Origin of the sequence: Sorangium sp. So ce117, from assembly GCF_051524395.1 — a bacterium.
Lineage (GTDB): Bacteria > Myxococcota_A > Polyangia > Polyangiales > Polyangiaceae > Sorangium > Sorangium cellulosum_B.
On record NZ_CP150309.1, the window covers coordinates 11,584,650 to 11,699,992 of the forward strand.

Genomic DNA, 115,343 nt, shown 5'->3' on the forward strand with positions numbered 1-115,343 from the left:
GTGTCGAAGGAGTTCCGCCTGCTCGTCGACGAGGCGCGCGGCGAGGAGGGCGGCGCCACCCTCCCGCGCGGCGTCGTCGTCCCGACGCTCCTCACGGAGCACACGCCCGACTCCGGCGCCCCGGTCGTCGATGTCCCCTACCCCACGCTGACCGCCCTGTTCGGCCGCACCCACGCGCCGCCCGACTCCGGCTTCCCGCCGGAGCCCGGCTTCGCCGTCGCGGGCGCCCTCCACGAGGCGGCCGGCGGCTTCCTCATCCTGCCCGCGGGCGCGCTCCTCAAGAACGAGGCGCTCTACGAGCAGCTCAAGGCCTGCCTCCTCGCGGGCAAGTTCATCGTGCCCGAGCACAACCCGTCGTACTTCCGCGGCACCGCGGAGGAGCTCCTCTTCCCGCCGATCCCCATCGACGTGAAGGTCGTCCTCGTCACGAACCCGCAGCTCTACCAGGACCTGCACGACGCCGATCCGGAGTTCTCGCAGCTCTTCAAGGTGCAGGCGCGCTTCGAGACGACGATCTCGCTCGATCAGGCGCTCCTCACGTACCCCGCGTTCCTCGCCGGCTTCGCGCACGATCGCGGCCTCCCGCCGATCACGGCCGACGGCGTGACCGCGCTCCTCTTCCACGGCGGCCGCCTCGCGGAGAGCCAGACCAAGGTGAGCGCCCAGGTCGGGCTCATCGCCGAGGTCGCGACCGAGGCCGGCTACCGGGCCCAGCGCCGCGGCCGCAAGGTGGTCGACGGCCCCGAGGTCAACGAGGCGCTCGAGGCGGCGCGGCGCCGCGGGAGCCATTTCCGCGACCACGTGCACGAGCTGCTCTCGGACGGGACGATCCGCATCGACGTGACGGGCCGGCGCGTCGGGCAGGTCAACGCCATCTCGGTCCTGTCCGACGGCCCGCAGACGTTCGGCCGCCCCTGCCGGGTGACGGCGGTCGTCTACCCGGGCCGCGAGGGCCCGGTGAACATCGCGCGCGAGGTCGAGATGTCCGGCCCGCTCCACAGCAAGGGCGTGATGGTCCTCACGGGCTTCCTCGCGGCCCGGTTCGCCCAGCACCGCCCGCTCTCGTTCGGCGCCTCGCTCGTCTTCGAGCAGACCTACGAGCCCATCGAGGGCGACAGCGCCTCGTCGAGCGAGCTGTACGCGCTCCTGTCCGCGCTCTCCGGCGTCCCGATTCGGCAGGAGTTCGCCGTGACGGGCAGCATCGATCAGCAGGGGAGCATCCAGCCCGTGGGCGGCATCAACGAGAAAATCGAGGCCTTCTTCGATCTGTGCGCCGCCAAGGGCCTGACGGGCGAGCAGGGCGTGCTGATCCCGAGCGCGAACCGCGACGCGCTCATGCTGCGGGGCGACGTCGTGACGTCGATCGAGGCTGGCCGCTTCCACGTGTTCGAGGTGAGCTCCGTCGAGGAGGGCATCGAGATCATCACCGGCGTCCCCGCGGGCGTCGCCGACGCGGACGGAAGGTACCCGGAGGGGACCGTGTTCCACGCGGCGGACCAGCGGCTCGAGCGCTTCCACCAGGCGATCGCCGACACGCCGAAGGGCGCGACGAGCGCGGATCCTCGAAGAATGCTCAGGGAGCGCTGAAGAGGACCGATGGCGGCGAAGCGCACGGCCGAACCCGCGCCGATCGGCGCCGGAGCCCGCCGATGACGCGGCGGCTTGTCCTGCTCGCGGCGGCCGGCGCCGCGGCGCCGCTGCTGGCGTGGGGCGCGCTCACGCGGTGGGGTGATGCGTCGCTCTCGCTCGGCGCCGCCTGCGCGGCCGCCGCAGCGATCGCGCTTCTGGTCCTCCTCGGCGGCGTCGTCCGGCGGCGCTTCGCCGCGAGGCCCGGTCTTTCCTTGCGCCAGACGCCCGCGGCGCCTCGGCTCCCGCGGACGGGGCGGCCGGCCGCGCGCCCGGCGGAGCGCGCCTTGACGCCGCCGACCGAGCTCGACGATCCGCGGATCATCTACGCCTTTGCAGCCCAGGCCGTCGGTCAGTCGCTCGCCTGGGAGGGGAGCTACAAGGCGGCGGCCGCCTCGCTGCGCGACGTGCCTCGCGACTGGATACCTCCGCAGGTTCGGGTGCTCGTCATGAGCAACCTCGCCCAATGGCAGCTCTGCGCCGGCGACATCGAGTCCGCCCGGCGGCTCCTCCCGGACCTGGACGAGGAGCGCGCGTCGGCGTCGGTGCGGCCGCTCGTGCGGGGAGCGCGCGCCGCGGTGCTCGTGCGCACCGGCGACGTCGAGGCCGCGCTCTCCCTGATCGGCCTCCGCGATGGCGAGCGGGGAGAGCCGACCGAGGTGCGCCAGCGCTACCGCATCACCCGCGCGCACGCGCTCACCGCGCTCGGCGAGCCCGCCGCGGCGCGCGCGGAGCTCCGCCGGGTGGTCGATGACGTCGGCGTCGACGAGCTCTGCCGCTGGATCCCCGCGGGCGGGCCCGCCCGGGCCACGATGATCGAGCTCATCGACGAGGGCTGACGGATCCGCGCGTCTCCGATCTTCCGCGCCGCCCAGGCCTGGCTCCGCCGAGGAGCCAGAGCGGTGATGAGCTCCGGTCCTCGCCGCGCGCTCACGCCCTCCTCGACACAGGCGCGCCGCCGCGAGGCCGCGATTCGCCAGGCGCGGATCGCGCGTCGCTCGAGTCACGCGCAACTCGGATCGTCACGCCGCTTGTCAAGCGTCATTTCCCTGGTTTGTCGCGCGGGAAGCTCCCCTCTGCCGGCTCCGGGCGCTCGAAGCCCACAGCGCGCATCGTGTGCGCTTCCCCGGGGATTCCGGTTCGCGGTGGGGGAAGCCACGTTGCGAGCGCCTGACGGCTGGTAGAAAAAGGATGCTGTACGCAAAGTGCATCGGGCCAGGTAGCCTTTTCGCGTCGACCGGGGGAGAACGCATGCCAACCTGTATGGGTGGCCAATGAGGGTGGAGGCGCCACGGGGGGTGATCGGCGGGTGTTGCACCGGTTCAACCAGCCCCACGCGCCCCGTCCTGGCGACTCCCCTCGCTCACAGGAGCCCGCCCCGGAGGCTCCCGTGAACCGCCCAGCGGATACGCCGTCCCATCGCATCCTCATCGTGGACGACAGCCCCACGTACCTGAACCAGGTCGCGGCGGCGATGCGCGATGAAGGCTACTTGCCGGTGCTCGCCCACTCGGGGGAGGAGGCGCTCGCGCGGCTCACGGTGGCGCGCGTCGACGGCATTCTGCTCGACATGGTGATGCCGGGTCTGTCGGGCCCGGCCACGTGCCTCCGCATCAAGGCGAACGCCTCGTGGCGGCCGATCCCGCTGCTGATGCTCACCGGCCGCGACGACCACAAGGCGATCCTCGACGCCCTCTCGGCCGGCGCCGACGATTTCGTGACGAAGACGGGCGAGCTCACGGTGCTGAAGGCGCGCCTGCGCGCCCAGCTGCGCAGGAAGCATTACGAGGACGAGAACCGCAGGATGCGCGAGCTCCTCCTGCGCCGGGAGATGGAGGCGGCGGAGGCGCGCGCCGACCGGCGCCTCAAGCAGAGCGAGGAGCGGTTCCGCCTCATCGTGGAGGGCGTCCAGGACTACGCCATCTTCATGCTCGACCCCGCCGGCCGCATCGCCAGCTGGAACCCGGGCGCCGAGCGCATCAACGGCTACCGCGCCGACGAGATCATCGGCTGCCACTGCTCGGTCCTCTTCCCGCCGGAGGACGTCGAGCTCGGCAGGCCCGCCGCGGAGCTCGAGTCCACCGTGGAGACCGGCCGCTCGATCCAGGAGGGCTACCGCGTCCGCAAGGACGGCACCCGCTACTGGGCGAACGAGGTGATCAGCGTGCTCTTCGACGAGGCCGGGCAGCTGCGCGGCTTCGCGAAGGTCACCCGCGACGTGACGGAGCGCCGCCGCGTCCACGAGGCGCAGCGCATCCTCGTCTCCGCCGGGCAGATCCTCGGCGAGTCGCTCGATTTCGAGGAGACGCTGCGGCGCGTGGTCCGCGTCGCGCTCCCCGACTTCGCGTCGATCTGCGTGCTCCTGCTGCAGGACGAGTCCGGCGCGATCGATCGGCAGGTGACCGCCCACGCGGATCCCTCGATGGCGATGGCGACCGAGCTGCTCGGCAGGATCACGGCCGACTCTGCCGGGCGAGGGATCGGCAGGGTCCTGCGCACGGCGCAGCCGGAGCTCATCCCCAAGGTGACCGACTCCTTCGTCCGCGCGATCTCGTTCGATCAGGCGCACTACGAGGCGCTGCGCTCGCTCTCGCTCGCCTCGCACCTCACGGTCCCGCTGACGGCGCGCGGCCGCACGCTGGGCACGCTCTCGTTCGCCTCGACGCACCGGCGCTACGACGCGGTCGATCTCGACCTCGCGCAGGATCTCGCGCGGCGCGCGGCGCTGGCCGTCGACAACGCCCGGCTCTACCGGGAGGCGCAGCTCGCGGTGCGCGCGCGCGACGATTTCCTCACGATCGCCTCGCACGAGCTCCGCACGCCGCTCACGCCCATGCAGCTGCAGGTCGACGGCCTCCTGCGCGCCGGCAAGCGCGGCGGCCTCACCGCCGAGCGCGCCACGCCGCGGCTCGAGATGATCAAGCGGCAGGTCGAGCGGCTCGCCCGGCTCATCACGAACCTGCTCGACATCTCGCGCATCTCCGCGGGCCGCCTGCAGATCGAGCTCGAGGACGTCGATCTCGCGGCCACGGTGAACGAGGCGCTGGAGCGGTTCCGCGAGGAGCTCTGCGCGGCCGGCTGCCCCGTCAACCTGTCGGCCCCCGCCTCGATCGTCGGCCGGTGGGATCGCCTCCGGCTCGATCAGATCGTCACGAACCTCCTTTCGAACGCCGTCAAATACGGCGCCGGAAAGCCCATCGACGTCACGCTGGAGGACCTCGCGGACCGCGCCCGCCTGACGGTGCGGGATCGCGGCATCGGCATCGCCCCGGAGCAGCAGGCCCGCATCTTCGAGCGCTTCGAGCGCGCCGTCTCCAGCGAGAACTACAGCGGCTTCGGCATGGGGCTGTGGATCGTGCGGCAGATCGCCGACGCGCTCGGGGCGACGATCCAGGTCGACAGCCGGCCGGGCGAGGGGGCGACCTTCACCGTCGACCTGCCGAAGGAGCCTGCCTGACGCCCTCCACGCCGCGCGGCTAGAGCGCCCGCCGCACCCGGCGTCGCTGCTCGATCATGTGCTGGGTGATCTGCTGCCTGCCCTCGGCGCGCTCCACCAGCGTCCACACGTTGTCGCCGCGCTCCCTGCCCGCGCAGTCGAGGAGCGCGTCGGCCGCTTGCTCGGCGGGGATGAGCCCGTCGTGCCGTCCCGGGAGCTCCACCACGGCCGCGCGCGTGCAGAGCCCGCCCATCGTGGCCAGCATCCGGCGCACGATCTCGCGGAAGACCGCCTCGTCGAACGCGTCGCGCTCGCCGGCGCCGAACAGGACGAGCTTGTCGAACGCCATGCGCGGCTTGCACGGGATCATGACGACCTCGCCGAGCTCGCCGGTGATCAGGCCCTGCCGCCTCAGCTCGGAGATCCGGCCGCCGAGCCGCCAGTCGCAGAGGCCGGCCACGCCGTGGGCCGGCCGCGCGTCGCTGAACGGGGCGCACGCGAGCACCTCCGAGTCGAGCTCGTCGAGGCTCTGCAGGTCGGGGGAGATGAACCGTAATTCCACGTGGATCAGACGCTGATGGCGCCCTTGCGGAAGTCGCTCTTCGCGATCTTCACGTTGACGCAAGCGGGCCTGCCGCACCGGAACGCCTCGTCCAGCGCGGGCCCGAGCTCCTCGACGCGCTCCACGCAGGCCCCGAAGCCGCCGAGCGCCTCGACCACGCGGTCGTACCGGGTGAAGTCGAGCGACGTCGCCGGCGCGCGGCCCTCGCCGTAGAGCTCCACCTGCCCCCGGCGGATCTGCGTCCAGGCCGCGTCGTTCCCGATCACGCTCACGACGGGGATGCCCTGGCGCACCATCGCCTCGAACTCGAGCGCGTGGAAGCCGAACGATCCATCGCCGTACACGAGGACCACGTTGGCCTCTGGCCGCGCCAGCTTGGCCGCCATCGCGTAACCCGGTCCCACCCCGAGGGTCCCGAGCGGGCCGGGGTCCATCCAGAGCTGCGGCCACTCGAGCTTCAGCACGTTCGCGGCCGTGGCCACGAAGTCCCCTCCGTCGCCGATGACGATGTCGTCCTTGCCGAGGCGCTTGCCGATCTCCGCGCAGACGCGCAGCGGGTTCGGCGGGTCGCCGTCGCTCGCGATCTCCGCCAGCATCTTCGCGCGCGATCGCTCCTCGGCCTCGCGCACGGCCGAGAGCCACGCCGCGGCCGTCTTGTCGGGCACCTCCGCGAGCAGCTGCTCCAGGACGACGCCGCTGTCCCCGTCGATCCCGACGTCGACGCGGCGGTTCTTGCCGAGCTCGCTCCCGTCGAGATCGATCTGGACGACCTTGGCCGCCGGGCTGACGGCGCGGCCGTACTCGAGGCGGAAGTCGAAGGGGGTCCCGAGCACCACGCAGAGGTCGGTCTGCGAGAGCGCGAAGCGGCGCGAGCGGCTCATGAGCCCCGGGTGCGCGTGGGGCAGGGCGCCGCGGGCCATGCCGTTCAGGTAGAAGGGCGCCTTCACCGCGTCGGCGAAGCGGCGCAGCGCGTCGCGCCGCGGCGACCACCGGAGCTGGCTCCCGACGATGAACATGGGCCGCTCGGCGTCCCTCAGCAGGGCCGCGGCCCGCGCGACGGCGGCCGGGTCGCCCCCGGGACGAGGCGGGGCCGCGGGCGCGGTGGCGGGCGCCTCGTCGCCGGCGTAGTTCATCAGCAGGTCGAGCGGCATCTCGAGGAAGACCGGGCCTGGCACGTTCGCCTGGGCGATGCGGAAGGCCGAGTCCACGTACTCCTGGATGCGATCGGTCGAGGGGACGGAGACGCTCCACTTCGAGATGGGGCGCATCAGCTCGACGTGGTTCATGTCCTGCAGCGAGCCCATGTCGGCGAGGGCGCGCGGGCCGGCGCCCCCGAGGACGACCATCGGGACGCCCGCGCGCTGGGCGTTGGCGACGGCCGTCACCACGTCCGTCACGCCCGGCCCCGCGGTGACGGCGCACACCCCCGGCCTCCCGGTCACCCGCGCGTACCCGTCGGCGGCGTGTCCGGCGGTCTGCTCGTGTCGCACGTCGACCACCCGGATGCCGTCATCCAGGCACCCGTCGTAGATCGCCTGGATGTGCCCGCCGCACAGGGTGAAGAGGTGCGTCACCCCGTGTCTCGCGAGGGCCTTCGAGACAAGCCTGCCGCCGTGCACCTGCGCCATGGGGCCGGCATATACCATGTGCGACCCAGCGTCCTGCCGGCGAGCGGTCGGCTCGCGCCGCCGCCCGTGCGCGGGCGCGCGCCGCCCCGGCCACGTCGCCGGCCCGGGCCGCTCGGCGCCCCGAGCCGGCGCTCAGGGGACGAGCCCCGTGCCACGCGTCGACGGCCGCACGACCCTCGCGCTGCGGCGGCGCGTCGAGGAGTCCACTCGTCAAAACATCACCGGAGCTCGGGGGTCGTGTCCGCCTGAAACCCCCATTGTCCGGGTGGTAGGCAAGTGTTCTTCCTAACCTCCCGACCTCGTCGGAGCTCTCTCGGGATCAGAGCACCACCCGCTTGCTGGCGCGCGCGCCGCCTCCCTGACGGGTGATCCACGCTATCGCCCGATCAGGTCGGCTATCCGACCGCCGAGAAGGATAACCCCCCTTCCCGGGGTGTTACTGTAAAAATACAGCTCCGCCACAGCGACGACTCCGACCTTGGATGCGAGGTCGTCGCCCCACCGCGACGGCCGACGCCTTTGGGATCACAACCCCGACGCTGTTCTCTTCTATCCGGGCCACGAGATGATATAGTTGGAACCTTATTGCAGGTGCCAGCTCGACACCGCCACCTCTCTCGACCTCTCCCCGGTGCTCCTTCCCTGCAGCCACCGGCCTCGGAGAGGGTCCGGTTCTCTGCCGGCGGGGCCATCTCGCCGCCGGCGGTCGCCTCCGGCGTCGGCGCTCCCCGTAACCTGGCGGAAACATTTCGGAGGGGGCTGGGTGGGTGGCGCCCCCGAGCTTCTGTGAGGAGCGTAACCGGTTCAGGGCCATCGCGGCGATCGGCGGGCGCTGGGTGGTTGGCAACACAGGGCGTGTCGAGCTCACCGAGCCCTCGCGGGGCGCGCGCGGCGCGGCCTGCCGCGATGCATGGCGCGCGGCGAGGGAGCGCCGCGGCGACCGGGCAGCGGGTCCGGCCGATGGCGGCGCTGGCGCGGCTCGCCTGCCGCGTGGCGATGACACACGATCTCCATTACGTGTGCTCGCCAACTCCTTTGCCGCGCGCCGACCTCGACAGGCTGGAGGCGTGGAGCCGCTGCGGCGATCTGGGCAGCGTCAGGGGTGAACACGAGCCATCTTGTGCGACGCTCTCGTGGACGCTGCCTTCACAACCTACGTCCCGAGCGGCGTCTACCACGTGTGCGCCGACTTCACCCGTCCGGGCGTTCCCGACACCGGATCGCCATGTTGCTTTCACTGGTATGCGCCGGGACCTTCTCCGTCCATGGTGCATCATTTCATCAACGCGCGATCGCTCAGGGCATCACGCGCTCCTGTTGAAGCGCAAGGAGGGCCGAATTCTCGGCGATTTTGCGCGCGGTCCCGCGGGGACTCTCGTGCGCTGGCGCCTCCCCCTCTCGCAGCGTTCATTTCAAATATCCTGCGCTCACAGAACGTTACCCAATACACCAAAATCACGCGTGACTGCTTACATGAGCTGGCGAGCTTGTTGTTTTCTATTTCGGGAAGGCTCTGTATCGGTTATGCGGGATAAGAGGACGCGCAATCGCGCTTCGCTGGAGTAGCATCTTCCTATGTCGGAGCCCCCTAGTAGCAGTCAGTTGATCCGGATACCCATGGTGCTGGCGCTCGACTGCAGCCCCCATTTTCTGGCTCGTTGCCGGAGGGTTGCAGCGCGGGCTCGTTTCCTCGTCCGCTCCTGCGATGCAGGCTCGGCGTGGGGGGTGGCCGTCCGCCTCCGCCCGCTGGCCATCGTCTTGCCGAGCCACTTGCACGATCGTGCGCCGAAGACCTTCGAGCTGCTCGCGGAGGACGCGGGAGCACGCCTCGTCGTCGTGGAGTCCGAGCAGCTGCCCGCGGGCGAGCTGGAGGGGCACATCACCTACGCGATCGGCGAAGCAAGCCGCGCGCGCGGCGCCTAGGCTGGAGCGGGGGTGCAGGTTCGTGCGCTGCGAGCTCGGCCGCCGGGCAGGCGCGGTCCGTCGCCAGGCAGGCGGCCCGCCGCCGGGCGCTTCGGCCGCGGGCCTCAGTCGGTGCGGACGCCCGCGGTGAAGTGGAAGCCCCACGTGTGGTCGAGCGGCGGGCCGAGCTCCTCGTCGAAGGGCAGCATCAGGCCCGTTCGGAGGAACGCGAGGTTGCGCTCGATCGCGAGGAAAGGCTCGATGGCCAGGACGTAGAGATTGCGGGCGACGGCGTGCCGGATGCTCACGTTGTCGAACGTGGGCAGCGCCATCCCTTGCACGCGCACGCCGCCGCCGATCCCGTGGCCGATCTGGAGCTCGGCGGCGTGCTGGATCGCGACCTCGTACTCCTTGTTGCGGCCGAGCGGGATGTAGAGCACCGGCTCGAGCTGGAAGCGCCCGATCAACCGTGAGCCGACGTGGACCTCGGCGCCGAGGCGCGCGTGGATCGGGAGGATGCTCGGGAAGTACTCGTGGAGATCCCAGTACGCCCGGCTGGCGCTGACGGGCTCGTAGCTGGCGTGGTGGTGGGTCTTGCCCGAGAGCGTCGCCAGCCCGACGTCGCCGCCCACCGTGAGCCAGAACGTCCGGCCGACGCGGGCGACGTGATGGGCGCCGAGCATCACGTTGCCGAGCACGGCGTCGGTGCGCTCGGCCATCGCGAGCCCGAACGGGAGTCGGACATCGAGGAACGTGTGCTGGGCGAACGGCATGCGGGCGAAGAGGGCGACCGCGAGCCCGGAGACCTCGCCGTCGCCGCCGGTGAACGAGGAGGTCTCCAGGCCGATCGCGCCACGCTGGCTCAGCGGGACGGTCCCCTCGTCGATGGTTCTGCCGCCCGACCCGCGCGCGGGCGGCGGCCCCAGCTCGGTGTCCGAGAGGGACAGCGCCCAGGGCGCCGGCGTGCTGCCCTTGCGGCCCGCCTCCGCCCCACCCGGCTTCCGGTCGGGCGACGCCGAGTCCGAGGGCGGCCCGGCGGCTCCCGGCGCCGTTCGCGCCTCTTCCGGCGCGAGCGGCGAGGCGTCTGGCTCAGGTGCGCCCGCTTCGGGCGCGCCGAGCGCCGGGGGCTGCGGCGGCCCGCCGGGCAACGGCGTCGCGGGCGGCTGCGGTGTGCCTGAGGCCGGCGGCTGCGGCGTGCCGGGTGCCGATGTCGCGGGCGACGGCGGTGTGCCCGGCGCCGGCGTCGCGGGCGGCTGCGGTGTGCCTGAAGCCGGCGGCTGCGGTGTGCCCGGCGCCGGCGTTGCGGGCGGCTGCCGTGCACCAGGTGCCGGAGGCGCTCCCGCCGACGCGGAGGGCGCAGGGCCAGCTGCCGGCCGAGGCGCCGCGGGCTGCGCAGCGGAGGGCGCGGCCGCGAGGGTCGCCGCCAGCCAGGAAAGCGAGGACAAGACCAGGATTCGACGTGGCATCGTGTCTCCTTGGAGCGCGCATCCTATCGTCTCGGCGGGCGCGCGCGGTCTGCTCCGGCGAGCGCTGAACGCGCCTCCGGTGGCGCGACCGCCGTCCCGCAGCGCCAGCGCCATCCCGCAGCGACACGGGCACGGGGCGGCCCGGAGGCAGAGGCGAGCGCCGCGCGGCGCCCCGCCGCGGAGCAGCGGCGCGGGGCCGGGCCCTCCCGCGCGCCGCTACAGCAGCGCGGCGAGGGCGGCCGCGAGCCGCTCGTAGTGCGGCCTGTCGTTGTAGATCTGGGCCGAGATCCGGAGGTGCCGCCGGGGCGACGCGGGCCAGGCGAACACCGGCACCTCGATCCCCCACCGCTCGAGCAGCGCGTCCTGGAGCGGATCGAGGCGCAGCCGGGGTGACGGCGCGCCGGGGAGCGGCACCGTCGCGAGCGCGCCGATCATCGCGTCGGGGCTCGGCGGCATGCAGCCGAGCGCCTCGCACAGGAGGTCGCGCGCGGCGAGCGCCGTCGCCCGGTTGTGCGCCTGGAGCGCGGGCCAGCCGCCGGGCACGAGCGCGGCCATGGCGCGGAGCGCGTCCGCGACGCAGAGCGCCGCGCTGGGGTCGGCCGTGCCGGTCCAGTCGAACTCGAGCAAGAAGCGCGACCTGTCGGTGCGCGGCGAGTTGGCGCCGTGGCTGATGGAGAGAGGGCGGACCGCGCCCTGCTTGTCCCGCCGCACGTGGAGGAACGCCGCGCCCTTCGGCGAACAGAGCCATTTGTGGCAGTTGCCGGTGTAATAGGCCGCCCCGAGGGCGCGGAGATCGAGCGGCACCATGCCGGGCGCGTGCGCGCCGTCGACCAGCACGTCGACGCCGCGCTCCGCGAGCGCGGCGATCAGCGAGGCGACAGGGAACACGAGCCCCGTCGGGCTCGTCACGTGGTCGACGAGGACGAGCCGCGTCCGCGGCCCCACGCGCGCGAGCACCGCCTCGACCACCTGCTCGGGCGCCTCGATGGGGAACGGCACCGGCGCGACAACCACGCGCGCACCAGCGCGGGCCGCGACCGCCTCGGCCGCGTTGTTGCAGGCGTTGTACCCGTGATCGGTGATGCAGAGCTCGTCGTCGGGTCGCAGCGAGAGCGACCGCAGCACCGTGTTGACCCCGACGGTCGCGTTGGGGACGAACACGAGGTCGTCGAGGTCAGCGCCGACGAAGGAGGCGAGCGCGCCTCGGGCCGCGTCGAGCAGCGGCTCCAGCTCGCGAAGGAAGAACCGGACGGGCTCGCGCTCGAGCTGCTCGCGGTAGCGCTGCTGCGCCTCGAGCACCGCGCGCGGGCAGGCGCCGTACGAGCCGTGGTTCAGGAAGGTGACGGCCGGGTCGAGCGACCAGAGCTCGCGCACGGCGGCGGCGCGCGACTCCGGGAAGGCGTTCGGGTTCATGGCGAGGAGCGGGCCCCGAGGAGGCGACGTGCCGGAGGGCCCGGAACAATGTCGCGCGGGCCCCGACCCCTGTCGAGGGCCACGCGAGGAGCAGCTCCCAGTCCATGATGGATTGTATCGTCAATGTTGAATCATGGATCAACCATGACCGGATGCCCCCGGTCATGCAGAGCCGGTCAACCCGTCCATGATGGACATCGCGTCCGGTCGTCCCATGACGGACATCGCATCTGCCCTCTCATGATGGACACCGCACCTGCCATCCCACGATGGACACCCCATCTTCGGTCCCATGACGGACACCGGGATCAGCGGCCCGACCAGACCGGGGAGGCGCTGTTCATCTCGAGCGCATCCATGCGCCGCGCCGCGGGTGAGGGCGGAGCCGCCGCGGCCGCGCGCGCGGTCTTCCGCGCGCTCGCCACCGCCGAGGCCGCCTGGACGGCGCGCTCCTTCTCCTTGTCCGACCGGGCGCGCGCCGCCTGCTGCCGGAGCCGGTCCTCCGCCGCGGCGAGCTTCGCCTCGGCCACGCCGAAGTTGCCCGCGCTTACCTCCTGAGCCGCGTCGAGCTGCATCATGCCCGCCTCCATCACCGCGGCGATCGTCTGGGTCTTCTCGTTCTGGTGCGCGGCGACGAGGGCCGGATCGCTCGTCACATCGTAGCGGGCGACCACCTCCTGCACGCGCGGGAGATTGCCGCTCTCGGCGTCGCGGAAGTGGAGCCGCACGCTCGCCAGCGGGTGAGAGCCGGCCGCCGGCGCGGTGACCCGCGCCCGCACGAGCATCTCGCGGTGCTGCCCGCCGAACATCGTGCCGAGCAGCACCCGGAGCGCGTCCCCGGAGCGCTCGGTGCGCTCGTTGGGGACGTCGAGCAGCTCCACGCCGGGCGCCGGGACGATCTCGACGAACGCGCCCGTCGCCGCCGTCGTCTGGAGCAGGGCGAGCTCGCGCTCGAGGACGGAGGACATCTCCCGCGCCTCGGTGAGGTGGTACAGCCGGCCGCTGGAGCCGATGGCGAGCGCGTTGAGCGTGCGCTCGTCGTAGTCGGCCCCCACCCCGATCGACGTGATCTGCACCCCGTGCGCGGCGCCGCGCTGGGCGAGCGCCCCGAGGATGTCGGGAGAGGAAGGCCCGATGTTCGCCTGGCCGTCCGAGATGAGCACCACGCGCCGGACGGCGTGCGTCGACGGCGCCGCGAGCGCGTGCTGCTCCGCGAGCTGGAGGCCACCGAAGAGGTTGGTGCTGCCGTCGGGGCCGAGCGCGGCGATGGCGCGCGCCACCGCGGGCCGCGTCGACCGGCCGAGCACCGTCGGCGAGACGCGCGCCTGCGCGGTGTCGGCGAACGACGCGACCGAGACGAGATCGCCGTCGGGGAGCCTGTCGACGAACGCCTGCGCCGCCGCGCGGGCGTTCTCCATCTTGGGGCCTTGCATCGAGCCGGAGGCGTCCACGAGCAGCACGACCGCCGCCGGCGCGCGCGGCTGTCCGCGGGCCGCGCGCGCCGCCGGGACATCGATCCACACGCCGAGCTGCGTCTCGCGCGTCCCCGGCAGCGCGAAGGCGCTCGCGCCCGCGGCGCCGATCCAGACGCCCTGGTTCCCCGCGGGCGCCGGCTCCGGCCGGGACGACGGCACGTCGGCCGCCGCCGCAGAGGGCTCGGCCGGCTCCGTCGGGGCCGCGGCCACGGCGACCGGCTTCGCCGCCTCCTCCCGCGCCGCCGCGCCCGGCGCGGCCGCCACCGCCGCGGCGGTCGTGCCCGGAGGCGCCGCCGCGCTGGCCGTGCAGCCCAGAGCCGCCCATCCCATCAGCAATCCAGCGAGCATCGTCCGCATCGAGAAGCTCCTTCCGCCGCAAGCCATGGCGCGGCCCAGGGAGGGACCCGCGTCCCTCCGCCGCGATCTCCCGGTCCCCGCAGCGCGCGGCTTGTACGGACCGGGCCGAAAAAAGATCTCCGGAAGAGCCGGCGTCGGCATCACCGCCGCCGGCCCTCGCACCGGCGAAAGGCCGCCGCTCCGCGCCCGCGCCCGGAGCCCCCTCCGAGCACACATCCATGGGTCGTCCCTGCCTGACTCCAGGGCACATCTCGAGATCTCACGAGATCTGCGACTCCCGACGTCCCTCTGTCGGTGGTTCAGGTCTTGCTCATTCACGACCGTCGACGGGCGATCGCCGGAGCGCGGCGCCCGGACACGATGCGCCGCACGGAGCGGCGATGCCGGAGGAGGTCGATCCGATGCAACTCGCGCGAAGCAAATCTCCAGCTCTTCTCGCCGCGTTCGCGGCGGTCTTCCTCGCTGTCGGGAGCCTCCTTGCTTTGCCGGGCTACACGCTCACCGGCACGGGCGTCCGCGTGAGGACCATCGGCGTGCTCAACATCGATGTCTATCGGATCAGCCATTACATGGAGCAGCTCCCTGCCACGAGGTCCAAGGACGCCGTCATCGACATGGACACGGCGAAGAAGTTCGTCTGGACGATGCTTCGCGACGTCGACCGCGCGAGCATCGTCAAGGCGCTGCGGGAGGCGTATGCGTTGAACCGATACACGGACACGCCGAAGATCGAGAGGTTCGTGGCGGCGTTCGAGGGAGACCTCAAGTCGGGAGCGGAGGTCACCATCGCGTACGACCCGCGCGCGAAGACGACCACCGTCACGGTCGCCGGCGGCGGGACGGCGACCGTGGCAGGCCTTGATTTCATGAAGGCCACCTGGCGGATCTGGCTGGGCAAGATCGATCAGCCCACGTTGAGCGAAGAGCTCATCGCCAGGCTCCGCTGAGGCAGGCGAGCCGCTGTCAGTCCGACGGCTTGTCGCGCACCACGAGCACCGACCGGTTCGTGTGGTTCACGACCTTCGCCGCCGTCGTGCCGAGCACCTTGTCGATGCCCGAGTAGCCGTGCGACCCGATGACGATGAGATCCGCGTTCTCCTCGTCGGCCGTCCGGCAGATGACCTCCCAGGCGACGCCGACGTGGATCACGACCTTCGCGAGGAGCTCGGGCGGCACGTCGCGCGCGAGCTGCAAGAGCTCCTCGCGGTCGCTCCGCTCCAGGATCTCGGGGACGCGGGTGGGCGACTCGTTCAACGCTTCCGCGGGCAGGCTGTGGTGCAGCCCGATCCCGCGCACGAGCACGAGCTTACCGCCGAGCTTCTGCGCGAGATCGACGCCCTCCGCGAGGACGAGCGACGCCTTGGGGGAGCTGTCCAGTGCAACGAGGATGGTCCGGGGGTGCTTGAGACTCATGGCGTCCGCCTTTCGTGCGGTGACGTACCGCACCTTCTTTAGCCGACCTGGCGCCGGACGCGCATCGCATCTCTCGGCGGCGGCGCCCCGCTCCTTCGCGCCGGCCCGGCCGCCCGCGCCGAGCCCCGCGGACCGTGCGTCCAGCGTGGATCAGGCGCGGATCATCACGCCATGGCCTCGGTCGTCCGTGAGGATCTCGAACGCCGCGCGCCGCGCCGTGGTCAGGGTCTCGATCCCGACCTCGCGGCCCAGGCTCTTCCGCCGCAGCGTGACGGTGCAAGCCCCGATCTTGGTGTTCAGACAATGCTTCACGCCGCCAGGAGGGTTCCTGTAGGCAAGACCCACGAAATCGCCGGCGGACGCGGAGATCTCCCCCTCGACGCTCAGCCGATCGGTCTCCGTCCGGAAGCGCCAGGTGAAGTAGTCGAACGAGGCATCGGCGCGGACCGACTGGACGAGCGAGCTGAGCGCGATCTCCTCGCCACGGTGCCGGAGGACCAGCGGCGTCATGTTCGGCGTCCAGAACGGTCCGACCTTCAGTCGAGCCGTGGCGACCTCGAGGAAGCTGTCCGGGTGGCTGTCGAACCCGGCGACCTGCCCCCAGGCGTACAGGTCCGTGTGCTTCGTCCCCCAGTTGTGGTTCTGGCTGCCCACCCAGCCCGAGACGTCCACTTCGCGCCCAGCGACGCGGAGGAGGCCGCTGTAGACGGCCATCGGCGCGCCGACCAGCGCCTTCGCCTTCGGCAGCGGGGCGCCGTAGAGGGCCGCCGGGAGCAGCAGGAGGGGCTCTCCACCGCCCTCGTAGGCGAGGTCCCAGGTGATGGCGTCCTCCCCCTCGCCCGCCGCGCCGGTGAGCCTGCCGAGGCTCAGCCGGGCGCCGTCGATGGCGACCGCCAGGCTGTCGCGGGCGAACGAGCAGCGCCCGGCGAACGGGACCTCGCGCTTGGCGACCGCGTGGCGCCCCGACTCGCCGTCGAAGTAGACCGCCCAGAGCTCACCCTCCGCGGCCTCGGGCCGACCGGCCGGGCTGAACAGCGTGTACCGGATCCAGAAGGCGAGCGGCCGCGTCGGGTGGTTCGCGCGCTGGAAGAAGCTCTCGTAGAACCCGCCCCGCTGCCCCGGCCGGTAACGCGCGTGGTTCGCCCGCTCCCGGATCGTCCTCGCCTTCGCGACCGCCATCGAGCCCCCCGCTCCTCCAGCCTAGTGCCCCCGCTTCGACCCGCCGCTGAGAAGATCGCCGATCACCCGCTCCAGATCGTCGAGCGAGATCGGCTTCGCGATCTTCGGGTTGTCCACCCGCTCCACGAACTCCCGCGCGCTCGGCGTGAAGGCGCCGCCCGACATGAAGGCCATCTTCGGCAAGAGCTGCGGGAACCGCTCGGCGATCTCGTCGTACAGGGCCATCCCGCTCATCTGCGGCATCAGGAGATCGCAGACGATCGCGTCGATCCGGCCGCCGCGGTCCCGCAGGAGGTCGAGCGCCTCGTGGCCGCTCTTCGCCACGAGCACCTCGTGCCGCTCCTCGAACGCGCGCGCGAAGGCGTTGAGCAGCATCGGCTCGTCGTCGACGAACAGGATCGTCCCGCGCGACGACGCGCGCGGCGGCTCCGGCGGCGGCCGCGGCGCGGGCAGATCCGTGGGGTTGAGGCCGGTCAGGCGGATCGTGAAGACGGTCCCGACGCCGGGCGTGCTCGACACCGTCATCGTGCCGTGCTGCTCCTCGACGATGTTGCGCGACACCCAGAGCCCGATGCCCGGGCGCGCGCTCTCTTCCTTCGTCGTGAAGAACGGGTCGAAGATCCGCTCGACGACCTCCGGGGTCATCCCGCGCGCGTTGTCCTCCACCTCGACGTGGTGGACGCCGGCGTCGAAGCGCGTCGTCACGCGCACCATGTTCTCGTCGCGGGAGCGGTTCGGCATCGCCTGCGCCGCGTTGATGAACAGGTTCACGAACACCTGCGAGAGCTTGCCCGGATAGCCGACGAACGGCGGCATCTCGCCGTAGCTGCGCTCGATGCGGCAGAGCTGGCTGAGCTGCGGGCCCGTCATGCGCAGCGCGAGCTCGATCACGTCGACGAGATCGACCCGCTCGGGCTTGCGCTCGCTGCTGCTCGAGAAGAGGTTGAGGTCCGTCACGATGTCCCGCATCCGCTCGACGCCGGCGAGCGCCTCGTGGCACGAGCGATCGATGAGGTCGATGGCGCGCAGCAGGTCCTCGTACGAGCCCGAGGCGACCGGGCGCGCCGCCGAGACGAGCTTGTGCGCCCCGCTCCGGATCTGCTCCAGGTTCGCCATCACCCACGCCATGGGGTTGTTGAGCTCGTGCGCGACGCTCGCCGCGACCTGGCCGATCGAGGAGAGCTTCTCGCTGTGGAGGATCTGCGCGCGGCGCGCGACCTCCTCGGTGACGTCGCGCATGAGCGCGAGCGAGGCGTCCTCGCCGTAAAGCCGCGTGATCCGGACCGTCATCACCTTGGTCAGGCCGGCGCGCGTCCCGCAACGGATGGTGGCCTCCCGCGGCGCCTCGGCCCGCGACGCGGACAGCACGAGCGTGCGCAGGGCCGGCACGTCCGCCGCGACCGCGAGCGCGGTGATCGGCCGGCCGATCCACGCCTGCCGCGAGTGCCCGAAGAGCGCCTCGAAGCGCACGTTCAGCCGCGTCAGCATGCCCTCCTGGTCGATCGTCGCGAGGACGTCGGACGAGAGCTCGACGATCTCTCGGTAGCGCTCCTCGGAGGCGAACAGCGAGCGCTGGGCGTACGCCTCGGCGAAGCGGTGCTCGAACTGGAGCAGCAGCGCGTCGACGGCGCGGAGCACGTCGATCGAGGACGAGCCGTCCGCCTCGGCGTTGTCATGCGTCGTGTCGAGGACGCCCGCGACCGCGGTGCGGAACTCGGACGCGGCGATCAGCGGAGCGCTGATGGAGTACCCGGTCGCGTAGCGCTGCTCGACCAGGTGCGTGATAAACTCGTCGAGCAGCGTCTCGCTGCCGTCCTCGAGGATCCTGGTGAACGCGGCGAGCCAGGAGCGCACGTTCTCCGTGACCTCGCCCACGGGCCGATCGGTGTACCGGCCCCGCTCCGGCGGCAGCGCCAGCACGTTCTCGATCCAGTCATCGATGAGCTCGTCCTTGTGCCGCTTGCAGAGGTCGAGGAGCCGCCGGCGCGCGAGCGCCATCGACGTCTCCGCGTTGGTCGGCGGCCCGTGGACCTGCGAGCGCCGCTCGCCGTCCCCCCCGCCGCGCGCGCCCCGCGACTCCGGGACCTGCGAGCGCCGCTCGCCGTCCCCCCCGTTGTGCGCGCTCTTCGCTTCCGGAAGCTCACGCTTGGCTTCCTCGTCCGCTGCCATCGCTGTTACCTGCCGCGGAGGACCTCGCAGCCCATGAACGCCCGGAGCGGCTCCGGCACGACCACCGTGCCGTCCGCCTGCTGGTACTGCTCGAGGATCGCGATGACCGTCCGCCCCACCGCGAGCGCGGACCCGTTCATCGTGTGGACCAGCCGCGGCTTCGCCTTCGGCTCCGGCCGGTAGCGGATCTGGGCGCGGCGCGCCTGGAAGTCGCCGAAGTTCGAGCAGCTAGAGATCTCGCGGTACACCCCCTGGCCGGGCAGCCACACCTCGAGATCGTACGTCTTCCGCGAGCCGAAGCCGAGATCGCCGGTGCAGAGCGCCGACACCCGGTAGTGCAGGCCGAGCCGCTTCAGGACCTCCTCCGCGTGCGCGGTGAGCAGCTCGTGCTGGCGGGCGGAGTCCTCCGGCGCCGAGAACCGCACGAGCTCGACCTTGTCGAACTGGTGCTGCCGGATGAGCCCGCGGACGTCGCGCCCGTGGCTGCCCGCCTCGCTGCGGAAGCACGGCGTGTAGGCCGCGTAGGCGATCGGGAGCGAGGCGCCGTCCAGGATCTCGTCGGCGTGAAGGTTCGTGACCGGGACCTCGGCCGTCGGGATGAGGTACAGGTCGTAGGCCCTCTCCGGGTCGCTCTTCTGCGTCTTGAACAGGTCCTCGGCGAACTTGGGCAGGTTGCCCGTGCCGAAGAGCGCCGTGTCCTTGACGAGGAAGGGCGGCAGCACCTCGAGGTAGCCCTGCTCGCGCGTGTGCAGGTCGAGCATGAACGAGATGAGCGCCCGCTCGAGGCGGGCGGCGGCGCCCATCAGCACGGTGAAGCGCGCCCCCGAGAGCTTCGCCGCGCGCTCGAAGTCGAGGAGGCCGAGGGCCGTGCCGATGTCCCAGTGCGACTTCGGCGCGAACGAGAAGCTCGGCTTCTCGCCCCACGCCCGGACGACCACGTTGCCCTCCTCCCCCGCGCCCACGGGCACCGACGGGTCCGGCAGGTTGGGCACGACGGAGAGCAGCTCGGTCATCCGCTTCTCCAGCTCGGAGACGACCTGCTCGGCCTCCTTGATCCGCGTCGACAGGGCCTTCAGCTCGTCGCGCTTCTGCGCGAACTCGGGCGATTTCTTGTCGAGGCGCGCCATCGCGTCGTTCGCCGCGTTGCGCTCCGCCTGCCACCGCTCGAGCTCCTGGATGTTGGACCGCCTCGCGCTCACCGTGGAGGCGAAGTCGTCTCCGAGGCTGGCGGCGGCGGCGGGCGAGCGAAGAGCGAGCGCCGCGCGCACCTCATCAAGGTGCTCCGCGACGTAGCGAGGATCGAGCATACCCCAGGGTTTAGCTGAAGCCCGCACGCGCGTCAGCAGCCGCGACGCGCCGCTCCGCTCCGAGGATGGGCCCGCTCCCCGCCAGACGCCCGGCGGGGAGCGGCGCGCAGGGGGCGCTAGGCGCTGGCGCCGAGGCTGCGCAGCACGAACTGGAGGATGCCGCCGTGCTGGTAGTAGTCGACCTCGTTCGGCGTATCGATGCGCGCGGTGACGGTGAAGGTCTTCTTCGCCCCGCCTTCTCCGGTCGCGACGACGTTGAGCTTCTTGCCCGGCGTGAGGTTGTCCGAGATGCCGTCGATCTCGAACACCTCGCGCCCGGTGAGGCCGAGGGTGGACGCGTCCTCGCCCGGCGCGAACTCGAGCGGGAGCACGCCCATGCCGACCAGGTTCGACCGGTGGATGCGCTCGAAGCTCTTCGCGATGACCGCGCGGACGCCGAGCAGCTTGGTCCCCTTGGCCGCCCAGTCGCGCGACGACCCGGTGCCGTACTCGGCGCCGGCGATCACGACCAGCGGCACGCCCTCGGCCTTGTACTGCATGGCCGCGTCGTAGATCGTGGTCTTCTCGCCGTCGGGCAGGTGCACCGTGATCCCGCCTTCCTCGCCGGGGCGAAGGGCGTTCTTGAGGCGGATGTTCGCGAACGTGCCGCGCATCATCACCTCGTGGTTGCCGCGGCGGGCGCCGTACGAGTTGAAGTCCGCGGGCGCGACGCCGTGCTCGACCAGGTACTTCGCGGCGGGGCTGTTCTTGGCGATGTTGCCGGCCGGGGAGATGTGGTCGGTCGTCACCGAGTCGCCGAGCAGCGCGAGCACGCGCGCGGCCCGGATGTCGGTGAGCGGCGCCGGCTCCTTCGACAGCCCCTCGAAGAACGGCGGCCTGCGCACGTAGGTCGAGCCCTCGTCCCACACGAACGTCTGGCCGCCCGGGACCGCGAGCTTCTGCCACTCCTCGTCGCCGGCGAAGACGTTCTCGTACTGCACCTGGAACTGCTCGGGCCGCACGGCCGTCCGGATGGCCTCGTTGACCTCGGCCGAGCTCGGCCAGATGTCCTTGAGGTACACCGGCTCGCCGTTGCGATCCGTGCCGACCGGCTCCTTGAAGAGGTCGGCGTCGACGTCGCCGCGCAGCGCGTACGCGACGACGAGCGGCGGAGAGGCGAGGAAGTTCATCCGCACGTGCTGGTTGATGCGGCCCTCGAAGTTGCGGTTGCCCGAGAGGACGCTCGCCACGACGAGATCGTTGTTGCGGATCGTGTCGCCGATCACGTCCGGCAGCGGCCCGGAGTTGCCGATGCAGGTCGTGCAACCGTAGCCGACCATGTGGAAGCCGAGCGCCTCGAGGTACGGCAGGAGCCCCGCCTGGCGCAGGTAGTCGGTGACGACCTTCGACCCGGGGGCGAGCGACGTCTTCACCCACGGCTTCACCGTGAGCCCGCGCTCGACGGCCTTCTTCGCGAGCAGGCCCGCGCCCAGCATGACCGCCGGGTTCGACGTGTTGGTGCAGGACGTGATCGCGGCGATCACGACCGAGCCGTGGCGCAGCGTGTAGCGCGTGTCGCCCTCGGTGATCTCCGCCGGGCGCATGACCTTCTCGAGCGCGGGGACGCGCGCGGCGGCGTTGCCGGCCCCCTCCTCGAGGAACGCCTTGACCGCGGGCGCGTCGGCCGCGGCGAACTCCTTCTCGAGCATGCCCTGGAGCGAGGCGCGGAAGGCGCGCTTCGCGTCGCGCAGCGGGACGCGGTCCTGCGGCCGCTTCGGGCCGGCGATCGACGGCACCACGTCGCCGAGGTCGAGCGAGAGGGTGTCGCTGAAGACCGGGTCCGGGGTGCTGTCCGTGCGGAACAGCCCCTGCTCCTTGTAGTAGGCCTCGACGAGCGCGACGAGCTGCGCGGGCCGGCCGGTGAAGCGCAGGTACGCGATCGTCTCGTCGTCGACGGGGAAGAAGCCGATCGTGGCGCCGTACTCGGGCGCCATGTTGGCGATCGTGGCGCGGTCCGGGAGCGAGAGCGCGCTCAGGCCGGGGCCGTAGAACTCCACGAATTTCCCGACCACCTTCTTCTGCCGCAGCAGCTGCGTCACCGTGAGGACGAGATCGGTCGCGGTCGCGCCCTCGGGCAGGCTGCCGTGGAGCTTGAAGCCCACGACCTCGGGGATGAGCATCGAGAGCGGCTGGCCGAGCATCGCCGCCTCGGCCTCGATGCCGCCGACGCCCCAGCCGACGACCCCGAGCCCGTTGATCATCGTGGTGTGCGAGTCGGTGCCGACGAGCGTATCCGGGTAGACCAGCGTGCCCTGCCGCATGACGGCGCCCGCGAGGTACTCCAGGTTGATCTGGTGGCAGATGCCCTGGTCGGGCGGCACCACGCGGAAGTTCGTGAACGCCTGCGCTCCCCAGCGGAGGAACGCATAGCGCTCCTCGTTGCGCTCGAACTCGAGCGCCGCGTTCACCTTCACGGCCGTCGAGGACGCAAACTTGTCGACCTGGACCGAGTGGTCGATCACGAGGTCGACGGGCTGGAGCGGGTTGATCTTGAGCGAGTCGCCGCCGAGCTTCGCGAGCGCCTCGCGCATGGCGGCGAGATCGACCACGGCGGGAACGCCGGTGAAGTCCTGGAGCAGCACGCGCGCCGGGTGGAAGGCGATCTCCTGCGAGGGGCGGGCCTTCGGGTCCCAGTTGAGGACGGCCTCCACGTGGTCCTTGCGCACGACGCGCCCGTCCTCGTGGCGGAGGAGGTTCTCCAGGAGGATGCGCAGCGAGAAGGGGAGCTTGTCGATCGACGCGCCGCCTCGCGCCAGCGAGGTGAGCTTGTAATAGGTGTATGTTTCGGCTTGAACCGTCAGCGTGCTCTTGGTGCCAAAGCTGTCGACCATGCGGCCTCCTCCAACGTCCGGAGCGCCCTTGTAGGCGCCCCGAAGCCGCTAATCTAGTCCTATGTGCGCGCGCTTCACCCTCGCCGTTCCGGACTTTGCGACCCTCATCGCGCTGCTCGAGTCCTCCTCTGGCGCGGGCCGGGCAGGTAGCGGCTCGGCTCGGTCGATTGCCGCTGATCCGGAGATAGCGGCAAGGTTTCGGCCTCGTTTCAACATCGCACCTGCGACCGTCCACCCGGTGCTGCGCGCGCGGGACGGCCGGCGCGCGCTGGTGGCTGCGACCTGGGGCTTCGTGGGGCGTTTCGCCAGGGGCGGCGCCGGGCCTTCGCTCCTGGCCAACGCGCGTGCCGAGAGCGCGCGGGCGAAGCCGACGTTCCGCGAGGCGTTCGCGGCGCGCCGCTGTGTGGTGCCGGCGGACGGATTCTACGAGTGGACCGGGCCCAAGGGCGCGCGGCGGCCCACCTGGTTCCACCCCGCGGAGGGCGGGCTGCTCCGCCTGGCAGGGCTGTACCAGCCGGCGAAGGACCCCGACACGGGGGAGCCCGACGTCCGCTTCACGATCCTGACCACCGACGCGAACGCCGACGTCGCGCCGATCCACGACCGCATGCCGGTCCTGCTGGGCCCCGGGGACGTGGACCTCTGGCTCGGCCTCGGCGACGGCGCGGACGCGGATCGGGCCGAGGCGCTGCTCCGGCCGGCGCCTCGCGGCGCCCTCGCGGCGCGCGCCGTCTCGCCGCGGGTCAACTCGGTCGCCCACGACGACCCCGCCCTGCTGCAGGAGCTCGCGGCGGAGGCCGCCGCTCCGAAGGCCGCAGCCCCGAAGGCCGGCGGCACGCTTCCGCTGTTCGATCTCGATGGCGGCGCGAGGCCCGCCGTCCCCTCCGGCCGGACCTCGCGCCGCTGACTGTGGCACGTGCGTTGATGTGCGCTGGCTAGCGTGCGACGGTCAGCGCGCGGAGGCGCTGCTCGCGCGACCGCCCTTGCGGCCTGTGCGGCTGGTCTTCGCCGGTCGGCTCGCCTTGCGCGCGGGCGCGGCTCGCCCGGTCTTCGCGGGCGCCGTGGCCGCTGTCTTCTTCCGTCCGGTCGCGGCAGTGCGGCGCCCCTTCTGCGCGCCCCGCGCCGGTTCGGCGCGCTGCGTCGACGCGCGCTTCGACGCGCGCTTCGCGGGTGGACGCTTGGCCGCCGCCTTGCGCGCCGACGGCTTCGCCGCGCGCGCGCGGCGGCCGGCGGTGGCGGCGGGCATGCTCTTCGCGACGTTCCGAGCGAGGAGCGCCTCCACGTCGCTCTCGCGCACCTGGCCGAAGCGCGCCTCCAGGCGGCTGCCGAGCTCCTCGAGGCGCGCGGCGCCCATGGCGCTCTCGATCTGGGGGAAGAGCTCCTTCTCCTCCTCCTCGACGTGGTGCTGCACGAGCTCCTTCAGCACGCCGAGCCTGGCGTGAAAGGTTTCGTCACCCGGCTCGGTGCTGAGCAATTTCTGCAACATGACGTCGACGAGCGCGTGCTCCTCGTACGAGGTCGGGATCAGGGGGGAGGCGCCGAGCGCCTCCCGGCTCTCGGGGTAGAAGAGCTCCTCCTCGATGGCCGAGTGGCTCACGAGGGTCGCCACGAGCTCGTCGCGGAGCGCGCCGATCTCGTCGCTGTCGGCCTGCGACATGCGCTCGAAGAGCTCTTCGACTTCCTGGTGATGCTCCTTCAATAGGTCGGTCGCCTTCATGCGGGGACTCCTCTCACGGAAAGATGAAGCGCCGTCGAGGCGCTTGGCCTGTGCGGCCTGCGGGTTTGCGCGAAGCATGCCAGGCGAAATGGGCGCGCGAAGCGAGCGCACGACGCGCACGCGCGGGCGCGGGCGTACGTCGTTCGGCCAACCCGCGCGGGGGCATCGCGGCGCGCGCGACGCGGGGCGTGCTGCCCCGCAGCGAGGCGTCATGGCACCGCTGGAGCGTGATCGCGCGCGGCCTGCGCGATGTCGCGGACGCCTTTGCCCGCGCAGGGCGCCGGCGCGCCGCCGGGCGCCGTCAGCGGGCTTTCCTCGGCTCGCAGGCGCGGGCGCAGGTCGATCGCGCGGGCCTCAGTTCGCGCCCCATACGTTGAGCACGGCCGCCGTTTCCGCGTCGATCGTGGCCGGCTCCCGTTGCGCCGCGGGCGCGCGCACGGACAGGTCGAACGTCACGGTACGCCGGAAGAGCGACACGGTGGCGAGGGGCATCACCTCGCGACGGTTGAAGGCGCAGGTCGGGTCCACGTCGAGGTCGCAGAGGTAGGGGGGAACGCCGAGTCGACCCGAAAGCACGAGGTTGCCCCAGCGGGTGGAGTAACGATCGCCGAGGGCGGCGATCTGGGGGCCGCGCTCGACGCCCTCGAGGCCGGAGGCGACCGCCGCCAGATCCTTCCCGAGCGGTTTGCGGGCGAACGAGAGGCCGAGGGCGGCGATCGCCGTGCGCGCGACGTCGATGATCTCGGTCGGGGCAGCGACGCGCTGGCCGGCGTACAGATCACCGGGAAAGTGGACATAAAGCGGGAGCGTCAGGACGGGCTCCTGGAGGTCCATGCCCTCGCCGTAGAGCACGGCGTCGGAGCGCCCGCTGGCCAGATCGCCGGTCACGATGAAGAGGGTCTCGTCCCACAGGCCGGCGGCCTTGAGGGTCCCGATGAGGTTGCCGAGGGCGCGGTCCTGGCCGGCGAGGGCGATGGAGAAGAGGTCGCGGATCCGGTCGCGATCCTCGGGGCTGAGCACATCGCGGCGCCGGCCCCTCAGCCTGGCCAGCACCTGGGCGGCGCGGCGCGGCTCGACGGGGCCGGCGTACTCGGCGGGCTTGAGGGCGTTCAGCTCCTTCGGGCTGACCTCCCAGGGCGGATGGCCGCCGCGCGCGTGGACGAACGCGAGGAGGCGGTTGGAAGCGTCCTGGCGGACGGTCTCGCTGATCCAGGTGGCGGCGGCGTCGATCGGGGTGGTGGCCGGCTCGCCGCTCGTCGGGGGGTGCTCGAGGACCCGGGACCAGCCGGGTCCGAAGCCGAACGCCCGGAACGTGGTGGGGACCCCGGTGAAGAACCCGGTGCGGATGCTGCTGTCGCTCGCGATGGCGCCGATGGTGGTGACGCGGGCGGGGAGGCGGGCCCCGGTGTCGGCGACGGTATGAGCCGGCGGCGGAAGACCGGTGAGCAGCGACGCGGCCACGGCGGACACGACCGTGCTCGGCCCGCGGTGGTGATCGAACGTCGTCGCTGACGTCGCGAGCTCCGAGAGCGTGGCGAGGTGCGGCTCCGGACGACCGCTCCACGGGGGCAGATCGGGCCGCTCGACCCCGTTCAGGGCGACGATCACGACGGCGCGCGCCGCGGGCACGGACGGCGGCGGCTCCGGCGATCCGGCGAGGACGGGGTCGCCGAAGAGGATGCGTCCGCCGCGGGCCGCGGCGGCGGCGCGGAGCTCGAGGGAGATGAGGGATCCGGCGAAGGGCGCGAGCGGCAGCTCGACGTCGGTCCAGGTCGCCTTGTCGCCGCCCTCGACGTGGACGCGATGGATCACGAGGGGCTCCTGTCCGTCGCGGAGGACGCGGATCTCGGCGTCGCCGTCTCCCGAGCCCAGCGCGCCGATGGAGGTGTGGAGGCGGGTCACCCTGGAGGGGCGAAAGGCGCAGCGGACCGCGCCCGGCGCGCGCAGCGCGATGGACCGGTGGGGGACGCCCGACAGCGCGGCGGCGGGCGCGACGACGTCGCGCAGGGTCGGGGGGCCGTAGGTGGCCGGGTCCTCGTCCGGGATGCCCACGCGCACCCAGTCGACGTCGGCGAACGACTCCCCCTCGCGGAGCCGGCCGGAGAACTGGAGCGTGAGGGTGTGCAGGCCGGGGTCGGCGGGGAGCGTGGTGGTCGGGGTCGAGGCGATGCGGATCTGGTCGCGCTGGAGGCGGAGCGTTCCGAGCAGCTGGTCGTCCAGGGAGACGGTGGCGTACTTGGAGGTGAGCCCGACGGCCCGGGCGGACACGAAGATGGGGCTCGCGGACGGCAGGACGAACGTGAGCTTGATCTGCCGCTCCGAGATCCGCGCCCAGGTGGATCCATCGTGCTCGACCGCCTGGATGCCGGTGGGCACGGTCCCTTGCCACGCGAAGCGGCCGAGGAGCGAGCCCGCGCCGGTATCGAACAGGAGCCCTCGGTGCTCGAGATCGCAGCTCGGCAGCTCGTCGATGAGGTGCACGACGTCACGCGCCGACGGCGGAGGCGTCGCCCGCGGGCTCGCGGACGCTGCGGCCGGGGCGCCGGAAGGCAGATCGCGGGTCGACGTCTCGCACCCGGTGCAACCGGAGAGGAGCGCGGCCGCGGCGGAGGCGAGCGTGAGCGCGAAAGAGGGACGGCGGGTTCGGATCACGCGGGCGCGCACGGGGCGTCCTCTACCACGAGCGGGGCACCCTGCCTGCGGCTGGGCACCCCGGGGCGAGCGCGGGCTCCTCGATTACCTGGGGGAGCGCTCGTGGCGCGCTCAGCGGCGCCACGGCGGCGCGACGCGGAGCCGGGTGAGGCGGCCGGCCTTGACGACAGCGAAGCGCACGCGCTCCTCGTCCCGGAGCTTCGCCCGGATCTCGTAGGCGCCGTCCTTGGGCGCGAGCGGCAGCTTGACGCTGCCGGTGCCGACCTTCCGCCCGTCCACGAAGAGCTTGTCGCCCGCGCCGGCGATCACCTCCAGCATGCCCTGCCCCTCGGGCACCTTGTGCTCGGCGGCCAGCGGCAGATCCTCGGGGAGCACGGGGTTCGACGTCGTCTCGCCGATCGGCCCGGCGGCAGCCGGGGCCGGCGTGGCGGCGACCGCCGCCGCGACCACGCTCGACGAGCCGGCGGCGGCAGGCACAGCGCCGGGCGGGGCAGCGGTCGCGGGCTCCGCTTCTGGCGGGCTCGGCTGGTCGGAGGGCGACGAGGCGCCCTGCAGCTCGTGATCGCGCGACAACCGCGCGGCGACCGCGAAGACGAACGCCGCCACCGCGAAGAGGACCCACATCGTCATGCGGTTGTCGCGGGCGGGCGGCTGCGGCGTCGGCACGTAGGCCGACGGCCGACGCACGCGGCGCGGCGTGGGCGACTCGTCGATGGCGGGCGCCGGGGCGGGGGCCGCGAGCCGCGCGACGGGCGGCGCCGAGGGGACCTTGAGCGCCGCGGGCGCCGGCGCCTCGACGACGGGCGGCGGCGGGAGCGAGCCCAGCGTCAGCAGCCGCTCGGGCTTCGGGTACTCCAGCGCGGGCAGCGTGGCCTCCGGCCTGCGGGGCGCGGGCGCCACGCCGGGCACGGCCGGCGTCACGCCCGCCAGCAGAGCGGCGTCCATCTGGGGGCTCCGCGCCGCGCGCACGCTGACCACATCGCCTTGAAGCTCGGCGAGATCGCTCGGAACCCGTGCGTTGACCAGCGCGCCGGAGAGCGCCGTCGCCTCCTCCTCGTGCGCGCTCGCGAACGCCGTGTCCTCATCCTCGCCGTCCACGGACAGCACGGGGATAGACATGGCCGAGCCCGGCCCCGACACCGCCGAGCTCGGCGCAGCCGAGCCGCGCGCCGGCATGGCCGATCGCGGCGCCACCGAGCCGGGCACCACCGTGAGCTGATCGTCGGTGAGCTCGACCGAGGCCGACGACGCGGCGGCGGCGTCACCGGCGAGCTCCGACGGCAGCGCCGCGACCGGGGCGGCCCGCTCCGGGAGGCGTCGCACGCCGCGGAGCGTCTCCTCCTCGTAGGCCACGGCGGGGGCGAGCAGGTCCTCTCCCTCGCGGCTGATCACCCGGCGCACGCCGCCGCGGGCCGCGACGTCGTTCAGCACGTCCTCGACGAGGCCCGCGGCGAACTCCCCCGAGGTGATGACCGATCGCGGCGACGTCCCCCGGGCGAGCGCCCTCAGGAGCGAGCGCGCCGGCTCGGGCGTCGCGTCCGCGGTCGCGCCCATCCCCTCCAGGTCGAGGACGACGCGCTCGACCTGCATCAACGGCGGCCCGTGGAACAGCCGCTGGGCGGCCCGGGCCGCCGCGATCGCGGGCAGGAGCTGCTCCGCGAGCGTCCCCTCGAACCCGGGGCGCGGCGGCGCCGCGAGCTCGCTCTCCGGCAGAGGCGCCACCACGAAGCGGCCGGAGCCGACGCCGAGGAGCGCCGCGAGCACGGAGGGGCCGCGGTGGAACGTCCCGTCCTGCGCCGTCCGGGTCGCGCCGGCGGGGCGGCCGTCCTTGAGCAGCACCTCGTACAGGAACGCGGCGTCCCGGACCGACACGAGCGCGTCGGGCCGGCGCGCGCACGAGAGTGACAGCAGCGTCCGCGTCGTCATGCCGTCGAGCCGCCCGCGGACCTCGCCGCCCGTCGCGATGCGCTCCGCGACGCGCCGCCTACCCCGCAGGACCTCGTGCACCCGCTGCACGAAGGCCGCGGCGCTCTCCTCCTTGCGGAGGTAGCCGTCGGCCTGGGCGCCGAGCTCGCGGAGCCGCTGGAGCAGGTCCTCCTTCCAGGAGAGCAGGATGACCGGCACGTCGCGCAGCGCGACGTCGCGCTTGAGCGCGCGGCAGAGGGCGAAGCCGTCGAGCCGCGGCATCAGCACGTCGCTCACCACCAGGTCGGGCGTCGTCTGGTACGCGAGGTCGAGCGCCCGCGCGCCGTCGTGCGCCTCGTGCACGTTCGCGCCCGCGGCCCGGAGCACGCCGGCGAGGAACCACGTCACCGCGGGATCGTCGTCCGCCACCACGATGTCGATCGCGTCGAGCGCCGCGTCGCCCGGCGCCGCGCTCGACGCGCTGATCGTGCGCGCCGGCGACTTCGCGCGGATCTCGCTGTGCAGCCGCGAGCGCTCGCCCTCGGGCGCGCTCGGCGCGATCATCCACGGGGCGAGCGGCAGCGCGCCCTCCGGCCCGTTCGGCGAGAACCGCACGCCGCCCTGCGAACGGATCGTCACGAGATCGCGGATGCGCGCCACCGCGCCCCAGAGCGCCGCGAGGACCTCGGCGCCATCGCCGAGATCGACGTGCTCCCCGCGGCTCCTCGGCTCGGCGGCGTCGCAGAGGCCGCGGCGAAGCTCCTCGGCGAGGCGCGCCCCGAGCTCGTCGAGGTTGACGGCCCCGAGCGGCCCGCGCGCCGCGCGGGCGGTCTCAGCGCGCACGCAGGCCACCGCTGCCTCCGCGGCGGCGCGCCGGAGCGCGTCCGGCGAAACGGGCTTCGGCAGCGCGCGCGCGGCGCCGAGCGCCACGTAGGGGGCCGCGTCCTCGGGCCGCGTGAAGCGGCCGACGGCGACGACGGGGACCAGGTCGGTCAGCGGATCGGCGGCCAGCGCCTCCGCCAGCCCGCGCGCGCCCGGCATGTCCGCGTCGAGCAGGACCAGATCCGGCGCGAAGGCCCGCGCGAGATCGATCGCCGTCTCCACGTCGTCGGTCCGCTCGACCTCGAACGACGGCCCGACGTCGGCGCTCGCCGAGTCGAGCGCCTCGGCGAGCGGCGTGGCGCCCACGACGAGGACCGTGATCGGCGCGTCGATCGACGCGGCCGACGCAGCCTCCGGCGCCTCGGCGGGGGCCGCCTGCTCCACGCCGCGCGTCGAGGAAGCGCGCGCTTCCTCTTCATCGTCGAGCGAGAGCGGCTCGGCGGCGAGCGCGCGGCCGTTGCTCACGCCTGCGATCCACGTCGTGGCCTGGCCCTTGGCCGCCCCCGCGCCTTCTGGCCGCGCGCTGGCGCCGCGTGCGTTCGGCTGATCCGCGGCGGCGCGCGCGCGGGGCGGCGCCGGCGCCTGCTCGAGCGGCGCGGCGCTCGCGCGTGGCGGCGCCTGCTCACCCATGGCCGACTGCCCCCAGGCCAGGGCGGGCAGCTCCTCGAGCAGCTTCCGCAGGGCCGCCGCGGCCTCGCCGCTGAGCCGCGCGCCGTTCGCGGCGGCGAGCTGCGACTCCCCTTCGACGAGCCGCTCGGCGACGCGCACGAAGCGCAGGAGGCGCGCCCCCGCGCCGAGCGAGTGCATGCGCCGCTTCAGCTCCTCGACGAGCCGCGGCGCATCGCCCTCTGCCTCGATCCGCCGGACCATCTCGCGGAGCTCCGCCACGCGGCGACCCAGGTTCGCCACGAACTCGGCGCGCGCTCCGCCCAGCCGCTCTTGCCGAGCCTCGCTCGCTGGATTGCTGCGCGGCCCCGCGTGCTCCACTGCCGTCGATCCTACGCCCATTGGCGGTCCCGTATCACAGGAGGATCGGACACCCGAACTTCTCGGCGATCGCGCCCCCGCGCCCGTGGCTCCCGGCCGCGCGCCGGCGCCCCCGGGTCACCTCACGGCGGCCCCAGCTCGGCGGCGATCTGCTCCCGGACCCATGCGCCGGCGGCGCGCGTGCCGAGCGTCCCGCCCACATCGACCGTGCACATCCCCTGGTCGAGCGCCAGGGAGACCCAGCGCTCGATGCGGCGCTCTTCCTCGGGCCACCCGAGGTGAGCGAGCAGCAGCCCCGCGGTGAGCATCGCCGCGAACGGGTTGGCGATGTCCTTGCCGGCGAGCGGCGGCGCCGACCCGTGCACCGGCTCGAACAGCGCGACCCGCGCCGGATCGGACGCATGCACGTTCGCGCTCGCCGCCATGCCGAGCCCCCCCTGCAGCGCCGCGCCGAGATCGGTCACGATGTCGCCGAACAGGTTGTTCGTCACGATCACCTGGAATTGCGCGGGATCCTGGATGACGTACAGGCAGAGGGCGTCCACGTAGACGTGGTTCGACTGGATCTCCGGGTACTGGGCGCGCACCTCGTGGAAGACACGCAGCCAGAGCTCGTGCGCGTGCCGCATCGCGTTCGACTTGTCCGCCATCGTGACCCGCGTCCGACCGTTGGCGCGTGCGTAGTCGAAGGCCGCGCGGATGATCCGCTCGACGCCCTTCCTCGTATTTACGTCCTCATTGATCGCGACCTCGTCGGGGGTGCCGCGTTTGAACTGCCCGCCCATCCCGACGTAGATCCCCTCGGTGTTCTCGCGGAACACCACGAAGTCGATGTCCTTCGCCGTGCGGCCTTTGAGCGGCACCAGCCGGTCCGACAGCGCGCGGACGGGCCTCACATTGGCGTAGAGGTCGTAGCCGAAGCGCATGCCGAAGAGGATGTCGCGCGCGTGCTCCAGGTTGGGTACGCGGGGATCACCCAGGGCGCCGAGCAGCACCGCCGAGCACTCGCGCTGGATGGCGATCTGGATCTGGTTCGGGAAGGTCGTCCCGTCGCGCAGGTACCGGTCGGCGCCGAGATCGAGCTCCCAGAGGTCGATCGGCAACCCTGCTCGCTCCTGATAGAGCTCGAGCAGGAGCTTCGCCTCGGCGATGACGGACGGGCCGATGCCGTCACCGCCGATGATCGCGATTTTCTTCTTCTTTTTGGCTGCCACGAGGTCGCGCTCCCGGTCAGCCGAGCGCGCGTTCGACCGGCACGTACTCCAGCCGGTGGGCCGCCGCGACGGGGCCGTACGTCACGTGGCCGCCGTGGGTGTTGATGCCGAGGGCGACGGACCTGTCGGCCTTGGCCGCGGCGACGATGCCCTGGTTGGCGATCGCCACCGCGTAGCCGATCGTCGTGTTCGTGAGCGCCCAGGTGCTCGTGTGCGAGACCGCGCCCGGCATGTTGGTGACGCAGTAATGGACGACCCCGTGCACCTCGTAGGTCGGGTTGTCGTGGGTCGTCGGGCGGCACGTCGCGATGCACCCGCCCTGATCCACGGCGACGTCGACGACGACCGTCCCTCTCTCCATGCGGCGGATGTGCTCCTCGGTCACGAGCTGGGGCGCCTTGGCGCCGGGCACGAGCACCGCGCCGACCACGAGATCGGCGCGCTCGCACACCATCTCGATGTTCTCCGCGTTGGAGTAGAGCGTCTCGATCGCGCCCCCGAACACGTCTTCGAGGTAGCTCATCGTCTCGGCGCGGACGTCGAGCACGGTGACCTGCGCCCCCATCCCGACCGCGATGGTCGCTGCGTTCCGGCCGACCACGCCGCCGCCGAGGATCGCCACGCGGCCGCGCCGCGTCCCCGGCACGCCGCCGAGGAGCACGCCCTTGCCGCCCCGCTCTTTCTCCAGGCACGAGGCGCCGACCTGAACGGCCATCCTGCCGGCCACCTCGCTCATGGGCCGCAGCAGCGGCAGCGAGCCGTCCTCGTGCTGGATGGTCTCGTACGCGACGCCGGTCACGCCTCGCCTGGCGAGCTCCCGGGTGAGATCCGGCTCGGCGGCCAGGTGCAGGTAGGTATAGAGGAGGAGACCCTGGCGAAAGTGGCCGTACTCGGCGGGGAGCGGCTCCTTCACCTTCACGACCATGTCGGCGCTCCACGCTTCCGCTGCCGATCTCGCGATGAGGGCGCCCGCGCGTCCGTAGGCTTCGTCGGAGATCCCGCTGCCTTCGCCGGCGCCGGACTCCACGAGGACCTTGTGCCCGTGCCCGACCAGGGCCCGGACTCCCGCGGGCGTCATGCCGACGCGGTACTCACGTGTCTTGATCTCCTTGGGGACTCCGATAAGCACGATCGCGCTCCTCTCCTCGCCGAACTGCTGAAGCGAGGCGTGTGCGACGATAGCAGAAACCTGCCCTCGCAACGCCGTGAGCCACCGAGTCAAACGCCGGTTTCCGAGGCGAGAAACCCGGAAGATCCGTTCTGAAGCTACGTTTTCGTCGGCCGGTCACACGCCCGCGGCGGCCTCGAGCGCGGCGCGGACGAGCAGCGTGATCTGTCCTGGCGAGGCGAGATCGAGCGGCCCCATCATGGCCTCTGCGTCGAGCAGCAGGAGCTCCAGGGCCTCGCAGTGCGCCGCCAGCGCGTCCTCACCGCCGTCACCGAGCCGGACGACCGCGGCCGCGCCGTGCAGGGCAAGCGGCCAGGCTGGCGCGAAGCTCTCCTCGATGGGGAGGCCGACCAGCGCGAGCTCCACGCCGTCGCCGAGCCGGATCACGCCGAGCGGCCTCGGGATCGCCGCCTGCGGCGGAGGCTCGGCGGGGACGATGGCGTCTCCGATGCGGCGCACCGCATGAGACAGCGTCGCCATGCGGCGCGTGCTCGCGGCGATGACGAGGTGGGGCGGCGGGGCGAAGCCGGGCCGGGCCAGGCGGGTCACCAGGGACCGGAGGACGGGAAGGTGCTCCGACGGCGCGAACGGCGTCGTGAGATCGGCGAGCGAGATGCGGCGGATCTTCCCGGAGGCCGTGAGCTCCATCAGGACCTCGAGGATCAGGAGATCCGGCCCGCTGATCTCGTCGAGCAGCTCGTCGAGGTTGTGCGGCATCTGGAGCAGCGCCGCCAGCTTCTCGGCCACGGCCGCGCGCTCCGCCGGCTCCCCGAGGGGCGCCGGCGGTGACGTCGTCGGGGTGCGCAGCGCCTCGAGCCTGAACGCGGCCGGCTCCGCCGCGCGGAGCGTGGGCGGCGGCGGCATCGACCCGCCGCGGCTGCCCTTCACGTCGCTGGCCGGCGTCGGCGCGGCGGTGAGGTCGGGCAGCGAGGCCATGGCGCTCGCCAGGGGCGCGGCGCCGTCGCCGAAGGTCGCGTCGACGCTGAACGTCTCGTGGTCCGGGAGCGGGGACAGGTCGAGATCGTCGCTCGCGGGCTCGGTCACCAGGAAGGCCTCACCGGCCGGCGCCAGCTCGGATCGCCGGCGCTGGACCTCGTCGACCTGGCGGAGCGCTTCCATCAGGAGACGCGAGGTCGGCGCCATGATGCGGCGCACGCTCGCCGGTTCGCCGGGTGAGAACGCGAAGTGTCCGTCCCGCTCGCCGAGCAGCCGGTAAAGCGCCTTCTCCCCTTCGAGGCGGCGGTAGACGGCATCGATCACCTCCCCTGCCAGGAGCCGCAGCTCCCCTGCCCCGGTCGGCGTCGTGATGCCGAGGGTGCCGCTCCGGCGGTTCATCGCGAGCAGCTGGAGCAGGTCGACGAGCGGGACCTGCTGGAGGTCTCCGCGGATCTCCTGCGGCACCGTCGGCTTGGAGCCGCGCGGCGACGCCTCGGTGATCCGCGAGACGATGTGATCGACATCGCCCCGCAGGACCTCGTCGAAGCCCAGATCGCCCTCGGCGCCGTCGACGAGGAAGAGGATCGGGGTATCGGCGAGGTCGGGGACGGCGGCGAACGCGTCCGCGAGCGCGTTGTCCTCGTCGAGCGCCCTGGCGGCGAGCACGACGTCGGGCCGGCGCTTGAACGCCTGCTCCACGGCTTCGAACGCGCCGTTCGCGTTGGTCACGGTGAGACCACGCGCCCTGAGCGCCGACGCGAGCGCGCCGAGCGCGTCCACGTCCGAATCAACCAACAGCACCCTGCGAGACACTGGATCGGCGCCCTCCGAGTCAGCCGAAGACCCGCAGCCCGGCCGCGCGGCCGAGCCGCTCGGCGAGGAAGTCCGCGAGCAGCGGATCGGCGGCGTGGATACCCTTCACGAACCCCCCCTGATTGCGCCCTACCAGGGCATACGCGCCGTGCTCCGCGAGGACACAGAGCGCCTCGATGTCCTCGCACCCTGGCGAGGAGCGGAGGTCGACGGTGTGCACAACCACGTCGTCGCGCGGCGAGGCCAGCTGCGCCTTGACCTGCGCTCCCAGGCTCAGCCCGTCGTGGTGAGCGACCAACAGGAACACGGCGCCTCCGCGGAGCGCGTTCCTGACGACCGACGTCGCGAGCAGGATCGTATCGGACACCGACAGATCGAGCGCGCGGGGCGCCGAGATCGCGGAAGCTTCGCCGGCCGCGGGGGACTCCCGGACGAGGAGGCTGACGATCTCGCCGATGCTCCGCCGGTCCTGAGGGACGCGGTGGACGATCGAGGACTTGGTGGCGTCGGCGCGCCGCCGGGCGATGCGGAGCAGCTGAGCGAGGCTCTGGCCGTCATGGGGGAAGGTGGCGACCCCGACGAGCAGGCCCTTCGGCAGGTACCCGGCCCGCTTCTCGCTCTCGGCGACGTGGGAGAGCATCCGTCGATGGCAGGCGTGGGCCTCCAGCGCGGCCGTCTCGGGCATGAGCAGGTGGAACTCGTTCTCGTCGACGCGGGCCAGGATGTCGGTGTCGCGCACGGCGCGGAGCAGGTGCTCGACGACCTGACCCGGGTTGTGCGTGTTCGCAGGGGGCGCCGGCGTGGTCCTCCAGAAGGCGAGGTCGCCTGGGCGCTCCGGTGCGGCCGCTGCATCCGGCTCGATCACGATGGTCGCGATCGTGAACCGGCGGCCGTGCCGCCTGGCCTTGTCGATCTCCCGGCCGGCGACGTCGACGTAGTAGGCGAACGAGTAGGCGCTCGACGCCGGATCCTTCATCGCGGCGCCGCCCGCCGAGCGTTCGCGTTCGCCGAGGAGGGCGAGCGCCGTCGTCGCCTGCGTGGCGAGCAGCTTGACGAGGCCGTCGAGGAGCGGGGCGCGCCGCGGGGTCGAGGCCGCGCTGTCCGGGCGCCTGACCGAAGGGAACGCGGAGCTGCGGCCGGGCTCCTTTTGCAGAAGGAGATGCCCCGCGGCGAGCTTGCGGAGCGCCAGCGGGACGACGATGAGCTGCTCGCGCCGAGCGAAATCGAGGATGTCGGTCTCGGTCCCGTAGGCGGGCGCGCGGTCGAGCGGCCCCATCGCCGCGGAGCGGACCAGCTCGCTGGAGCGCTCTCCGGCGGCCAGGTAGACGGCGGCTGCCGCCGCGCCCGTCGCCTCGACGAACACCTCGGCGAGCTGCTGAGCCGCCGCGTTGCGGTCGCGCGCATCCGCGAGCTCGGCCACGCGGGCGATCCACCCGGCAGCGCGCGCGCTGCGCGCGGCTTCCTGCTCGAGCTGCATCCGGAGAGCCCGCTCGGCGAAGCGCAGGCGCACCGAGCCGACGGCGTTCAGCACCTCATCCCCGCCGAGCGGCAGCAGGAAGAGCCCGGCGCCGCCGAGCGCGACCGCATGGGCGCCCGCCTCGAGCTCCGCCCTCGTCGCCAGCGCGAAGACGGTGGCCTCGGACGCGAGGGCCTTCAGGTGGTGGACCATGGCGAGGCCGGCCCCCTCCCCGAGCCCGACATCGATGAAGGCGACGTCGGGCGCGGCGGTCTCGGCAAGGACGATCCCCTCGGCGAGATCGCCGGCGAGCATCAGCTCATCGGACGTGAGGACCCGCGAGAACAGCGTGCGGGTCGCCTCGTCGGCGATGACGGCGAGCACCTTGAGCGAGAACTCGTGGGCCGGCGCCCGGCCAGGACCCCAGACCCCCTCGAGCGAGGCGGTCACGCGATCACCACCTCGCCCGAGAACGCCCGGCGCGCCGGGCCTTGCATGAGCAGCTCCAGGGATCCGGGGGCGACGGTGATGCGCAGCGAGCCGCCCGGCAGCGCCACGCGGAGAGGCGCCCCGTACGGCGCGCGGCCCTGCGCGCAGGCCGCGGCCGCCACGGCGCAGGCGCCCGTGCCGCACGCCAGCGTGCGGCCCACCCCGCGCTCCCAGACGGTCACGTCGATGCGCGCGGCCTCGCCCTGGTCGGCCGGCCGAACACGGCAGAACTCGACGTTGATGCCCTCGGCCGGCGTTGTCGCGACGATCGGTCCGAGCTCATCGATCGCGTCCTCCGTGTAGGGATCGAACGTCACCGCGTGCGGGTTGCCGACGTCGACGCAGGCGAACCGGTGCTCCGCGCCGAGCGCTGTGACGACGAGCGTCTCGCCCATGCGGGCCCGGCCCATGCCGACGAGCACGTCGAAGCGATCGCCCGCCCGTGTGACCTCGCACCGCTTGTCGCCGGCGTCGGTCGCGATGGTGAGCGCCTTCTGGGGGGTCCCGCGGGAGACGAGGTAGGCCGCGACGCAGCGGATCCCGTTGCCGCACATCTCGGGGCGGCTCCCGTCGGCGTTCCAGACCTGCATGCGCGGCTGCTCGCGCTCGATCACGAGCACGCCGTCGGCGCCGATGCCGAACCGCCTGTCGCAGAGGCGCCGCGCCGCCTCGGCGGTCATCGGGACCGCCTCGACCAGGATGAAGTCGTTGCCAAGACCTTCCCACTTCTCGAACCGGACGACGTTTTCCTTCATCGCTTCGCCCCGGCGAGCCGCTTTCGCGCCTCGGCTTCCTTGAGCCCGCGGACGGCGACGACCTTGCTCCTGCCGCTCGCGCCGAGGGCGATCTGGACATCGCTCTGGCGCACGTCGAGCGCGCGCGAGAGCAGCTTGACGAGCTCCGCGTTGGCGGCGCCCTCGACGGGCGGCGCGGTCAACGACACGTCGAGCGCGCCCTCGCGCACCCCGACGATGGCCGAGCGCGACGACTTCGGGCGCACCTGGACCGAGATGCGGACGCCTTCGGCGCGCTCGGTGATCGCGAGGCGACTCCACTCGCCGACGGCGCCGCTCTCCTCGGGTTTGCTCATCTGGCCGGCGGCATCGTAGCGTATCTGGAGCTCACGCGTGGTTCCCGCGAGGCGCGGTGATGTCGCTCTTCGGACGGCGACGACCATCGCGAATTTGCCGGTCGGCGGCCTGACCCGCTACTCTTTTCGCCCCGGCCGTGGGTCGGCTCGCGCAGTACGATCCGGCAGGTCGACTTGCATCAGCGGCTCTCGTTGTTCGCTGCTGATGTTCATTTCCGCGGTGGAGGCGTTGGACATGACTGATGAAGGAGAAGGGTCCGTGAACGCAACGCCCAGCCTCGCGAGGAGGTTGTGCGCGCTCGCGCTGCTCGCGACGTCGGGTGGCCTGCTCGGGTCTGCATGCGCCGACAACGAGAGCAGCCTGTTCATCCGCATGCGGATGGCGGAGACGGGGGACTGCACCGTGAGCTGCGGCCCCAGTGAACCGTTCTGGACCGAGGATGCGGTGGACTCGGCCTATGTGGGCAGCCACAGCGCGATGCTCCTGGTGGGCAACCAGATCGTGGAGCGCGGCGACCCCGACGTCCTCCGGACGGAGACATCCCGCGTCCAGCTCTACGAGGCCGAGGTTCGTGTCGCCGACATCGAGGGCAACGACGTGACGCCGGGCTACGTCGTTCCGATCACCGGCACGGTCGACCCGGGCTCGTCCGGCGACCCCGGCTACAACTGCAGCGAGGTCCTCCTGATCGACGGCGCCACGATGGACACCTTGCGCGGGCAGGCCGCGCAGCTCCGGCGTGATATCCAGGTGTGGGCGACGGTGGTGTTGCGCGGCAGGACGCTGGGCGGCCAGGAGGTCGAGACCACGGAGTGGACCTACCCCATCAGGGTCTGCTTCGCCTGCAGCCGGTGCGTCGACACGTCTCCGCCGGACTGCTGCTACAGCTCCGCGAACGAGGAGTGCGAGGACGCCAAGGAGCTCGAGGGCGCCTGCCCTGGCGCCCGGGGCCCTCAGGACTGTCGTGACCTCGGTCAGCCCTGCGCCGATCACATCGCAAGCTTCGGCCTGTAGAGCGCTCCCCGCAGGCCCCGGCCCGAGCCCCCGTCACCGCGCCGGTCTGGCGCGGCGCACTGGGGCTGCTTCGGGCGACGGCCCTTTTGCAGCCTCGAAGAGATAGACGAACGGAAGGGCGAGCAGCGCGAGATCGAGCTGCGCCGCGAGGACGACCGCGGTCTCCTTCGAGCCGCCGAGCCCGAGCCTCCCCTGGGCGAGCAGCCCTGAGCTCATCCCGTAGCGCGAGTGGAAGTTGTAGCTGCGTCCGCCCCAGAAGATGGCGGCGGCGATCCCTGGCTCCACGCCGCGGGCGTCGTCGCTCCACCGGCCGTAGGCGCCCGCGGAGAGGACCAGTGGGAACGAGTCGTGGATGGGCGCGAGCACGGAGACGCCCGCGCCGGTCTGGACCTCATCGAACGCGTGGGTGAGCACCTCGGCGTAGGGACCGACGCCGAAGTCGTCGTTGGCAGCGCGGCCGAACAGGACGTCCCCGCGCAGCCCGAGGTGGAAGACCGTGGAGTCCCACAGCTGCCGGTCGAGGCCGACGCCGGCAAGGCCAACGGTGACGCCGGCGCTCGCCTGGGGCTCGGCACGGGCTGCGCCGTGGAGGAGAACGGCTCCGAGGAGCGTGGCAACCAAGGCAGCTGGGCGGCCCGCGGTGGCCATGATGAAGCGATGCTACAGGGCGCTGGCGGGGAGCGCGCCTGAATTCGGCTGCACGGAGCCCCGCGCTGCGTGAGGCTCTCCGGAGTTCGTCTTCGATGCGTCCCGTCCGTCGCCGGTGGGTCCCTCCGTTCGCACCGCGCAGCCCGCCCTGCGCGCCTGCTAGCGTTCATGGTAGCGTCCGGGGGCAATGGCGCGACGCACAGTGCAGCTACGGGTAGGAGGTCAGACCTACCGCGTGGTGACGTCCGCGAGCGACGAAGAGCTCCAGCGGCTCGCCGCGGTCGTCGATCAGAAGCTCGCTACCGTTGTGCCCGCCGGCCGCGCCGTGACCCCCCAGGCCATGTTGCTCGCCGCCATCGCGCTCGCGCACGATCTCGAGCAGGAGCGGACCCGGGCGTCGGTCATCGCGGGGCGCGCGCGGGACGCATTTGGCCGTATTCTGCAGCGGGTCGACGCGGTCCTCGGCGCCGGTCCCGAGTCGCCCTCGTCCAGCGGAGCGAACGACAGCACGCGCTGAGCTGGAGTGCCCTACCTGGCGGGGTCCCGCTGAGCGGCCCTGCCGCTGACTGGAGATGGCATGCCTGCACCCATGGATGAAGCTTTCCAGGCCGTCGACCCCACGCCTGGAGGCGTGAACGCCCTTCGCCATCTTCAGGACGAGCTCTCCGAGATGGAGCGTGCGGGCTTGCTGCGCACGCCTCCTGATGCCCCGGCTTCCGACCGGCTGCTGGTCCTGTGCTCCAACGACTACCTCGGCTACGCCGGGCTCGCCTTGCCTTCCGAGGTCGGGACCGCGAGCGGTGCGGGGGCGTCCCGGCTGGTGAGCGGGACCCACGAGGCCCACCTGCTGGCCGAGAGGGAGATCGCCGCATGGCTGAGCGTGGAGGCGACGCTGCTGTTCTCCTCGGGGTATGCGGCGAACGTCGGCGCCGTCGCTGCGCTGGCCAGGCCGGGGGATGTCGTCGTGTCGGACGCGCTGAACCACGCGTCGCTCATCGACGGATGTCGTCTCTCGGGGGCGACGGTCGAGGTGGTGGGCCATGTCGACGTGGAGGCGGTGGAGAGCGCCCTCGTGCGGGCCAGGGGCGCGCGCCGCCGGTGGGTGGTGACAGAATCGCTCTTCAGCATGGATGGCGACACGCCCGACCTCCGCCGCCTCCGTGAGCTCTGCGATCGTCACGATGCCGCGTTGATCGTGGACGAGGCGCACGCCCTCGGTGTCTTCGGACCGCGCGGAGCTGGCCTCTGCGCCGAGGCCGGGGTGCGCCCCGACGTTCTCATCGGCACGCTCGGCAAGTCGCTCGGGCTCCACGGCGCCTTCGTCGCGGGCTCCTCGACGTTGCGCACCTACCTGTGGAACCGCGCCAGGAGCTTCGTTTACTCGACCGGCATCAGTCCCGTGGTGGCGCTCGCTACGGTGGAGCGGGTCCACCGCGCGGCGGCGGACGACCCGTCTCGGGCTCGCCTGGCGATGATCACCCGCCGGCTTCGCTCCGGTCTGCAGGCGCTGGGAGCCGAGCTGCTTGCCGGCTCCTTGGGCCCGATCCTCCCCTGGATCCTGAAGTCGCCGGGGGCCGCGGTGGAGATGTCTCGGCGCCTCGCGAGCGAGGGCGTCCTCGTCCAGGCGATCCGGCCGCCGACGGTGCCGGCGGGCACGTCGCGGCTCCGCATCGTGGCGAACGCGTCGCTCTCCGAGTCGGACGTGGAGCGTGCGCTCGCAGGGTTCCGGGAGGCAATGCGATGAGGGGACATCCTGTTTCACGTGAAACAGGACGGATCCGGGTCGCCGTGGTCGGAACCGGGACCGGGGTGGGCAAGACGCACGTGTCGGTCGCGCTGGTCGCAGCGCTGGCAGCTCGCGGCGACAAGGTCTGCGGCTTGAAGCCCATCGAATCGGGCATCGACGGCATCTCGACGACCGACGCCGAGCAGCTGGCGCTCGTCAGCTCGGTCCAGCCCGAGCCAGCACCCTACCGCTTCGCTGAACCGATCTCCCCTCACCTGGCAGCGCGCCGTTGCGGACGCACCATCTCGCTGGATGTAGCCACCGCGTGGGTCGACAGACAGTCCGCTCCCCTCGCGATCGTGGAGAGCGCCGGCGCGCTCCTCTCCCCGCTCGGACCGGAACTGACGAACGCAGACCTCGTGCGCGCACTCTCGCCCGATGCCGTCGTCCTGGTCGGCCTCGATCGGCTGGGCATCCTTCACGAGGTCGCTTGCTGCACGCTCGCCCTCCGTGCGCTCGCCCCTGGTCTTCCGCCAGCCTTGATCGTGCTGAACCCGCCGACAGTGCCCGATGCATCCACCGGCACGAACGCGGGGGAGCTCGCCGCGCTCGGCATTGCGTCCGGCGCTGTCGTGATGCCGCGCGCCGCTCCAACAGCGCCGGCATCGCTCGCCGCGGCGAAGGTCGCCCTGGCGTGTCTCGCGCTGTCGTAGCGAGACATCGTCACGTTAAAGGGGTGAGCAGCCCCGAGGTCGTGAGAAATCAAGCCGAGCCACCGGACCCGAGTAGCCGGTTCTGAGCTCCGGTCCGAGGCCCCACTCGGCGGGTCCGCGGGACTTCCGAAGGACCGGCCCGCCTCGTCAGGAAGCGCCAGTGACGACGCGACCCCGCTCCAGCACGAGACGGGCGGCCGCCCGCTCCCGGAAGACCTCCGGTTCGTGGGACACCACGACCACCGCGGCGCCCCGCGCCACCTCCGCGTCCACGACCGCGAGCAGCCGCGCCACCCCTGCGCGGTCGAGGCCCGTGGTCGGCTCATCCAGCAGCACCAGCGAAGGCTGGTGCACCAGGGCTCTCGCGAGCGCGATTCTTTGTCGCTGGCCACGCGAACACGTGCGAAGCGGCCTCAGCGCGAAGCTCCCGAGCTCGAAGCGCTCCTCCACATGACGCCACGCCTCGTGCGCGTCCAGCCCGTGGAAGCCGGCCGCCAGCTCGACGTTCTGCCGACCGGAGAGGTCCGGGTACGCCAGCGACTCGTGGGACAGCCAGCCGATGGTCCCGCGCGCCGTCCCGACATCGTCGCCGAGCGGCTCGTAGTCCACCGCGCCCGACGTGGGACGGATCACGGTTCCGAGGATCCCGAGCAGCGTCGACTTGCCCGACCCGTTCGCCCCCTCGATGAGCGTCAATCGCGCTGCCTCGATCGTCGCGTTCACCCCACGCAACGCCGCCGTCGCTCCGTAGGTCTTCACGACGCCACGGGCCACCACGCGCTCGATCGTCCTCACAGCGCTCACCTCGCTCCTGCGCTTGCGTTCCCGTCAGCTCTTGTCGCCGCCTCGAGCGCGACCTTCGCCCTGAACGACCGTGGTGATGTCCTCCGGGAACGCTGGCGGATCAACGATGGTCGCCTCGGAATCGTCGGAGAGCTCCGCTTCCGCTTCGAGCGGGCTCAACGACGGAATCGTCGGTCGATCTTCCGACTCATCGTCTCGAGACTGCCCGTCATTCGTCTCCGCGACCGGCTCGCTCGGTCTGCGCAGAGCGCCACCGCCGGACTGTTCGTCGACGACATTCTGAACGGCAACACGCTCCAGCCGGCGCTTCTGTGACACCGGCACCTGGTTCTTGAACCGCCGCAGCCCTTCCAGGAACTCCCGCGCGCTCTGGAATCGTTCATCCCGCGCCTTCGCCAGGGCGCGATCCACAAGGCGCGAGAGGCCGGGCGGAATCGTCGGATCGAGCTCCGTCACCGGCCGGTGCCACAGCGTGACGATCTGGACGAGCAACGCATTGTAGTTGCGGGCCACGAACGGGCGCCGGCCTGTCAGCGCCTCGTACAGGATCACGCCCGCAGCCCACAGATCGAGCCGGCGGTCAAGCTCCACGTCCCCCCGTGCCTGCTCGGGCGCCATGTAATACGGCGTGCCCATCACCATGCCGGTGCGGGTCAGATCCGTCATCACCCCATCCATGCCTGAGGCCTGGGAGATGCCGAAATCGAGCAGCTTGGCCACCGGCAACATGCCGGTGCGCTCCGAGAGGAAGATGTTCTCCGGCTTCAGATCACGGTGGACGATCCCGCGATCATGTGCCGTCACCAACGCCGAGAGCACCTGGAGCATGACGTCGACGAGCTCGTTCGGCGGAACGACACCACAGCGCTCGATCCGCTGCGCCAGCGTCTCTCCGTGGAGACGTTCCATCACGAGGTAGGGGCTGCCGTCAGGGAGCCACCCCATATCGTACACTTCACAGATGTTGGGATGACCGATCCGCCCGGCGACCCGCGCCTCGTGCTCCAGCCTCGAGATGGCCTCGCGCTTCTCCGTCTCCCGCGGATGCATCACCTTGACAGCGACCAGCCGCCCGATCTGGAGGTGCTCCGCCTCGTACACCGCGCCCATGCCGCCCTCCCCGATGATGGCGGTGACCGCGTACTTGTCGCCGATCACGTGGCCGAGCAGCGAGCGACCGGAAGAGGTCGGGCTCACGCCGCGGCTCCCGGGCCACGCCGGCTTCCGCGAGCCCGCCACGGCAGACGACGGACCGCGTGACGCGAAAGCCCGCTGCTCCGCACCTGGCGCCAGCGCGCCACGCAACGATGAGCTCGGCGCCACGCCCGCCGGCCACCTCAGCAACGGCGGCGCCACCCTCGACGAAGGATGCGCTGATGGCCGATGGATCGGCTGCGACGGAGCCGCGCCAGCGCGAGCGCCCGCGCGCGTGGGCGGCGGATCGGTCGGAGCGACGACCAGCCCGGTCGCCGGACACACGACCACCGCGAGATCGTGGTGGCTACCGCAGTGGATGCACCGCACCGAACTCAAGTCTGTACAATTTAAAATACTCCATCCAGGTGCCGCTCGGAACTGCACAGCGATCGGGGCAGAGCACGCAAGCAGCGCTCGGTTCCACATCACCCCGCACGCCCCCTGGGGGATCCTTGGGGATAACCCCGCCGGCAACCCTGGGGGCAAAACGGGGGAGATCGGCCATCCGCCAGCTCTCCCCTGTCCACCTACCCCTGAGGACGGTCCATTTACCCCAGGGCGTTCGCTTCTAACTCGTTGTATTTGTTGCGCATTCTGAGTTATCCCCGCCCTCCACAGCGCCTACGACGAAGACGATGTCTTTATCTATCTATTTCATGGAAAGAAGAGGCGTTGCGCAAGGTCACGCGAGCGCTCATTTCCAGCGCACCCCCGGGCGATAACCCTGCTAAAGGGAGCGGCTCCGGAGTCGGCTATGGACCTTGTGATCCCCAAGAAAGATCTGCTTCGCCTCGTCGCGCGCTGCCAAGGCGTGGCGGACAAAAAGAGCGCGATGCCCGCGCTCGCCAACGTCCTGCTCGCCGCCGAGGGCAACGCGGTCCGCGTCGCCGCGACCGACCTGTACATCGGCGTCACCGGCCAGACCCACGCGGACATCAAGACCGGCGGCACCGTCGCCGTCCCGGCCAGGGACCTGCTGGAGCGCGTGAAGGCCATGCCCGATGGTCCGATCCAGATCACCACCACCGAGGGCGCGCACACGTCGCTCAAGGCCGTGGGATCGCCCCGGCGCTACACGCTCCCCGGGCTCCCCGGCTCGGAGTTCCCGCAGCTGCCCGCCCCGGCGGTGGACGCGCCCTCGCTGGAGCTCCCCGTCGAGCAGCTCGCGCTCCTGATCACCCGGACCCACTTCTCGATCTCCACCGACGAGACCCGCGCCCACGTGAACAGCGCCCTGTTCGAGTGGGCCGGCGATCGCGTCAGGATGGTGACCACCGACGGCCATCGCCTCTCCAAGATGGAGGCGACCGTGTCGGGCAGCTCCGCGACGGCCACCATGCTCATCCCGCTCAAGGCGATCACGGAGCTCCGCCGCCTCGCCGAGGAGGCGCGCGCCGAGAAGGAGACCCCGATGGTCGCCATCACCCAGAGCGGGCCGAACGCCTTCTTCAACATCGCCGGGATGCAGTTCTCGGTGAAGCTCGTCGACGCGCAGTTCCCGCCCTACCAGCAGGTCATCCCGTCGGTCACCGAGCGCTCGGTCCGCGCCCCCCGCGTCGCGTTCGCCGAGGCCCTCCGCGCCATCGCGCTCGCCGCCAACGACCGCACCGGCGGCGTCAAGCTGTCGATCGCGCCGGGGACGCTCCGGATCACCAGCGAGAGCCCCGACACCGGCGCCGGCTTCGACGAGGTGGCCGTCGACTACAGCGGACCCGAGGTCACCATCGGCTTCAACGCGAAGTACTTCCTCGACGTGCTCGCCTCGATCGACGACGAGGAGGTCATCCTCGGCATCTCCGGCGAGCTCGACCCCGCCGTGATCCGGCCCGGCAGCGAGTCGAACCAGCAGAGCTACGTCGCCGTCATCATGCCGATGCGGATTTGAGCGCGCCCTCCGACGAGCCCGAGGGGCCCTCCCCGAGCCTCCTCCTCGAGCGGCTCCACATCCGCGAGTTCCGGAACCTCGGCCGCGTCGACGTCGAGCCCGCGCCGCGCATCAACGTGATCGCCGGCAACAACGGGCAGGGCAAGACGAGCCTGCTCGAGGCGATCTACTTCGCCGCGACCTCGAGGAGCTTCCGCACCCACCGGCTGGCCGAGCTGGTCCGCCACGGCGCCCCCATCGCGAGCGCGCGGGCGCGCTTCGTCGAGCGCCGGGACGCGCTGCAGCCGCTCGCGCGCGAGCAGACGGCCGCCGTGGAGAACAAGCGGTGCGTCGTGCGCATCGACGGCAACCGGCCCCCGAGCCTGGCGAGCTTCGCGACGCGATCGCCGGTCGTCGCCTTCCACGCGGAGGAGCTCGCGCTGTCCACCGGGCCCGCGAGCGCGCGGCGCACGCTGCTCGATCGCCTGGCGCTCTTCATGGACCCGCAGAGCGCCGACCACCGGGCGCGCTATGCGCAGGCGCTCCGCGCGCGCCACGAGCTGCTCCACCGCGGCGGGGGCGCGCAGACCCAGGTGAGCGCCGAGCTCGACGCGTTCGAGGCGCTCTGCGCCCTCCATGGCGCGGCGCTGACCCGCGCCCGCGAGGCCGCCGTCCAGGCGCTGGCGCCGGAGCTCACGCACGCCTTCGCCCGCATCGCCGCGCCCGACCTGACGCTGGCCGCGCGGTACGCGCCGGGCGGCAGCGGCGACGCCGAGCAGGCCCGCGACGCGCTGCGCGAGCACCGCCGCCGTGACGCGCACCGGCCGAGCGCGGGCTACGGCCCCCACCGAGACGACCTGCTGCTCGAGCTCGATGGCCACCCCGCCCGCGTTGTCGCCTCCCAGGGCCAGCATAGGGCCCTCACGCTCGCGCTCAAGGCAGCAGAGACCGCTGCCATCGCTTCCGTCCGGGGCGTAGAACCGATCCTCTTGCTCGACGACGTGTCGAGCGAGCTCGATCCGGACCGGACCGCCGCGCTGTTCATGTTCCTCGGAATGGCGCGCGGACAGGTATTCCTGACGACCACGCGGCGCGAGCTCATCGTCACGCCGGGCGTACCTTCCTCGGAGCGGCGCGATTTCCACGTCGAAGGCGGTGCGGTCGGCTGACGTTCGTCGCGGGCGCGCCGGCTGCCGGACGCCGCGGCGCGCCGCGCGATGGACGAACGTCAGCCGACCGCGCCGCGACCGCCGTCAAACGCGTTGATCCTGGCCCCGGAGCGCGCGAGTTGGGATGCTCCGGACGCGCCCGCGACGGGCACCGAAAATACGGTGTTACGAGCCTTCCGGACCCGGCGAAACGCTTGCCCGAGCCCCTGATTTCGGCTACATTTCCGCAGTCTTTACGGGGCATCGACGGGCGGTCCGCACATGAACGCTCGTGGCCCCGGAATCGATCCGGCGCCGCGGCCGCGGCGCCCGGGTCTCACCAGACGAGCTGCCATCGAGCCGGCCCCTCCACTGCAAGAACTCCGGCAATCCGAGCGGCCTCCGCCGCTCTGCGCCCCCGGTGAGAGGCGGCGGGCGCGCCACCAGGACCGAGATGACGGAACCCACCCTGAGCCAGCCGACCGACCTCACCAAGGCGTCGTATGACGCCCACAGCATCACGGCGCTCGAAGGCCTTGAAGCGGTGCGAAAGCGACCCGGCATGTACATCGGCGATGTGCACGACGGATCGGGGCTCCACCACCTTGTCTGGGAGGCCATCGACAACGCTGTCGACGAGCACCTCGCCGGCGCCTGCACGGAGATCAGGGTCACCGTCCACTTCGACGGCTCGGTGTCGATCGAGGACAACGGCCGCGGGATCCCGGTCGGGATGCACGCCAAGGGCATGAGCGCGGCAGAGGTCGTCATGACCGTCCTCCACGCCGGCGGCAAGTTCGACAACTCCAGCTACAAGGTCTCTGCGGGCTTGCACGGCGTCGGCGTGAGCGCCGTGAACGCCGTCTCCGAGTGGCTGAAGCTCGAGATCAAGCGCGAAGGAAAGCTCTGGTTTCAGGAGTACGCCCGGGGCGTGCCGAAGGCGCCGCTCAAGGGGATCGGCGTGACGGACAAGACGGGGACGAAGCTCACCTTCAAGCCCGATCCGCTCGTCTTCAGCACGGTCGAGTTCAGCTTCGACATCCTCGCGAGCCGCCTGCGCGAGCTCGCGTTCCTGAACGCCGGGCTCATCATCCACCTCCACGACCAGCGCCCCGACGGGAGAGCGGAGATCTACGAGTACAAGGGGGGCATCTCCGAGTTCGTGTCGCTGCTCAACAAGACCAAGGAGCCGATTCACGACGACGTGATCAGCTTCGTGTCGCAGCATGAGGTCGGCGCCACGGGCGACGGCGCGAACGGCCGCGGCAGCTCCGCGGCTCCGCCGGTCGGCGTGGAGGTCGCGCTGCAGTGGAATGGCTCCTATACGGAAGCCATCTTCTGTTACACGAACAACGTCCACAACAGGGATGGCGGCACCCACCTCACCGGGCTCCGCGCCGCGCTCACGAAGACGATCAACAACTACGGGAGCGCGCACAACCTCTTCAAGGAGCTGAAGCAGGGCCTGCAGGGCGAGGACGCGCGTGAGGGCCTGACGTGCGTGCTCAGCATCAAGCACCCGGACCCGTCGTTCGACTCGCAGACGAAATCCAAGCTCGTGTCGAGCGAGGTCAAGGGCATCGTCGAGGCCGCCGTCAGCGACAAGCTCGGGCAGTACTTCGAAGAGAACCCCCAGAGCGCGAAGAAGATCATCGAGAAGGCGGTCGTCGCGGCGAAGGCGCGCGAGGCGGCCCGCAAGGCGCGCGAGGTGATCCGCAAGGGCTCGCTCGACGTGACCTCGCTCTCGGGCAAGCTCGCCGACTGCCAGTCCAAGGACCCGGAGAAGAGCGAGATCTACATCGTCGAGGGCGAGAGCGCCGGCGGCAGCGCCAAGATGGGGCGCGACCGGCACTTCCAGGCGATCCTCCCGCTGAAGGGGAAGATCCTGAACGTCGAGCGCGCGCGGCTCGACCGCATGCTGAGCTCCGCCGAGGTCGGCACGCTGATCACCGCGCTCGGTTGCGGGATCAACGACGCCGGCGGCTTCGAGATCGACAAGCTCCGTTACCAGAAGATCATCCTGATGACGGACGCCGACGTCGACGGCTCCCACATCCGCACGTTGCTGCTGACCTTCTTCTTCCGGCAGATGCCGGAGATCATGGAGAAGGGGTACCTGTTCATCGCGCAGCCGCCGCTCTACCGCGTGCGCAAGGGCAAGCGGGACCTGTACCTGAAGGACCAGGGCGCCCTCGACGAGTTCCTCGTGGGCAACGCCGTGGACGGGCTCGAGATCGTCGCCAGCGGCGCCCAGACGGGCATCGCGGGCCAGCCGCTCTACCGGCTGGCGCAGCGGCTGAAGCGGTTCCGCGCCGTGCTCTCCAACATCGACAAGCGCTGTGACGCGCGGATCGTGGCGGCGCTGCTGCGGTCCAGCGGGCTCGGGCGCGACGACCTGCGCGAGACCAAGAAGGTCGCCGCGGCCGCCGACGAGCTCCGCGCCTACCTGAAGCAGCGCTATCCGGACCTGTTCCCGCTCACGCTGTCGACGCCCCGGGACACGGAGCACGGGACGAGCCGGATCGAGGTCGTGCCGCGCCCGGGCGCGAGCGCGCGAAAGAGCGTCATCGACTGGGATCTGGTGAACTCGCCGGAGTACCAGGAAGCCTGGTCGATCGAGCAGGACCTCCGGTCCATCGGCGCGGCCCCGTACCGGGCGCGCACCTCGAGCGGCGAGGAGACCATCGAGAACGGAGAGTCGCTCGTCGACTTCATCGAGGAGCGCGGCAAGAAGGGCATCTCGATCAGCCGTTACAAGGGCCTCGGCGAGATGAACGCCGACGAGCTCTGGGAAACGACGATGAACCCGGACGCTCGGACTCTCCTCCAGGTCCGCATCGACGATGCGGTGAAGACGGACGAGCTCTTCACGATCCTGATGGGGGATCAGGTCGAGCCGCGGCGCAACTTCATCGAGCAGAACGCGCTCAACGTGAAGAACCTCGATATCTGAGCCCGCGTCGCCGGGGCGCGGCTCCTGCGCGCCCCGCGCGGCGCCTGCGCCCGGGGGCGCGGCGACCCGGCTCCGCGCCCGGGCGTGCGGTGCGTCGAGCCCCCGCTCGAGGCGCACGGTCGGGGGTTGACAGGGCGCTGCCGCTGCATCGCTCACCTGCCCTGTTCGCTCGGCACCCCTTCAGCGCCTCTTCGGCGTCCCGTCAGCGCCCTTCAAACGCCCGTCAGCGCCCTTCAGCGCCCGTCAGCATTTTTGGCAAGCCGCTTGCCTGGCTGTCCCCTTGCTAGGCGGGGCACCCGCCTTAGCTTCGAGGGGCCATGAAAATCGAGCGAATGACGACGAAGGCCCAAGAGGCCATACGAGACGCTGTCGATTTCGGCAGCCGTCGGGGAAACCCCGAGCTCTATCCCGAGCACCTTGTGCGGGCGATCGTCAGCCAGGACGGCGGCGTCGGCGCGCCCCTGGTGCAGAAGGCAGGCGCCGATCCGGCAGGCGTGCTGCGCCTCCTCGACGCGAAGATCGACACCTACCCTCGCGTCAGCGGCGGCGCCGAACCGAACCTGTCGAGGCGCGCGCTCACGGTCCTGCAGAAGGCCGAAGACGAGGCGAAGGCGCTCAAGGACGAGTACATCTCGACAGAGCACGTCCTGCTCGCCGGCATCAAGGCCGACAAGGAGATCCAATCGATCTTCGAGCGAGCGGGGCTCTCGTACGACAAGCTCCTCTCGTCGCTCGCGGCCGTGCGCGGCAATCAGCGCGTGACGGACCGGGACCCCGAGGGGAAGTTCCAGGCGCTCGAGAAGTACACACGCGATCTCACGAAGCTCGCTCGACAGGGCAAGATCGATCCGGTGATCGGCCGAGACGAGGAGATCCGGCGCGTCATCCAGGTGCTCTCGCGGCGCACCAAGAACAACCCGGTGCTCATCGGCGAGCCCGGCGTCGGCAAGACGGCGATCGTCGAGGGCATCGCGCAGCGCATCGTCGCGGGCGATGTGCCGGAGTCGCTCAAGGACAAGACCATCGCGGCGCTCGATCTCGCGGCCATGGTCGCAGGCTCGAAGTTCCGAGGGGAGTTCGAGGACCGGCTGAAGGCCGTGCTCAAGGAGATCGAGGGCTCGAACGGCCGCATCATCCTGTTCATCGACGAGCTCCACACGCTGGTGGGCGCCGGCGCGGCCGAGGGCGCCATGGACGCGGCCAACATGCTGAAGCCGGCGCTCGCGCGCGGCGAGCTCCGGTGCATCGGCGCGACCACCCTCGACGAGTACCGCAAGCGGATCGAGAAGGACGCGGCGCTGGAGCGGCGGTTCCAGCAGGTGCTCGTCACGCAGCCCAGCGTCGAGGACACGATCGCCATCCTGCGAGGCCTCAAGGAGAAGTACGAGGTCCACCACGGGATCCGCATCCAGGACGCGGCGCTCGTCGGGGCCGCCGTCCTGTCGAACCGGTACATCACCGAGCGCTTCTTGCCCGACAAGGCGATCGATCTGGTCGACGAGGCGGCGTCGAAGATCCGTATGGAGATCGACAGCCTGCCCACGCCGATCGATCAGGTCGAGCGCGATCTGCTCAAGCTGCAGATGGAAGAACAGGCGCTCAAGCGCGAGAGCGACAAGGCGAGCAAGGTCCGCCTCGACGAGGTGCGGCGCGAGATCGCCGACCTCCAGGGGCAGCGCGACGCGATGCGGGCGCAGTGGATGCGCGAGAAGGAGCTCATCTCCGAGCTGCGCCGGCTCAAGCCGCAGATCGAGGAGCTCCGGCTCGAGGAGGAGCGGCTGAAGCGCGCCGGCGACCTCGGGCGCGCCGCGGAGATCCATTACGGCAAGATCCCGGAGATCGAGAAGAAGCTCGAGTCGATCCGCGCCACCCTCTCCCAGGTGCAGTCGAAGCAGAGCTACCTGAAGGAGGAGGTCACCGACGAGGACATCGCCGCGGTCGTCTCGAAATGGACCGGGATCCCCGTCTCCAAGATGCTCGAGAGCGAGATGCAGAAGCTGCTGCGCCTCGAGGAGGAGCTGCGCCGGCGCGTCGTCGGGCAGGAGGACGCGCTCCGCGCGGTGTCGAACGCCATCCGGCGCTCGAGGGCCGGGCTCGGCGACGAGCGCCGGCCGATCGGATCGTTCCTGTTCCTCGGGCCGACCGGCGTCGGCAAGACCGAGCTCGCGCGCGCGCTCGCCGAGGTCCTCTTCGACGACGAGCGGGCCATGGTGCGGCTCGATATGAGCGAGTACGGGGAGCGCCACGCGGTGGCCAGGCTGATCGGCGCGCCGCCCGGGTACGTCGGCTACGAGGAGGGAGGCCAGCTCACGGAGCCGGTGCGCCGGCGGCCCTACAGCGTGGTGCTGTTCGACGAGATCGAGAAGGCCCACCCGGACATCTGGAACACGCTCCTCCAGGTGCTCGACGATGGACGCCTGACCGACGGCCAGGGGCACACGGTCGATTTCAAGAACACGATCATCATCCTGACATCGAACCTCGGGACGCCGGCGGCCGCGGCGATCGAGGAGCGAGCGAACCTGCCGGCGGACGAGAAGGCCGAGCTCGTGAGGACGGCCGTCATCGAGGAGGTGCGGAAGCACTTCCGCCCGGAGTTCTTGAATCGCCTCGACGATCTCATCGTGTTCCGGCGGCTGGCGCGCGAGCAGATGGAGCAGATCGTCGATATCCAGCTCGATCTGCTGCGAAAGCGCCTGGATCGACGCGGGCTGCTCTTCACCATCTCGCCGGAGGCGAAGGGCTACCTCATCGAGCAGGGGTGGGATCCGCAGTACGGCGCGAGGCCGCTGAAGCGCGCCATCCAGCGGAGCATCGAGGACGAGCTCGCGAAGCGGATCCTCGGCGGCGAGTTCAAGCAGGGAGACACGGTGCGGATCGAGCGCGGGGCCGGAGGGCTCACCTTCACGCGCGCAGCGCCGAACTGACGCTCGCCAGCCCGCCCGCGGCAGCGCTCGACCTGCGCCAGCGCTCGGCCTGCGGCCTGCGTCAGCGCTCAGGAAGATTGCCGGCGATGCGGCGGAGGAGGTCCAGGACGGCGTAGGCGGCGCCAAGCTGGACCTCCTCGCGATCCCCCGAGAACACGCGGTCGCGCACGACGAGGCCGCCGGGGTGCGACACAGCCCAGTAGCAGAGGCCCACCGGCTTGGTCGCCGTGCCGCCCGTCGGGCCGGCGATGCCCGTCACGGAGATGGCGACGTCGACCTCGCAGAGGCGGCGGACGCCCTGCGCCATCTCGGCGGCGACCTCGGCCGACACCGCGCCGTGGCCGCGCAGCGTGTCCTCCGCGACGCCGAGCAGCCGCGTCTTGGCGCTGTTCGCGTAGGTGACCGCGGCGCCAACCAGGTAGTCGCTCGCCGGATAACTGGTGAGCAGGTGAGAGATCAGGCCGCCGGTGCACGACTCCGACACGGCGAGCCTCCAGCCACGGGCGCGCACGGAACGCCCGACCATCTCCGGGAAGGCGTCGCCCCCCTCCCCGTACACGGCGGTGCCGAGCCGCCCGCGGACATCGGCCGTCGCCTTCAAGGCCAGCTCGTGCGCCATCGACTGCGTTGCGGCGCGGGCGTGGACCTTCACGTCGACCTCCGGGTAGTGCACCCGGTAGCCGAGCGTGATGCCGGGATGGGCCTCCTCCACGCCCTTCAGGAGCTCGCCCAGCGTGGACTCGGGAAGGCCGTAGGTGCGGAGGCGGACCTGAAAGGTGTTGTTCGGCGCGGCCGGCCGCACGCGCGGCAGCACCTGCTCGGCGAACATGCTCTTCATCTCCCGCGGTACACCCGGGAGGAAGAACACGGTGGACTCGCCAAGGTGGATGCCGAAGCCGGGCGCGCTGCCGGAGGAGTTCGGGAGGATCTCCGACCCGGCGGGGACCTCGGCCTGCTTCTCGTGGCCCGCGTTCATCGTCTTGCCCCGGCTCTCGACGCGCCGGCGAATGGCGAGCAGCGTGCTCTCGTCGCGCACGAGGTCGGTGCCCATCGCACGGGCCGCGGCCTTCGCGGTGAGGTCGTCGGTCGTGGGACCGAGGCCGCCGGTGGCGATCACCAGCCGGTGCGCGCTCGCGAGCTGGCGGACCGCGGCGACGATGCGATCGATGTCATCGTCGACGGTGCTGGATTCGCTGACCGTGAAGCCCGCTGCGGTGAGCTCGGCAGCGAGCCAGGCCTCGTTGGTGTTGATGATCTCGCCCCGGGTGAGCTCGGTCCCGATCGAGAGAAGCGCGACAGTCATTGGGACTTGGGACTCTAACTCCATCCGGCGCCGCCGGAGCGCGTTTCCGGATTGTTTTGCGGTCGGAATACGAGGTGGTTTTGTCGTCCTACGCCATTTGTCCCCCCACCCCGTTTGTCCCCCTACCCCGTTTGTCCCCCTACCCCGTTTGTCCCCCCACCCCGTTTGTCCCCCTACCCCGTTTGTCCCCCTACCCCGTCCCCTCCCCCACCCGCCCGCCGCCGAGCGGGGCGCGCCTGCGAGCGCTACGGTGGATAGACACACCGGAAGCCGAGATCCGGCGCTCGGGTGGATACCGGGACAAGGCGACGATTCCAGGTGCGGAGCGCCGCCGCGGCTCCATCCGTCCATGATCCGCCGTGGGTTCCCGAGAACTCGCCCTCGAGCGGATCAGGGGCCGCCCACTCGGCAACATTGCCGGCCAGATCGAACACCCGACCGCCCGCGTGCACGGCGGCGCCGTCGGGGCGCGAGCCGGCGAGCTCGGGGCCCGTCGCGCCCCAGCCGCACGGGCCCGCTCGCAGGCCAAAGGCGGCGCGCCGGCAGACCGCGCCGGTGTCGCCCCACGGGTACCGCCGGCCCGAGTCGCCCGCCGCGGCAAAGGCGAGCTGATCCCGCGAAGGGAGCGCCCCGCCCGCGAAGACGCAATAACGAGCCGACTCGGCCAGGGTGACGCCCGTGACGGGGATCCCGGGCTCGCCGCGCAGCGGGAGCGGGGCGCACGCGCCGGCGTCGACGCAAGCGGCGTAGCGCTGCTCGGTGATCTCGAACGCGTCGAGCGAGAACGCCGGGACGAACACCGCGCGCGGCTCGACGATGCCCTGCGCCTCCCAGTCGCTCGGCCCGAGGCGCAGCGTCCCGGAGGCGATGCGGACGGCCGCGCCCGGCGCGACGCAGCCAGCGGCGGTCACCGTGAGGCCCGCGCCGCATCGCCCCGGCGCGCCTGCGCAGCGGCCGGCGTCATCGAGGCGCTGGCCTTCGCCGCAACACCGCGGGCCGAGCGCGACCATCCCCGGCGCGCAGCGCGCCGGCGGCTCCGCGCGATGGAGCGCGAGCGCGACGATGGCGCCGATCAGGAGGGCCGCGCCCGCGGCGAGGCCGGCCTTCCTCCCCGGCATCCGCCCGACGTCCGGTGCTGCCCCCACCCCTCAGGAGCGCGGCGATCCAGCGGCGTCGGCCTTGAGCGCGCCGGCCGCCTCGCGCGCGCCAGCGGCCTTCCCGCGCGCCGGCCTGGCCTCGATCATGGCCACGATGCGCGCGAGCGCGTCGAGGAGCGCCGCACGGACGCGATCGTACGTCTTCGGGCCGACGTCGCCCCGCTTCCGCGCGCGCTCGAGCTCGACGAACTCGTCGAGGAGCGCGTTCCGCGCCTCGAGCAGCTCCCGCCGCTCCTCGTCGTCGGGCCCGCGGTCCTGGTCGCGCCGCCGGACCAGGTTCAGCGCGGCCCCGCCGATCACGGTCGCGCCGGCCAGCACCAGCGCGATCCACCGGCCCACGCCCGGCGTCGGCAGCCCGCCGAGCGTGATCTCGATGACCTTCATCCCGCCCTCCATGCGGGTGCCCTGCATCTCGGTGATCAGGATCTTCTTCCCGTCCCGGTTCTGGGTGCGCTGGGCCGCGGGGAAGCCGGCGACGTTCAGCGTCATCGACTTCGACGCCTCGGCCATCACCCGCATCTGGGCGATGCGCGGCGGCAGCTCGATGCGGATCGTCTGGCGCTCTTCGTTATGGAGCGGGACCTGCCAGCGGAACTGCCCTTCGTGCCGGCCAGGGCTCACGGTGCCGCGCAGCGCCACGCCGGTGCCCTTGACCTCGTCGAAGCGCATCTCCTCGCCCATGCCTTCGGTCTTGTTGAAGGCCTTGTAGTCGCGCGGGAGCGCGAACGTCTCGTTCGGCAGCCAGGCGACGCGGCCGAGGTTGAAGACCTGGAACAGCTGCTCCACCGAGATCGAGTCTTGCCGGAGCTGGAGGTAGACGATGCCCTGCGTCCCGACCATCAGGCCGCTCACGTTCGGCGTGGCGTCGTAGATGTGGAGCACAGCCCGCTTTCCTGCCTCGGCGCTGAGTCCGAAATGCGGGATCGAGAACGTTCCGCCGTCGCGCGTGATCGAGATGCCGTAGCTCGTGCCGCCGGCGATCGCGAGGTTCTCGAGCCGGACGGTGCCCGCGTCGTCCGTCTCGCGGCTGATGCGCTCGCGCGAGTCGCCCTTCGTCACCGAGCTCTGCAAGATGTCGACGTCGACGGAGATGCGAGGGACGGGGTTCCCATCCGCGTCCTGCACGGTGAGCACGAGGACGCCGGGCGGGAGCCCTGTGTCTTCCTGGACGGTGTCATCGGGCGCATCGAACATGCCCGTCAGCTGCTCCGAGGCGCGCCGGGAAGCCGCATTTGCCGCGGGAGGCTTCCCCACCGGCGGATGGCCCGAAGGCAGCGCCTGCCCCACCTCGGGATGCCCCGGCGGGAGCTCGCTCGCCGCGTCGGGCGCGCCCGCGTCCGCCGCTACGGCCGTCGAGGTCGCAGCAGGACCGCCGGCGCCGGCAGGCGTCGCCGCCGGCTTCTCACCCGGCTTCGCCGCTGCGGATTGCGCCGGCGCGGCCTTGTCCGCCGTGGGCTGCGCCGACGCCGCCGGCTGCGCCTGCACCGCCTGCGCGGCGGTGATGCTCAGCGAGGCGATCGCGGCGAGCGCGGTACACCCGGTCCAGCGCATCACGAGGCCCTCCTGCGGTCGTTCTCATCCTCATCGACGCTGGCCGCGGCGTCGTCCGTCGCAGCCGGGTCGTCCTGAGGCGCGCCGAGCGCGCGCTTCGTCCCGCACTTCTTGCAAAACACCGCGTCTTCGTCGTTCAGCGTGCCGCACTCCCCGCACGCCACGCCCTGCGTCGCCGCGGGCTCCGCCGTCGCCGCGGGCTCCGCCGTCGCCGCGGCCTCGTCCGGCTCCTTGGGCGCGCCGTCGTCCTGGAGCCCGGCGCGCCGGAGGTGCCTCTCCACGAGCGCCGCGACCTGCTCGCGCCGCGGCTGCGCGTCGGCGTCCAGCAGGCGGAGGAGCCGCTTCGCCTCGGCGCGGTACCTCGCGACGAGCTCGGCGTAGTCCTCGTCGCTGATCTTCCCGACGCTCCGCTCGAACTCGAGGTCCTTGAGCGCGCGCAGGACGGCCTGCTTCTGCTCCTCCTCCGCGCGCGGCGCGCCGATCGCGTACGCGTCGGCGCCGCTCAGCGGCGTCTCCCCGATCAGCACGCGGAGGCTCGCCCAGAAGATGGCGATGACGGCGACGAGCGCGCCGCCCGCGAGCACGAGGATCGCCGCGGGCGGCCCGGCGACGAGCCCCGCGACGCCGGCGCCGACGAGCGCCGCGAGCGGCGCCCCGAAGCGGGCGTAGTGCACGATCTGCCGCTCCAGCGGCGAGTCAGTACCCCGGGTCACGGTTTCGTCGGCCGTGGCCGAGGTGGCGCTTTTGGCGGGCTGTTCGGCGCTCATTCGCGGTCTTCGCGGTCCAGGCTCTTGAGCTCCTCGTCGAGCTTGTCGTCGTAATCGTCACGGGCGCCGGGGACAACGCCCTTCGCGGATCGCTGCTGGCCGGCGGCGCCCGCCTCGTCGCTGCGCCGCTTCCATCGGCGGAGCGTCGCGACGACGATGCCCGCGCCGACCACGATGGCGCCGAGCGGGAGGAGGTAGAGCAGCCGCTGGCTCCCCTTGTTGGGCGGCACGGCCAGCGCCTCCGCCCCGTAGCGCTCGGCGTAGGCGGCCTGGATGGCCTCGATCGACAGCCCCGACGCGAGCGCCGCGCGGAGCTGGTCGCGGCGCTCGTGCGCGGTGCCGCACGTGCACGTCCCGAGGGTCTCGCGCGGGCAGCCGCACGTGCAGATCAGGCTCCAGAAGAGCTTGCGCTCGATGTCGTTCGCGATGCCGACGACGCCCGAGCGCTGCATCCCCTCGCCGAGCTGCTGGCTGTGGGCGAACTCCGGCGAGCGCAGCAGGACGACGAGGGCGAGGGCGCCCGCGACGAGGAGGGTGATGCCTTGGATGAGTCTTCGCGTGCGGCTCATTCGAACGCCGGCTGCCTCGGTTCGGCAGCGGTCGGGAGGATGGCACCGATCGCGGGCGACCGCCCGGGATCAAGCGACGCGCCGGAGCCCGGGGCGCGGACGTCGCCGTCCGCCGCGCCGGGCGCGACCAAGACAGGCCGCCCGAGCCCCTCCTGGACGGGGTGCCCGTAGGCCTGCGACGGGCCGCCGGCGAGCAGGAAGGCGAACACGACCGACGCGGTGACGGACCCCGCCGCCCGCACATAACCGAACGCGCCGGCCTCCTCGAGCGCGATGTCAGGCCACATCGCGACGAGGGCCCCCAGGATGAGGATGCCCGCGCCGAACCACATGAACGAGATCAGGTTGTTCACGTGGATCTGGAACGAAGCGACCTTCGTCTGGGGGTTCGCCATCCCGATGATCACGTAGAGGTCGTTCTTGACGGTGATGTGCCGCGCGACCTCGGTCGACGGCGCCTCCGGGGACGCCTTGTAGATGAACTTCGCGGGGCTGATCCGGCCGATCGGCGCGCCGTGGCGCTCGACGTCGAGGTCGGCGAAGACCATCCGCTTCTCGCTGTCGACCTCCATGCGCGGGCCGGCGTAGGTGAGGCGGTACTCCTCGATCTGCACGGACTCGCCCGGGTGGAGGCTGATCTCCTTGTCGACGCCCCACGCGCGGCCGGCGAACCCGAGGAACATCACCGAGATGCCGACGTGCACGATGTAGCCGCCGTAGCGGCGCCGCGACCTGGCGACGAGGTTGTAGAAGGAGGTGAAGAGCGGCTCTTTCCCGCGCTTCTGCCGCGCCGCGATGCCGCGGGCGAACTCCTGCGCGACCACGGCGATGTTGAACGCGGCGATGGCCACCGTGAAGAACGGGTAGGTCGACGCGAGCTTCGCGAGCGCGTCGCCGAACTGGCCGGGGTAGATCGGGTCCACGGCGACGAACGGGGCGAATCCCACCCGCTTCCCGAGCGTCAGGTGGAGCGCCACCGTGACGACCGTGGCCAGCACCGGCCAGCGGAAGCTCTTCCGGAAGAGCTCCGGCGACGTCTTCCGCCACCCGAGCAGCGGCGCGACGCCCATGAGCAGGAAGACCACGAGCGCGATCGGGGGCAGCCACATGTTGTAGAACGTCGGCCCGAGCGTCGACTTCTGGTCGAGCAGCCACTCGCTGATGCGCGGCCACACCGTCGCGACCGCGATGAAGATCATGATGCTGAAGAAGCCCCAGTTGTTGAAGAGGAACGCGGCCTCGCGCGACAGCATCGACTCGAACTGCCCGTCGCTGCGCAGCCGCGGCAGGCGGTAGACGATCAGCGCGGTGCACGTGGCCAGGATCACGGCCATGAAGCCGACGAACCAGATGCCGATGCCGGACTGGGCGAACGAGTGGACGCTCGCGATGAGGCCGGACCGCGTGAGCCAGGTGCCGAAGATGGTGAGGAAGAACGTCCCGCAGATGAGCGAGATGTTCCACACCTTCAGCATGCCGCGGCGCTCCTGGATCATCGTCGAGTGGACGTAGGCGCTCGCGGTGAGCCACGGGAGGAACGCGGCGTTCTCGACCGGATCCCAGGCCCACGGGCCGCCCCAGCCGAGCTCCTCGTAAGCCCACAGCATGCCGAGCACGTTGCCGATGGAGAGGAACAGCCAGGAGAAGAGCATCCACTTGCGCGTCGCCACGATCCACTCGCTGTCGAGCCGGCCCGTGGCGAGCGCGGCGATCGCGAACGCGAACGGGACCGCCGCGCTCGTGAAGCCGATGTAGAGGCTCGGCGGGTGGATGATCATGTAGAAGTTGCGCAGCTGGAAGTTCAGCCCGTTGCCGTCGAGCGGGGCGCCCGCCACGCTCGTCCGGAACGGGTTCACCGCGAAGATCATCAGCGCCGCGAAGAAGATCAGGACGCTCATCAGCGTCGCGATGACGTAAGGCTGGAGCTCCAGATACCGGCGCTGCAGCCAGACGACGCAGGTGCCCGAGAAGAGCGCGGTCAGGAACATCCACCAGAGCAGCGAGCCGTCCTGCCCGCCCCAGAGCGCGGCGATGAGGTACGGCGTGCTCATGGCTCGGTCGCTGTACTGCGCGACGTAGGCGATCCGGAAATCGTGGCTGACGAAGGCGTACGCCAGCACGAGCACCGCGAGGCCGACCAGCGCGATCGTGCCGTACGCGCCGAGCCGCGCGGCCTGGAGCAGCCGCGGCCGCCCGCGCGCCGACGCGAGACCGACGGCGAAGGTATACGCCGCGGTGACCAGAATGGCGTAAAGGACGCCGGTCCCGAACTCAGGTAGGGATTGCCACATCGTCGTGGGCGCAAGCTTAGGCTTGCCGGGCGCGCAGGGCCAGCGCACCGCAGCGCGCGACCGATCACCCGCCTTCACCTGCGCCGTGCGTCATGTCGAGCGCCCCGGAAAAGCTTCGCTTCAGGCCCGGCGTCGAGCGCGGCGCACTATAATAGTGCATGGCGATCGCTGCCTCCGGTAACCGCCCGACCGAGCTGATCTACGACTGGAACGAGGTGGGTCGCGTCGGGCGGGTCATCCCGGAGAACATCGGCTTCTTCGACGAGACCCTGCGCGACGGCCTGCAGAACCCCTCGGTCGCCGATCCGAACATCGAGAGCAAGCTCAAGCTGCTCCACCTGATGGCCAAGATCGGTATCCAGATCGCCGACGTCGGCCTGCCCGGCAGCTCGCAGCGGGCGTTCGAGGACGTGCTCCGGATGTGCAGGGAGGTGGCCGACAACAACCTGCCGCTCCGCATCGCCTGCGCAGGCCGCACGGTCGTCTCGGACATCACACCGATGATCGAGATCTCCCAGCGCGCAGGGATCCCTGTGGAGATCTACGCCTTCATCGGATCGAGCCCGATCCGCCAGCTCGCGGAGGCGTGGGACGTCGACCTCATCGCGCAGCGGAGCGCCGCGGCGATCGACGCGGGCGTGAAGGCCGGGCTCCCGGTCGCCTACGTCACGGAGGACACGACGCGCTCGCGCCCCGAGGTGCTGGCGACGCTCTTCAAGGTCGCCATCGACCACGGCGCGTCCCGGCTATGCCTGTGCGATACCGTCGGGCACGCGACGCCGGACGGGGTTCGCAACGTCATCAACTTCACGCGGGCCATCGTCGCGGGGGCCGGGGCGTCGGTCGGCATCGACTGGCACGGCCACAACGATCGCGGCCTCGCGCTCGAGAACGCGATCTGGGCGCTCCAGTTCGGCGCGGACCGGGTGCACGGCACCGCACTCGGGATCGGCGAGCGGGTCGGCAACGCCGCGATGGAGCTCATCCTGCTCAACATGAAGCTCCTCGGCCTCCTCGAGCACCAGGACCTCACCCACCTCCTCGAGTACTGCACGACGGCCGCGCAGGCGGTCGGCTGGGAGGTGCCCATCAATTATCCCCTGGTCGGACGGGACGCCTTCCGCACGGCGACCGGCGTGCACGCGGCGGCCATCATCAAGGCCGAGTCGAAGGGCGACTCCTGGATGGCCGACCGGATCTACTCCGGCGTGCCCGCCGGCATGTTCGGGCGAAAGCAGGAGATCTGCGTGGGCTACATGTCCGGGGCCTCCAACGTGAACTACTGGCTCCGGCAGCGGAAGATCGAGCCCTCCAAGGAGCTCGTCGACGCCATCCTGGCGAAGGCCAAGGCGACGGATCACATCCTGTCCGAGGAGGAGATCCAGGCCGTGATCGAGCTGCACCGCGGCCGCCAGGCCTGATCTCGGGACGCCGGCGCGGCGCCGCGGGATCCGGGAACGGCGGCGGGACGTTCGGCGTTTTCGCGGATCCGGAGTAGAAATCCAGGCCGTGGCCGAGCAGGACAAGCAACCCGCAGCGGAACAGGACAAGCAACTCGCAGCGGAAGCCGACCGGGCCGATCGCCGGTCGCGGCTCGATACCGTCCTGGCCGCGATCGCCGCGCTGGTCTGCTTCTTCGCCGCGACCACGCTGCGCGATCTGGGGCCGCGGTACCTGCCGCGGGCGCCGATCCCGGCGCCGCCGGTGCCCGCGTGGGTGGAAGGGCGCTCGGCAGAGCTCACCGCCACCGTGCGCGACGAGCAGGGGCGCCCGCTGAAGGACGCCACCGTGCGCGTCTTCGCCATGCGCGAGGACCGCGCCTACTTCGCGGGCGAGCTGAAGACCGATCCCTCGGGCGAGGCTCGCTTCGCCGGGCTGCCGTCCGGGGAGGCCTGGATCATGGCGTACGGCGCGGAGCGGGCCCGCGCCTCGACCCGCGTCGCGCTCGAGCCAGGCCCCCGCGCCGTCGACCTCGTGCTGCGGCCCGCGAAGGTGCTGGACGTGCTGGTCGTCGACGAGGCCGAGCGCCCGATCGACGGCGCCGAGGTGACGGTCGCGACCGCCGATCCCCTCCCCTTCGTGGCGACCACCGCCGAAGGCGGCCGCGCGCGGTTCGATCGGCTCGGGGCGGCCCCCTACGTCGTCCGCGCGTCGGCGCTCGGCTTCGAGGACACCGTGCGGACGGGCATCGTGCCCGGGCCGGCGCCGCTCAGGCTCCGCATGGATCGGCTCGGCGCCCTCACGGTCCGCGTGGTGGACGCGGAGGGGCAGCCGGCCGGCGGCGCGACCGTGCTCGCCGCCGGTACCGGGCTGTGGCCAGCGCGCAGCACGACCGCCGACGCGACGGGCGTCGCGAGGATCGCCGGGCTCCGCGACGGGGTGTACGACCTCAAGGCCCGGCGCGGCGCCGCCGTGAGCGCGACCGCGCTGGCCGTGCCCGTGAGGCGCGGCGAGGGCAAGGAGGTGAAGCTCGTCCTCGGGCCGGGCCGCCACGTACGGCTCCTCGTGACCGACGGCGACGGCGAGGACGCGCCGGCCGTGAAGGGCGCGAACGTCGTGCTCGTCGAGCAGGGGCTGTCGGCGTTCCCGCTGCACGGCCGCACGGGCGACGACGGGTCGGTGACGCTCGGGCCCATCGCGCCGGGGTACGCGAGCGCCTCGGCGCTGGCGGCCGGCTTCGTGCCGAGGAACGCCGTGCAGGTCGACGCGGGCGCCACCGAGGTGCGCATCCCCCTGCTCCGCGGCGGCGCGCTCGTGGGTGAGGTCGTCGACGACCGCGGCTACCCGGTCCCGGGCGCGACGATCGAGGTCGTGGGCGCCGACGCCGAGGGGATGCCCATCGACGAGACCACCGCGATGTCCGAGTTCAGGGACGAGCACTTCGAGCGCGCCCTGCCCGGCCCGGCGCCGCTGATCCCCGCGGGCGAGCTCGGGGTCATGCCGGGCCCCATCCCGGACCTGCCGCGTGGCGACGCCGTCCTGCCGGCCGCCTCGGTGCGGTCGGGCGAGCCGTGGGTCACGCGCGCCGACGGCACGTTCCGGGCCGAGCCCGTCACCCCCGGGCGCGTCCACGCCATCGTCCGGCACCCGGAGTACGTCGAGACGCCCAGCGAGATCGTGACCCTGCAGCCGGGCGGCGAGGCCCGCGTGCGCGTTGTGATGCGCCAGGGCGGCCTGCTCGAGGGCCGCGTCCTCGAGGAGGACCGCAAGCCGGTCGCCGGCGCGCGCGTGGAGCTGGCCGCGACCGCCGGCTCGCTCGAGCGGGTGACGTACTCCGCGGACGACGGCACGTTCGCCTTCGCCGCGGTCCCCGACGAGGTGCTCGTCTCGGTCTCCCGGGCCGAGTCGCCAGGCGACGTCGTGGCGCGGCTCGTCGTCGAGGTGCCGGAGCGCGATCGCAAGGAGATCGAGGTCGTCCTCCCGAAGGTGCGCGAGGCGGTGGCCATCCACGTCGCCGACGATCGCGGCTACCCGCTCGATCGCGTGGAGGTGCGCGTGCTCTCGCTCGACGTGGCCGTCCCGCTCCGCAAGACGCTGTTCACGGACGACGACGGCGACGCGCTGCTGCCCGACGCCGCCGGCCTGCCGCTCCGGGTAAGCCTCGTGCGCTCCGGCAAGTCCCCGCGCGTCGAGCAGGTCGACGCCGCGCCGAAGGAGCTGCGGCTCGAGATGGGCGCCGCCCTCAAGGCGACCGGCACCGTGACCGGGCGCGGCGGGCGGGAGCGGCTCGAGGGCGCGCGGATCACGCTGTTCTCGACGACCGGGCCGCGCCGCGCCACGAGCGACGCGGAGGGGGCCTTCACGCTCGCCGACCTCGCGCAGGGCCAGTTCCGCGTGACGGTGAGCCGCGACGGGTACGCGCCGGCGACGCTGCGGGTGACGATCGCCGGCGATCCCGATCGCCCGACGGACCTCGGGCGCATCGACCTGTCCGAGGCGGGAGAGGTCGCCGGCCAGGTCGTCGATCAGCGCGGGGACGCGGTGGCGGGGGCCCGCGTCGCGCGCGACCGCGTGCCGACGTACCTGCCGCTCGGCCCGCTGCCGCCGGGCGTGGCGACCACCGACCGCGACGGGCGGTTCCAGCTCGGCGGGCTGCCCGAGGGCACGGCGATCCTCGAGGCGTACAGCGCGGATCTCGGGCGCGCCGAGTCGCAGCCGGTGCAGGTCCGGGCCGGCAGGACGACCGAGCGCGTGAGGATCGCGCTGCCAGGAGACGGCGCGCGGCAGGATCCGAAGGGCGCAGGGAGCCTGGCGGTGACGCTCGGCGAGGAGCGAAAGACCGTGACCGTGGTGTCGGTGCCCCCGGCGAGCGAGGCCGAGGAGGCCGGCATCGAGCCCGGCGATCGGCTCCTGTCCGTGAACGGCGTCGAGGTGCGCTCCATCGAGGAAGCGCGGCGGCGCCTCACCGGGCCGCTCTCGGAGGATGTCGTGGTTCTGCTCGCGCGCGACGGCGATCGCGGCGAGGCGCGGTGGCTCACGCGGGTGCGGAGGGAGCGGGTGCGGCGATAGCCGCCGAGCTCAGTTCTTCGCCTTCGTCAGCACGATGGCGCGGCCGTCGCCGATCTCCCAGCGCAGCGTCTGATCCGTGGTGAAGCGGAACGCCGCTTCATCGAGCCCTCCCTCGGGGCGGAGGAACGCGACGGTCACCTGATCGCCGTCCGCCTTCGTCACCTTGAAGGTGCCGCTGCGCGGCGTCTCCGCGGGCACGGTCACCGTCACCTTGCTGCCGTTGAACTCGAGCGCCGTTCCCTTCACCCATCCGGTCGCCTTGGTGAGCTGTTCCACAGGGGCGTTCTCGATGGCATCGCCATACCAGCGCCCCTGCAGACGATCGCGAGGGGTCTTCGAGCAGCCCACCACGGCGGTCAGCGCCATCGCCAGGGCCAGAGCGGTCTTGATGCGGTTCTGCATGGGCCTTCCTTCGGAGCCTCGACGGGTCCCGATTTGGAAAATCCTACGAAGAACGGAATGATTAGGCCAACAATGTAGGATATTTCTGCACACTTACGCAGACCCGCAGGGCCCGGCGAAGGGGTGGGGCGCCGCCGCTTCTGGGGAGGGCGAGTTCGCGCTAGGGTTCCGGCCCGAGGAGCCGCGCGGACGGTGCGCGTTTCCACGGCGCGACGACCTTGAGCACGCTGTTTCACGAGAAGCGCCTCGTCCCTCTCGAGCGGACGCGGCTCCTGAGATCCATCGTCGAGCGCGCGGCCGATCGGTCGGAGGGGCCCCCCGTGATCGTCTTCGATCTGGACGGCACCCTCATGGACAACCGGCCGCGGGTGGCCGCGATCCTCCATGAGCTGGCGGAGGAGTGGCGCCGCAAGCACCCGCACGCCGCCGCCCTCCTCGAGCGCGCGTCGCCCGACGGCATCGTGTACGGGTTCCAGGACAACCTGCGGCGGCTCGGCGTCGACGACGAGGCGCTCCACCTGCACGCGTTCGATTTCTGGAGGGCCCGCTTCTTCAACGATCCGCACATCCGGCACGACGTCGAGGTGCCGGGCGCGAGCCAGTACGCGCGCGACTGCCACGCGGCGGGGGCGACCCTCGTGTACCTCACCGGCCGCGACCTGCCGAAGATGGCGCTCGGCTCGTTCGCGAGCCTGCGCGACCTCGGCTTCCCCATCGGGGTCATCGGCACGGAGCTCGTCGTGAAGCCGAGGTTCGAGATGCCCGACACCGAGTTCAAGCGGAGCGTCGCGCCGCAGCTCTCGCGGCTCGGGCGGGTCATCGCGGTGTTCGACAACGAGGCGGCCAACTGCAACCTGCTCCTGGGCTGCCATCCCCGCTGCACCGCGGTCTTCCTGGACACGCAGTGCGCGCCCGACCCGCCGCCGCTCGACGCGCGCGTGCGCGTCATCCACACGTTCGAGCTGGAGCCGTGATCGCCGCGCGCGTCGCCGCGGCCTTCCTGCTGCTCGCCGCCGCCGGGTGCGAGCCGTCGCGCCACGCGCCCGTCGATCCCCTGGACGCCGGCGCGAGCCCGAACGCGAAAATCCTCCCCGCGCCGCTCGCGAACGAGACGCCGGACCTGCTCGACGCGTCCGCCGCCGAGGCGACCGCGAAGATCATCGCCGACGACTACGGCCGGCTCATCATGTCCGAGGCGAGCCCGCAGTCGCCGCTGCCGCTCTCGCCCGCCACCCCCCTGCCGGACGACGCGCTCTCGCCCCGCGAGCTCCCCGGCGTGATGCTCGAGGCGGCGTTCCGCTTCCGTGACGTGCCGCAGCCCCCCAAGGCGCCCGAGGTGGCGGCCTCCGGGATCCACGCGGCGCAGAAGCTCACCGAGCTGACGTGGAAGGTCGAGCTCGCGGAGACGGGCCGGATGCGGGTCCAGTTCACGTCGCGCGCGCTCCCGCTGCCCGCGGGCTCCGAGCTCCGCGCGCGCCACGACGTGTACGGCGAGGTGCTGCTCTGGCCGTCCCTGACCCAGTACCGGGTCGTGCCGCCGGGGGCGCTCCGCACGCTCCTCGGCGAGCGGCGCGTCGACGTGACGCCGCTGTCGACGGGCTCGGCGCGTCCTGTGGGCGACGGCAAGCGGATCGAGATCGACGTCCGCAAGGTCGAGGTGCACGGGAGCCTCGGCGCGCTGTACGTCGAGCTCGGCAGGGTCCCCGAGGCCGGCGACGGGGGGCCGCTGCTCTGCCGGGCGCTGCTGGAGATCGTCGGCGTGGATCCGAAGTCGCCCGAGTGCGTGGCCGGCGAGGTGCCGCTCTACGCGAGTTATGCCTGGCAAGGCGGCGGCGGCGTCGCGTTCGAGGTCACGTCGATCGCCCGGCGAACGGACCTGATCTCGACCGACATGCTCATGCCGCCCCCGAGCGCCGCGTACGCCGCCGCCGGGCTCCCGTCGGCGCAGGGCGGCGTCTTCCTGACGCGCGACGAGCTCGCGGCCATCCGATCAGAGCCGCTCCAGCTGCCCGCGAGCGTCGACCCGGGCGCGCCCGGCGAGGGGTTCGTCGCGGTCAACCAGACGGACGCGCTGCTCTACCTGCTCGTCGACGGGATCCCCGCGGTCGCCGTGCCTCCGGCGAGCGAGCGCTACGTGATCGGGCCCCTGCGCGGGCGCTACGTCGTCCAGTGGCGCACGTTCCTCGGCGAGCGCATCGAGCCGCCGCAGACGGTCGAGATGCCGGCGCGCATCGTGCACAGCGGGGCCGAGGCCGGGGCGGCGGACGGCGGCTGAAGCGGGGCGGCGGACGGCGGCTGTAGCGGGGCGGCGTCCCCTGCCCTAGCGCTCGGCCGTCGTCTCGGGGCTCGCCAGGAGCTGGACGATGTCGTCCGGGATCCGCGTCAGCGTCAGGTTCGATCCCAGGCACGCAAGGAGGATGTCGCCGTCGCAGATCACGTCCTCGCCCCGGAGGATCCGGTAGCTGAAGCGCGCGGTGACGCGCTGGACCTCGCGGCAGGTCGTCTCGACGACGAGGTCGTCGCCGAACCGCGCGGCCTGGCGGTACTTGATCCGCAGCTCCGCGACGGCGAGGTGAAGGTCGCGCCGCACCATCTCCTCGTAGGAGAGGCCGCGGCGCTTCAGCCAGTCGATGCGGCCAGCCTCCAGGTAGATGACGTAGTTCGCGTGGTGGACGATGCCCATGAGATCCGTCTCGCAGAAGCGGACGGCCAGGGGCGTGCGCGAGGTGAGGTGCGGGGGCGCGTCGGGCGGAGAAGGGAGCGGCATCGCGGGAGGCGCAGAGACTAACCCAGTTTCGACCCGGGCAGCAGCAGAGCGACCACGCGACATCAGCGGCGCGACATGGGATCGCCGCGCGCGGCGACGGAGGGTCCGCCTGGGCGCTGGTGGCGCGGGCGCCGCGATGTTAGCGGGCACCATGGCGAATGTCCGGACGCTCCTGTCCGCCGAACAGATCGGCGCTCGCGTGCGCGACCTCGGCGCGCAGATCACCCGGGACTACGCGGAGCGCCGGCTCGTGCTCGTCTCCGTGCTCAAGGGGAGCTTCGTGTTCACCGCTGACATCGCGCGCCACGTCGACCTGCCGGTGCGCATCGAGTTCCTCGGCGTGCGCAGCTACGGCGAGGGCACGGCCTCGACGGGCGTCGTCCAGATCACGCAGGACCTCACCCGCCCGATCGAGGGCGAGGACATCCTCCTCATCGAGGACATCGTGGATACGGGCCTCACGATCTCGCACCTGCTCCAGCTCTTCCGCACGAGGATGCCGAACAGCGTGAAGGTCTGCGCGCTCCTGCACAAGCCGGCGCGCGCGCGGGTCGAGGTGCCCATCGACTACCTGGGCTTCACGATCGAGGACAAATTCGTGGTCGGCTACGGGCTCGACTGGGCCGAGCGCTATCGGAACCTGCCGTTCATCGGGGTTGTGGAGGCGACGTGAGCAAGCGGCTGCTGATGCTCGAGAAGATGACCCGGGATGGGTCGAAGGATCCGTTTCACTGGTACGCGCTCGCGCTGGAGTACGCGGGCCAGGGCCGCCACGACGACGCGCTCGCCACGTTCGTCGCGCTCCGGGCGATGGATCCGGCGTATGTGCCGATGTACCTCATGTGCGGGACGACGCTGGTGAAGGCGGGCCGCCTCGACGAGGGGCGCGCCTGGCTGGCCGACGGCATCGTGGTCGCGCGCAGCAAGGGAGATCAGCACGCGCTGAGCGAGCTCCAGCAGGCCCTCGCCGGCGCGGGCGGCGACGACGACGACGACGCGTGACGCCGTGACGGATGGGCCGGCCGGCGCCGCGCCTCAGCCGCCCTCACCCTCCCCCTCGCCGCGGATCCGGCGGAGGCGCTCGCCGATGGTCCGCTCGTAGCCGCGATCGGTCGGCTCGTAGAACCGGCTGCCCGCGAGCGGCTCGGGCAGGTAGGCCTCGCCCCGCGCGACGCCGCCCGGCTCGTCGTGCGCGTAGCGGTAGCCCTCGCCGTAGCCCTCGTCGCGCATCAGCGGCGTGACCGCGTTGCGCAGCGTGAGCGGGACCGGGAGCGCGCCGTGCTCGCGCACGGCGGCCTGCGCCGCGTGCCAGGCGGTCTTGCAGGCGTTCGATTTCGGGGCCGTGGCGAGGTAGAGCGCCGCCTGCGTGATCGGGTAGAGCCCCTCGGGCATCCCCATGCGCCGGAACGCGGCGTCCGCGGCGACGGCGATCTCCAGCGCGCGCGGGTCGGCGTTGCCGATGTCCTCGGAGGCGAAGATCATCATCCGGCGCAGCAGGAAGAGCGGGTCGTCGCCGGACTCGATCATGCGCATCAGCCAGTAGATGGCGGCGTCGGGATCGGAGCCGCGCATCGACTTGATGAAGGCGCTGATGACGTTGTAGTGCTCCTCGCCGGCCTTGTCGTAGAGCAGCGTCTTGTGCTCGCTCGCGCCAGCGATGAGCTCGCGCGTGATCGTGGAGGCGCCCGCGCGCCCCGCCTCGTCCGCGGCGATCTCCAGCGTGGTGAGCGCCCTGCGCGCGTCGCCCTGCGCGAGCGCCGCGATCGCCGAGAGCGCGTCGTCGTCGGCGCCGATCGCGCCGGCGAGCCCGGCGGGCGACTCGAGGGCGCGGCGCAGCAGCTCGACGAGCTCCGAGGCGCCGAGGCCCTGGAGCCGGAAGACCTTGCACCGGGAGAGCAGCGGCGCGTTGACCGCGAACGAGGGGTTCTCGGTGGTCGCCCCGATGAGCGTGATCGTCCCGTCCTCGACGTGCGGGAGGAAGGCGTCCTGCTGGGCCTTGTTGAAGCGGTGGATCTCGTCGACGAACAGGATCGTCCGCTTGCCCTCGTAGGAGCGCGCGGTGCGCGCCTGGGCGAGGATCTCGCGGAGCTCCGGCACGCCGCCCAGCACGGCGTTGAAGGGGACGAAGCGGGCGTTCGTCGTGTGCGCGACGACGCGCGCGAGCGTGGTCTTTCCGGCGCCCGGCGGGCCCCACAGGATCATGGAGGGGATCCGGTCGGCGGCGATCGCGCGCGCGAGCAGCTTGCCCTCGCCGAGGAGGTGGCCCTGGCCGATCATGTCCTCGAGCGAGCGCGGGCGCATGCGCTCGGCGAGGGGGACCGTGGCCTTGAGCTCCGGCTCGCGCTGCCGGGCGGCGTCGAAGAGCGTCGGGTCGTCGCCCGCGGGCCGCCGTCGCGCGCCGCCGCCGCCCCGGGGCGCGCTCATTCGAAGACCGACCGCGCGCCCGCGGGGCGCTCCGAGAGGAGGACCTCGACGGCGCGGCGCGCGCTCGCCGGATCGTGCCCGACCCAGCGCACGGTGCCCGCGCCGTCGACAACGAACGTGAGGGGGACCTGCGCGACGCCGTAGGTCCCGGAGAGCCGCTGATCGAGATCCGCGACGATGGGGAACGTCGCGCCGAGCTCGTAGGCGGCGGCCGCCGCGGCGGCCTCCGAGTCGTCGACGTTCACGCCGATCACGGCCACCCCGTCCGCCTTGCGGTCGCGCCAGAGCCGGTCGAGCGCCGGCATGGTCCGGCTGCACGACGCGCACCAGGACGCCCAGAAGTCGATCACGGTGACCCGCGTCCTGCGCGTGCCGGGCACGCCGACGGTGACCGCCGCGGTGGACTCTGCGTGGAACTCCGGCGCGGCGCTGCCGACGAGCGGATGGCGCACCGACGCGGGCATCGCGCCCGGCCCGCACCCGAGCGCGAGCAGCGCGCACGTAGCAAGCGTGGCGGCGCGCGCGCCGCGCGCGACGCCACCGCCAGGGAGGGCCGCGCCGAGGCGCGACGCGGCGGACGTGGCCGTCATCCGCGGGCTCCGAAGATGGCGGTGCCGACGCGGACCCAGGTCGCGCCTTCCGCGATGGCTGCCTCGAAATCGTGCGACATGCCCATCGAGAGCTCGGGCAGCACGGCCCGGCCGCCGTGCGCGTCGCGCAGGGCGCGCAGCTGCGCGAAGAACGGCACGACGTCGCTCGGGTCCTCGAGGAACGGCGCGATGGTCATGAGGCCGATCGGCCGGAGGTGCGCGCACCGGGCGATCGCGGCGAGGAGCGGCGCGAAATCGCCGGGGGCGCAGCCGCCCTTCGAGGCTTCGTCGCCGACGTTCACCTCGATCAGGACGTCGAGGGTGCGGTTGAGCGCGGCCGCGCGCCGATCGAGCTCCACGGCGAGCTCGTCCCGGTCGACCGACTGCACGACGTGCGCGACGCGCGCGACGAGCTTCGCCTTGTTCCTCTGGAGCTGGCCGATGGCGTGCCACACGAGCCCGTCGAGATCGGCGAGCGCCTCGGCCTTTTCGACGAGCTCCTGCGCGTAGTTCTCTCCGAAATCGCGCTGCCCGGCGGCGTAGGCGGCGCGGATGGCCTCCGCGGGCTTCCCCTTGGACACGGCGATGAGCCGGACCTCCTCCGGCCCGCGCCCTGCCCGCGCGGCGGCGCTCGTTATCCGGCGCCGCACCTCGTCGAGCCGCGACGCGACGTTCCCCAGGTCTTCCGAAATCACGCCGCACGATACCGCGAGCTGCCGCCGTGGACACCAGGGGGACCACCCGCAGCGGACGGTCCGCGCAGGTCGTGGCGCGGAGGGAAGTGCCGGATCCAGCCGCCCGAGCGGCGTGCCAGAGTGTGCCTGAGCACCGCGTCAATAGCGGACCGATCGAGGTACTTTCCGGCTATTTTCATGTGGCATGTTGATTGCCATACTCGGCGTACCCGCCATGCGAAGCCTGCTGTTCCTCACCCTGCTCCTCGCGGTTGGATGCTCGTTCAACCCGCAGCCTGAACCGCCGTTCGATGACAGGGATCCCTATCCCTCGTCGTCGTCGACCGGTGCGGCGGTCGGCAGCTCAGGTTCGGGTGGCAACGGCGCCGGCAACACAGCGGCAGGGACCAGCGCTGGCAGCGGGGAGACCACGGGCGCGGGCGGCAGCGGCAATGGGGGCGCGGCGGGCGGCCACGGCGGCGAGGGCGCTCAGGGCGGTGCTGGAGGCGGCGAGGGCGGTCAGGGCGGCGCGGGCGGTCAGGGCGGCGCGGGCGGCCAGGGCGGCGCGGGCGGCCAGGGCGGCGCGGGTGGCCAGGGCGGCGCGGGCGGCGCGGGCGGCGAGCCCTGCGGTGTGGGGGGCGCTGGAGGCGCTGGAGGCGCTGGAGCGGTGGAGTGCGGCTGAAGGAGCACGCGGGCCGGGTCTGACGGCGGCGTCGACCCGGCGGTAAGAGCGAGCGAGAAGCAGCCGACGGATCGCGCTCGACGCAGCATTCCCGGGGACGAGGGCGCCGCACAAGCGGGCAGGGAGATGCGCAGGGTGCTATGAGGAGGGAGCTTATGCGCCAGCTTGTCGTCCTTGTGTTCGGGGTCGTCCTTGCGGGCTGTGTGTTCAATCCACAACCGGAGCCTCCCGCCGAGGGAGGCATCGGGTGCGGTGATTGCGAAGACCTCGGCGCGACCGGCGCAGGAGGGGGCGTCGCCGCCGGCGATCCCGGCGAAGACGACGGCGCGGGCGGCGGTGGCCTCCTGCCGCCAGACGCGGGCGCTAACAGCGCCGGTTCGACTGGGGCCAGTTCGACTGGGGCCGCTAGCACCGGCGGAACCGGCACGGGGGGCGAACCGGCCAACCCAGTCGGCGCCGGTGGTGCGGGCGGCGCGGGTGGCAAAGCGGGCGACGGTGGCGCGGGCGGCGCAGGCGGCGAAGCCGGTGCTGGTGGTGTGGGCGGCGAAGCCGGCGACAGTGGCGACGCCGGCGGCGGTGGTGCAGGCGGCGCGGGCGGCGAAGCCGGCGCCGGTGGAGCGATCGGTCCAGAGGGCGGATGAGGCGACCGGTGGGCCCGGCGCCCTCGGGCAGAGCGCTCGGCGCCGACTGACGCGGCGGCGCCGGCTCAGATCGCGGGTCGCCGCGGCCGCGCGTACTCGTCGAGCATGTTCGCTACCAGCTCGGCGAGCAGGCTGTCCGCCACGCGAAGGCGGCGCGACATCTCGCGCGCGATGTTCAGCACCAGCAGCGTGTACGACTTGAGATCGCGCCGGTAGAGGGCGTCGAGATCGTGCGCGGTGACGCGCAGCAAGCGCGACGGGGCGATCGCCCGGACGGTCGCCGAGCGAGGCATCACGTCGAGGATCGACATCTCGCCGAACCAGTCGTTCGGCCCGAGGATCGCGACCCGCGCCTCGACGTCGCGCTTCGACCGCTTGAGCACTTCCATCTCCCCCGAGAGCAGCACGAACATCTCGCGGCCGTTGTCGCCCTCGCGAAAGGCGACGGCGCCCGGCTCCAGATCGAGCAGCTCCAGCGTGTCGGCGAGGGCCTGGAGGACGTGATCGCCCAGGCCTCCGAACAGCCCGATCTCGCGCAGCTGTGTGATCGGCGAAGGGTTATGGCTCACCTGGATGCACCGAGGGCGCCCGCGGCGACCGTCCTGTCGGCTGGCCCGACAACGCCTACCACCACGTCGCGAACATGCCCGCCTTCTCGCATCGCTTCACCTCGCGGTCCCGAGCAGATGTACCCCGTCGAGAGCGTACGCCGCAACACGCGCGTGCTCCGCGTGATCCGCACCTAGAGGTCCTTGGTGAACACGATCCGCGGACGCCCAGGTCCGGCGTAGTCCTCGACCTCGGCCGCCGACCAGCCGACCGCGGCGTGGAAGCGCACCGAGCCCTCGTTGCCCAGCGTCGTGATCGCCTTGAGCTGCCGGCAGCCCTCGCGGCGGCAGTCCTCCTCGAACGCCGCATAGAGCATCCTGCCGACGCCGCGGCGGCGATAGTCCGGGTGAATGCCGACGAGGTGCACGTACCCGATCGCCGCGTCCGGGCACCTGAACCCGAGCAGGAAGCCGACGAGCAGCCCGCGATCCTCGACGACGCGCGCGAGCCTGCCGAGCTCGTAGAAGAAGATCGGGTGCGCGAGCGCGCTGGTTGGGCCCGCCCACCACCGATCGATCTCGCCCACGATCCGGTCGTAGTCGGGCTTCGTCAGCGGCCGTGTCTCCATGCATCACCTCACTCGAACGGTTCGGATCCCCAGCCTTCAATCTGCAGCGTCCGCGCGCACGACACGAACGCTTCGCGAAGACCTGCGCAGCCTAGCAGCCGCGCCGGCCTCCCCGTAAGCGCGCTCGTGGATGCTCGGCTAGCCGCCGCGCGTCACGCCTGCTAGCGCTACCCTGTGCGTCACGAGAAAATCATCGTCGCTCCGTCGATCCTGTCGGCTGACTTCGGTCGTCTCGCGGAGGAAGTACGGGCCGCTGAGGCCGCTGGCGCCGACTGGATCCACGTCGACGTGATGGATGGCCGGTTTGTGCCAAACATCACGATCGGGCCGCTCGTTGTTCGCGCGGTTCGCGCCGCGACGCGTCTTCCCCTCGATGTCCACCTGATGATCGTCGAGCCCGAGCGCTACGTCGCGGAGTTCGCGGCCGCCGGCGCCGATCGCATCTCGGTCCACGTCGAGGCGTCGCCCCACCTGCACCGGACGCTCCAGCAGATCAGGGACGCAGGCGCGAGCCCCGGCGTCGTGCTGAACCCCCACACGCCGGAGGAGTCGATCCGGCACGTGATGGCGGATATCGATCTGGTGCTTGTGATGAGCGTCAACCCCGGGTTCGGCGGCCAGCAGTTCATCCCGGGGGCGCTCACCAAGCTGCAGAGCCTGCGCCAGACGATCGACCAGGCAGGCCTGGACATCGCGCTCGAGGTCGACGGCGGCGTCGCTCCGTCGACCGCCGGGCAGGTCATCGCCGCCGGAGCGCGGGCGCTCGTCGCGGGCTCGGCGGTGTTCGGCGCGGTGGCGCGGGGCGAGGATCTGCCGTTCGACGTGCGCGTCGCGCGGTATGCCGAGGCGATCCGCGCGCTCCGCACGCCCGCCGGGGAGCCGTCGTGACCCGGCGCGTCGAGGACGCTGCCGCGGCGGGTCAGGCGTGCTGCGCGATCGGGTTGGTCGGGGCGGTTGTGCTCGCGGGGTGCGCGCCGACGGCCGCGCCTGCGGCGCCGCCGCGAGCGCAGGCCTCGGCTGCGGCGCTCCCTGCGGCGTCGGTTGCGGCTGGACCGGCTGGGGGCGCAAGCCCGGTGGATGCGGGCGAGCTCGACGAGGACGCAGCTCGCCTGACCGACGGCGAGATCGCGCGCGTGCTCGCACGCGTGGCGAAGGCGCGGGGCCTGCCGGTCCGCCGCGAGGTGCGGAGCCGCGTGCTCGCCCGCGGGCAGATCCTGGAGCGGGTCCGCGCGCACGTGGAGCGAGAGATCCCCGAGGGCGTGCTCGATCACCAGCGCGAGGTGCTCGCGGCGCTCGAGCTCATCCCGGCCGACTACGACTTCACCGCCGGGATGTACCGCCTGCTCGAGGGCCGCATCGCGGGCTTCTACGAGCCGGAGGACGCGACGATGTACCTCGTCGATGACCTCAGCGAGGCCGAGGCCGAGGAGACGCTGGCGCACGAGCTCGTCCACGCGCTCCAGGACCAGAGCTTCTCGCTGGGGAGGCTGCTCGACTTCAAGCTCGGCGACAGCGATCGCCTGGCGGCCACACACGCGCTCGTCGAGGGCGAGGCGATGAGCGCGATGTTCGATGTGCTGGTCGGCTCGGCGTTCCAGGTCGACGAGTCGATGCTCCGCAGGCTCGTGGCGATGTCGACGGCGCTGTCGTCCGTGGGCGACACGCCGCTCGTGCTGCAGGAGTCGCTGGGCGCCCCGTACACCGACGGCTTCGCGTTCGTGCAGGCGCTGCGCCGGGACGGCGGGTGGGCTTCGGTGGATGCGGTCTGGCGCGCGCTGCCGGAGACCACCGAGCAGCTGCTCCATCCGGAGAAGCTCGCGGCGCGGGAGCCCGCCGTCGCGGTGGCGGTCCCGACGGCCGCGGCGCTCGGCCCGGGGTTTCGTGTGGTCTTCGATGACGTGATGGGTGAGCAGGCGCTGCGCATCGCGTTCGCGGCGTATGCCCACCGCGATGCGGCGATTGGCGCAGCGGCAGGGTGGGGCGGGGATCGGTTCGCGGTGGTGCGGCGAGACGACCCGGAGGACCCGTCGCGGAGAGAGGTCGCGCTCGCGTGGCGGCTGCGGTTCGACAGCGCGGCCGACGCGGCAGAGGCGGGGAAGGTGATCGAGCGGCGCTTCGGGAAGGCGTGCAGGCAGCGGGCGGCGCTCGGGCCGATCGCGTGGACGGCGCGAGGGAGCGACGTGGCGATCGTCGCGGGGCCGTACGCGCGGCGCGGGGGAGGCGGAGGAGGGGAGGTCAGCGCGGCGGGGACGTGCGCGGGGGCGGGGAAATGGCTGGCGGAGGTGATGAAGGGCGGGGCGGGGGGGCAGGGCGCCGGGGCGGTGGCGGCGGGGAGGGAGAAGTGAGGGCAGGGGGCGAAGGACGCTCGATGCAGCGGGAGATGCCGGTGAGGGCGGAAGCGGCGGAGCCGGGGCTGGAGAGCTCAGGGGCTGCCCGGAGCAGGGTAGGGTAGAGGTGCGGGTCTCAGGGCGGCGTTGACAGGGGGCGGTAGAAGAGGCAGAAAAGCGAGTCGTTCTGGATGTTTGGAGGAGTGGCCGAGCGGTCGAAGGCAGCGGTTTTGAAAACCGCCGTTGGGGCAACTCAACCAGGGGTTCGAATCCCTTCTCCTCCGCTGGTTTCTGCAAGGATGTCGGGTAGTTCGCGCGGTCTGGGACGTGGACGGGAGTGGACAGGCGCGGACAGGTCTGGACGCAGGTTCTGGCAAATTTCTGGCACGGCAGGTCCCTCCCTGCTTCCGGCACCGGATCAGGGAGGGTATCTGTGCCCGAGGTGCTCCGCCTGTACCCCTGCGAGCTCGACGGCGGAACGTAGGCGACACTCCTGTCCGTCGGTCCCCTTCTCGCCTGCCGCTCCGGTAACCCGTGCCCGAGCGTCGGGGGATGAGATCGGCGCTCCAGCTTCCCACCATGTTCGGCCGTGTTGTCCGCCCGGGAAAGCAGACGGCGTGGACGTTCTCGCCGAGGTCGCTTCCCTCGCTCGAACCGGCCATCCGAGCCTCAGTACCAGCGAACGCTCTCATTCCACTCGGCACCCTTTGACCCCAGCTTGGAGAGCAGTGCAGCCATAAGCCCGACCGCCATCCCTCCGGCGAGCAGCGCTCCGAGGCTAAGGTCCGACCCTGCGCTTGCGGGAGCCGTGGCCGAGGCGGCCGGCACGTTGGTGGAAGCTGATCGAGCGGCAGCCACCGCGGGCTGGACGGCGTGCGGTGGTGCGGCAGCCTGCTCGAGAACCGCCACGGGCGCGGGCGGTGCCTCCACCTGAACGGGGCCGAGGCGAAGCCGACCTACGTCGAACGTGGGAGCAAGGAGACGATGCGCTCGGGTAGGTTCATCACGGAACCGAGCGAGCCCTCAGCGCGGCAGGCGAACGTCGCGCGAAGTTTCGGTGAGCGTCCACTCAGCTGGTGTAATGAGCAGGAAGCTGGCGAGTTGATAAGGAAGCACCTGCTCCGGCCAAGAGCGTTCGTGGCGTTCTCGTTCGCTGCGCAGCAAGAGGCACACATCCATGCCGACGGCCATCCGATTGGCCGTAAACTTCATCAGCTCGCGCTCCTCGGCGACTGTCACCCGGCAGCGGTCAATGAGGCATGCAGCCACATGCCCCGCATGGATGTTCTCGATCGGGCCGTTGCGCCAGGCTACGTTCACGAGAGCATTGGCGAACACGCGACTGGGGTGCTCGCTCACGACTGCGCGAGCTCGGGCGAGACGCTCGGCGCCCGTGATGTCGACAGCTCGCTTCGCAATCTCGGGCAGTGCGAGCGGTCCGAAGGTCAGTTTTCGTTCCGGTTTGGACGTCTTTTTTGGCATGGGCAGGTAGCAGACTGCGCGATTGACAAGCTGACTATAGAGCGATCGATCGGCATTGAAGAGATCCACCCAATGAGCGAGAGCCGCGGAGGCCTCTATGTTGATCCGAGCCATCTCGTCATCCGAGATTCGGCTCGTCTCAGGCGAAGCGACCTCGCTCCATGGTGGCTTGTTGCGGTCGGCGAGTACGGAGAAGTAGGAGCCCCACCGAACGCAGACCGCCGCCGCGGCGACGCCCTCCCTGCCAATCCCCGTGCCGGACGGTAGCTTGGCTGGATCCGGCTTGGTCATGAGATAATCGAGCACCTGCCGGAACATGGGTTGCCCCGGTGGTCGGATGATCTTATCCGGACCAACTAGGCCAGCATCGAGCGTCAGCTCGTCATTCACGCGAACGCGAAGCGGGGCGGCTGGAAGAATCTGATCAGGGAGCATTCCCGTCTCCTCCTGTCCGCTGCGGCCCGCGCGCATCTACCTTGGCTACACACCTGGTCACCGTGGGCCATTCTGGTGAACCATCGCCTTCGAGATACACGCACGGAGCTGGGTGCGCAAGCGACCGTCGCGAGATCTCTCTCCACCATGGATCCGAGCACGCGTGCCTCGCCGCCTCATGCAGCCCAGCGCGAGCGTGACCTCGCGGCGGTCGCGGCAAGCCTCGCCGCCCCTCGATTTGACCTCGGCATTCGCCCTGAAGGTCGGCATTCTCGGCACCGCATTGTCCGGCGCGCCACGATGGAGCTCATCTCCGGTCTCCACCGCCTCGAGGCGTTCCGTGCCCGCGGTCGGGAGGAGATCCTTGCATGCCTCATCGATGTCACCGACCTCCAGGCCGCGATGGTCGAGATCGACGAGAAGCTGATGCGAACCGAGCCGATCGCGTTCCAACGCTCCGAAGCGGAACTGAGCACGGAGCCTCGACATGCTGACGAAGTCCTGGCTCCCCTCAGGGCGCCACATGCAGCGCCAGCGCTAGCCCGTGCAGACGATGGCAGCGTTGGGCGCCACGACGGGGCTTCACGTTCATAGGGAAGACTGCTACCGTCGCGTCATCGCACGGCAAAGAGTAGCGCGGACCGGGGGCCACATGAAGTTCTTTCACGCAGCGGACATCCACCTCGATAGCCCCCTGCGGGGCCTCGATCGGTACGACGGGGCGCCGGTGGACAAACTTCGTGGTGCGACACGACGTGCACTCGAGAATCTTGTGGCACAGTGCATCGAGGAAAAGGTGGCGTTCCTGCTCATCGCCGGCGATCTCTACGACGGCGACTGGACGGATTACAACACAGGGCTCTTCTTCGCGAAGCAGATGTCACGCCTGCGCGAAGCGCGCATCCGAGTGTTCATCGTACGTGGCAATCACGATGCTCGGAGCAAGATCCTGCGATTGCCAGATGGCGTGCGCGAGCTGTCGGCGAAGAAGCCGGAGACGATCATGCTGGATGATCTCGGCGTGGCCGTGCACGGCCGGAGCTATGAGAAAGCCGATACCACCGAGGACCTCTCCGTCGCCTATCCCGCGCCGCGGGAAGGGTATTTTAATGTGGGCTTGTTGCATACATGCGCGAGCGGTCGTGAAGGTCATCAATCGTATGCCCCATGTTCGGTGAGTGACCTGGTGGCGAGGAGATACGATTATTGGGCTCTCGGGCATGTGCACGCGCGCGAGGTGCTCCACGAGTCACCGTGGATCGTGTTCCCCGGGAACCTGCAGGGCAGGCATGCGCGCGAGACGGGGGAGAAGGGGGCGACGCTGGTGACCGTGGACGAGGGGCGGATCGTGGGGGTCGAGCCCCGGACCCTGGACGCACTGCGCTGGGTGCGGTGCGAGGTGGATGCGCGCATGGCTTCGTCGGTCGATGATGTGATCGAGCTGTGCCGCGAGGCCTTGGCACGCGAGGCAGACGCGGCGGAGGAGAGGATCGTGGCCGCGCGGATCGAGGTGACGGGGGCGACACGGGCGCATGGGGCGCTCGCGCGTGAGCCCGAGAAGTACCGGAGCGAGGTGCGCAGCGTGGCGAGCGACGCGGGCGAGATCTGGGTCGAGAAGATCAGCTTTCGCACTCGGAACCCGCTCGATGCCGAAGCGAGCCTCGGGGACGAGGCCGTAGGCGGGCTTTACCGGCAGCTCCGCACCATCTGCGAGGACGACGCCGAGATCGACAGGCTGCTGAGCGGGCTCGAGCCCTTGCGCAAGAAGCTTCCGGTGGAGCTAGATCACCTCGAAGGCGGAGGGAAGCTGGATCGGACGGCGCTCCGGCAGCTCGTCCGAGCGCTGCCCGAGACCCTGCTGCCGCTGCTCTTTGCAGGTGAGGACGCGTCGTGAAGATCCTCTCGCTCGATCTCCTTAGGTACGGGCCTTTCACCGGGCTGTCGCTGGATTTCTCGGCGAATCCGCGCGCGTTGCACGTGATCTTCGGCTCGAACGCGGTCGGCAAGAGCACGACGCTGCGGGCGGTGCTGGGATTTCTCTTCGAAATGCCCAAGGACACCCAGGACGCGCACGATCGGGACTACAAGAAGCTCCGGGTCGGCGCGCTCCTCGCGGCCGAGGACGGGCGGACCTTACAGCTCGTCCGACGCAAGGGGCTCAAGCAGACATTGCTGGATACCGCCGAGCAGCCGATGGACGAGAGGCAGCTGCAGGCGTTGCTCGGCGGGGTGACGGAGGAGCAGTACAAGGTGATGTTCGGCCTCTCCCACGAGGCGCTCGTGGACGGCGGTGTGGCGCTGCTCAAGGGAGGCGGCGATCTCGGAGAGAGCTTGTTCGCGGCCGGGCTCGGGGGCACGCGCGTGCATGCGGTGCTGGAGAAGCTCGATGCGGAAGCGGAGGAGATCTTCACGCCCCTCGGGAAGCACAAGAAGAAGCTCAATGCGGCGCTCGAGAGCTACAAGAGCGCGAAGAAGGGAGCCGCAGATCGATCTCAGCCGGCGAAGGAGTGGGAGCAGCTCCAGAAGGACCTCGCTGATGGGCAGGCGCACGCCGCGACCCTGGCCAGGGAGCTCTCCGAGCTTCAGGCGAAGCAACGGCGTCTGTCACGCATGGAGCAGGCGCTGGTGCCCATCGCCGAACGGGACAGGATCCTCGGGATGCTGAAGGAGCATGAGGGCGCGGTGTTCTTGTCCGAGACGGCGCCCGAGGCGCGGCGGAAGGCCGAGAGCACGCTCGCAGAGACGGAGCCGCGCGAGGAGCGGCTCGGCCGCGAGATCGCGGATCTGACCGCGCAGATGGAGCGGTTGCCGGTGCCGGAGGCGCTGCTCGCGCAGGGGGCCTCGATCACGGCGATCCAGGACGGGCTCGGCAACCACAAGAAGGCGGCGGGGGTGGATTTGCCGCGGCTCCGCGGCGAGCTGCGCCAGATCGAAGACACGATCGAGTCGCTCCTGGGGCGGCTCGGGCGGCGCGTGCCCGTGGAGGAGGTGGGAAGCCTCGCCGTCGCGCCGGGCGTGGAGGCGCGTGTCCGGGCGCTCCTCAAGCAGCGCATCGGACTCGAGCGCGACCTCGCCGGGGCGACGAAGGCGCTCACCGAGGCTGAGAACAAGCTCGGGGGCGAGCGAATCAAGCTCGCGGCCCAGCCCGCTCCGGTGGATGTGACGGCGCTCGTGCGCACGCACGAGATCGTGCAGCGGGACGGGGATCTGGAGAAGGTCCTCGGTGAGCTGCGCGGCGAGGCGAAGACGATGGCGGCGCGGCTTGAGGCCGAGCTCTCGGCGCTCGGCGTGACGCACCTCTCGCTCGAGAAGGTGGGCGCGCTGCCGGTGCCACTGCCAGAGACGGTGGAGATGTTTGCTCGCGACTTCGCCGCTCGGGACACCGAGCGGAAGTCGCTTGCTAACTCGCTGGCGGAGCGCAAGAAGCGTTTCGGGGAACTGGAGCGCGAGATCGAGGCGTTGCGGCGCGGCGAGGAGGTGCCCACGGAGGGGGACCTGGCGACGGCGCGGCGCGAGCGCGACGGGCACTGGAAGCGGGTGCGGCAGGCGTGGCTCGGGGAGCCGGCGGAGGAGGGGGCGGCAGGGGCGGGGCTCTCGGCGCACGAGATCGCGGATCATCACGAGACGAGCGGGCGGCGGGCGGATGAGCTGTCGGACCGGCTCAGGAGAGAGGCAGATCGGGTGGCGAAGTTCGCGACGCTCTCAGCCGATCGCGATCAGGCGGCGCGTGGCATCAAGGAGTCCGTGACCGCGGCGGAGCAGGCGCGGACGGCGGAGGAAGCAGAGCAGGGGCGGTGGCAAGCCGCCTGGACAGCGGCGGGGATCGTGCCGCGCTCGCCGGGCGAGATGCTGGCCTTCCTGGGGCGCTACCAGAAGCTCGTGGAGGAGAAGGCGAGGCTCGAGGAGGTGCGGCGGCGGGAGCAGGCCCAGAGGGAGCGCATCGAGGGGCATCGGGAGGCACTCGCTGGGGCGCTAGAGGCGCTCGGCGTGGCAGCTGGGCCGCGGCACGGGTTGCTCGCGCTGGTTGCGCATGCGCGTGAGGTGGCGGAGCGGGAGGGGAAAGCGCAGCGGGAGCGGGAAGCGGTCGCGAAAGAGGTGCGCCGGTGGGAGATCGAAGTCGAGGGGCTCTCCGGCGCACTCGCGGGGCGGCAGCGGGAGCAAATGGCGTGGGCCGAGCAGTGGTCGGCGGTGATGCTGGCGCTCGGGGGGTCGGCGGCGACCGGGATCGAGGAAGCCGAGGAGGTGCTGACGTTGCGCGCGGATCTCGCCCAACAAGGGAAGGGAGCCCGGGAGCTGCGGCGGCGCATCGCGGGGATCGAGCGCGATGCGGCCGATTTCAAGGTGCAGGTCGAGGGGCTGGCGCGGCTCACGGCACCGGATCTTGCGGGCATTCCGCTGGAGCAGGCGGCGGCGGCGCTGCTGGAGCGGTCCAAGGATGGGGAGACGAACCGGCAGCTCAAGCAGGCGCTCGAGAAGGACCTCAAGGAGAAGCAGCAGGACCTGCTCGCCACGCGGGAGAAGCGGCGAGGGGCGGAGCGTGCGCTCAAACAGCTCATGGAGGAAGCCCGGGCCCAGGATGTGTCCGAGCTCGTGGCCGCTGAGGATCGATCGGCCGTAGCGCGGAAGCTCCGGCAGGATCGGGAGATCGTCGAGATGCGGCTCTCGACGACCGGCGGGGGGCTCAGCGTGGAGGCGCTCCTGGAGGAGTGCCGCGGGACGAACGCGGATACGCTTGCGCAGCGTCTGGCGGAGGTGGAGCGGCAGATCGCGGACGTGGATCGGGAGCGGACGCGGGTGAACGAGGAGGTGGGGCAGCTCCGGCAGCGGCTGCTCTCGATGGATGGGAGCGACCTGGCGGCGGAGGAGCTGACGCGGGCGGAGCAGCACCTGGCGTCGATCAGCGCGCTGGTCGACGACTATGCGCGGGCGAAGCTCGCGGCGGATCTGCTACGGCGGGCGATGGAGCAATACCGCGAGAAGAACCAGGGGCCGTTGGTACGACGGGCGAGCGAGCTGTTTGCGAGGCTATCGCTGGGTACATTCTCGGGGCTGCGGGGGGATCGCGACGATCAAGATCGGCCCATGCTCCGCTGCGTGCCGAGGGCCGGGGATCCGGTGGAGGTTAGGGCGCTGTCCGATGGGACGCGCGATCAGCTTTTCCTGGCGCTCCGGGTGGCGAGCCTGGAGCAGTATTTCACGAAGAGCGAGCCATTGCCGCTGGTGCTCGACGATGTGCTCATCCATTTCGACGACGCGCGCGCACGCGCCGCACTCGACGTACTCGGGGAGCTGTCGCAGCGGACGCAGATCCTCTTCTTTACCCATCATGCGCGGCTCGTCGAGCTGGCCGAGGCGACGTTGCCAGCGAGCACGCTCTGCCGGCATGACCTCGATGATCTCGTGGCGAAGGCGGCGGTGAACGTCACGGCGCCATGACGCATCCCGCTCCGCAGCGATTGCGCTGCCCTGCGCCACCGAATTTGAAACCGCGAACGCTTCAATGACCACATATTGGAATCGCGCAGATCATGCTTCGACGGCTTGCCTCAAGGCAGCGATGCAGCCCTTGGACGTCAAGCATGCCGCTCGCGTAAATGGCACGCCACGCGCGTGGTGTTCGACAGCAGCGGGTCGCGGTGCATCGAGGCGGTGGCGATCTTCTTGCCCGTGTGACGATCAAGCGTGTCATCGACCGCAGCCACAAGCGGCTGGTCGCGCGCTACAAGCGCGTCGATCATGTGCTGCGGCAAGATCGACGGCGCCCCTCAGGACTGCGATGGATGGTGCGTGGGTGATGACGCGACAGTCGTCGATGCCTCCGGCACGCCCACGATGATTGCTAGCATCCGTTCGCGCGCGGGAGGTATCATCTCGACACCGTCGAACACGCGCCGGAGATCCTCTGTCGGAATCGGCTCCTGGATCAACATCGGTTCGAGATCGTTCAGCGTCCAGGGCTTGCGTGTGCGCGAGCGGTCGCGGAGCGCCCGCTCGCGGTACGGCCGGAGCAGACGGATCCACGCATCCGCCACGGATCGCGGGTCGGGGTGCTTCTCCCGCACGTTCGGCCGGACGGCGGTCAGGAGCGGCTGCAGCGCCTCACCCCGTTCCTCATCATCGTGTTCCCAGGATTGTTGGCTGTAGCGCCCGAGCACGTGCTCGGCGAGAGCGAGTGCCCGGCGGCGTCGGACGGGGAGCAGCTCTCTTTCCGTATCTTCCAGGCGTCGCGTGAACGACTCAACGAGAGCGCTGGCGGGCTCTTCGAGCACCGAGGCGGCGGGCGGATCGGATGCGAGGCGGTCCCGGAGGAGGTCCGCGACCGCAGCGAGATCCGACACAGGGGAGTGGACGACGGACTCGAAGAAGACCCAGCGCGGCGCATCCCGCTCGCGGCCGCCAACCGCGCAGAAGGCCCAGGGGCTCGCGGACCGCACGATGCTCACGCCGCTGCCCACCTTGGCTTGGCTCGTGCGGATCTTCGCATAGATGTCCTCTGGCACCAGCCCGTGCTCTCCGATGAGACCCCGCACCGGCCTGAAGGCGTCGGAGATCGGAACCACGGCGGGTTTGTCGATCCTCGCCGTATTAGCGAGTTCCTCGACGTCGAGCTGCCGATCGCCCTCGGTGTCGCCGGGAAGCTCCAAGTTTGAGCCGATGAGGTCGGTGACCATGACGTGCCGCTCGCGGAGGCGGTCGCGATGCCGCGGTGCGAAGCTCGGCTGGTCCCGTGGCCACCATATCTCGACGTCGTCGTGTCGGCTGTTCATCCGATCGACGCGGCCGGCCCGCTGCTCGGCGGTGCGGATCACCGTCGGCGTATCGAGGTGGACGACGCACGAAGCCCCCTGCAAGTTGAGCCGTTCGCTGAGCGCATCCGAGCACAACGCGACGAGCCTCTGCGCGGGGGCATCCCGTCCGAGCTGTGCCTGAGCCCTCCGTTTCCCGGCCGCCCCGCTCTGGCCCGTGAACAGCCCGACGGAAGCTCCGCGCGCCTCCAGATCCCGCTTGAACATGGCCAGCGAGATAAGGTGTGAGTCGAACGCGAGGACGAGGCCCTTCTCGTTCTGCAGGCGCAACAGGCGATCGATCTTCGCACACTCGCGCGCGCCAGAGAGCCTGGTGGCGAGCGCGGCGATCTTTGCGTAGAGATCCGCGTCGGCTGCGCACGCCTCGGCGTGCGCGCCTGGGTCCCAGAGCCACTTCGGTGCGTCGGCCTTCAGGGCAGGCGAGAGGCGCCATCGCGGAGGTCTGCCACCGATTGCCCGGAGCTGACCCAGCACGTTGCCCGTTGCATCCTTCGGTATCGTCTTCGCGTTGATCTCGAACTTCTCCGCCGCCTTCTCGGTGCCGTGGATGTGCTCGTAGAGGGCGGCGGGCGACGACCGGAGGCAATCGCGGACGAAGTACATCGCGAGCCCGCGCGCGGCGCGGACGATGCGTTTCACGTAGTCCTCCTCCGTCATGCCTCGGCAGGAGAGGGAGCGGGGCAGCTCGATCTTTGAGCCGATGCGGGCGATGCCCGTGAGCCTGGCCGCGAGCTCGTTCATCTCCTCGGCAATCGGCGCATCCGTCTCCGCCGTGTCGCACGGATAGTAACGCGCGTGGTGGCGGGGGTATCGCGCGCTCCGGCCGTCCGGGAGCCGGTACGCGTCCGCTTGCTCCTCGGCGAGCTGGTTCAGCTCGCTGCGAGTCCGTCGCACCATGAATTTCTCGATCTCGCGACGGATGAGCTTGAGATCCTCGGCCGGCGGCGGCCCCTTTCTTCCACGCACGAAGCGCTTCAGCTTGCCGAACGCGTCGAGCGCGTCATCGTCGAGGTTGTCCGCACCGAGCAGCTCGATGAGCGACACGAGGTCGGTCACCTCGCGGTTGATGGGTGTCGCCGTGAACAGCAGCGCATGATCGGCATAGTGGAGGAGAAGCCGATCCGTTCGATCGGACGGGTTCAGGAAGTTGTGGGCCTCGTCGACGACGAGCAGCTCCGTCTCGTTGATCCAGCTGAGCAGCGCCTTATGGCGGGCCGCCGCGCGGTGCTCAGCGGTCCATGGGATTCCGCGCCGAACGGCAACTTCGACTCGCGGAGGGCCTCCTGCCAGCTGTCAACCACTGGGGGTGGCACGATGATCAGCGGATTCGCGTGGCGCAGGCCGCCGAGGCGCAACTGCCGGTCATAGGCGCCGCGGATGATCCAGGCGCCCATGCGCGTCTTCCCTGAACCGGTGGCGTCGGCGATGACGACGCTCCCCACGTTCTCGAGGATCCACAGCGCTTGCGAGAGCCCCTGCCGTTGGTGCGGCCACAGCGGCCGCTCGAGCGCGTGGGGATCCTCCGAGGGAACGTAGCGCCTCGCCCGCTCGCCCTCGAGGACCGACGCGCAGGCCCGCGCCAGCGCTTCCTGCCACGTGGTGGGCTTCAGCAATTCGTCCAGGAGCTCGACGAACCCCTCGCGGAAGTCGGCGCCTCCCGCCCAGAAACCTTCGGCGAGCGCGCGGCCCTCCGAGAAGCGCTCGGGCTCCGCCGAGGCTTCGAAGCGCACGTTCGCCTCCGACTGGTTGCTGAAGCCAGCGTGCGTGAAGTTGCTCGACCCGATGGTCACGGCGCCGTCGGCCAGAAATATCTTCGAATGCAGCGGTCGCCGCGACCGCGGCAAGCGTACGTTGACAAGCCCTTGCTCCACGAGGGCCCGCGTCCGGAGGATCGCGGCGCACAGCACGATCGAGATCCCCCGATGAAGCCAGTAGTCGCGAAGCTCGTCCTCCAGGTCCTGCGATCCGGCGACGAAGCGCTCCCGGCGTGCGGGGAAGGGCTCGTTCCCGAAGAGCAGCCGCACGGACTGTGGCCCGGGCCGATCGGCGCGGCATGCGAGGAAGGGGATGATCCGGTCGAGCGACGCGTACCCGGCCACGACGAGGATATCGCGGGAGGGCATGAGATCGCCCTCTTCGACGACGACGCTCACCCGCTTGCTCGCCTCGTTGTGCGGGAATCGCCGCGCGTCCGGCCAGGCGACGTCCGGCGCGGCACGCGGCTCGGGTCCTTGGCTGCGGGACTGCCCGAGCGGGAGCTGCTCGCCTCTCTTCGCCTTGCCCTTTCCGCCTCCATTCCGGGGTCGACGCTGCATGTCGGCGTACGGCGCAGGGGGACGCGGCTCGGGACCCTCGCCGTGTAGCTCCCCGAGCGGGAGCTGCACGCTTGTCTCTGCGTTGCCTCTGCCGCCTCTCCGGGGCTGCCGTTGTGGTCGAAGGCTCCCTGCCCGAAAGCACTCGATCCAACGCCGAAGCGTGCTGGCACGCCGCGCTCGCAGCTTCACGCCGAAGTCGCTGCGCGCCACGAGGAACGCGGCCGCGGTGCCCGGATCGAGCATGGCGAGCGAGTCGACGCCGGCCCAGGCGAGCCAGGCCGTCCCGCACCGGGTAGCGGAGAACAGCTCCGCGAGCCGGCTGCACTGGTCGCTTCCGGACAGTCCGAGCACGTCGCGGCCGGCATCCGTCACAGCATAGTCGGCGTCGACGAGGCCCAGGATGCGCGCTGCCTGCGTGTAGTAGTCAATGTCTCGCCCGTCGTCGAAGCCAGGAGCGGCGTGCCGGCCTCCGTGACGTTCGAGGTGCTGCACGAGGTGGAGCACGCGCGCAAGGACGTTTGCCTGCGGCACTTCGCTCGACGCCAGGCGTGTGGGCTGCGCCGTGGTCATCCCGGGGTCCCTTGGTCGAGGGCGAGGCTCCCGCGACCGGATCCGCCGCTGGCCAGGTGACGAAGAGGTCGATAACGACGGTTCATCAGCATCTCCTCGCTCGTTCATCAACGGTGCGTCGCATCATGTCGGCGAGTTCGACGGTTTATAGCTCTCGTCCGCGCGCCTGGGGCCCAGTTCACCGAACGGGAAGCCGCGTGCGCGGTGCTCCACGCCCCTCGCCCTCCCAGCTCAACATGCTCGACCACGGCCACTCTCCCGTCACGCGCAGGCCGAACGTTTTCGGGTTCCGGCCCATTGCTGACAGCCGTTCGAGCTGGAATTCGTTGTGCTCGATCACGGCCCGCAGTCTCGGCCGCCGCAGCTTCACCTCGTCCTCTACCCACGCGAGCTCGCCCTGCTCTTCGGCCGGCGTTGTCCCCGGAAACCCCGTGATGTAGTTGATCACGAGGCCCACGCCGGCATCTCGGGCCGCATCGAGCGTTCGCTTGAACAGGGCGACGGACTGCCGCTTTCCGATGAGCCTCTGGCTCTCGATGTCGATCGTCTCGAGCCCGATCTCTAGCGTGTCGCACCCACCGACCGCGAGGCGCCGCAGAGACGCCTCGTCGAGCGCGGGGCTCAGCTTCGTACACGCGCTCCACCGCACGCGTGCTCGGATGCGCGCCGCCAGTGCCGTCAGGCGTTGCGGCACGATGAGGCTGTCCTTGAAGGCGACGGTCGCACCACGGTCGAACCCGAGCTGCACGACGGGCTCCACGATCGCCTCGTCGATGGCTCGGTAGGTGCCTTCGATGGTCGGGTAGGTGCAGAACCCACATCGACCGTAGCTGCACCCCCGCGACGCTTGCGCCGGCAGCGTGAGGCGCGGCAGCCCGTAGAGCTCGAGGTCCTGGAACACCGGCGCGTGCCCCGGGTCGTCCGCGGCGCGGTGAAGCTCTCCTTGCCCCGCGCGTACACAGCCCGGCGGCAGCGGCGCCCGGCGCGCAACGGCGTCGAGCAGCTCGACGAAGGTACACTCGGCGTAGCCGAAGATGAACGCGTCCACCATGCGCCCGAAGCGCGGGTCGCGCACGATCCGGTCCTGGAGCGCGGTGACGTGCGGGCCGCCCCAGACGACGCGGACGCCAGGCCAGAGCGCTCTGGCGACGATCCCAACCGCGAGGCCGAAGAGCACCTGCCCGCTGAACAGCACGCTGACGCCGAGCACGTGGGGGCGCTCGCGCTCGGCGAGGACGCTCCGGATCCACGCGCCGTGCGCTGACGCCGCGAGGCGCTCGGCGGCGGTTTCTAGGGCGCCGTGGGAGCACGTCAGGGTGAGGTGGGGATCGGCGCCGTCGAGGTGCTCCACCTCGGACAGGTGCGCACGGAGCAACGGCACGAAGACGTCGCGCTGGAGGTCCGAGAGGAGTGAGCCCGGCTTGTCGTGATCACCGACGACGGTCGACGGCGGCGCAGCAACGCGCGGCGGCAGGTGGGCCCGGATCCAGCGGATGCTCAGATCCAGGACGTCGGCCTCGTGGCCGGAGGCGCGAGCAGCCGCGACGAGGAGGGCCGGCCCCAGGAGAGGACCGGCGCTGTACTTGAGCAGCGGGGGTACGACGACGAGCGCGCGGGTGGCGGTGGGCATGAGACGCTCCGGGATGGTGTCGGGATGCGCCGCCGTCTGTGCAACGCGCGAGCCGCGCCGCAGGGCCCGCCGATCACCACTTCCGCGGCGCCTCGCGAGACTCCGGTCGGTGATCGCCATCGATCGGAGGGTCTGCCTGATCGATCGCGATCAGGCGCGGGATGCCGCAGGCGCCGCGATTTGCCGCGTTGTCAGCCTGGTACGCGGACTGCGTGGGACGGCAACCAAGGAGGCCGACCACCATGAGCGTCTGCGATCTGATCAAGAAGAACGAGGTGAAGGACCTACTTGACCGCATCATCCCACCGTACCAGCGCATGCTGCGCGTGCCCATCCGAGTCGCCCCGCGTGGTGGCCGGTCCACTCTCACCGGCACCGCCTTCGACTACGCGCTTCGTTTCGAGCTCCAGCGCCGCTGCCCGATCGCACGCGACCGCAGCTGGGTCGCGGAGAGCGCGCTGCTCGTACTGAACGCAGGGCGCTCGAGCGCGCCCGTCGATCCCGCTCTCATGGGCAGGATCACCCGGCGCGCCCGCCGCCGCGTGGACAACGCACGCGTCTTCGTGCGCAAGCACCTCCGCAAGAAGAACCCCGATCACGCATGGATGGTCCGGCTCGCGGAGCACGCTCTGCGACTTGCCCGGCTCGACCCCATCTACCGCGTCGGGTACATCGGGAATGAGCTGTTCGCCGAGAACAGCCCGCAGCAGATCGACGAATTGATCGATCTGCTCGCATGCGTGCCCTTCGATGGCCTCATAGGCAGCACCGAAGTCCTTCTGAACCCGACTTTCGGCCGGTACTCGTTGCTGGTCGGGGGAGCGGACGCGGACCTCGTTGCAGACCACCGCCTGATCGACATCAAAGTCACCGCGGAGCCGAACGTCGAACGCCAGATGGTCCGCCAGCTGGTCGTCTATCTCATCCTCGCCCACTGCGCTCGGAACGACGGCGAGCCGCTGCCGTCAATACACGTAATGCAGCTGTACTTCGCGCGACATCGGCACCTCTGGAGCATGCCAGTTGAGCCGATCTTCACGCATCCGGCGTACGCCGAGGTCCAGCGAGGGGTCCTCCGACTCGCCAGAGGGATATCGTGACAACAGGGCTGACCCGAGGCGTGAAGCCGGTGGGCGCCTTCGCTCAAGAAATACCGTATTCCTCAAGGAGCCGGATCAACTTGCCGCGCGAGATCCGGAGCCGTCTCGCGGCCTCGGACTTGTTTCCACCGCAGGCGGCAAGCGTGCTCACGACCACGTCCTTCCATGGACGCTGAGCTTCAGCAGAGGCTTGTGTACCAAGCACCTGCTGCACGATCGAGGCCTTCAAGCCGACGTCCGGGTCTACGGACAACACGAGCCGCTCAAGCTCGCGGACGTTCTCAGGCCACTCGTGGCGCATCATCGCGACGACCGCATCGGCATCCACGCGTATGCGGGTGCGATCGAGCGGACCGCGCAACGCACGCCAGCACGCCTCGAAGATCGCGTAAATGTCCTCTGGCCGGTCCTTGAGGCTCGGCAGGCGCAGCCGGACATTGAAGCGTGCGGAGAGGTCGCGACGGAAGGCATTTTGTCCGACCATCTCGGACAGCGGTTGGTTGGTCGCGGCGATGACGGCGACGTCGACGTGCGTCGGCCGGCTGGCACCAAGAGAGAACACCTCGCGTGACTGGAGGAAGCGCAGCAGCTTTGGCTGAATCTCAAGTGGCAGAGCCTCGAGCTCGTCGAAGAAGACCACGCCGCCGACGTTCGCACGCAGCACCCCGACGTTCGCGTGGACGCTTCCCGAGAAGGCACCCCGCTCCCAGCCGAACAGATGGCCATCGAAGAGCTCGCGTGGGATGGTGGCAACGTTGACCGGAACGAAGCGCGCGTCGCGCCCGAGCTGCCGGGCAATCTCCTTGGCGAGCAGCTCCTTGCCCGTCCCCGTCTCGCCTTCGATGAGCACGTTCAGCACCGAGGGCTTCGGCAGCGAGCGCAAGCCATGACGCACGCTGCCGAGGCCCCATGGGCCGACCAGCTCGCCCAGCGCTGGCTCGGGCTTGGAGTCTCCTACGAGGAGCTCGCGAAATAGGAGAACCGTGTTCCCGATCTCGAGGATCGCTCCGTCCGTGAGCGGCGCCGGTGAGTAGGGTGCGAGACGAATGCCGTTGAGGCTCGTTCCGTTGCGCGAGCCCACGTCCTGTACATCCAGACTACTTCCCCGGCGTAGAAAGCTTACATGGCTACCAGAGACTTTGGGGTCGACGAGACCCGAATTCGCTAGCCAAGTGCGACCGACTGACTCTCCTGGTCGAGGGAGTTCGACGGCCACCTGCTCTGGGAAGGTCGCGAGCAGGAGTGGTCGGCCGCCCTGCGCGGGCTGCCCTGTCGGCGGCCTTTGCTCTTCGGTGGTGGGCAGCGTCGGTGGTCGATTATGCATGGCCCCCTCAGCCGTCGTCCAGGTACGCGAAGACCCGTGCGAGGGCAGTGTCTCTGGGGCCGGCATAGAGCGACATTCCGCGGCAGAGTGCGCTTGTCGAGATCCCTTTCTCGTTGGACGCGCTGATTCCACGGGTCAGCTCCGCCCCGTCATCTTCGACCCAGATCTCGAGACCGCCGGACACGAGGTCTGACGTGCGTACGCGCAGCCGGTTTTCCCAGTCCCCATCGTTCGTGCGCGCAGCCTGCGGGAGCGAAGTGCAGACCGTCGAACTTGACGATGTGATGCGCCGCATGCAAACGCGGCTGTGCGGGTGGGTTCTCGCCAGATCCATGGGGAAGGAGTCCGCGAGGCCCGACCGGGGCTGCTCGGGCGAGCGCGTTGCCACACCGGTAACCCGTAGATACCACCACCGATCGGGCAGAAGCGCCGTGCATGTGCCCGCCGTGCACGGGCGTCCCGACCTGCACCTCGCCCCATCGCCACAGCACGGGATTGGCGCAGCAGGCTCTACGTCGGGCATGGGACTTGCGGGCGTGGTCGGGGCCGGCGACTGTGGCAGCGGTGCTGGCGCGCGAGCTGCGAGGGTCGCGGTGGCCACGACATAGGACACGGTGCCAGCGAGCAACACGGCACCAGTGACTCCCGCGACGATCCACCGAGCCGTGGCGCGTTGCCGTCGAGGCTCGTGCGTAGCGCTGGGCCTGGCGCCCGAGGCCGTGTCGACCGCGGGCATCGGGGTCACGTGCGAAGACGGGACCGAGAGCGCTGGAAGCCGCCGTATCGGCATCGTCATCGGGGCCGTAGATGTAGGCACACCTCGCCCCGCGACCCCGGCCGTCGGTACGAAGGTGCTGGGGGCTGGCATGAAGGCGCGTCGTGCGGTGTCGATCTCCGTCCGCGTGTCCTTGGTCTCCGTGGGCGCCGCGAGCACGGAGCCGGCGATCGGCGCGGCCGACACGCTCGAAACGTGGCCTGTTTTCAAGGCCGCGACCAGCGCAGCGCCGTCCGCCAGACGACGAGCTGGGTCGAGCGCCACGCATGCGCCGATGACCCAGGCTGCCGGGGATACAAGGCCGTGAGGGGGCCAGGGGCGGCGACCTTCAGCGGCGTCCCTGTACGCCGCCGCGTACCTCTCGATCGGGGCGTCGAACGGCAAACCTGTAGGGTGCACGCCGGCAAGCAGCTCCCAGGCGAGCACGCCGAACGCGAAGATGTCGCGCGTGAAGCCGTCGGACGACGGACCCCAGCGGCCTGGAAGTAACAGATCGGGTCCCAGGTATGGCCGGGTCCCGATGAACGCGCCGGTTGCGGTGACGCCTTGCGGGTTGCCGATAGCGGCGGCGATGCCGAAGTCCACGAGCTTCATGCCGCCGGGCGCATGCGGCGCCTCCCAGAAAGCATCAGCCACCAGGATGTTTTCCGGCTTCAGATCCCGGTGGACGATCCCGCGGGCGTGCACATGCTCAAGTGCGTCGGCGAGGTGAACGAGCAGCGCTTCGCGGTGGTGTGGCGTCATGTGCGCGTCGCGCGTCACATCAGCAAGGGGACGGCCACGTACGAGATCGAAGACGAGCCCAAGGCGCTCCTCCGCGGGCAGCTCGAACAGAGCGTGGCAGGTAACGATCGCGGGGTGCTTCAGCTTGGCGACTGCTTGGGCCTCGCGCCGGGCACGCTCGGCGCCATGCTTCGGCAGGGCGGCGAGATCGAAAAGCTTCAGCGCCTTCTCGGCGCCATCGAGCAGATCGCGGACCCTCCAGACCGATCCCTGGGCTCCCCTCCCGAGCGGATCGAGCAGGACGTATCGATCAACGCGGACCCCCGAGCGCAGCTCCACGATGCTCTGTCGTACATCACTTCGGGCGATGACTAAAAGAAGGTTCGGGCGACACGCCCTTCTACCCCCGGATCCCTTCGGAAAGGTGCCCCCGCCGATCGGCAAAGGCCCGAAATCGCCGGCTGTACGCCGGTGCTCGCTCCGGGTGCGTTCCGACTGCACCCGATGCCTCCCGCGCGTGCCGCGGCGGCATGTCAGTTCCGGTTGTAACCAGCGGAGCGCGTGCAGAGCCGCTCCTTCCAGCGCACCTCCAGCCGGTCGAGAACGATCTTGGCGGACGCGCCCCTCGGCACGACGTCGAGGATCGACAGCGTGGTGCTCTCCGGGCGCAGCTCGCCCGCGTCGAACGCGGGGTCGATCGCGATGTTTCCCGTGCGCTGCTCAGCATACGCCCGCCAGCGACCCCAGAAGCCCGTCTCGCCGCCGGCCTGCCCGACGTAGAGCCGATCGCGAGGCCGGTCAGTCAGCAAATAGATGCCCCCGACGGCCGAGAGCTTGTCCCGCCACGATGGGTTCGCCTCCTCATGGCGGCTCAAGAACGCGAGCTTCGCGAGCGACAGGTCGATGGCCCGGTAGTCAGGGCAGGGCCCGAGGCTGTTCGGATCCCTGAGCTCGACGACGGGCTTGTCGAGGGCCCACTGGTGCCACGACAACGCGCCGGGGCCCCAGTCGACGACCACGCGCATCTCCAGCGCGGCGAAGCGAGGATCCCGGAGGAGGTCGTAATAGTAGCGCAACGCGGCAGGCTCATCGCGATGCGCGGCCGCGTACATTCCCCGCAGGGCTACGGGCACGGTCGAGGGATCGAGCACGGACGCCGCTCTCGAGCCTCGCGCCTGATAGGCGCCGACGAAGAGCGCGCGACGCCCGGGAAGCCCCAGGAAAGAGAAGATGCCGTCGCACGCGCCGAAGACGTCCTTGGTCTGGTCGGCCTGGTAGAACTCCAGCGCCGAGCGGTCGAGGTGGAAGAGCTCGACGAGATCGGGAACGCCGGGACGGTTGTCGAGGTGGCGGACGGCCTTCCACTTGTTGATGCCCTCGAACGCGGGGCACACGCGTGCGACGAGATCGGCGAAGGTGAAGAGGGGCTCGGGCATGCGCTTTCCGATGCAGCAGCGTGCGGCGTGCCGCGCGATGGTACTGCATCCCCGTCCGACGCGCTGACATGTCGTTGGCCGCTCCTCCCATGGTGATGGCCCACCGCGGCCGGCCGGCGGCACGACAGATCGCCTGCATGCGTGCAGCGGGCTTGGCCTACCATGGCCGGATGGACGTCCTCCCCAGCTTCATCGAGATCCTTGATGCTGCCGCTCGTCCCTTCGAGCCGCGGCGCCGCCTACGGCGGGTCGAACCCGGCGGCCGTTTGGAGGCCGAGTGGGACCGCATCCTCATCGAGAACGTCGACCTGCTCGCGGATGCGCTCCGTGAGGCAGAGATGATCGCCGAGGACTCCGCGCTGATGTTCCTCGGCGCGCAGGTGGACAATATCGACCTCGTGTTCGCCGAGGTGCGCAGCGACAACGGCGAGCTGCGCCGGCTCGTGCTCCTGGAGGATAAGCTCCTCAAGAACCCCGAGGCGCGGCGGCAGGTCCTCGCGCAGATCCTGGACTACGCGAGGGTTGTGCAGCAGAGCTGGGCGAGCGCCAGGCTACCCGAGCTGGAATACAAGCTGCGCGGACATGCGCAGTTGGTAAGGGAGAACGAGGAGGCACTACGCCAGAGCTGTCGGCATGCCGACTTCTTGCTCGTCATCGCGGGCGACGGCATCGACGAAGGCCTCGCGAAGCTCGCGCCTCGGTTCGCGGGCAGAGATGATCCGCTCAGCCTTACCGAGCTGGCGCTGGTATCGCTGGCCATGTATGCGCTCGACAACGAGTACCTGCTCGTGCCTCATGTCGTGAGCGCAGTGCTGCGGAGCGAGCGGGAGATAACGGTGCGCGTGCTCGTGCAGGACGCGCAAGGACGCGCGGTCCCCGCCGACGTCTTGCGCGATGTGCAGGACGAGGCGGCGCAGGCCAACCGTGGACGCCTCCCCGTGCGTGAAGAGGTGATCGAGTTCTTGCGCAAGGCGCGCGAGCCTCTGGATGCCGCGCACCTCCCCGCGTATCCCGACCTGGAGCGGACAGCCAAACCGCGCAAGTCGCTCGAGTACGGGCTGACGCTTGATGACGGCTCCGGCGTCGTGTTCAAGGTCCACTTCGGGGGGTACGAGAAGGACGTCTGGTCCCCTATCCAGGTCGGCCTCATGCTCGGCACCGACGACACCGCGGGCCGCGACGCCTGGCGGCGGCGCATCGAGGCCGTGCTCCCTCGGCTCCCCGCCGGCACACGGGTCGACAACGGTGGCCCGCGTACGGTCAACGCGCTGACGACGTTCGAGTGGTCGACCGGCGAGGACTTGAACGACATGCTGGTCTCGAAGATCACCGAGACCCTGATTCAGTTCGCGTCGGTGCTGATGCCCGTCCTGCGTGCCACGCGCACATGACGTGGTTCGACCCGCCGCACGCACCCCGGGCAGCTCTATGTGGCCGGGGCTGTGATGAGCGGCGGCATCTCCGCAGCGCCTGACGATCGAGTGCACGGAGGCGCAACCGCGAGCTTACAGATCCGGCTCAGGCTCCGCCTCCGCGGCGACGAGCGTCGGCAGGTGCTGGATGAACAGCCTGAGCAGCTCCTGCCGCAGGACGACCCGCACGGGGAGCCCGAGCTCCTTCTGGAGTTTTGCACGCTCCGCCTCGAACGCCGGCGTGACACGCTCCGAGGTCGAGAGGATCACGCCCGACGTGATCCCCTCGTACGATTGGCATGCCTTTTTGATCTGCTCGAGCGGCCGCGTCCAGTCGGCGTCCCACGTCCACATTTTGATCTGCACGGCGACGCGGTGGGGCACGCCCAGGGGATCGCGGTAGGTGCAGATCGCGTCGGCGCCGTTCTCGCTCCGGCCTCCCGTGTGCTCGACGTTGGCCTCACCGTAGAGCATTTTGAGCAGGCGCACGCAGGGCGCCTCGAACTCGGCACCTTGGAAGTGAAACTTGAAACGCTCTAAGCCGGCGAGCTCGAGCTCCCGGAGGAGCGCTTCGAGCCGGTCTTCCTCGACGTCGGTCGTCTGCGCGGATCTCCCAAGGTTCCCCACGATCTGCTGAATCTGCGCTCCCAGGTGGTCGACGTTCCAGAGCCGCGACAGATTGCGCATCGTCTGGCGCAATCCGGCCGCGACGCCCTTCGCCTTGAAGCCGACGGGACGATCGCCCGAGAGCAGTGCGACGGGCAGGATGTGGCCGTAGTCCTTGGGCTTCTTGGGGATATCGAAGCGGTACGGCCCCAGCACCCGCGCGATCGACCAGTGCCGGTCCTCGGGGAGGTGCGGCACGAGGATGAGGTCACCTTCCTGGATGCTGTCGGGTTCGGATCCAAGCATCCGACGGTTACCACGCCAGGCATCTTGCTGCTCGTCCGTGATGATCGCGCCCTTCTTCCTGCGGGCCGCGATCGTTTCGAGTTTCTGATCCTCGCGGTAGCCCCAGCCCTGCCGGAGTCGTCCGGCCTTCAGCTCGCTCCAGAGGAAGTTCTTCGCCTCGCGGTGGTCCACCCGCATGATCCAGTAGCGCGGCATCCTGCGAGCGTACGGTGCCCGTGAACCCACTTGGAAGCCTGCGTCGCTGGGCGGCGTGCGCTTGACGTCAACGAGCTCGGCCAGTCCGCCTTCTTCGTCGCGGGACCCCTGCCTCCGTTTCGTTCGCAAGCCGGAAGGGACGCGGCCATGGCTCGGAGCGGATCGGAGCGAAGCCGAGGCGAGGTCGAGGGTTCGCAGATCATCGCTGCGCATCCGGTGGTAGGCTCGCGGGCCAACGACAGCGACAGCGAGCCGGTGCCATGGGATATCTGCTGCTCCTCATCTTGGTGGGCGTGGCCGTCTACTTCCTGCGGCGGTCGAAAGCTGCGCCGCCCGCCACGCTCCAGGGGAGCGCCCGCCTCGACGCACCGTCCACCTCGCAGGGCGCTGCAAGGGCGCTGGCCTCCAGAGCGACGCTTGCCGTCTGGATCCCGCCGGGACATCGGGTCGACGTGCAGGGCATCCCGGTAACGGGCGGGATGATCTACGTCGGCGGCCAGCTCCCGTCAGCGAGCGGCCTCCGCAGCGTCGACCCGGCGCTGATCAACCCATCGCTTCCCGTCGCCACAGCGCACCCGAGCTACTCCGCAGGGATGGGCTACTGGCCCTCATACAGCGACGTCGGTGCGCACAACCGCGGCGCGTACCTGAGGTGGCTCTCGGGCGGGCGGATCGAGCCAAGCGCGTACATCGGTTACGTCTTCCTGTTCTTCTACGGCCTCGAGCGTCGCGCTCTCGTCGAACGCGCTGACATCCCGGCGATCCGCACCGAGGTGGGCCGGCTCCTCTCCATCTACTCGGGGAACAATTCGTTCCGCGGCTACGCGACCGACTTCCTGGCCTTCACGCTCCTGGATCACCTCGCGTCCGTGGACGAAGCCACAGTGCGCTCCGAGCTCGGCGAGCTCGTGACCACGAACGCGACCGCCATGGCTTCGTTCCTCGCGTGGTACCACACGCACCGCCGGCCTCTGCCCGCCGACTTCGCCGCTGCCGTCGCCTCCTCGATGGAGGAGGCAAAGCGGAGCGTCGTCGCGAAGCGTTCGCGGCAGGAGCTCCTCGACCTCTTCGCGCTACGCTACCGCGAGAAGTACGGCGAGGGCATCGTCCTCGATGCCGCCGCGCGGCCGAAGATCATCCCGTACCGCCCGGCGAGCGCCGGCCTCCTGTCGACGGCCCACGGATACGCGGCGCGCGTTCCTGACGTGCTCGGCAAGCCCAAACAGCTCAAGCCGCTCGTGGCGATCTGGAACGCGTGCCTCGAGGACCTGAAGCGGTTCGCATCCGCTCAACGCAAGGCCGGCGCTGAGGCGAGCGTCGTGCTTACCGCAGAGATGTGGGAGGCGATGCCGCCCGACCTGCGGGCGCAGCACGATCACCCGGACAAGGACCGCTGGGATGAGGTCATCCTCTCCGCCCCGCGCGCGGGCGAGCGCCCCCTGGTGACGGCGAAGACGCTCGCCGGGCTCGGGCGGCTGCCGCAGCGTGACCGCTACACCGTGGCGCAGATGCGGAAGCTCGCCGACACCGCCGCCCTGCTCGGGTTTGCGATCGAGCCGGATCCTCGCGCCGCTCCCTCGAGCACGGCGGAGGACGTGCGCTTCGCCGTCTGGCGCTCGTCGAACACGTCGGCACCGGATCCGCACCTCTATGGTCCGGTGTCCACGGTCCTCAAGCTCGCGGTCCACATCGCGGCCGCCGACAAACACATCAGTGAGGAGGAACTCGCCGTCATGACCACGCTCCTCGAGACCCTGTTCCTCCTCGACGACGCTATGCGCGAGCGCGTCGAGGCGCTGCGCGACGTTTTGGCCCTCCAGCCTGCGAAGATCGGTCCGCTCACGAAGAAGCTCGCCGAGACACGCACGCCGGAGCAGCGAGCCGTCATCGGTCGGCTGCTCGTCGCGATCGCGGGTGCCGACGGCACGATCGGAGCTCCGGAGCACAAGGCGCTCCGCGGGCTCTACAAGAGCCTCGATCTCGCGCCGTCGGCCCTCGATGCGGCGATCGCATCGAGCGGCGCGCGATTGGCCACGGATCAGCCGGTGACAGTCGTCGATGGCAAGCCGGCGGCGAAGGGCAGCGCGGTAACGCCGCCGCCGGACGTCGCCGGGCACCGCGTCCAGCTCGATCAGCGCGCGATTGACGCGATCCTCGCGGACACGCGCGAGGTCGCGGCGCTCCTCGCCGACGTGCTCGACTCGGCAGACGACGACGGGGGCGTCGAGGCGCCGCCGGCCTCGCGCGAGCGAGCCAGCGAGGGCACGGCAGCGGTGCCCCCGCCCGTGACATCGACCGGCAACGGAGGGCCGCCGGCCGCCGCCAGCGGCGCATGGACGGCGCTGACGGCCTCTCTTGATCCGCGGTATCGCCCCGCGCTCGATGAGCTCATCACGCGTGAGACCTGGTCGGCCTCAGACGCGCAGGCGCTCGCCGCGAGGCTTCGCCTCATGCCCGGCGCGATCATCGACGCGATCAACGGCTGGTCCGATGAGGCGCTGGGCGACTATTTGATCGTTGACGAAGGGCACTGGACCATCCGCACCGACCTCCTTCCCAAGGACGCGCAATGACAATGACGCCGGCCGCGCCTCGCCTGAAAGACCGCGAGCGAACCGCCATCCTCCAGTCGCTTCGCGCCGGCGTCGTGCCGCGCATCGGACTGCAGCACATCCAGGTAGGCCGGAAGGCGGAGGTCGCTGCACTGCTGCGAGATCTCGACCTGGCGAAGGAGGGAGGCGCCGCGGTCCGCTTCATCACCGGCCGCTACGGCGCCGGGAAGAGCTTCTTCCTCAACCTGGTCAGCACCGTCGCGCTCGAGAAGGGCTTCCTGGTCGCGCGAGCCGACGTGACGCTCGACCGCAGGCTGCACGGGGCGGGCGGGCAGGCGCGTGCGCTGTTCGCTGAGCTGATGCGCAATCTTGCTTCGAAGGCGCGCCCCGACGGCAACGCGCTCGGCGGTGTCGTCGAGCGCTGGATCTCCGGCGTTCTCCAGGAGGTGACAGCTGCCGGTGGGGACGACGCGAGGGTCGAGTCCGAGATCGCGACGAGGCTGCGGCCGCTGCAGGATCTCGTGAGCGGCTTCGACTTCGCCGCGGTGCTCGCTCGCTATTTCCGGGCTCACCAGGCAGGCGACTCGACGACCCAGCAGAACGCGACGCGCTGGCTCCGGGCCGAGTACGGTACCAAGACCGAGGCCCGCACCGACCTCGGGGTGCGCTCGATCATCGACGATGCCAGCGTGTACGACTACCTGAAGTTATTCGCGAAGTTCGCGAGGATCGCAGGGTACTCGGGCCTCGTCGTCTGCATCGACGAGCTCGCCGTGCTGTCGCACCGCCTGCCGAGCGCGCGGGCTCGCAGTGTTAACTACGAGCAGATCCTCCGGATCCTTAACGACGCGCTGCAGGGCAGCGTCGAGGGCACCGTCTTCCTGTTCGGTGCGACCGACGAGGCGCTCGAGGATCGACGGCGCGGCCTCTATTCCTACGAGGCCCTGGCGACGCGGCTCGCTCCCAACGAGTTCGCCAAGGGCGACGTGCGCGATCTCGCCGGGCCCGTGATCCGGCTGCAGAACCTCACGCCGGAAGACCTCTACGTGCTGCTCCACCGGATCCGCGACGTGTTCGCGTACGGCGATCCTGCGAAATACCTGCTCCCGGACGACGGCCTGAAGCTCTACATCGACTACTGCGCGCGCACACTCGGCGACGGCTACTTCAAGACGCCTCGCGACACGGTGACGCGCTTCGTCGGCTTGATGAACCTCATCGAGCAAGATCCGTCGCACAACTGGCGCGCCTCGCTCGGGCACGTGAACCAGGTTCAGGTCGCGCCAGCGACCTCGGCGGAAGCCCCCGGCGCACCCGTCGAGGAGGAAGGCGATCTCGTGAGCTTCAAGCTCTGATGGCGTCCGCGTACGACCTCCTGCACGAGGGCGTGAGGCGCCGGTTGTGGGAGATGGGGTGGACCGCGCTCAGGCCGATCCAGGATCGGGCCATCGAGCACCTGCTCACCGACCGCGGGGACTGCGTGATTGCAGCGCCGACCGCGGGGGGAAAGACCGAGGCGGCCTTTCTCCCCATCCTGTCGCGCATCGCGGACGACGCGGCTGGTGGCGTGCGCGCGATGTACATCGGACCCCTGAAGGCGCTCATCAACGACCAGTTCGTGCGCCTGGCAGATCTCTGCGCGCGGCTGGCGATCCCCGTGCATCGCTGGCATGGCGACGTCGGCGCCGCGCAGCGACGCGCGCTCCTTGCTCGCCCGTCGGGCGTGCTCCTCATCACGCCCGAGTCGCTCGAAGCCATGTTCGTCCTGCGACCGACGCAGATGCCCTCGATCTTCGGGCGCCTAGCCTACGTCGTCATCGACGAAATGCACGCGTTCATCGGCTCGGTTCGCGGCGCGCAGCTCAAGAGCCAGCTCTATCGGCTCCGCGAGCGCTGCGGCTGCGATCCTGTGCGGGTCGGCCTGTCGGCGACCCTCGGCGACCCTGATGCCGCCTGTGCGTGGCTCCGACCCGGCGGCGCGGCGGCTACCTACATCACGGATCCGGATGCGGAGCGCTCGCTCAAGATCCTCGTGCGAGGCTATCAGCGTCAGACGCCTGGAGGCGGCGCCGACGAGGGCGCCGCCCGGGACGAGGGCGCCGCCCGCGATGATGACCCGACGCTGCGCCTCGTCGCGCGGTCGATCCTTCGTGCATGCCAGGGCTCGACGAGCCTGGCCTTCGCGAACGCAAAGAGCCGGATCGAGGAGCTCGCCGACTGCCTTCAGAGCGAGGCAACGGAGATGGGCCTCCGCCATGAGGTTGTCGTGCATCACGGCTCGCTCTCCAAGGAGCAGCGCGAGCATGCGGAAGAACGGCTGCGCGCCGAGACGCCCTGCACCGCCGTCTGCTCGAACACGCTCGAGATGGGCATCGACATCGGCGAGGTTGACAGCGTGATCCAGGTCGCTGCGCCGTGGTCGGTCGCTTCGCTCGCTCAGCGCGTCGGGCGCAGCGGCCGGCGCGAAGGTGCGGCCGCGGTGCTCCGTGCGTTCTTCATCGAAGACGCACCCACCCCGGAGGACACCCTCTGGGATGGCCTACACCTCGATTTTCTGCGGGGTATCGCGGCGATTGAGCTCATGCTCGAGAAGTTCTCCGAGCCGCCGGAGGTCCATCGACCTCACCTCTCGACCCTCGTGCACCAGCTCCTGTCCACGCTCGCAGAGACCGGCGGCATGAGCGTTCAACGCCTCTACCGGCGGCTCATCGATAGCCGCGCCTTCGGCCAGCTCACGCCGGGCGACTTCGCCGTCCTCCTGCGCGGGCTCGCCGAGCATGGCCTCGTCGCTCAGATGGCCGAAGGCGACATCATCCTTGGGCTGCGCGGCCAGAAGCTCTGCGATCACTTTTCGTTCTACGCCGCGTTCACCACGCCGGAGGAGTTCCGCGTCGTGCACCTCGCGCGCGAGATCGGCTCGCTCCCCGCGACGCTACTGCCTCCGCCGGGCGAGTTCGTGTTGCTCGCCGGTCGCCGGTGGCGCGTGGAGGCCATCGACGGCGACCGCCGCGAAGTACACGTGATCCCCGGCAAGGGTCGCAGGATACCGAAGTTCACGTCCCTCGCTGCGGACATCCACCCGCGTGTACACGCGAAAATGCGCGAGCTGGCCTGCACGAGCGACACCCCGACCTATCTCGACGATGGTGCCAAGGAGCTCCTCGCCCTCGTGCGGGGCACGGCTTGCCTTGCCGGGCGCTTCCAGCCTGCGCTGCAGCCCGTGCCCCCAGCAGGACGGTCACGCATCTTCTTGTGGGCGGGCACGAGGGTTCAGCGCACTGTGTTCCTCGCGCTGCGCGAGGCCGGTCTCGAGGTTCAGGACGAGCAAGTTGGCCTGGACGTGAAGGCGCCTGTCGAACAGACACGGGAAGTACTGCGCGGTTTGCAGGAACGGACGCCGGACCCTCGGCTCCTTGCGGCACGCGCCGACCGCGAGCTCGCTGCGCGACAGTGCGGCGCCGACAAGTTCGATTGGGCGCTGCCGGACCCGCTATGGGCCGCCGCCTACGCGGAAGATCGCTTGGCCATCTCGCGTGGGGCGTTTGAGGTCGGGTAGCCAGCTGAAAGCGGCGCCTCGATGTCCGGCTCGCACCTGGGTTCCCGGCCTGGGCGAGGCGCCGCGTCCTGCGCTCCCTGGACGTGTCGGAGATGCCCGCGTGACGGTCTTCCGAGTGCAGCCAATTACATGAAATTACATTACAATGTGACCACGGGGTGCGCTCGTTGCCCGTGGCAACGCCCCTGGCAACGCGACCCCCCTTGTGCCGTTGCCATGGTGGTCGTACCTTCGTCCCGTGGATGTTCCTCCCCCCAGCTCGCCGCCGGAGCCCATTGGCCACCGTATCAAGTTTCAGCTCGACGGCCTCGGGCAATCACCGGCGTGGCTCGCGGACAAGGCAGGGGTGCCGCGCTCGACGGTCCACCGCATCCTGACAGGCGACCGGAACCCCACGCCCGACACGCTCCAGCTGCTCGCACCGGTGCTCGGCGTGACCCTCGATCAACTCGTAGCGGGCACCGATGCGGTAGAGCGCGTCAAGGAGGCGCAGGGCCTCGTCTCTCGGGAGCACTACAACGCGGCAATTCGTCAAGTGATTGAGTTCGAGCGCAACGCGAACAATCTCGCCGCGCGCTTGCGCGAGACGGAGGAAGCACTCCGCGGCGAGCGAGAGCGTCGGCAGAGGGCAGAAGGGGCGCTCGGCTCCGTCGAACGGGAGCGCGACGATGCGCGCCACGCCGCCGAGCGCAACGAGCACGATGCACGGCGCTACCGGGAGGCCCTTGAACGCGCCGTGGCCGACGTCGCGCGGCTCCAGACCCAGGTGCGAGAGCTCGTCGGAGCCGTGGGAGAGGGAAAACGCACCGGCCACATCGCCGCCATGCTCGCGGGCGTCGCCGCCGTCGCATCGGTGGCGACATACCTCGTGAGCGACCCTGGCGCTGGTGGACAAAGCTCCGGCGCGAGGACGCCGAGCACCTCGCAGAAGAAGGCTGCGAAAGGCGGGCCCAGCACACGAAGGAGAAAACAGGGGCACGCAGGATAAAGCGAGCTCCCACAGCTTTCCGAATCGAAGAAGCGCGCGCACGCGACCTCCATTGCCCTCAGCATCGGGGCATGGACGCTAGCGCCTATCTCAACCCGCCGGGCGGTAGAGACGCCGCGCGGTCCTGCACCTCCAGGAGGCTCTGATGTACTACGTCCTGTCCATCGGTGTGAACTACGGTCCCGGCGCAGACCTCCTCCGCTTCGCGGAGAAGGATGCCATCGACATCTTCCGCGTCCTCTCCGGGGCGCTCGGCCCTCCGCGAGTGGGCGGTAAGTGCCTTCTCGGCGCGAGGGCAACCCGCGCCGAGATGATCGCTGCGCTGAATGCGCTCGCATGGCAGCCGCCGGAGCACCTCCTTCTCTACTTCTCCGGCCATGGAAGCGAGGAAGGGATTCTCCTGGCCGACGGCCTGTTGCACTACGATGAGCTCGCCGACTACGTCCGAATCATTCGGGCGCGCGCGATGATGACCATCCTCGACACCTGTCACGCGGCGGCATATGGGCGCTTCGTGTCGCCGGCCGACGTCGCCGGCCTTGGAGGCATAGACGAAGACCTCACCTGGCTCCGGGTGCTATCGGAAGCGCATCCCGGGATGCGGATGCTCTTCGCCACCAGCGCCGAGACGCTCTCGCGCGAGAGCCCCAACGCGAAGAACGGCTTCTTTACGGCGGCGCTCCTGCACGCGTTCCACCATGCCGAGGCGGACCTCCCTGCTGGCTCTCCGAAGCTCATTTCCGACCTCCAGGCCTTCGTGAACGCATGCGCCTTCATGCAGGAGCAGCAGACGAAAAACTGGAAGCGCCCGGGATCGGGCATCGTGCCGCTTCACATCCAGCAGCCGCAGTTCCTGGGCCACCTCGGCGACTTCCCCCTCGTCCGCAGCCAAGTGGAGCGTGCAGTGGGCACCGCGACGATCACCAACTTCGCATTCCTGCCCGGGCTGTCGATGCGCGTCGACTTTGTGGTGAACGGGCGGAGGAACGTCCCAACTCGCTGGCGCGTCAGGCTCTCTCACCCGGATGGATCCCTGATCGACGGTCGCTCGCACCGCTTCGTCCCGGCGAAGGACGAGCACGCCGACGGGGGCCAGATCCGCTTTCCGGTGAGCGTTCTGGACGACGATTTCGCCTCATCCTTCGTGCTCGATTCCGGCCGGCAGCTGCCCGTCCGCTGGACGTTCGAGCTTCTGGACGACCACGGACACCAACTGGCCCGGCGCTCGCTGATGGGGAGCTATTTCAAGGGAGCGCCTATGTCGCAACTCGGGTGGTAAGCCGAGCTACGGCGGCGCCCAGGCCGCCGCGCGTCCTCGCCATCGGGGCGACGCCATGTCCAGGGGCGTATCTGCCTGCTGACCCTCGCGATGACCAGCAACCATCCTGCGTGATCGAGCAGCAACCATCATGAGCGTCAACCCTGTCCCAAGGCGAAGGGCGGGTTCTTCTCGGCATGGACCGCAGCAGCGGCTCCCCCGCTCAAGCTCAAGAGCCGGGCCGGCCACAAGTCGTTCACGACGACGGAGGGCTACATCCGCGAGGCCACGCAGGTGCGCGATGGCTTCGCGCCACAGCGTTTCCGACATTGCCGACCGAGCTGCTCCGCTTGACGAATCGTCGAGCGGAGCAGCTCGGTCTTGATGAGGATCACGAGACCCTCAATGTTTCATTGGTGGGCCGTGAAGGACTTGAACCTTCAGCCAATGGATTAAGAGTCCGGGTCGGCGCCGGCGGGCAAGCGCCCCCAATTACTCGTTTTTTGCCAGTTCCGCGGGCAGCCAGCCCGGGACGCCGTGTATTGACGCTCAGGTTAGCTGATGGTTCGCCGAGCAGGCCCCTTGACAGCCATCGCGGGTGCGGTCGGCTGCGATCAAGGAGCGCGCTGGCCATCCCTCAGGCGCGCGCCGCACGCCGCCTCGTGATGGTCATCGGCGTCTTGGAGGTTGTTGTCGGCGCCGGCGAGGAGCTTGTTGGCACATAACGACGGTGGATGCCTAACAATGGATCGGGCGGCCCGCATGCTCAAGATGACCGAGCATGTCATCCGCAGGGTGAAACGCGAGCGGCTCGGCGAGGTCGACGAGCCGTTCGGCATTGTTCGGCGGCAGCTGTTTCCCGCGATCCTGCTTGCCACCAAGCGCTTGCAGCCGTCGAGCGACCCCCCTCCGGGAGGCGGAGTCGGGTGAGCTCGGAAGGACCCTCCACGTCGATATGCACGGGCGCCAGCGTAGCCACGATCGAACTCCTCGGGAAGTTGCACGTGACGGCGACCAGAAGACACCTCGCGCCCGCTCCTGAAGTACCATCGGCCCACCGGTGACTTCCCCGTTCCTCGAGGCCCCCGAGTCCGCATGGGTGGCGAGTAACGCGCTCGCGTTCGCGCTGCGCGACCGCTTCCCGGTCAGCCCCGGCCACACGCTCGTCGTCCCACGCCGCCTCATCCCGACCTGGTTCGACGCCACCACCGAGGAGCGCGCCGCGATCTTCGAGCTGGTCGACACGGTCAAGCGGGACCTCGACGCCGAGCTCCACCCGGATGGCTACAACGTCGGGATCAACGCCGGCGAGGCCGCAGGGCAGACCGTGATGCACCTGCACGTCCACGTGATCCCGCGCTTCCGCGGCGACGTGGACGACCCGCGCGGCGGCGTGCGCCACGTCATCCCGGGCCGGGGGAACTACCTCGCCGGACGAGCCCCGCCCCTCGCGACTGGCGGCGCCGAGGACCCCTTCCTGCGCCACCTCGCGCCGGTCTTCGCGCGCGCAACCGACGTGGCCATCCTCTCGGCCTTCGTCCAGGAGAGCGGTCTCGACGTCCTGGAGAGCCACGTGTTCGCGGCCCTCGCGCGCGGCGCTCGCGTCCGGCTCGTCACCGGCGATTACCTCCACATCACCCAGGCCACGGCGCTCGCCGAGCTGCTCGACTGGGCCGGCGGCAACGCCGCGCTGGCGGGCGCCGAAGGCACCCGGGGCAGCTTCGAGGCGCGCGTGGTCGAGGTCGACGCGCTCACCGGCAAGATCCGCTCGTTCCACCCCAAGTCGTGGCGCTTCGAGGGCCCGGGCTTCGGCGCCGCGTTCGTCGGATCGAGCAACATCTCCCGCGCCGCGCTCGGTCACGGCATCGAGTGGAACCTCCGCGTCGACCGCCACCGCGATCCGGACGCCTACCGTGCCGCCGCCAGCGCCTTCGAGCGCTGGTGGTCCCGCGCCCGGCCGCTCACGGCCGACTGGGTCGAGAGCTACGCTCGTCGCGCGCGGCAGGTCGCGGTGGGCCTGCCGCCGGGTGAGGAGGACGCCGAGCCCATCGATCCCCCGCCTCCTCCGCACCCCATCCAGCGCGAGGCGCTCGCCGCATTGCAGCGGAGCCGCGCGGAGGAGGGGCGCCGCCGCGCGCTCGTGGTGCTCGCCACCGGCCTCGGCAAGACGTACCTCGCCGCGCTCGACGTCGAGGCCTGGGCCGAGCACCACGGCCGCCGTCCGCGCGTCCTCGTGCTCGCCCACCGCGAGGAGCTCCTCGTCCAGGCCGCCCGGACCTTCCGCCGCCTCCTGCGAGAGCACACCGCGCGCTTCGGCTGGTGCGCCGGGAGCGCCGGTGAGCTGGCCGGCGATGTGGTCTTCGCCTCGGTGCAGAAGCTGTCCCGCCCCGACCACCTCGCGCGCCTCGCCCCGGGGAGCTTCGACTACGCCATCGTCGACGAGGTCCATCACGGCACCGCACCGAGCTACCGCGCCATCCTGGACCGGATCGAGCCGGGCTTCTTGCTCGGCCTGACCGCCACGCCCGAGCGCGCCGACGGCGCGGATGTCGTCGGGCTCTTCGACGATCACGTCGCCTACCGGGCGGACATCGGCGCCGGCATCGAGCGGAGCTTGCTCGTCCCCTTTGCGTATTTCGGCCTCAGGGACGAGACCGATTACAGCGCTGTCACCTTCCAGAACCGGAGATTCGATACAGGAGAGCTGGAGAAAGCTATCGACACGGATGGGCGCCTCGAGCAGATGTGGCGCGCGTGGCAGGAGCACCCGGGGGAGCGCACGCTCGTGTTCTGCTGCTCGATCCGGCACGCGCACCATGCGTGCGACTTCCTCGCCACACGAGGTGTTCGCATCGCCGCGGTCCATTCTGGTCCGGAGTCGGCGCCGCGCGAGGAGGCGCTGGCGGACCTCGTTGATGGCAAGCTCGACGCGCTGTGCGCTGTCGACCTCTTCAACGAGGGCATCGATCTGCCGAACGTCGATCGCGTGGTGATGCTCCGTCCCACGGAGTCTCCTGTCGTCTTCTTGCAGCAGCTCGGCCGCGGCCTGCGCGTCGCGGACGGGAAGGCGCGCCTCACCGTGCTCGACTTCGTGGGCAATCACCGCGTGTTCCTCGACCGCGTGCGGACGCTGGTCTCGCTCGGCTCCGAGCCGTCCGATCTGCGCGATTTCCTCGGCGGAATCCGCGCGGCGCGCCTGCCGCCGGGCTGCACGGTGGACCTCGATCTCGAGGCCAAAGATCTCTTGCTCAGCCTGCTTCCTGCCCGCGGGAAGAGCGAGGTAGAGCGCGCGTACCGGGATCGCCGCGACGCGCGCGGCGAGCGCCCGACGGCCGGCGAGCTGTTCCGGATGGGCTATCGGCCTGCCACGCTGCGACCGGCTCACCAGGGCTGGTTCGATTTCGTGGCTTCCGAAGGCGATCTGAGCCCGCCGGAGCTCAGGGTCCTTCGCGCCGCCGGCGCGTGGCTCCGGGAGCTCGAGATCACCGCGATGAGCAAGTGTTATAAGATGGTCACGCTCGAAGCGCTGCTCGAGGCGGGTGCGCTCTTCGACGGGATCTCGATCGTCGAGCTCGCGCGCAGGAGCCAATCCATCCTCGCTCGCTCTCCGGAGCTCTGGCGAGATCTCGACGGCGTGGCCGAGCTGGGCGGTGGCCAGCGGTTCGACGAGCCGCGCTTCGTCAGCTACTGGAAGGAGAACCCCATCGCCGCGTGGACGGGCGCGCGAGGCCGCCGCTGGTTCGTGCTCGATGGGGACCGCTTCGTCTCGAAGATCTCCAGTCCTCCAGGCGACGAGGAGGCCTTCGCCGCGATGACGCGGGAGCTCGTCGATTGCCGCCTCGCCATGTACCGCGCGCGTCGCCGCGAGGACGGCTCAGGCGCGTCGTTCTCGGCCAAGGTGCTGTGGAACAAGCGCGACCCCATCCTCAAGCTGCCCTCGCGCGCAGCCCGCCCCGACCGCCCTTCAGGGAACGTCGACGTCCGCCTTCCGGACGGCGAGGTGTGGCGTTTCCGCTTCATGAAGGAGTTCTGCAACGTCGCGCACCGCGTGGGCTCGCAGCGCAACGAGCTCCCGGATCTGTTGCGCCGCTGGTTCGGCCTCGCTGCTGGCCGGCCTGGAACGGCGTTCCACGTCCGCTTCGTCCGCTCACCCGATGGGCTATGGGTCGAGCCGGAGAGCCCCGAAGGGGTGTCCACGGCGCCGCGCGGCGCGCTGGTCGCTTTCCCCGATCTGCGCGCGGCGGCGGGCGCCGCCGGCTTGCCGACGGAGCTCTCTCCCGAGGCCGAGACGGTGCGGCTCCCGATCGCGGCTGCACACGGCGATGGGCTCTTTGCGGCGCGCGCTGCGGGCGACTCGATGGATGGCGGGAAGCGTCCGATCCGCGATGGGGACTGGCTGATCATGAAGTTTGCGCGCGGCGCCTCGTACGATGCGCTGGACGGCAAGGTGGCGCTGCTTCAGATACCCGATCGCGATCTGGGGTTTGCCTACCAGATCAAGCGGATCGTGCGCGATCGGTCGGGCTGGCGGCTCCGCTCGGACAATCCGGATGCACCTTCGTACGAGGCCACGGCCGCGACGGTGCCTATCGCGCTCCTGGTCGAGGTGGTCCGCCCCGAGGACATCGGCCCGAGCGCCGGTGAGCGCTTCGAGGACGACGAGGCCGTAGCCCGCGCGTTCGGGCTGGAGGAGCCGCCGCGGACCGGCCGTGTCGGCGGTCACCTCTTCTTCTGTCTGGAGACACCAGGAGCGCTGGTCGCGCCCGATCGCGTTCGCTCGCCGGTGCCAGCCCAGGACCGCCGCCCTGGGGAGACGGCCTTCGTGCTCGCGCGGTCGCCCGGCGAGCCCGGCTGGCGATACCTTGGCGTGGCCCGTTACCTCGATGAGGAGGGGCTGTGGGCCTGTCCGGAGATCGACCATGCCGCGTACCGCGCCCTGGGATCAGGCCGCGCGGTGTCCCGATCGCTGCCGGCGGGGAGCCGCGAGCGCGCGCGGGTGCTCGTGGAGGAGCTACTCCGGCGGCCCGGCGCGGGCGCATTCGTGGAGCGGGACGGCAGGCGCTGCCGGATCGTCGGCCAGGCCGACGGCGGCGGGCTGCGCATCGACGGTGGGCCGGACGGCTTTGCAGAGCGAACGGTGTCGCTGACCGATCTCGCGTGGGTGATCGTCGCGAGCGACGACGTCAGGAAGAATGGCGGACTGCTGGACGAGCAGCGGGTCAACCGGCTGCGCTATCTCGAGGGGACGCCGCGGGCGGCGACGCGGTGGATCGACACGGGGTGGGCGCTCGTGCTTGCGGCAGCGGTTGACACGGCGGGCGAGGGGTGACGGCCTGGAGGGCGGCGCCGGGAAGGTTGGTCCTAGCGGTCAGCCACCCGTGGATCCGCCGCGTGAGGCGGTTCTCGCGGTCCGCCGGTGGCTTGCGCGCCGGCCGTAGCAGTGAGTGCATGGGGCGCGCGTCCCTGTGCCTTGCCAAAAACCGATCGCACGAGCGTTCCTCGAGATCGAGACGGTTCACCGCGCGGGCGCGCCTCGCCTGGCGAAATGCGCGTAGTAGCGCTGGACCAAGTCCTGCCACCTCGCGTACTCCGCCGGGGACCCGCGAAGCCGCTCTTTCCATGCCGCATCGACCACTGACCGGACCTCGCCGGAACCCAGGCCGTAGCGCTGGAAGATCGACTTGGCCATGGCGGGGGACAGGGCCAGCTCCGCGCAGAGCGCGGCGTACTGCGCGAGCGGCAGGATTGTCTCCAGCGACCCTGGGAGGGGCGCCATACCGCCCTCCCCGGCCGTGCTCGACGGCGTGGAAGGCGGCGATGCCTTGGAGGTCTGGGCGGCCGCTCCGGTCACAGCGGCCGGCGAGGACGCGGTTTGCGCCAGCAGCTCACGGGGGATCGCGACGTGCAGCGACGTCTCCCGGAGGTCTGCTGCCGCGTGAGGAGCGGGCCTCGATGCCGCCAGAGCGCCGGTACGCCTCGTGGATGCTCCGGTCGTGAACGGGAGCGCGGGGCCGCGGGGAATGTCCGAGAGCGGTGCGGTTTCCGCGATCACAGGAGGCGGACGCTTCACCGTCATCGCCGCACCGGGTTGAGGGAACGGCAGCTCCGGCCCTCGCGGAATGTCGGGCACGGCGGCGGTGCCGGTGGGCGACTCCGCAGCGCGAGGAGGCTTCGGCTCGGCCGTCGCGGTCGCGAGCTCGCCTTGCACGGGCACGAAGGGGAGCACCGCGTCTCGGGGGACATCCAGCAGGGGCCCCGTGCCCTGGAGCGCCGCCAGGGTCATGGCCGACGCCGCAGGACCGACGAGCGCCTCGTCGGACGGCGCGGCAGGCGCAACTGAGGCGGCGGTAGATGCTGGCGAGCGCTCGACATGGCCAGCCTCCCGCGCTCGGGCGAGGAGCATCTCCAGCCGACGCGCGTGATGCGCCTGGAGCCGCTCGAAGTCCTTCGCCAGCGCCGCGTCACGCTGGAGCGCTGCCTGCCACCGCCGATCCAGACCGGCACGCTGCTCCTCATCGGCCAGGCCGTGGCGCCGCAGCACCCGTTCGCGTTGCTCCGGCAGCGCATCGAGCTCCGCGCAGAGCGCAGCGTACTCGGCCAGGCCCAGCCCGGGCTCTCCGAGCGGTGCCGCAGCAGAATGTTCGTCGGCAGGCCCCTTCGCCGATCTCCGCGCCTCGGCTACCCTCGACGGTCGCAGCACCCGAGGGGCGATCCGGAGCGGCCCTAGCTTCCCGGGCTTCGCGTGCAGCTCCTCGAGGAGTTCGCCGACCTTCGCGTTCTCTGCCGCGCGCCGCGCCCATCGGCGGCGGAGCCGCGCAACGTCGTTCATGCCCAGGTCGTGCTCCTGCAGCAGATCGAACGGAGCCGGGTGCGCCGCGAAGGCCGCAAGAAAGCTCACCCAGGCGGTCGGGTCCTCCGTGAGCGGCTGGACCTGCCGATCCAGCCAGTCCTCCGCCTGCGCCAGCTCCTGCTCGTACGCCGCGAGCAGCTCCAGCTCCGCGGCCAGCCGCTGCTTCCAGGCGAGATCGGCCCGCGCGAACGTACGTGGCTTGAGCCCCTCGACCGTGAGCACGTCTGCGAGCGGGAACCCCTCCGCCACCGCCGCCCTGACGGCCGCATACTGCGCCAGCGAGATCCCTTCGCTCGCTTCCTGCGCCCCCGCTGCTGGCCTCGTGGCTGTCGCCATCCTCTTGGTCCCTAGTCGCCGACCAGCACCGTCCCGGCGGCGATCACGCTCCCATTCGGGGCATCCGCCGGGTCGTTGCAGGTCAGCGCCGGATCTCCGAGGTGCGCGGCGGGCTTGTTGTTGATGAGCACCGTCTTGCTGCCCGTATGCACCCTGGCCTGGTTTGACGGAGGACGCTGGAAGGTGCCCCCTGCGGGCACATGCGCGGGCGTGTTCGTCGCGGTGCTGCCCTGGATCGCTGCTGGCTTGCCCTCGACGAGAACGTCTGCGCTCAGATCGCCGGACAGGTTCCCGCTGAACGGCATCGGCGTCGGCGTGGGCACAGGCCCTCCCGGCGACGGGACCATCAGCACATGCGTGTCGATGCCGACGATCCTGTCGCCCTGCTTCGCCGCTGGCTTTCCTGGCCTGGGGGATCGTGATCGCATGTTCCTCCGTGCTCTCCTGCGCTGGTTACCGGGGCGATGTACCGCGCGTGTCTCCTGCTCGAGTGGACTCGGTCGGACCGACGGCACTCCGGCAGCTGTCTGCGTCCTTCAGGACAGGTGAAGGCGCCACGCTCGTCGTGCTGCTCGGGCCATCGGGCGATGTTGCTCCTGTCGGGCGCGCGGGCGTCGATCGGCGTCAGCCGCTCCCCTCGTCACCCGGCTTCGGTGCGTCCACCCCGAGGGGTGGATCGAGGGGCTTGCCCGTCTGCGGGTCGAACCGCTGGAGCCGCTTTCCCTCCGGTACGCTCTGCCCGCCGGCCCGCGCCTGGCCGGGCTGGAACGGCATGTCGCGTCGCGGAACGAACTCCTTGATGTCGGCCGTGCCCTGCGGGATGGCCGCCCCTTCCAGTGGGCTCGGCGGGCCGCCGCGCCGGAGGGGCGCTGGTGGACCTGGCGGCGTTGCGACCCCCTCGGAGCGGGGTGGCGCCGGGGGGCGGCTACCGTCGCTGGCGGGCCGGGCGTGCGCGTTGGCAGCCCAGGGCGAGACCTCGTTGCGTTCGGTTGGCGAACGAGGCGAGACGAACGCCGGCCCCTGAGGGGGCGCGAGCGCCGGCGGCGCTGGAGCTGGAGGCGGTGGGGCGGGCACCGGCGCGGCGCCCTCCGCACCCGGGCGCTGCATCGGCCCGAGCGACGCGAGCGACGGCCGCTTCGCCTCGAGGCTGCGCCGGGTCCTCGCGAAGGCCGAGCTGAAGCGGAGCGCCTGGATGCCCTGATTGCGCTTCGCCGAGAGCGCGAGCTCCGCCGTATGCTCGGCGTCGGCCCGCTCCCAGTCCGCCGGCGCGACGCCGAGGCGCGCGAGCACCTCGTAGAGGTCCGCGCCGCGGAAATAGACCACATGGGCCAGGACCTCGGCATACCGCTCAAGCCGCATGACGCTCCCGTCCTTTTCGCTCACGTTGGCTCTCCTCGTCACGGCGCGTCCGCGTCGGGCGGGACGGGCCTCTTCAGGCGGCGCAGGTTGTCGCACGACTCTTCTCGATAGGGGCACACCGCCGTGAAGAGCTCCACCGCCTTCTCGACGTCCTTCTGCGTCCCGCGGCCGGTCTCGTACATCTCCGCGAGCCGCTCGCAGCTCATCAGCCAACCGACGTCGCGGTTGTCGATGCGGCAGCCCAGCTTCGTGACCTCGAAGAGCTTCTTGTCGACCTCGGGTCCACTCCCCTGCTTCCGGATACGCCCCGCCATGCGAACGCACGCCAGGTCGCGGCCGTGCTGGCAGGCGGCCATGTCGAAGAAGCTCGCCTTCTCCGGGTCCTTGGGCA

Annotated in this window: 83 protein-coding genes, 1 tRNA gene and 1 pseudogene (2 of these 85 cut by a window edge); 36 read left to right on the forward strand and 49 right to left on the reverse strand. The window is 70.9% G+C overall.

Annotated features, from left to right (window positions below; translation table 11 throughout):
• From WMF46_RS43525 to WMF46_RS43535, 3 genes are all read left to right on the forward strand, one after another.
• A protein-coding gene (locus tag WMF46_RS43525) for an AAA family ATPase (protein WP_437982606.1) crosses the window boundary here: on the forward strand, nucleotides 1-1,587 show its 3' portion. It extends 777 nt beyond the left edge of the window; only the last 1,587 of its 2,364 coding nucleotides appear in the window; its start codon lies off the left edge, out of view; its stop codon occupies nucleotides 1,585-1,587.
• Between the two features lie 62 nt (nucleotides 1,588-1,649).
• The gene (locus WMF46_RS43530) at nucleotides 1,650-2,465 is read left to right on the forward strand and encodes a hypothetical protein (RefSeq protein WP_437982607.1); all 816 of its coding nucleotides are present in this window, start codon (nucleotides 1,650-1,652) and stop codon (nucleotides 2,463-2,465) included.
• 551 nt (nucleotides 2,466-3,016) lie between these two features.
• Nucleotides 3,017-5,083 carry an ATP-binding protein gene (locus tag WMF46_RS43535; RefSeq protein WP_157907273.1) on the forward strand — a complete coding sequence of 689 codons (2,067 nt, stop codon included), beginning with the start codon at nucleotides 3,017-3,019 and terminating at the stop codon, nucleotides 5,081-5,083.
• Nucleotides 5,084-5,102: 19 nt separating this feature from the next.
• Here WMF46_RS43535 and WMF46_RS43540 read toward each other — a convergent pair whose 3' ends face one another.
• Both WMF46_RS43540 and WMF46_RS43545 read right to left on the reverse strand, forming a co-directional pair.
• Entirely contained in the window at nucleotides 5,103-5,624 is a 522-nt protein-coding gene (locus WMF46_RS43540; RefSeq protein WP_437295943.1) for a M17 family peptidase N-terminal domain-containing protein, read from the reverse strand.
• A gap of 5 nt (nucleotides 5,625-5,629) precedes the next feature.
• Complete coding sequence (locus WMF46_RS43545) at nucleotides 5,630-7,252, reverse strand: thiamine pyrophosphate-binding protein (protein WP_437982608.1); 1,623 nt, start codon at nucleotides 7,250-7,252, stop codon at nucleotides 5,630-5,632.
• A gap of 1,575 nt (nucleotides 7,253-8,827) precedes the next feature.
• On the opposite strand from WMF46_RS43545, the gene WMF46_RS43550 reads away from it, so the two are divergent.
• Nucleotides 8,828-9,175 carry a hypothetical protein gene (locus WMF46_RS43550; protein WP_437763495.1) on the forward strand — a complete coding sequence of 116 codons (348 nt, stop codon included), beginning with the start codon at nucleotides 8,828-8,830 and terminating at the stop codon, nucleotides 9,173-9,175.
• Between the two features lie 104 nt (nucleotides 9,176-9,279).
• Here WMF46_RS43550 and WMF46_RS43555 read toward each other — a convergent pair whose 3' ends face one another.
• From WMF46_RS43555 to WMF46_RS43565, 3 genes are all read right to left on the reverse strand, one after another.
• Nucleotides 9,280-10,302, reverse strand: a complete 1,023-nt coding sequence (locus tag WMF46_RS43555) for a hypothetical protein (protein WP_437982609.1) — start codon at nucleotides 10,300-10,302, stop codon at nucleotides 9,280-9,282.
• 534 nt (nucleotides 10,303-10,836) lie between these two features.
• Nucleotides 10,837-12,033 (reverse strand): aminotransferase class V-fold PLP-dependent enzyme, encoded by a 1,197-nt coding sequence (locus tag WMF46_RS43560; RefSeq protein ID WP_437982610.1) that lies wholly within the window; start codon nucleotides 12,031-12,033, stop codon nucleotides 10,837-10,839.
• 308 nt (nucleotides 12,034-12,341) lie between these two features.
• Nucleotides 12,342-13,865: a vWA domain-containing protein gene (locus WMF46_RS43565; protein WP_437982611.1), complete on the reverse strand. Its 1,524-nt coding sequence runs from the start codon at nucleotides 13,863-13,865 to the stop codon at nucleotides 12,342-12,344.
• Between the two features lie 401 nt (nucleotides 13,866-14,266).
• On the opposite strand from WMF46_RS43565, the gene WMF46_RS43570 reads away from it, so the two are divergent.
• On the forward strand, nucleotides 14,267-14,812 hold the full coding sequence (locus WMF46_RS43570) for a chalcone isomerase family protein (RefSeq protein WP_437982612.1): 546 nt from the start codon (nucleotides 14,267-14,269) through the stop codon (nucleotides 14,810-14,812).
• Between the two features lie 16 nt (nucleotides 14,813-14,828).
• Here the strand turns inward: WMF46_RS43570 and WMF46_RS43575 are convergent, their stop codons facing one another.
• From WMF46_RS43575 to acnA, 5 genes are all read right to left on the reverse strand, one after another.
• Nucleotides 14,829-15,278, reverse strand: a complete 450-nt coding sequence (locus WMF46_RS43575) for a universal stress protein (RefSeq protein ID WP_437712908.1) — start codon at nucleotides 15,276-15,278, stop codon at nucleotides 14,829-14,831.
• 150 nt (nucleotides 15,279-15,428) lie between these two features.
• Nucleotides 15,429-16,457 (reverse strand): hypothetical protein, encoded by a 1,029-nt coding sequence (locus WMF46_RS43580; protein WP_437982613.1) that lies wholly within the window; start codon nucleotides 16,455-16,457, stop codon nucleotides 15,429-15,431.
• A gap of 21 nt (nucleotides 16,458-16,478) precedes the next feature.
• Complete coding sequence (locus WMF46_RS43585; protein ID WP_437982614.1) at nucleotides 16,479-18,626, reverse strand: ATP-binding protein; 2,148 nt, start codon at nucleotides 18,624-18,626, stop codon at nucleotides 16,479-16,481.
• A 5-nt stretch (nucleotides 18,627-18,631) separates the two neighbouring features.
• Nucleotides 18,632-19,933 carry a serine--tRNA ligase gene (serS, locus tag WMF46_RS43590; protein WP_437982615.1) on the reverse strand — a complete coding sequence of 434 codons (1,302 nt, stop codon included), beginning with the start codon at nucleotides 19,931-19,933 and terminating at the stop codon, nucleotides 18,632-18,634.
• Between the two features lie 116 nt (nucleotides 19,934-20,049).
• Complete coding sequence (gene acnA, locus WMF46_RS43595; protein ID WP_437982616.1) at nucleotides 20,050-22,803, reverse strand: aconitate hydratase AcnA; 2,754 nt, start codon at nucleotides 22,801-22,803, stop codon at nucleotides 20,050-20,052.
• Between the two features lie 61 nt (nucleotides 22,804-22,864).
• Between acnA and WMF46_RS43600 the strand changes: the two genes are divergently transcribed.
• A complete protein-coding gene (locus tag WMF46_RS43600) occupies nucleotides 22,865-23,710 on the forward strand; it encodes an SOS response-associated peptidase (RefSeq protein WP_437982617.1) in 846 nt (281 codons plus the stop codon).
• A 42-nt stretch (nucleotides 23,711-23,752) separates the two neighbouring features.
• Here WMF46_RS43600 and WMF46_RS43605 read toward each other — a convergent pair whose 3' ends face one another.
• The 9 genes from WMF46_RS43605 to WMF46_RS43645 all read right to left on the reverse strand — a co-directional run bounded on the left by WMF46_RS43605 (nucleotide 23,753) and on the right by WMF46_RS43645 (nucleotide 38,112).
• A complete protein-coding gene (locus WMF46_RS43605; RefSeq protein ID WP_437982618.1) occupies nucleotides 23,753-24,520 on the reverse strand; it encodes a hemerythrin domain-containing protein in 768 nt (255 codons plus the stop codon).
• Between the two features lie 354 nt (nucleotides 24,521-24,874).
• Nucleotides 24,875-27,172: a sulfatase-like hydrolase/transferase gene (locus WMF46_RS43610; protein WP_437982619.1), complete on the reverse strand. Its 2,298-nt coding sequence runs from the start codon at nucleotides 27,170-27,172 to the stop codon at nucleotides 24,875-24,877.
• 111 nt (nucleotides 27,173-27,283) lie between these two features.
• Nucleotides 27,284-30,946, reverse strand: a complete 3,663-nt coding sequence (locus WMF46_RS43615) for a response regulator (RefSeq protein WP_437982620.1) — start codon at nucleotides 30,944-30,946, stop codon at nucleotides 27,284-27,286.
• 122 nt (nucleotides 30,947-31,068) lie between these two features.
• A complete protein-coding gene (locus WMF46_RS43620) occupies nucleotides 31,069-32,160 on the reverse strand; it encodes an isocitrate/isopropylmalate dehydrogenase family protein (protein ID WP_437742418.1) in 1,092 nt (363 codons plus the stop codon).
• A gap of 16 nt (nucleotides 32,161-32,176) precedes the next feature.
• Nucleotides 32,177-33,289, reverse strand: a complete 1,113-nt coding sequence (ald, locus tag WMF46_RS43625) for an alanine dehydrogenase (protein ID WP_437982621.1) — start codon at nucleotides 33,287-33,289, stop codon at nucleotides 32,177-32,179.
• 156 nt (nucleotides 33,290-33,445) lie between these two features.
• Nucleotides 33,446-35,059 carry a DUF4388 domain-containing protein gene (locus WMF46_RS43630; protein WP_437982622.1) on the reverse strand — a complete coding sequence of 538 codons (1,614 nt, stop codon included), beginning with the start codon at nucleotides 35,057-35,059 and terminating at the stop codon, nucleotides 33,446-33,448.
• Nucleotides 35,060-35,096: 37 nt separating this feature from the next.
• Nucleotides 35,097-36,983, reverse strand: a complete 1,887-nt coding sequence (locus WMF46_RS43635; RefSeq protein ID WP_437982623.1) for a diguanylate cyclase domain-containing protein — start codon at nucleotides 36,981-36,983, stop codon at nucleotides 35,097-35,099.
• Nucleotides 36,980-37,777 carry a diaminopimelate epimerase gene (gene dapF, locus WMF46_RS43640; RefSeq protein WP_437982624.1) on the reverse strand — a complete coding sequence of 266 codons (798 nt, stop codon included), beginning with the start codon at nucleotides 37,775-37,777 and terminating at the stop codon, nucleotides 36,980-36,982. The genes WMF46_RS43635 and dapF overlap by 4 nt, the downstream gene beginning before the upstream one ends.
• On the reverse strand, nucleotides 37,774-38,112 hold the full coding sequence (locus WMF46_RS43645; RefSeq protein WP_437546856.1) for a DUF167 domain-containing protein: 339 nt from the start codon (nucleotides 38,110-38,112) through the stop codon (nucleotides 37,774-37,776). Before WMF46_RS43645 ends, dapF begins: the two co-directional genes overlap by 4 nt.
• 259 nt (nucleotides 38,113-38,371) lie before the next feature.
• On the opposite strand from WMF46_RS43645, the gene WMF46_RS43650 reads away from it, so the two are divergent.
• Nucleotides 38,372-39,127, forward strand: a complete 756-nt coding sequence (locus WMF46_RS43650) for a hypothetical protein (RefSeq protein WP_437982625.1) — start codon at nucleotides 38,372-38,374, stop codon at nucleotides 39,125-39,127.
• 33 nt (nucleotides 39,128-39,160) lie between these two features.
• Here WMF46_RS43650 and WMF46_RS43655 read toward each other — a convergent pair whose 3' ends face one another.
• Entirely contained in the window at nucleotides 39,161-39,775 is a 615-nt protein-coding gene (locus WMF46_RS43655; protein WP_437982626.1) for a hypothetical protein, read from the reverse strand.
• Nucleotides 39,776-39,962: 187 nt separating this feature from the next.
• On the opposite strand from WMF46_RS43655, the gene zapA reads away from it, so the two are divergent.
• The 3 genes from zapA (at nucleotide 39,963) to bioD (ending at nucleotide 42,214) form a co-directional block, all read left to right on the forward strand.
• Complete coding sequence (gene zapA / locus WMF46_RS43660; protein ID WP_012240768.1) at nucleotides 39,963-40,292, forward strand: cell division protein ZapA; 330 nt, start codon at nucleotides 39,963-39,965, stop codon at nucleotides 40,290-40,292.
• A gap of 72 nt (nucleotides 40,293-40,364) precedes the next feature.
• Nucleotides 40,365-41,519, forward strand: a complete 1,155-nt coding sequence (locus tag WMF46_RS43665) for an aminotransferase class I/II-fold pyridoxal phosphate-dependent enzyme (protein WP_437982627.1) — start codon at nucleotides 40,365-40,367, stop codon at nucleotides 41,517-41,519.
• Nucleotides 41,520-41,563: 44 nt separating this feature from the next.
• The gene (gene bioD / locus WMF46_RS43670) at nucleotides 41,564-42,214 is read left to right on the forward strand and encodes a dethiobiotin synthase (RefSeq protein WP_437982628.1); all 651 of its coding nucleotides are present in this window, start codon (nucleotides 41,564-41,566) and stop codon (nucleotides 42,212-42,214) included.
• A 147-nt stretch (nucleotides 42,215-42,361) separates the two neighbouring features.
• Here bioD and WMF46_RS43675 read toward each other — a convergent pair whose 3' ends face one another.
• Both WMF46_RS43675 and WMF46_RS43680 read right to left on the reverse strand, forming a co-directional pair.
• Nucleotides 42,362-43,018 carry an ATP-binding cassette domain-containing protein gene (locus tag WMF46_RS43675; protein ID WP_437982629.1) on the reverse strand — a complete coding sequence of 219 codons (657 nt, stop codon included), beginning with the start codon at nucleotides 43,016-43,018 and terminating at the stop codon, nucleotides 42,362-42,364.
• A 24-nt stretch (nucleotides 43,019-43,042) separates the two neighbouring features.
• Nucleotides 43,043-44,176 carry a serine/threonine-protein kinase gene (locus tag WMF46_RS43680; protein ID WP_437982630.1) on the reverse strand — a complete coding sequence of 378 codons (1,134 nt, stop codon included), beginning with the start codon at nucleotides 44,174-44,176 and terminating at the stop codon, nucleotides 43,043-43,045.
• Between the two features lie 793 nt (nucleotides 44,177-44,969).
• Here WMF46_RS43680 and dnaN point away from each other — a divergent pair.
• The 4 genes from dnaN (at nucleotide 44,970) to clpB (ending at nucleotide 53,107) form a co-directional block, all read left to right on the forward strand.
• Nucleotides 44,970-46,100 carry a DNA polymerase III subunit beta gene (gene dnaN / locus WMF46_RS43685; RefSeq protein ID WP_437982631.1) on the forward strand — a complete coding sequence of 377 codons (1,131 nt, stop codon included), beginning with the start codon at nucleotides 44,970-44,972 and terminating at the stop codon, nucleotides 46,098-46,100.
• The gene (recF, locus tag WMF46_RS43690; protein ID WP_437982632.1) at nucleotides 46,097-47,248 is read left to right on the forward strand and encodes a DNA replication/repair protein RecF; all 1,152 of its coding nucleotides are present in this window, start codon (nucleotides 46,097-46,099) and stop codon (nucleotides 47,246-47,248) included. Before dnaN ends, recF begins: the two co-directional genes overlap by 4 nt.
• 433 nt (nucleotides 47,249-47,681) lie before the next feature.
• On the forward strand, nucleotides 47,682-50,180 hold the full coding sequence (gene gyrB, locus WMF46_RS43695; RefSeq protein ID WP_437982633.1) for a DNA topoisomerase (ATP-hydrolyzing) subunit B: 2,499 nt from the start codon (nucleotides 47,682-47,684) through the stop codon (nucleotides 50,178-50,180).
• 317 nt (nucleotides 50,181-50,497) lie between these two features.
• The gene (clpB, locus tag WMF46_RS43700) at nucleotides 50,498-53,107 is read left to right on the forward strand and encodes an ATP-dependent chaperone ClpB (protein WP_437982634.1); all 2,610 of its coding nucleotides are present in this window, start codon (nucleotides 50,498-50,500) and stop codon (nucleotides 53,105-53,107) included.
• Nucleotides 53,108-53,168: 61 nt separating this feature from the next.
• Here the strand turns inward: clpB and WMF46_RS43705 are convergent, their stop codons facing one another.
• The 6 genes from WMF46_RS43705 to WMF46_RS43730 form a co-directional block, all read right to left on the reverse strand.
• A complete protein-coding gene (locus WMF46_RS43705) occupies nucleotides 53,169-54,410 on the reverse strand; it encodes a CinA family nicotinamide mononucleotide deamidase-related protein (RefSeq protein WP_437982635.1) in 1,242 nt (413 codons plus the stop codon).
• A gap of 245 nt (nucleotides 54,411-54,655) precedes the next feature.
• Complete coding sequence (locus WMF46_RS43710) at nucleotides 54,656-55,528, reverse strand: formylglycine-generating enzyme family protein (protein ID WP_437982636.1); 873 nt, start codon at nucleotides 55,526-55,528, stop codon at nucleotides 54,656-54,658.
• Nucleotides 55,529-55,558: 30 nt separating this feature from the next.
• On the reverse strand, nucleotides 55,559-57,121 hold the full coding sequence (locus WMF46_RS43715; protein WP_437982637.1) for a carboxypeptidase-like regulatory domain-containing protein: 1,563 nt from the start codon (nucleotides 57,119-57,121) through the stop codon (nucleotides 55,559-55,561).
• Nucleotides 57,118-57,831 carry a hypothetical protein gene (locus WMF46_RS43720; protein ID WP_437982638.1) on the reverse strand — a complete coding sequence of 238 codons (714 nt, stop codon included), beginning with the start codon at nucleotides 57,829-57,831 and terminating at the stop codon, nucleotides 57,118-57,120. Before WMF46_RS43720 ends, WMF46_RS43715 begins: the two co-directional genes overlap by 4 nt.
• A gap of 50 nt (nucleotides 57,832-57,881) precedes the next feature.
• Entirely contained in the window at nucleotides 57,882-58,454 is a 573-nt protein-coding gene (locus tag WMF46_RS43725; RefSeq protein WP_437742437.1) for a cytochrome c-type biogenesis protein, read from the reverse strand.
• Complete coding sequence (locus WMF46_RS43730) at nucleotides 58,451-60,745, reverse strand: heme lyase CcmF/NrfE family subunit (RefSeq protein WP_437982639.1); 2,295 nt, start codon at nucleotides 60,743-60,745, stop codon at nucleotides 58,451-58,453. The genes WMF46_RS43725 and WMF46_RS43730 overlap by 4 nt, the downstream gene beginning before the upstream one ends.
• 158 nt (nucleotides 60,746-60,903) lie before the next feature.
• On the opposite strand from WMF46_RS43730, the gene WMF46_RS43735 reads away from it, so the two are divergent.
• Nucleotides 60,904-62,166 (forward strand): LeuA family protein, encoded by a 1,263-nt coding sequence (locus WMF46_RS43735; RefSeq protein ID WP_437982640.1) that lies wholly within the window; start codon nucleotides 60,904-60,906, stop codon nucleotides 62,164-62,166.
• Between the two features lie 88 nt (nucleotides 62,167-62,254).
• Nucleotides 62,255-65,254 carry a carboxypeptidase regulatory-like domain-containing protein gene (locus WMF46_RS43740; protein WP_437982641.1) on the forward strand — a complete coding sequence of 1,000 codons (3,000 nt, stop codon included), beginning with the start codon at nucleotides 62,255-62,257 and terminating at the stop codon, nucleotides 65,252-65,254.
• A 9-nt stretch (nucleotides 65,255-65,263) separates the two neighbouring features.
• Here the strand turns inward: WMF46_RS43740 and WMF46_RS43745 are convergent, their stop codons facing one another.
• Nucleotides 65,264-65,656, reverse strand: a complete 393-nt coding sequence (locus tag WMF46_RS43745; protein ID WP_437546895.1) for a hypothetical protein — start codon at nucleotides 65,654-65,656, stop codon at nucleotides 65,264-65,266.
• Nucleotides 65,657-65,874: 218 nt separating this feature from the next.
• Here WMF46_RS43745 and WMF46_RS43750 point away from each other — a divergent pair, with 218 nt between their 5' ends.
• The gene (locus WMF46_RS43750; protein WP_437982642.1) at nucleotides 65,875-66,630 is read left to right on the forward strand and encodes an HAD family hydrolase; all 756 of its coding nucleotides are present in this window, start codon (nucleotides 65,875-65,877) and stop codon (nucleotides 66,628-66,630) included.
• Nucleotides 66,627-67,931, forward strand: coding sequence for a hypothetical protein (locus WMF46_RS43755; RefSeq protein ID WP_437982643.1), 1,305 nt, complete (start codon nucleotides 66,627-66,629; stop codon nucleotides 67,929-67,931). The genes WMF46_RS43750 and WMF46_RS43755 overlap by 4 nt, the downstream gene beginning before the upstream one ends.
• 45 nt (nucleotides 67,932-67,976) lie before the next feature.
• On the opposite strand, the gene WMF46_RS43760 is transcribed toward WMF46_RS43755, so the two are convergent.
• On the reverse strand, nucleotides 67,977-68,423 hold the full coding sequence (locus WMF46_RS43760) for an acyl-CoA thioesterase (protein WP_437982644.1): 447 nt from the start codon (nucleotides 68,421-68,423) through the stop codon (nucleotides 67,977-67,979).
• 151 nt (nucleotides 68,424-68,574) lie between these two features.
• On the opposite strand from WMF46_RS43760, the gene hpt reads away from it, so the two are divergent.
• Nucleotides 68,575-69,096, forward strand: coding sequence for a hypoxanthine phosphoribosyltransferase (hpt, locus tag WMF46_RS43765; RefSeq protein WP_437982645.1), 522 nt, complete (start codon nucleotides 68,575-68,577; stop codon nucleotides 69,094-69,096).
• Nucleotides 69,093-69,425, forward strand: a complete 333-nt coding sequence (locus WMF46_RS43770) for a tetratricopeptide repeat protein (protein ID WP_437982646.1) — start codon at nucleotides 69,093-69,095, stop codon at nucleotides 69,423-69,425. The genes hpt and WMF46_RS43770 overlap by 4 nt, the downstream gene beginning before the upstream one ends.
• A 33-nt stretch (nucleotides 69,426-69,458) precedes the next feature.
• Here the strand turns inward: WMF46_RS43770 and WMF46_RS43775 are convergent, their stop codons facing one another.
• The 3 genes from WMF46_RS43775 to WMF46_RS43785 are packed head-to-tail and all read right to left on the reverse strand — an operon-like array spanning nucleotide 69,459 to nucleotide 72,132.
• Complete coding sequence (locus WMF46_RS43775; RefSeq protein ID WP_437982647.1) at nucleotides 69,459-70,847, reverse strand: replication-associated recombination protein A; 1,389 nt, start codon at nucleotides 70,845-70,847, stop codon at nucleotides 69,459-69,461.
• Nucleotides 70,844-71,437 carry a TlpA family protein disulfide reductase gene (locus WMF46_RS43780; RefSeq protein ID WP_437982648.1) on the reverse strand — a complete coding sequence of 198 codons (594 nt, stop codon included), beginning with the start codon at nucleotides 71,435-71,437 and terminating at the stop codon, nucleotides 70,844-70,846. The genes WMF46_RS43775 and WMF46_RS43780 overlap by 4 nt, the downstream gene beginning before the upstream one ends.
• A complete protein-coding gene (locus WMF46_RS43785; protein WP_437982649.1) occupies nucleotides 71,434-72,132 on the reverse strand; it encodes a YggS family pyridoxal phosphate-dependent enzyme in 699 nt (232 codons plus the stop codon). Before WMF46_RS43785 ends, WMF46_RS43780 begins: the two co-directional genes overlap by 4 nt.
• Nucleotides 72,133-72,346: 214 nt before the next feature.
• Between WMF46_RS43785 and WMF46_RS43790 the strand changes: the two genes are divergently transcribed.
• Nucleotides 72,347-72,793, forward strand: coding sequence for a hypothetical protein (locus tag WMF46_RS43790; RefSeq protein ID WP_437982650.1), 447 nt, complete (start codon nucleotides 72,347-72,349; stop codon nucleotides 72,791-72,793).
• Nucleotides 72,794-72,948: 155 nt separating this feature from the next.
• Complete coding sequence (locus WMF46_RS43795) at nucleotides 72,949-73,434, forward strand: hypothetical protein (protein ID WP_437982651.1); 486 nt, start codon at nucleotides 72,949-72,951, stop codon at nucleotides 73,432-73,434.
• 65 nt (nucleotides 73,435-73,499) lie between these two features.
• Here WMF46_RS43795 and WMF46_RS43800 read toward each other — a convergent pair whose 3' ends face one another.
• Both WMF46_RS43800 and WMF46_RS43805 read right to left on the reverse strand, forming a co-directional pair.
• Nucleotides 73,500-74,003, reverse strand: a complete 504-nt coding sequence (locus WMF46_RS43800; protein WP_437982652.1) for a Crp/Fnr family transcriptional regulator — start codon at nucleotides 74,001-74,003, stop codon at nucleotides 73,500-73,502.
• A gap of 173 nt (nucleotides 74,004-74,176) precedes the next feature.
• Nucleotides 74,177-74,611: a GNAT family N-acetyltransferase gene (locus WMF46_RS43805; protein ID WP_020741352.1), complete on the reverse strand. Its 435-nt coding sequence runs from the start codon at nucleotides 74,609-74,611 to the stop codon at nucleotides 74,177-74,179.
• A gap of 174 nt (nucleotides 74,612-74,785) precedes the next feature.
• Here WMF46_RS43805 and rpe point away from each other — a divergent pair, with 174 nt between their 5' ends.
• The 3 genes from rpe (at nucleotide 74,786) to WMF46_RS43820 (ending at nucleotide 77,222) form a co-directional block, all read left to right on the forward strand.
• Nucleotides 74,786-75,499 (forward strand): ribulose-phosphate 3-epimerase, encoded by a 714-nt coding sequence (gene rpe / locus WMF46_RS43810; protein WP_437982653.1) that lies wholly within the window; start codon nucleotides 74,786-74,788, stop codon nucleotides 75,497-75,499.
• Between the two features lie 185 nt (nucleotides 75,500-75,684).
• Nucleotides 75,685-76,956: a hypothetical protein gene (locus tag WMF46_RS43815; RefSeq protein ID WP_437982654.1), complete on the forward strand. Its 1,272-nt coding sequence runs from the start codon at nucleotides 75,685-75,687 to the stop codon at nucleotides 76,954-76,956.
• Between the two features lie 179 nt (nucleotides 76,957-77,135).
• Nucleotides 77,136-77,222, forward strand: a tRNA-Ser gene (locus WMF46_RS43820).
• A 739-nt stretch (nucleotides 77,223-77,961) separates the two neighbouring features.
• Here the strand turns inward: WMF46_RS43820 and WMF46_RS43825 are convergent.
• Nucleotides 77,962-78,855, reverse strand: coding sequence for a hypothetical protein (locus WMF46_RS43825; protein WP_437982655.1), 894 nt, complete (start codon nucleotides 78,853-78,855; stop codon nucleotides 77,962-77,964).
• A gap of 652 nt (nucleotides 78,856-79,507) precedes the next feature.
• Here WMF46_RS43825 and WMF46_RS43830 point away from each other — a divergent pair.
• The gene (locus WMF46_RS43830; protein ID WP_437982656.1) at nucleotides 79,508-80,749 is read left to right on the forward strand and encodes a metallophosphoesterase family protein; all 1,242 of its coding nucleotides are present in this window, start codon (nucleotides 79,508-79,510) and stop codon (nucleotides 80,747-80,749) included.
• Nucleotides 80,746-84,291 carry an AAA family ATPase gene (locus WMF46_RS43835; protein ID WP_437982657.1) on the forward strand — a complete coding sequence of 1,182 codons (3,546 nt, stop codon included), beginning with the start codon at nucleotides 80,746-80,748 and terminating at the stop codon, nucleotides 84,289-84,291. The genes WMF46_RS43830 and WMF46_RS43835 overlap by 4 nt, the downstream gene beginning before the upstream one ends.
• A 137-nt stretch (nucleotides 84,292-84,428) precedes the next feature.
• Here the strand turns inward: WMF46_RS43835 and WMF46_RS43840 are convergent, their stop codons facing one another.
• From WMF46_RS43840 to WMF46_RS43860, 5 genes and pseudogenes are all read right to left on the reverse strand, one after another.
• Nucleotides 84,429-84,593 (reverse strand): hypothetical protein, encoded by a 165-nt coding sequence (locus WMF46_RS43840; protein WP_437982658.1) that lies wholly within the window; start codon nucleotides 84,591-84,593, stop codon nucleotides 84,429-84,431.
• A gap of 27 nt (nucleotides 84,594-84,620) precedes the next feature.
• Nucleotides 84,621-86,402 (reverse strand): helicase-related protein, encoded by a 1,782-nt coding sequence (locus tag WMF46_RS43845; protein WP_437982659.1) that lies wholly within the window; start codon nucleotides 86,400-86,402, stop codon nucleotides 84,621-84,623.
• Between the two features lie 177 nt (nucleotides 86,403-86,579).
• A pseudogene (locus tag WMF46_RS43850) lies at nucleotides 86,580-86,906 on the reverse strand (SNF2-related protein); the annotation flags it as partial.
• A complete protein-coding gene (locus WMF46_RS43855) occupies nucleotides 86,801-88,546 on the reverse strand; it encodes a hypothetical protein (protein ID WP_437982660.1) in 1,746 nt (581 codons plus the stop codon). The gene WMF46_RS43855 and the pseudogene WMF46_RS43850, both read right to left, overlap by 106 nt.
• A 178-nt stretch (nucleotides 88,547-88,724) precedes the next feature.
• On the reverse strand, nucleotides 88,725-90,176 hold the full coding sequence (locus WMF46_RS43860) for a B12-binding domain-containing radical SAM protein (RefSeq protein ID WP_437982661.1): 1,452 nt from the start codon (nucleotides 90,174-90,176) through the stop codon (nucleotides 88,725-88,727).
• 242 nt (nucleotides 90,177-90,418) lie between these two features.
• Here WMF46_RS43860 and WMF46_RS43865 point away from each other — a divergent pair, with 242 nt between their 5' ends.
• On the forward strand, nucleotides 90,419-91,276 hold the full coding sequence (locus WMF46_RS43865) for a hypothetical protein (protein WP_437982662.1): 858 nt from the start codon (nucleotides 90,419-90,421) through the stop codon (nucleotides 91,274-91,276).
• A gap of 43 nt (nucleotides 91,277-91,319) precedes the next feature.
• On the opposite strand, the gene WMF46_RS43870 is transcribed toward WMF46_RS43865, so the two are convergent.
• The 3 genes from WMF46_RS43870 to WMF46_RS43880 all read right to left on the reverse strand — a co-directional run bounded on the left by WMF46_RS43870 (nucleotide 91,320) and on the right by WMF46_RS43880 (nucleotide 95,534).
• The gene (locus tag WMF46_RS43870) at nucleotides 91,320-92,666 is read right to left on the reverse strand and encodes a sigma 54-interacting transcriptional regulator (RefSeq protein WP_437982663.1); all 1,347 of its coding nucleotides are present in this window, start codon (nucleotides 92,664-92,666) and stop codon (nucleotides 91,320-91,322) included.
• Nucleotides 92,608-94,437, reverse strand: a complete 1,830-nt coding sequence (locus tag WMF46_RS43875) for a protein kinase domain-containing protein (protein ID WP_437982664.1) — start codon at nucleotides 94,435-94,437, stop codon at nucleotides 92,608-92,610. Before WMF46_RS43875 ends, WMF46_RS43870 begins: the two co-directional genes overlap by 59 nt.
• Before the next feature lie 194 nt (nucleotides 94,438-94,631).
• Nucleotides 94,632-95,534, reverse strand: coding sequence for a hypothetical protein (locus WMF46_RS43880; RefSeq protein ID WP_437982665.1), 903 nt, complete (start codon nucleotides 95,532-95,534; stop codon nucleotides 94,632-94,634).
• A 170-nt stretch (nucleotides 95,535-95,704) separates the two neighbouring features.
• Here WMF46_RS43880 and WMF46_RS43885 point away from each other — a divergent pair, with 170 nt between their 5' ends.
• A complete protein-coding gene (locus tag WMF46_RS43885; RefSeq protein WP_437982666.1) occupies nucleotides 95,705-96,925 on the forward strand; it encodes a hypothetical protein in 1,221 nt (406 codons plus the stop codon).
• Nucleotides 96,926-97,039: 114 nt separating this feature from the next.
• On the opposite strand, the gene WMF46_RS43890 is transcribed toward WMF46_RS43885, so the two are convergent.
• Nucleotides 97,040-98,053, reverse strand: coding sequence for a restriction endonuclease (locus WMF46_RS43890; protein ID WP_437982667.1), 1,014 nt, complete (start codon nucleotides 98,051-98,053; stop codon nucleotides 97,040-97,042).
• Nucleotides 98,054-98,313: 260 nt separating this feature from the next.
• On the opposite strand from WMF46_RS43890, the gene WMF46_RS43895 reads away from it, so the two are divergent.
• The 7 genes from WMF46_RS43895 (at nucleotide 98,314) to WMF46_RS43925 (ending at nucleotide 111,736) form a co-directional block, all read left to right on the forward strand.
• Nucleotides 98,314-100,626, forward strand: a complete 2,313-nt coding sequence (locus WMF46_RS43895; RefSeq protein ID WP_437982668.1) for a TerB N-terminal domain-containing protein — start codon at nucleotides 98,314-98,316, stop codon at nucleotides 100,624-100,626.
• A gap of 2 nt (nucleotides 100,627-100,628) precedes the next feature.
• Complete coding sequence (locus tag WMF46_RS43900; RefSeq protein WP_437988005.1) at nucleotides 100,629-101,960, forward strand: ATP-binding protein; 1,332 nt, start codon at nucleotides 100,629-100,631, stop codon at nucleotides 101,958-101,960.
• Nucleotides 101,960-104,161: a DEAD/DEAH box helicase gene (locus WMF46_RS43905; RefSeq protein ID WP_437982669.1), complete on the forward strand. Its 2,202-nt coding sequence runs from the start codon at nucleotides 101,960-101,962 to the stop codon at nucleotides 104,159-104,161. The genes WMF46_RS43900 and WMF46_RS43905 overlap by 1 nt, the downstream gene beginning before the upstream one ends.
• Before the next feature lie 238 nt (nucleotides 104,162-104,399).
• Complete coding sequence (locus WMF46_RS43910; protein ID WP_437982670.1) at nucleotides 104,400-105,149, forward strand: helix-turn-helix domain-containing protein; 750 nt, start codon at nucleotides 104,400-104,402, stop codon at nucleotides 105,147-105,149.
• A gap of 145 nt (nucleotides 105,150-105,294) precedes the next feature.
• Nucleotides 105,295-106,428, forward strand: coding sequence for a caspase family protein (locus WMF46_RS43915; RefSeq protein WP_437982671.1), 1,134 nt, complete (start codon nucleotides 105,295-105,297; stop codon nucleotides 106,426-106,428).
• 741 nt (nucleotides 106,429-107,169) lie between these two features.
• Complete coding sequence (locus WMF46_RS43920) at nucleotides 107,170-107,337, forward strand: hypothetical protein (RefSeq protein WP_437982672.1); 168 nt, start codon at nucleotides 107,170-107,172, stop codon at nucleotides 107,335-107,337.
• 130 nt (nucleotides 107,338-107,467) lie between these two features.
• A complete protein-coding gene (locus WMF46_RS43925) occupies nucleotides 107,468-111,736 on the forward strand; it encodes a DEAD/DEAH box helicase family protein (protein WP_437982673.1) in 4,269 nt (1,422 codons plus the stop codon).
• Between the two features lie 186 nt (nucleotides 111,737-111,922).
• Here the strand turns inward: WMF46_RS43925 and WMF46_RS43930 are convergent, their stop codons facing one another.
• The 4 genes from WMF46_RS43930 to WMF46_RS43945 all read right to left on the reverse strand — a co-directional run.
• Complete coding sequence (locus WMF46_RS43930; protein WP_437982674.1) at nucleotides 111,923-113,593, reverse strand: hypothetical protein; 1,671 nt, start codon at nucleotides 113,591-113,593, stop codon at nucleotides 111,923-111,925.
• Nucleotides 113,594-113,604: 11 nt separating this feature from the next.
• A complete protein-coding gene (locus tag WMF46_RS43935; RefSeq protein ID WP_437982675.1) occupies nucleotides 113,605-114,021 on the reverse strand; it encodes a PAAR domain-containing protein in 417 nt (138 codons plus the stop codon).
• A 196-nt stretch (nucleotides 114,022-114,217) separates the two neighbouring features.
• Nucleotides 114,218-114,976: a hypothetical protein gene (locus tag WMF46_RS43940; RefSeq protein WP_437982676.1), complete on the reverse strand. Its 759-nt coding sequence runs from the start codon at nucleotides 114,974-114,976 to the stop codon at nucleotides 114,218-114,220.
• Between the two features lie 14 nt (nucleotides 114,977-114,990).
• A protein-coding gene (locus WMF46_RS43945) for a hypothetical protein (RefSeq protein WP_437982677.1) crosses the window boundary here: on the reverse strand, nucleotides 114,991-115,343 show its 3' portion. Its footprint extends 982 nt past the window's final position; only the last 353 of its 1,335 coding nucleotides appear in the window; its start codon lies off the right edge, out of view — the gene reads right to left on this strand; it ends in the stop codon at nucleotides 114,991-114,993.

What these genes read in the sequence shown, in the direction of transcription:
- WMF46_RS43530 (WP_437982607.1), top strand. Translation starts at nt 1,650, where the DNA reads ATGACGCGGCGGCTTGTCCTGCTCGCGGCGGCCGGCGCCGCGGCGCCG.
- WMF46_RS43545 (WP_437982608.1), bottom strand. Translation starts at nt 7,252, where the DNA reads ATGGCGCAGGTGCACGGCGGCAGGCTTGTCTCGAAGGCCCTCGCGAGA.
- WMF46_RS43550 (WP_437763495.1), top strand. Translation starts at nt 8,828, where the DNA reads ATGTCGGAGCCCCCTAGTAGCAGTCAGTTGATCCGGATACCCATGGTG.
- WMF46_RS43560 (WP_437982610.1), bottom strand. Translation starts at nt 12,033, where the DNA reads ATGAACCCGAACGCCTTCCCGGAGTCGCGCGCCGCCGCCGTGCGCGAG.
- WMF46_RS43565 (WP_437982611.1), bottom strand. Translation starts at nt 13,865, where the DNA reads ATGCGGACGATGCTCGCTGGATTGCTGATGGGATGGGCGGCTCTGGGC.
- WMF46_RS43570 (WP_437982612.1), top strand. Translation starts at nt 14,267, where the DNA reads ATGCAACTCGCGCGAAGCAAATCTCCAGCTCTTCTCGCCGCGTTCGCG.
- WMF46_RS43575 (WP_437712908.1), bottom strand. Translation starts at nt 15,278, where the DNA reads ATGAGTCTCAAGCACCCCCGGACCATCCTCGTTGCACTGGACAGCTCC.
- WMF46_RS43580 (WP_437982613.1), bottom strand. Translation starts at nt 16,457, where the DNA reads ATGGCGGTCGCGAAGGCGAGGACGATCCGGGAGCGGGCGAACCACGCG.
- WMF46_RS43585 (WP_437982614.1), bottom strand. Translation starts at nt 18,626, where the DNA reads ATGGCAGCGGACGAGGAAGCCAAGCGTGAGCTTCCGGAAGCGAAGAGC.
- serS (WP_437982615.1), bottom strand. Translation starts at nt 19,933, where the DNA reads ATGCTCGATCCTCGCTACGTCGCGGAGCACCTTGATGAGGTGCGCGCG.
- acnA (WP_437982616.1), bottom strand. Translation starts at nt 22,803, where the DNA reads ATGGTCGACAGCTTTGGCACCAAGAGCACGCTGACGGTTCAAGCCGAA.
- WMF46_RS43600 (WP_437982617.1), top strand. Translation starts at nt 22,865, where the DNA reads ATGTGCGCGCGCTTCACCCTCGCCGTTCCGGACTTTGCGACCCTCATC.
- WMF46_RS43605 (WP_437982618.1), bottom strand. Translation starts at nt 24,520, where the DNA reads ATGAAGGCGACCGACCTATTGAAGGAGCATCACCAGGAAGTCGAAGAG.
- dapF (WP_437982624.1), bottom strand. Translation starts at nt 37,777, where the DNA reads ATGAAGGAAAACGTCGTCCGGTTCGAGAAGTGGGAAGGTCTTGGCAAC.
- WMF46_RS43645 (WP_437546856.1), bottom strand. Translation starts at nt 38,112, where the DNA reads ATGAGCAAACCCGAGGAGAGCGGCGCCGTCGGCGAGTGGAGTCGCCTC.
- WMF46_RS43655 (WP_437982626.1), bottom strand. Translation starts at nt 39,775, where the DNA reads ATGGCCACCGCGGGCCGCCCAGCTGCCTTGGTTGCCACGCTCCTCGGA.
- zapA (WP_012240768.1), top strand. Translation starts at nt 39,963, where the DNA reads ATGGCGCGACGCACAGTGCAGCTACGGGTAGGAGGTCAGACCTACCGC.
- WMF46_RS43665 (WP_437982627.1), top strand. Translation starts at nt 40,365, where the DNA reads ATGGATGAAGCTTTCCAGGCCGTCGACCCCACGCCTGGAGGCGTGAAC.
- dnaN (WP_437982631.1), top strand. Translation starts at nt 44,970, where the DNA reads ATGGACCTTGTGATCCCCAAGAAAGATCTGCTTCGCCTCGTCGCGCGC.
- gyrB (WP_437982633.1), top strand. Translation starts at nt 47,682, where the DNA reads ATGACGGAACCCACCCTGAGCCAGCCGACCGACCTCACCAAGGCGTCG.
- clpB (WP_437982634.1), top strand. Translation starts at nt 50,498, where the DNA reads ATGAAAATCGAGCGAATGACGACGAAGGCCCAAGAGGCCATACGAGAC.
- WMF46_RS43705 (WP_437982635.1), bottom strand. Translation starts at nt 54,410, where the DNA reads ATGACTGTCGCGCTTCTCTCGATCGGGACCGAGCTCACCCGGGGCGAG.
- WMF46_RS43710 (WP_437982636.1), bottom strand. Translation starts at nt 55,528, where the DNA reads ATGCCGGGGAGGAAGGCCGGCCTCGCCGCGGGCGCGGCCCTCCTGATC.
- WMF46_RS43725 (WP_437742437.1), bottom strand. Translation starts at nt 58,454, where the DNA reads ATGAGCCGCACGCGAAGACTCATCCAAGGCATCACCCTCCTCGTCGCG.
- WMF46_RS43730 (WP_437982639.1), bottom strand. Translation starts at nt 60,745, where the DNA reads ATGTGGCAATCCCTACCTGAGTTCGGGACCGGCGTCCTTTACGCCATT.
- WMF46_RS43735 (WP_437982640.1), top strand. Translation starts at nt 60,904, where the DNA reads ATGGCGATCGCTGCCTCCGGTAACCGCCCGACCGAGCTGATCTACGAC.
- WMF46_RS43745 (WP_437546895.1), bottom strand. Translation starts at nt 65,656, where the DNA reads ATGCAGAACCGCATCAAGACCGCTCTGGCCCTGGCGATGGCGCTGACC.
- WMF46_RS43760 (WP_437982644.1), bottom strand. Translation starts at nt 68,423, where the DNA reads ATGCCGCTCCCTTCTCCGCCCGACGCGCCCCCGCACCTCACCTCGCGC.
- hpt (WP_437982645.1), top strand. Translation starts at nt 68,575, where the DNA reads ATGGCGAATGTCCGGACGCTCCTGTCCGCCGAACAGATCGGCGCTCGC.
- WMF46_RS43775 (WP_437982647.1), bottom strand. Translation starts at nt 70,847, where the DNA reads ATGAGCGCGCCCCGGGGCGGCGGCGGCGCGCGACGGCGGCCCGCGGGC.
- WMF46_RS43780 (WP_437982648.1), bottom strand. Translation starts at nt 71,437, where the DNA reads ATGACGGCCACGTCCGCCGCGTCGCGCCTCGGCGCGGCCCTCCCTGGC.
- WMF46_RS43790 (WP_437982650.1), top strand. Translation starts at nt 72,347, where the DNA reads ATGCGAAGCCTGCTGTTCCTCACCCTGCTCCTCGCGGTTGGATGCTCG.
- WMF46_RS43795 (WP_437982651.1), top strand. Translation starts at nt 72,949, where the DNA reads ATGCGCCAGCTTGTCGTCCTTGTGTTCGGGGTCGTCCTTGCGGGCTGT.
- WMF46_RS43805 (WP_020741352.1), bottom strand. Translation starts at nt 74,611, where the DNA reads ATGGAGACACGGCCGCTGACGAAGCCCGACTACGACCGGATCGTGGGC.
- WMF46_RS43825 (WP_437982655.1), bottom strand. Translation starts at nt 78,855, where the DNA reads ATGCTCCCTGATCAGATTCTTCCAGCCGCCCCGCTTCGCGTTCGCGTG.
- WMF46_RS43830 (WP_437982656.1), top strand. Translation starts at nt 79,508, where the DNA reads ATGAAGTTCTTTCACGCAGCGGACATCCACCTCGATAGCCCCCTGCGG.
- WMF46_RS43840 (WP_437982658.1), bottom strand. Translation starts at nt 84,593, where the DNA reads ATGATCGACGCGCTTGTAGCGCGCGACCAGCCGCTTGTGGCTGCGGTC.
- WMF46_RS43845 (WP_437982659.1), bottom strand. Translation starts at nt 86,402, where the DNA reads ATGAACGAGCTCGCGGCCAGGCTCACGGGCATCGCCCGCATCGGCTCA.
- WMF46_RS43855 (WP_437982660.1), bottom strand. Translation starts at nt 88,546, where the DNA reads ATGACCACGGCGCAGCCCACACGCCTGGCGTCGAGCGAAGTGCCGCAG.
- WMF46_RS43860 (WP_437982661.1), bottom strand. Translation starts at nt 90,176, where the DNA reads ATGCCCACCGCCACCCGCGCGCTCGTCGTCGTACCCCCGCTGCTCAAG.
- WMF46_RS43865 (WP_437982662.1), top strand. Translation starts at nt 90,419, where the DNA reads ATGAGCGTCTGCGATCTGATCAAGAAGAACGAGGTGAAGGACCTACTT.
- WMF46_RS43870 (WP_437982663.1), bottom strand. Translation starts at nt 92,666, where the DNA reads ATGCCGGCCCCAGAGACACTGCCCTCGCACGGGTCTTCGCGTACCTGG.
- WMF46_RS43880 (WP_437982665.1), bottom strand. Translation starts at nt 95,534, where the DNA reads ATGCCCGAGCCCCTCTTCACCTTCGCCGATCTCGTCGCACGCGTGTGC.
- WMF46_RS43885 (WP_437982666.1), top strand. Translation starts at nt 95,705, where the DNA reads ATGGACGTCCTCCCCAGCTTCATCGAGATCCTTGATGCTGCCGCTCGT.
- WMF46_RS43890 (WP_437982667.1), bottom strand. Translation starts at nt 98,053, where the DNA reads ATGCCGCGCTACTGGATCATGCGGGTGGACCACCGCGAGGCGAAGAAC.
- WMF46_RS43895 (WP_437982668.1), top strand. Translation starts at nt 98,314, where the DNA reads ATGGGATATCTGCTGCTCCTCATCTTGGTGGGCGTGGCCGTCTACTTC.
- WMF46_RS43900 (WP_437988005.1), top strand. Translation starts at nt 100,629, where the DNA reads ATGACGCCGGCCGCGCCTCGCCTGAAAGACCGCGAGCGAACCGCCATC.
- WMF46_RS43905 (WP_437982669.1), top strand. Translation starts at nt 101,960, where the DNA reads ATGGCGTCCGCGTACGACCTCCTGCACGAGGGCGTGAGGCGCCGGTTG.
- WMF46_RS43915 (WP_437982671.1), top strand. Translation starts at nt 105,295, where the DNA reads ATGTACTACGTCCTGTCCATCGGTGTGAACTACGGTCCCGGCGCAGAC.
- WMF46_RS43920 (WP_437982672.1), top strand. Translation starts at nt 107,170, where the DNA reads ATGCTCAAGATGACCGAGCATGTCATCCGCAGGGTGAAACGCGAGCGG.
- WMF46_RS43930 (WP_437982674.1), bottom strand. Translation starts at nt 113,593, where the DNA reads ATGGCGACAGCCACGAGGCCAGCAGCGGGGGCGCAGGAAGCGAGCGAA.
- WMF46_RS43935 (WP_437982675.1), bottom strand. Translation starts at nt 114,021, where the DNA reads ATGCGATCACGATCCCCCAGGCCAGGAAAGCCAGCGGCGAAGCAGGGC.